General features: G+C 63.2%; 99 protein-coding genes, 1 tRNA gene and 1 pseudogene (1 of these 101 cut by a window edge). 45 read left to right on the top strand and 56 right to left on the bottom strand.

Annotation, left to right across the window (positions count from 1 at the left end):
- From F7R11_RS04940 to F7R11_RS04810, 27 genes are all read right to left on the bottom strand, one after another.
- Window positions 1–934: the 5' portion of a DegV family protein gene (locus F7R11_RS04940; protein WP_064801622.1), read on the bottom strand. Its footprint begins 29 nt before the window's first position; only the first 934 of its 963 coding nucleotides appear in the window; it begins with the start codon at window positions 932–934; the stop codon falls past the left edge of the window.
- 225 nt (window positions 935–1,159) lie between these two features.
- Complete coding sequence (locus F7R11_RS04935; protein ID WP_048933997.1) at window positions 1,160–2,359, bottom strand: acetyl-CoA C-acyltransferase; 1,200 nt, start codon at window positions 2,357–2,359, stop codon at window positions 1,160–1,162.
- Between the two features lie 34 nt (window positions 2,360–2,393).
- Window positions 2,394–4,874: a 3-hydroxyacyl-CoA dehydrogenase/enoyl-CoA hydratase family protein gene (locus tag F7R11_RS04930; protein WP_064801620.1), complete on the bottom strand. Its 2,481-nt coding sequence runs from the start codon at window positions 4,872–4,874 to the stop codon at window positions 2,394–2,396.
- A 190-nt stretch (window positions 4,875–5,064) separates the two neighbouring features.
- Window positions 5,065–6,852 (bottom strand): acyl-CoA dehydrogenase C-terminal domain-containing protein, encoded by a 1,788-nt coding sequence (locus F7R11_RS04925; protein ID WP_064801618.1) that lies wholly within the window; start codon window positions 6,850–6,852, stop codon window positions 5,065–5,067.
- 63 nt (window positions 6,853–6,915) lie between these two features.
- Entirely contained in the window at window positions 6,916–7,506 is a 591-nt protein-coding gene (locus F7R11_RS04920; protein ID WP_021196492.1) for a TetR/AcrR family transcriptional regulator, read from the bottom strand.
- A 404-nt stretch (window positions 7,507–7,910) separates the two neighbouring features.
- Window positions 7,911–9,575 (bottom strand): acyl CoA:acetate/3-ketoacid CoA transferase, encoded by a 1,665-nt coding sequence (locus F7R11_RS04915; protein WP_064801615.1) that lies wholly within the window; start codon window positions 9,573–9,575, stop codon window positions 7,911–7,913.
- 54 nt (window positions 9,576–9,629) lie between these two features.
- Window positions 9,630–10,922, bottom strand: a complete 1,293-nt coding sequence (clsB, locus tag F7R11_RS04910; RefSeq protein WP_064801613.1) for a cardiolipin synthase ClsB — start codon at window positions 10,920–10,922, stop codon at window positions 9,630–9,632.
- On the bottom strand, window positions 10,919–11,665 hold the full coding sequence (locus F7R11_RS04905; protein ID WP_021196489.1) for an endonuclease/exonuclease/phosphatase family protein: 747 nt from the start codon (window positions 11,663–11,665) through the stop codon (window positions 10,919–10,921). The genes clsB and F7R11_RS04905 overlap by 4 nt, the downstream gene beginning before the upstream one ends.
- 1 nt (window position 11,666) lies before the next feature.
- Window positions 11,667–12,152 carry a dihydroneopterin triphosphate diphosphatase gene (gene nudB, locus F7R11_RS04900; RefSeq protein ID WP_064806147.1) on the bottom strand — a complete coding sequence of 162 codons (486 nt, stop codon included), beginning with the start codon at window positions 12,150–12,152 and terminating at the stop codon, window positions 11,667–11,669.
- Between the two features lie 286 nt (window positions 12,153–12,438).
- Window positions 12,439–14,265, bottom strand: a complete 1,827-nt coding sequence (gene aspS, locus F7R11_RS04895; RefSeq protein WP_049286196.1) for an aspartate--tRNA ligase — start codon at window positions 14,263–14,265, stop codon at window positions 12,439–12,441.
- A gap of 103 nt (window positions 14,266–14,368) precedes the next feature.
- On the bottom strand, window positions 14,369–15,118 hold the full coding sequence (locus F7R11_RS04890) for a DUF502 domain-containing protein (RefSeq protein WP_031329849.1): 750 nt from the start codon (window positions 15,116–15,118) through the stop codon (window positions 14,369–14,371).
- Between the two features lie 31 nt (window positions 15,119–15,149).
- Window positions 15,150–15,500 (bottom strand): FmdB family zinc ribbon protein, encoded by a 351-nt coding sequence (locus tag F7R11_RS04885; RefSeq protein WP_064806145.1) that lies wholly within the window; start codon window positions 15,498–15,500, stop codon window positions 15,150–15,152.
- Between the two features lie 280 nt (window positions 15,501–15,780).
- A complete protein-coding gene (locus F7R11_RS04880; protein ID WP_064801610.1) occupies window positions 15,781–17,220 on the bottom strand; it encodes a high affinity choline transporter 1 in 1,440 nt (479 codons plus the stop codon).
- A 221-nt stretch (window positions 17,221–17,441) separates the two neighbouring features.
- Window positions 17,442–18,071, bottom strand: coding sequence for a class I SAM-dependent methyltransferase (locus tag F7R11_RS04875; RefSeq protein ID WP_064801608.1), 630 nt, complete (start codon window positions 18,069–18,071; stop codon window positions 17,442–17,444).
- Window positions 18,072–18,090: 19 nt separating this feature from the next.
- Window positions 18,091–19,668 carry a ubiquinone biosynthesis regulatory protein kinase UbiB gene (gene ubiB, locus F7R11_RS04870; protein ID WP_021196482.1) on the bottom strand — a complete coding sequence of 526 codons (1,578 nt, stop codon included), beginning with the start codon at window positions 19,666–19,668 and terminating at the stop codon, window positions 18,091–18,093.
- Entirely contained in the window at window positions 19,665–20,318 is a 654-nt protein-coding gene (locus F7R11_RS04865; protein ID WP_064801606.1) for a ubiquinone biosynthesis accessory factor UbiJ, read from the bottom strand. The genes ubiB and F7R11_RS04865 overlap by 4 nt, the downstream gene beginning before the upstream one ends.
- Before the next feature lie 135 nt (window positions 20,319–20,453).
- Window positions 20,454–21,491: a Tim44 domain-containing protein gene (locus F7R11_RS04860; RefSeq protein WP_031329847.1), complete on the bottom strand. Its 1,038-nt coding sequence runs from the start codon at window positions 21,489–21,491 to the stop codon at window positions 20,454–20,456.
- 130 nt (window positions 21,492–21,621) lie between these two features.
- A complete protein-coding gene (ubiE, locus tag F7R11_RS04855; RefSeq protein ID WP_039599093.1) occupies window positions 21,622–22,353 on the bottom strand; it encodes a bifunctional demethylmenaquinone methyltransferase/2-methoxy-6-polyprenyl-1,4-benzoquinol methylase UbiE in 732 nt (243 codons plus the stop codon).
- 63 nt (window positions 22,354–22,416) lie between these two features.
- The gene (locus F7R11_RS04850; protein WP_064801604.1) at window positions 22,417–22,833 is read right to left on the bottom strand and encodes a gamma-butyrobetaine hydroxylase family protein; all 417 of its coding nucleotides are present in this window, start codon (window positions 22,831–22,833) and stop codon (window positions 22,417–22,419) included.
- A 24-nt stretch (window positions 22,834–22,857) separates the two neighbouring features.
- Window positions 22,858–24,702: an ABC transporter ATP-binding protein/permease gene (locus tag F7R11_RS04845; protein WP_064801603.1), complete on the bottom strand. Its 1,845-nt coding sequence runs from the start codon at window positions 24,700–24,702 to the stop codon at window positions 22,858–22,860.
- Between the two features lie 103 nt (window positions 24,703–24,805).
- The gene (locus F7R11_RS04840) at window positions 24,806–25,249 is read right to left on the bottom strand and encodes an HIT family protein (protein WP_064801600.1); all 444 of its coding nucleotides are present in this window, start codon (window positions 25,247–25,249) and stop codon (window positions 24,806–24,808) included.
- Complete coding sequence (locus F7R11_RS04835; RefSeq protein WP_064801598.1) at window positions 25,246–29,271, bottom strand: DUF3683 domain-containing protein; 4,026 nt, start codon at window positions 29,269–29,271, stop codon at window positions 25,246–25,248. The genes F7R11_RS04840 and F7R11_RS04835 overlap by 4 nt, the downstream gene beginning before the upstream one ends.
- A 200-nt stretch (window positions 29,272–29,471) precedes the next feature.
- The gene (locus F7R11_RS04830) at window positions 29,472–30,053 is read right to left on the bottom strand and encodes a YqaA family protein (RefSeq protein WP_021196474.1); all 582 of its coding nucleotides are present in this window, start codon (window positions 30,051–30,053) and stop codon (window positions 29,472–29,474) included.
- Between the two features lie 57 nt (window positions 30,054–30,110).
- Window positions 30,111–31,358, bottom strand: coding sequence for a nucleoside recognition domain-containing protein (locus tag F7R11_RS04825; protein WP_064801595.1), 1,248 nt, complete (start codon window positions 31,356–31,358; stop codon window positions 30,111–30,113).
- Window positions 31,359–31,401: 43 nt separating this feature from the next.
- Entirely contained in the window at window positions 31,402–32,337 is a 936-nt protein-coding gene (locus tag F7R11_RS04820; protein WP_064801592.1) for an ion channel, read from the bottom strand.
- Window positions 32,338–32,427: 90 nt separating this feature from the next.
- Window positions 32,428–32,970 carry an AidA/PixA family protein gene (locus F7R11_RS04815; protein ID WP_064801590.1) on the bottom strand — a complete coding sequence of 181 codons (543 nt, stop codon included), beginning with the start codon at window positions 32,968–32,970 and terminating at the stop codon, window positions 32,428–32,430.
- Between the two features lie 112 nt (window positions 32,971–33,082).
- Window positions 33,083–33,586: an inclusion body family protein gene (locus F7R11_RS04810; protein ID WP_021196470.1), complete on the bottom strand. Its 504-nt coding sequence runs from the start codon at window positions 33,584–33,586 to the stop codon at window positions 33,083–33,085.
- 677 nt (window positions 33,587–34,263) lie between these two features.
- Here F7R11_RS04810 and ilvA point away from each other — a divergent pair.
- The 3 genes from ilvA (at window position 34,264) to F7R11_RS04795 (ending at window position 38,193) form a co-directional block, all read left to right on the top strand.
- Window positions 34,264–35,784 carry a threonine ammonia-lyase, biosynthetic gene (gene ilvA / locus F7R11_RS04805; RefSeq protein ID WP_064801588.1) on the top strand — a complete coding sequence of 507 codons (1,521 nt, stop codon included), beginning with the start codon at window positions 34,264–34,266 and terminating at the stop codon, window positions 35,782–35,784.
- A 23-nt stretch (window positions 35,785–35,807) separates the two neighbouring features.
- Window positions 35,808–36,644 carry an NADPH-dependent 7-cyano-7-deazaguanine reductase QueF gene (gene queF, locus F7R11_RS04800; RefSeq protein ID WP_064801587.1) on the top strand — a complete coding sequence of 279 codons (837 nt, stop codon included), beginning with the start codon at window positions 35,808–35,810 and terminating at the stop codon, window positions 36,642–36,644.
- 223 nt (window positions 36,645–36,867) lie between these two features.
- Window positions 36,868–38,193: a hypothetical protein gene (locus tag F7R11_RS04795; RefSeq protein WP_064801585.1), complete on the top strand. Its 1,326-nt coding sequence runs from the start codon at window positions 36,868–36,870 to the stop codon at window positions 38,191–38,193.
- A 29-nt stretch (window positions 38,194–38,222) separates the two neighbouring features.
- On the opposite strand, the gene F7R11_RS04790 is transcribed toward F7R11_RS04795, so the two are convergent.
- From F7R11_RS04790 to F7R11_RS04770, 5 genes are all read right to left on the bottom strand, one after another.
- Window positions 38,223–38,786, bottom strand: coding sequence for a hypothetical protein (locus tag F7R11_RS04790; RefSeq protein WP_064801582.1), 564 nt, complete (start codon window positions 38,784–38,786; stop codon window positions 38,223–38,225).
- Between the two features lie 27 nt (window positions 38,787–38,813).
- On the bottom strand, window positions 38,814–39,518 hold the full coding sequence (locus F7R11_RS04785) for a C39 family peptidase (protein ID WP_031329845.1): 705 nt from the start codon (window positions 39,516–39,518) through the stop codon (window positions 38,814–38,816).
- A 28-nt stretch (window positions 39,519–39,546) separates the two neighbouring features.
- Window positions 39,547–39,999, bottom strand: coding sequence for a hypothetical protein (locus F7R11_RS04780; protein WP_031329844.1), 453 nt, complete (start codon window positions 39,997–39,999; stop codon window positions 39,547–39,549).
- 125 nt (window positions 40,000–40,124) lie between these two features.
- Window positions 40,125–41,426, bottom strand: a complete 1,302-nt coding sequence (locus F7R11_RS04775) for a hypothetical protein (protein ID WP_064801580.1) — start codon at window positions 41,424–41,426, stop codon at window positions 40,125–40,127.
- Between the two features lie 732 nt (window positions 41,427–42,158).
- Window positions 42,159–43,874 carry an AMP-binding protein gene (locus F7R11_RS04770; RefSeq protein ID WP_064801578.1) on the bottom strand — a complete coding sequence of 572 codons (1,716 nt, stop codon included), beginning with the start codon at window positions 43,872–43,874 and terminating at the stop codon, window positions 42,159–42,161.
- 222 nt (window positions 43,875–44,096) lie between these two features.
- On the opposite strand from F7R11_RS04770, the gene F7R11_RS04765 reads away from it, so the two are divergent.
- Window positions 44,097–44,606: a gluconokinase gene (locus tag F7R11_RS04765; RefSeq protein WP_031329843.1), complete on the top strand. Its 510-nt coding sequence runs from the start codon at window positions 44,097–44,099 to the stop codon at window positions 44,604–44,606.
- Between the two features lie 14 nt (window positions 44,607–44,620).
- On the opposite strand, the gene F7R11_RS04760 is transcribed toward F7R11_RS04765, so the two are convergent.
- From F7R11_RS04760 to F7R11_RS04750, 3 genes are all read right to left on the bottom strand, one after another.
- Window positions 44,621–45,433, bottom strand: coding sequence for a hypothetical protein (locus F7R11_RS04760; RefSeq protein WP_064801576.1), 813 nt, complete (start codon window positions 45,431–45,433; stop codon window positions 44,621–44,623).
- Window positions 45,434–45,498: 65 nt separating this feature from the next.
- On the bottom strand, window positions 45,499–46,461 hold the full coding sequence (locus F7R11_RS04755; protein WP_064801574.1) for an alpha/beta hydrolase: 963 nt from the start codon (window positions 46,459–46,461) through the stop codon (window positions 45,499–45,501).
- A gap of 100 nt (window positions 46,462–46,561) precedes the next feature.
- The gene (locus tag F7R11_RS04750; RefSeq protein WP_064801572.1) at window positions 46,562–47,254 is read right to left on the bottom strand and encodes a TetR/AcrR family transcriptional regulator; all 693 of its coding nucleotides are present in this window, start codon (window positions 47,252–47,254) and stop codon (window positions 46,562–46,564) included.
- A gap of 33 nt (window positions 47,255–47,287) precedes the next feature.
- Between F7R11_RS04750 and F7R11_RS04745 the strand changes: the two genes are divergently transcribed.
- The 4 genes from F7R11_RS04745 (at window position 47,288) to F7R11_RS04730 (ending at window position 50,254) form a co-directional block, all read left to right on the top strand.
- Window positions 47,288–48,397, top strand: a complete 1,110-nt coding sequence (locus F7R11_RS04745) for a DUF2855 family protein (RefSeq protein ID WP_064801570.1) — start codon at window positions 47,288–47,290, stop codon at window positions 48,395–48,397.
- Window positions 48,398–48,542: 145 nt separating this feature from the next.
- Window positions 48,543–48,977, top strand: coding sequence for a YeeE/YedE family protein (locus F7R11_RS04740; protein WP_064801568.1), 435 nt, complete (start codon window positions 48,543–48,545; stop codon window positions 48,975–48,977).
- 1 nt (window position 48,978) lies between these two features.
- On the top strand, window positions 48,979–49,392 hold the full coding sequence (locus F7R11_RS04735) for a DUF6691 family protein (protein WP_064801566.1): 414 nt from the start codon (window positions 48,979–48,981) through the stop codon (window positions 49,390–49,392).
- Between the two features lie 52 nt (window positions 49,393–49,444).
- On the top strand, window positions 49,445–50,254 hold the full coding sequence (locus tag F7R11_RS04730; RefSeq protein ID WP_064801563.1) for a c-type cytochrome: 810 nt from the start codon (window positions 49,445–49,447) through the stop codon (window positions 50,252–50,254).
- Between the two features lie 110 nt (window positions 50,255–50,364).
- Here the strand turns inward: F7R11_RS04730 and F7R11_RS04725 are convergent, their stop codons facing one another.
- Window positions 50,365–51,198, bottom strand: a complete 834-nt coding sequence (locus F7R11_RS04725; protein ID WP_021196453.1) for a hypothetical protein — start codon at window positions 51,196–51,198, stop codon at window positions 50,365–50,367.
- A 146-nt stretch (window positions 51,199–51,344) separates the two neighbouring features.
- Window positions 51,345–51,926: a tetratricopeptide repeat protein gene (locus F7R11_RS04720; protein ID WP_064801561.1), complete on the bottom strand. Its 582-nt coding sequence runs from the start codon at window positions 51,924–51,926 to the stop codon at window positions 51,345–51,347.
- A 295-nt stretch (window positions 51,927–52,221) separates the two neighbouring features.
- On the opposite strand from F7R11_RS04720, the gene F7R11_RS04715 reads away from it, so the two are divergent.
- A complete protein-coding gene (locus F7R11_RS04715) occupies window positions 52,222–52,803 on the top strand; it encodes a TetR/AcrR family transcriptional regulator (RefSeq protein ID WP_064801558.1) in 582 nt (193 codons plus the stop codon).
- A 13-nt stretch (window positions 52,804–52,816) separates the two neighbouring features.
- Here the strand turns inward: F7R11_RS04715 and F7R11_RS04710 are convergent, their stop codons facing one another.
- Window positions 52,817–53,587, bottom strand: coding sequence for a glycosyltransferase family 2 protein (locus tag F7R11_RS04710; protein ID WP_064806143.1), 771 nt, complete (start codon window positions 53,585–53,587; stop codon window positions 52,817–52,819).
- Window positions 53,588–53,630: 43 nt separating this feature from the next.
- Entirely contained in the window at window positions 53,631–53,891 is a 261-nt protein-coding gene (locus tag F7R11_RS04705) for a phosphopantetheine-binding protein (RefSeq protein WP_021196449.1), read from the bottom strand.
- 528 nt (window positions 53,892–54,419) lie between these two features.
- On the opposite strand from F7R11_RS04705, the gene F7R11_RS04700 reads away from it, so the two are divergent.
- From F7R11_RS04700 to F7R11_RS04655, 10 genes are all read left to right on the top strand, one after another.
- Window positions 54,420–55,052 carry a COG4648 family protein gene (locus F7R11_RS04700; RefSeq protein ID WP_064801556.1) on the top strand — a complete coding sequence of 211 codons (633 nt, stop codon included), beginning with the start codon at window positions 54,420–54,422 and terminating at the stop codon, window positions 55,050–55,052.
- Between the two features lie 33 nt (window positions 55,053–55,085).
- Complete coding sequence (locus F7R11_RS04695; protein WP_064801554.1) at window positions 55,086–56,801, top strand: AMP-binding protein; 1,716 nt, start codon at window positions 55,086–55,088, stop codon at window positions 56,799–56,801.
- Window positions 56,798–57,778, top strand: a complete 981-nt coding sequence (locus tag F7R11_RS04690) for a lysophospholipid acyltransferase family protein (RefSeq protein WP_064801552.1) — start codon at window positions 56,798–56,800, stop codon at window positions 57,776–57,778. The genes F7R11_RS04695 and F7R11_RS04690 overlap by 4 nt, the downstream gene beginning before the upstream one ends.
- Window positions 57,775–58,365: a LolA family protein gene (locus F7R11_RS04685; RefSeq protein WP_064801550.1), complete on the top strand. Its 591-nt coding sequence runs from the start codon at window positions 57,775–57,777 to the stop codon at window positions 58,363–58,365. The genes F7R11_RS04690 and F7R11_RS04685 overlap by 4 nt, the downstream gene beginning before the upstream one ends.
- On the top strand, window positions 58,365–60,833 hold the full coding sequence (locus F7R11_RS04680) for an MMPL family transporter (protein WP_064801548.1): 2,469 nt from the start codon (window positions 58,365–58,367) through the stop codon (window positions 60,831–60,833). Before F7R11_RS04685 ends, F7R11_RS04680 begins: the two co-directional genes overlap by 1 nt.
- Complete coding sequence (locus F7R11_RS04675) at window positions 60,830–61,693, top strand: polysaccharide deacetylase family protein (protein WP_064801542.1); 864 nt, start codon at window positions 60,830–60,832, stop codon at window positions 61,691–61,693. The genes F7R11_RS04680 and F7R11_RS04675 overlap by 4 nt, the downstream gene beginning before the upstream one ends.
- Before the next feature lie 73 nt (window positions 61,694–61,766).
- Complete coding sequence (locus F7R11_RS04670; RefSeq protein WP_064801540.1) at window positions 61,767–62,999, top strand: beta-ketoacyl-[acyl-carrier-protein] synthase family protein; 1,233 nt, start codon at window positions 61,767–61,769, stop codon at window positions 62,997–62,999.
- Entirely contained in the window at window positions 62,996–63,826 is an 831-nt protein-coding gene (locus F7R11_RS04665) for a beta-ketoacyl synthase chain length factor (protein WP_064801538.1), read from the top strand. The genes F7R11_RS04670 and F7R11_RS04665 overlap by 4 nt, the downstream gene beginning before the upstream one ends.
- Window positions 63,823–64,296 carry a hotdog family protein gene (locus F7R11_RS04660; protein ID WP_064801536.1) on the top strand — a complete coding sequence of 158 codons (474 nt, stop codon included), beginning with the start codon at window positions 63,823–63,825 and terminating at the stop codon, window positions 64,294–64,296. Before F7R11_RS04665 ends, F7R11_RS04660 begins: the two co-directional genes overlap by 4 nt.
- On the top strand, window positions 64,293–64,589 hold the full coding sequence (locus F7R11_RS04655) for a hypothetical protein (RefSeq protein ID WP_104577540.1): 297 nt from the start codon (window positions 64,293–64,295) through the stop codon (window positions 64,587–64,589). Before F7R11_RS04660 ends, F7R11_RS04655 begins: the two co-directional genes overlap by 4 nt.
- A gap of 74 nt (window positions 64,590–64,663) precedes the next feature.
- Here the strand turns inward: F7R11_RS04655 and F7R11_RS04650 are convergent, their stop codons facing one another.
- Window positions 64,664–65,581 (bottom strand): OmpA family protein, encoded by a 918-nt coding sequence (locus F7R11_RS04650; protein WP_064801534.1) that lies wholly within the window; start codon window positions 65,579–65,581, stop codon window positions 64,664–64,666.
- Between the two features lie 839 nt (window positions 65,582–66,420).
- Between F7R11_RS04650 and F7R11_RS27260 the strand changes: the two are divergent.
- Window positions 66,421–66,639 (top strand): annotated as a pseudogene (locus tag F7R11_RS27260) (transposase domain-containing protein); the annotation flags it as partial.
- On the opposite strand, the gene F7R11_RS04640 reads toward F7R11_RS27260, so the two are convergent.
- Both F7R11_RS04640 and F7R11_RS27255 read right to left on the bottom strand, forming a co-directional pair.
- The gene (locus F7R11_RS04640) at window positions 66,571–68,316 is read right to left on the bottom strand and encodes a dsDNA nuclease domain-containing protein (protein ID WP_170288727.1); all 1,746 of its coding nucleotides are present in this window, start codon (window positions 68,314–68,316) and stop codon (window positions 66,571–66,573) included. The pseudogene F7R11_RS27260 and the gene F7R11_RS04640 sit on opposite strands and share 69 nt — an antisense overlap.
- A 19-nt stretch (window positions 68,317–68,335) precedes the next feature.
- The gene (locus tag F7R11_RS27255; protein WP_064801530.1) at window positions 68,336–68,704 is read right to left on the bottom strand and encodes a DUF4365 domain-containing protein; all 369 of its coding nucleotides are present in this window, start codon (window positions 68,702–68,704) and stop codon (window positions 68,336–68,338) included.
- A 206-nt stretch (window positions 68,705–68,910) separates the two neighbouring features.
- On the opposite strand from F7R11_RS27255, the gene F7R11_RS04630 reads away from it, so the two are divergent.
- The 4 genes from F7R11_RS04630 to F7R11_RS04615 all read left to right on the top strand — a co-directional run bounded on the left by F7R11_RS04630 (window position 68,911) and on the right by F7R11_RS04615 (window position 77,189).
- Window positions 68,911–72,957, top strand: coding sequence for a helix-turn-helix domain-containing protein (locus tag F7R11_RS04630; protein ID WP_082932762.1), 4,047 nt, complete (start codon window positions 68,911–68,913; stop codon window positions 72,955–72,957).
- Window positions 72,958–73,072: 115 nt separating this feature from the next.
- Window positions 73,073–74,086, top strand: a complete 1,014-nt coding sequence (locus F7R11_RS04625; RefSeq protein ID WP_170288726.1) for a DUF4365 domain-containing protein — start codon at window positions 73,073–73,075, stop codon at window positions 74,084–74,086.
- Between the two features lie 227 nt (window positions 74,087–74,313).
- A complete protein-coding gene (locus tag F7R11_RS04620) occupies window positions 74,314–75,771 on the top strand; it encodes an SMEK domain-containing protein (protein ID WP_064801522.1) in 1,458 nt (485 codons plus the stop codon).
- On the top strand, window positions 75,768–77,189 hold the full coding sequence (locus F7R11_RS04615; protein ID WP_064801520.1) for an argonaute/piwi family protein: 1,422 nt from the start codon (window positions 75,768–75,770) through the stop codon (window positions 77,187–77,189). The genes F7R11_RS04620 and F7R11_RS04615 overlap by 4 nt, the downstream gene beginning before the upstream one ends.
- Window positions 77,190–77,608: 419 nt before the next feature.
- On the opposite strand, the gene F7R11_RS04610 is transcribed toward F7R11_RS04615, so the two are convergent.
- From F7R11_RS04610 to F7R11_RS04585, 6 genes are all read right to left on the bottom strand, one after another.
- On the bottom strand, window positions 77,609–78,046 hold the full coding sequence (locus F7R11_RS04610) for a hypothetical protein (protein WP_151180505.1): 438 nt from the start codon (window positions 78,044–78,046) through the stop codon (window positions 77,609–77,611).
- Window positions 78,047–78,099: 53 nt separating this feature from the next.
- Window positions 78,100–80,079 (bottom strand): hypothetical protein, encoded by a 1,980-nt coding sequence (locus tag F7R11_RS04605; protein WP_064801516.1) that lies wholly within the window; start codon window positions 80,077–80,079, stop codon window positions 78,100–78,102.
- Between the two features lie 64 nt (window positions 80,080–80,143).
- On the bottom strand, window positions 80,144–81,736 hold the full coding sequence (locus F7R11_RS04600) for a site-specific integrase (RefSeq protein ID WP_082932761.1): 1,593 nt from the start codon (window positions 81,734–81,736) through the stop codon (window positions 80,144–80,146).
- The gene (locus F7R11_RS04595) at window positions 81,729–82,778 is read right to left on the bottom strand and encodes a site-specific integrase (protein ID WP_064801512.1); all 1,050 of its coding nucleotides are present in this window, start codon (window positions 82,776–82,778) and stop codon (window positions 81,729–81,731) included. The genes F7R11_RS04600 and F7R11_RS04595 overlap by 8 nt, the downstream gene beginning before the upstream one ends.
- Window positions 82,779–83,089: 311 nt before the next feature.
- Complete coding sequence (ssb, locus tag F7R11_RS04590) at window positions 83,090–83,656, bottom strand: single-stranded DNA-binding protein (protein ID WP_064801510.1); 567 nt, start codon at window positions 83,654–83,656, stop codon at window positions 83,090–83,092.
- 46 nt (window positions 83,657–83,702) lie between these two features.
- Entirely contained in the window at window positions 83,703–84,866 is a 1,164-nt protein-coding gene (locus tag F7R11_RS04585) for an MFS transporter (protein WP_064801508.1), read from the bottom strand.
- Between the two features lie 236 nt (window positions 84,867–85,102).
- Between F7R11_RS04585 and uvrA the strand changes: the two genes are divergently transcribed.
- Window positions 85,103–87,967, top strand: coding sequence for an excinuclease ABC subunit UvrA (uvrA, locus tag F7R11_RS04580; protein ID WP_064801505.1), 2,865 nt, complete (start codon window positions 85,103–85,105; stop codon window positions 87,965–87,967).
- Here uvrA and F7R11_RS04575 read toward each other — a convergent pair.
- Window positions 87,954–88,709: a helix-turn-helix domain-containing protein gene (locus F7R11_RS04575; RefSeq protein ID WP_064801503.1), complete on the bottom strand. Its 756-nt coding sequence runs from the start codon at window positions 88,707–88,709 to the stop codon at window positions 87,954–87,956. The genes uvrA and F7R11_RS04575 overlap by 14 nt on opposite strands.
- 146 nt (window positions 88,710–88,855) lie before the next feature.
- Between F7R11_RS04575 and F7R11_RS04570 the strand changes: the two genes are divergently transcribed.
- Entirely contained in the window at window positions 88,856–89,560 is a 705-nt protein-coding gene (locus F7R11_RS04570; protein WP_064801501.1) for an O-methyltransferase, read from the top strand.
- A 286-nt stretch (window positions 89,561–89,846) separates the two neighbouring features.
- Here F7R11_RS04570 and F7R11_RS04565 read toward each other — a convergent pair whose 3' ends face one another.
- From F7R11_RS04565 to F7R11_RS04555, 3 genes are all read right to left on the bottom strand, one after another.
- Window positions 89,847–91,520, bottom strand: coding sequence for a Na/Pi cotransporter family protein (locus F7R11_RS04565; protein WP_064801499.1), 1,674 nt, complete (start codon window positions 91,518–91,520; stop codon window positions 89,847–89,849).
- 15 nt (window positions 91,521–91,535) lie between these two features.
- Window positions 91,536–92,156 (bottom strand): LysE family translocator, encoded by a 621-nt coding sequence (locus tag F7R11_RS04560; RefSeq protein WP_021196412.1) that lies wholly within the window; start codon window positions 92,154–92,156, stop codon window positions 91,536–91,538.
- Between the two features lie 126 nt (window positions 92,157–92,282).
- Entirely contained in the window at window positions 92,283–92,891 is a 609-nt protein-coding gene (locus F7R11_RS04555; protein WP_064801497.1) for an adenine phosphoribosyltransferase, read from the bottom strand.
- A gap of 108 nt (window positions 92,892–92,999) precedes the next feature.
- Here F7R11_RS04555 and F7R11_RS04550 point away from each other — a divergent pair, with 108 nt between their 5' ends.
- Window positions 93,000–93,578: a DJ-1/PfpI family protein gene (locus F7R11_RS04550; protein WP_064801495.1), complete on the top strand. Its 579-nt coding sequence runs from the start codon at window positions 93,000–93,002 to the stop codon at window positions 93,576–93,578.
- Between the two features lie 43 nt (window positions 93,579–93,621).
- Window positions 93,622–94,026 carry a ribbon-helix-helix domain-containing protein gene (locus F7R11_RS04545; protein WP_064801493.1) on the top strand — a complete coding sequence of 135 codons (405 nt, stop codon included), beginning with the start codon at window positions 93,622–93,624 and terminating at the stop codon, window positions 94,024–94,026.
- A gap of 10 nt (window positions 94,027–94,036) precedes the next feature.
- Here the strand turns inward: F7R11_RS04545 and F7R11_RS04540 are convergent, their stop codons facing one another.
- A complete protein-coding gene (locus F7R11_RS04540) occupies window positions 94,037–96,016 on the bottom strand; it encodes a monovalent cation:proton antiporter family protein (protein WP_021196408.1) in 1,980 nt (659 codons plus the stop codon).
- A 333-nt stretch (window positions 96,017–96,349) separates the two neighbouring features.
- Between F7R11_RS04540 and F7R11_RS04535 the strand changes: the two genes are divergently transcribed.
- From F7R11_RS04535 to F7R11_RS04480, 12 genes are all read left to right on the top strand, one after another.
- The gene (locus F7R11_RS04535) at window positions 96,350–97,333 is read left to right on the top strand and encodes a KpsF/GutQ family sugar-phosphate isomerase (RefSeq protein WP_064806139.1); all 984 of its coding nucleotides are present in this window, start codon (window positions 96,350–96,352) and stop codon (window positions 97,331–97,333) included.
- Window positions 97,334–97,349: 16 nt separating this feature from the next.
- Window positions 97,350–97,961 (top strand): KdsC family phosphatase, encoded by a 612-nt coding sequence (locus F7R11_RS04530; protein ID WP_064801491.1) that lies wholly within the window; start codon window positions 97,350–97,352, stop codon window positions 97,959–97,961.
- Window positions 97,962–97,965: 4 nt separating this feature from the next.
- Entirely contained in the window at window positions 97,966–98,598 is a 633-nt protein-coding gene (gene lptC / locus F7R11_RS04525) for an LPS export ABC transporter periplasmic protein LptC (protein ID WP_064801489.1), read from the top strand.
- Window positions 98,599–98,671: 73 nt separating this feature from the next.
- On the top strand, window positions 98,672–99,253 hold the full coding sequence (lptA, locus tag F7R11_RS04520; protein WP_064801482.1) for a lipopolysaccharide transport periplasmic protein LptA: 582 nt from the start codon (window positions 98,672–98,674) through the stop codon (window positions 99,251–99,253).
- Window positions 99,254–99,281: 28 nt separating this feature from the next.
- Window positions 99,282–100,070, top strand: a complete 789-nt coding sequence (gene lptB / locus F7R11_RS04515) for an LPS export ABC transporter ATP-binding protein (protein ID WP_021196403.1) — start codon at window positions 99,282–99,284, stop codon at window positions 100,068–100,070.
- Between the two features lie 131 nt (window positions 100,071–100,201).
- On the top strand, window positions 100,202–101,710 hold the full coding sequence (locus tag F7R11_RS04510) for an RNA polymerase factor sigma-54 (RefSeq protein WP_064801480.1): 1,509 nt from the start codon (window positions 100,202–100,204) through the stop codon (window positions 101,708–101,710).
- 51 nt (window positions 101,711–101,761) lie between these two features.
- Window positions 101,762–102,115: a ribosome hibernation-promoting factor, HPF/YfiA family gene (gene hpf / locus F7R11_RS04505; RefSeq protein WP_021196401.1), complete on the top strand. Its 354-nt coding sequence runs from the start codon at window positions 101,762–101,764 to the stop codon at window positions 102,113–102,115.
- Between the two features lie 346 nt (window positions 102,116–102,461).
- On the top strand, window positions 102,462–102,917 hold the full coding sequence (gene ptsN / locus F7R11_RS04500; RefSeq protein ID WP_021196400.1) for a PTS IIA-like nitrogen regulatory protein PtsN: 456 nt from the start codon (window positions 102,462–102,464) through the stop codon (window positions 102,915–102,917).
- 73 nt (window positions 102,918–102,990) lie between these two features.
- Entirely contained in the window at window positions 102,991–103,965 is a 975-nt protein-coding gene (hprK, locus tag F7R11_RS04495) for an HPr(Ser) kinase/phosphatase (protein WP_021196399.1), read from the top strand.
- Between the two features lie 186 nt (window positions 103,966–104,151).
- Window positions 104,152–104,505, top strand: a complete 354-nt coding sequence (locus F7R11_RS04490) for a PsiF family protein (RefSeq protein WP_049285390.1) — start codon at window positions 104,152–104,154, stop codon at window positions 104,503–104,505.
- A gap of 93 nt (window positions 104,506–104,598) precedes the next feature.
- Entirely contained in the window at window positions 104,599–105,501 is a 903-nt protein-coding gene (rapZ, locus tag F7R11_RS04485) for an RNase adapter RapZ (RefSeq protein WP_021196397.1), read from the top strand.
- 98 nt (window positions 105,502–105,599) lie between these two features.
- A complete protein-coding gene (locus F7R11_RS04480; protein ID WP_031329820.1) occupies window positions 105,600–106,253 on the top strand; it encodes an LON peptidase substrate-binding domain-containing protein in 654 nt (217 codons plus the stop codon).
- Between the two features lie 23 nt (window positions 106,254–106,276).
- Here the strand turns inward: F7R11_RS04480 and mutY are convergent, their stop codons facing one another.
- From mutY to mutM, 3 genes are all read right to left on the bottom strand, one after another.
- Window positions 106,277–107,425, bottom strand: coding sequence for an A/G-specific adenine glycosylase (gene mutY, locus F7R11_RS04475; RefSeq protein WP_064801478.1), 1,149 nt, complete (start codon window positions 107,423–107,425; stop codon window positions 106,277–106,279).
- A 102-nt stretch (window positions 107,426–107,527) separates the two neighbouring features.
- Window positions 107,528–109,480, bottom strand: a complete 1,953-nt coding sequence (locus F7R11_RS04470) for a dynamin family protein (protein WP_021196394.1) — start codon at window positions 109,478–109,480, stop codon at window positions 107,528–107,530.
- Window positions 109,481–109,732: 252 nt separating this feature from the next.
- Entirely contained in the window at window positions 109,733–110,596 is an 864-nt protein-coding gene (gene mutM, locus F7R11_RS04465) for a bifunctional DNA-formamidopyrimidine glycosylase/DNA-(apurinic or apyrimidinic site) lyase (protein ID WP_064801476.1), read from the bottom strand.
- A 100-nt stretch (window positions 110,597–110,696) separates the two neighbouring features.
- Here mutM and F7R11_RS04460 point away from each other — a divergent pair, with 100 nt between their 5' ends.
- The 5 genes from F7R11_RS04460 (at window position 110,697) to F7R11_RS04440 (ending at window position 115,292) form a co-directional block, all read left to right on the top strand.
- The gene (locus F7R11_RS04460; protein WP_064801474.1) at window positions 110,697–112,634 is read left to right on the top strand and encodes a tetratricopeptide repeat protein; all 1,938 of its coding nucleotides are present in this window, start codon (window positions 110,697–110,699) and stop codon (window positions 112,632–112,634) included.
- Window positions 112,634–113,245: a lipoprotein insertase outer membrane protein LolB gene (lolB, locus tag F7R11_RS04455; RefSeq protein ID WP_064801473.1), complete on the top strand. Its 612-nt coding sequence runs from the start codon at window positions 112,634–112,636 to the stop codon at window positions 113,243–113,245. The genes F7R11_RS04460 and lolB overlap by 1 nt, the downstream gene beginning before the upstream one ends.
- An 18-nt stretch (window positions 113,246–113,263) precedes the next feature.
- A complete protein-coding gene (ispE, locus tag F7R11_RS04450; RefSeq protein WP_064801472.1) occupies window positions 113,264–114,133 on the top strand; it encodes a 4-(cytidine 5'-diphospho)-2-C-methyl-D-erythritol kinase in 870 nt (289 codons plus the stop codon).
- A gap of 50 nt (window positions 114,134–114,183) precedes the next feature.
- A tRNA-Gln gene (locus F7R11_RS04445) sits at window positions 114,184–114,260 on the top strand.
- 81 nt (window positions 114,261–114,341) lie between these two features.
- Window positions 114,342–115,292 (top strand): ribose-phosphate pyrophosphokinase, encoded by a 951-nt coding sequence (locus tag F7R11_RS04440; protein WP_021196389.1) that lies wholly within the window; start codon window positions 114,342–114,344, stop codon window positions 115,290–115,292.
- The last annotated feature ends 51 nt before the right edge of the window (window positions 115,293–115,343 follow it).

Below are 115,343 nucleotides of genomic sequence, written 5' to 3'. Positions count from 1 at the left end.
AACCGACGGAGAACGCGTTGGCCCCCACGTTCAACGCCACAGTCAGGCTCATCGGCGCGAGCAGCACTTCCACGCCATGATCCTGTGCGGTTCGCATCAACGCTTGCACCGGCTCCATGCGGCGCACGGTGTCGAGCGAACCGGAATACGTGATCGCCACCACGGGCGTGGCCAGACGCTCTTCGGCGATCATGATTTCGGTGTGCGCGAGCAGGCGGCGAATCCCTTCGTCAGAGCCGCGCACCTTGGCGATGGCTTCGGTCTCACCACGATGCATGTGGATGAGCGGGCGCACATTGAACGCCGTGCCCATCATGTAGCGACCCCAGGTGATGCTCTTCTCGCCCTTTTGCTTGGCGCGGGTGTACATGTACAGCAGCTCATCGGGCACGAGGTAGACGTGCGAGGCATCACGCAGGCGGTTCTCGATCACGTTGACCACGTCACGCACCTCGGCGCCTTCGCGCAGCATGCGGGCGGCCTCGTGCACCATCAGCGCCTGGCCGGGGCCGATGGCGCCGGTGTCCACCACCGTCAGCTCGAACAAGCCCGAGCGGCCGGCATCCTTGCGCGGCTTGAAGCTCTTGGCCGTGGTGCCCACGACCGCGCCAGTGGCATGGCTGTAAAAGTGGCTGCGTGAGCTGGCAATCGTCAGCAGCAAAGCGCGGTCGTGCTGCGTGACCACGTGCTTGAGCAGGTAGTCCTCAATCTCGCGTTCGAGCAGCGGGATCGACTCAGCGTAGTGGTCCTGCTTGTCGACGAGGTACTTGCGGTAGAGCTGCGGCAGCGCAGCCTCATCACGGCGGTCTTCCACAAACTGCTCGCCCGCACGAATGCGGAACGGCACCACGCCTAGCCCCAGTTGATCGATCATCGAGCGCGGCATATCGCATGCCGCGTCGGTCAACACGATTGTGTCGCTGATGTTGCCCATCGCGCGCCCTCCTCTTGGTGCACCGCCGGTGACCCGGTGGTGTGTCTCCTCTGTCGCGGAATCGTGGCTCCGCTTCTGTCGCGTGCCCACTGGCGTGGGCCGCATTCTTCGGCGCGCTTGTTTTGTAGTGCTGTGCGCGCCTGCGCAACTATGCGTGGTGAGACGGGCGATATCAAGCAGGGGAAGGCCCTAAAAAGCAGCCTGAGCCCTCCCCCTCACGTGGGGTCACATGCGTTCGAAAATGCCTGCAGCGCCCATGCCGGTGCCGACGCACATCGTCACCATGCCGTACTTCAGGTTGCGACGGCGCAGGCCGTGCACAACGGTGGCCGCGCGAACGGCACCCGTGGCGCCCAGCGGGTGGCCCAACGCGATCGCACCGCCCAGCGGGTTGATCTTGCTGGTGTCCAGCCCCAGGTCCTGAATCACGGCCAGCGACTGTGCAGCAAACGCTTCGTTCAGCTCGATCCAGTCGAGTTGATCTTGCGTCAGACCGCCCGCCTTCAGCGCCGCAGGAATCGCTTCCTTCGGGCCGATGCCCATGATCTCCGGCGGCACACCGCGCACTGCAAACGACACGAAGCGCGCCAGCGGCACCAGGTTGAACTGCTTGAGGATCTTTTCCGACACCAGGATCAGCGCACCCGAGCCGTCCGACGTCTGCGAGCTGTTACCGGCGGTCACACTGCCCTTGTTGGCGAACACGGCGCGCAGCTTGCCCAGCCCTTCGAGCGACGTATCGGCACGTGGGCCTTCGTCCAGCGACAGCGTGCGCGTCTTCAGGTCGATCGCACCCGTCCCCAGGTTCGGGAACTTCTCGATGATCTCGATCGGAGTGATCTCGTCCTTGAACTCGCCGGCTTGTTGCGCGGCCAGCGCCTTCTGGTGCGACAGCAGCGAGAAGGCATCCTGCGCCTCGCGCGAGATCTTCCATTGCTGGGCGACCTTCTCAGCCGTCAGGCCCATGCCGTAAGCGATACCGATGTTTTCGTCGCGCGTGAAGATGTCCGGCGACATCGACGGCGAGTTGCCCATCATCGGCACCATGCTCATCGATTCGACACCGGCGGCGATCATCACGTCGGATTCGCCCACGCGGATGCGGTCGGCCGCCATGGCCACGGCGGTCAGGCCCGAGGCGCAGAAACGGTTGACGGTCACGCCACCGACGGTATTCGGCAGGCCAGCCAGCAGCGCGCCGATACGCGCCACGTTCAGGCCCTGCTGCGCTTCAGGAATCGCGCAGCCAACGATGGCGTCTTCGATCAGCGCCGGGTCCAGGTTCGGTACCTGGGCGACAGCGCTCTTGAGGATGGTCGCCAGCAGGTCGTCCGGGCGCAGGTTCTTGAGCGTGCCCTTGGGCGCCTTGCCGATCGGGGAACGCGTCGCGGCGACGATGTAGGCGTCTTGCAGTTGCTTGGTCATGATGAAACTCCTGTTCTCTGTCGTCGTCGCGCGATTAGTTACGCACCGGCTTGCCGGTCTGCAGCATGCCCATGATGCGTTCCTGAGTCTTGGCGCTGCCGAGCAGATCGACGAAGGCCTTGCGCTCCAGCGCCAGCAGCCATTCTTCGTCCACCAGTGCACCGGCTTCCACATCGCCGCCGCACACGGCTTCGGCGATGCGCGCGGCGATCGTGAAATCGTGCTGCGAGATGAAGCCGCCGTCACGCATGTTCACCAACGACGCCTTGATGGTGGCGATGCCCGAACGGCCCGCCACCGGAATGCCCACCGGACGCAGCGGCGCACGATAGCCCGAATCGGACAGCGCACGCACTTCGTTGCGCGCCACGTGCAGCAGTTCGTGCACGTTGAAGACAATGGTGTCGGTCGGCTGCAGGTAGCCGATCTTCTGCGCGTCCAGCGCGGAAGACGACACCTTGGCCATGGCCGCCGCCTGGAAGCGGTTGGTCAGGAATTGCAGGATGTTCGTGCTGCCAGCAGCCTGCGCAGCCTTGGCAGCGGCCAGCGCAGCTTCTTTCAGGCCACCACCCGCCGGCACCAGGCCCACGCCCACTTCCACCAGACCCATGTAGGTTTCCAGCGCAGCCACACGCTTGGCCGAGTGCAGCATCAGCTCGCAGCCGCCACCCAGTGCAATACCCGACGCAGCCGAAACGACCGGCACGCCGGCGTACTTCACGCGCATCATGCCGTCCTGGAATTTCTTGACGAACGGCTCGATACCTTTGGCACCGCCCATCATGAAGGCCGGCATCGCCTCTTCCAGATTCGCACCCGCGGAGAAGGGACCACCCGGCGCGCCCAGCTTGAGCGACGTCGGCTGCCACACCACCAGACCCTTATAACCGGCTTCGGCCAGATCCACCGCACGCGTCAGACCGTCGATAACGCTCGGTCCGATCGTGTTCATCTTGCTCTTGAACGAGATGATCAGCACATCGTCCTGACCTGCTGCATCGTCCACCCAGATGCGCACGGCATCGGTCTCTTCGATGGTCTTGCCATACGTGAGCGGGTTGACGGTGGTCGCGCCCTTGATCGGTGCGCGGAACACCTGGCGGCCGTACACCGGCAGCGTGCTGCGCGACAGGAAAGCGTTCTGATTGGCCGACCACGAACCTTGTGCCGAATGCACGCCGCCGTTGTCCGCCACCGGGCCGGAGAACACCCACTGCGGCAGGGCTGCATTCGACAGCGCCTTGCCAGCTTCGATGTCTTCCTTCACCCACTCGGCCACCTGCTTCCAGCCGGCTTCTTGCCAGTCTTCGAACGGGCCGCTGTTCCAGCCGAAGCCCCAGCGGATGGCCAGGTCGACTTCCGCCGCCGAATCCGCAATCTGCTCCAGGTAGACAGCGATGTAGTGGAACACGTCGCGGAAGACGGCCCACAGGAACTGCGCTTGCGGGTTGGTCGATTCACGCAGCAGCTTCAGACGCTCGGCGGGTTCCTTCTTCAGGATACGAACGACCAGCTCATCGGCCTTCTTGCCGCTCGGGCCGTACTGGCCGCTTTGCGGGTCCAGCACCTTGATGTCCTTGCCTTCCTTTTTGTAGAAGCCGGTGCCGGTCTTCTGGCCCAGGGCACCCGCTTCCACCAGCTTGGCCAGCACGGGCGGCGTGGCGTAGACCGGGGCAAACGGATCGTCCTTCAGGTTGTCCTGCATCGTCTTGATGACGTGCGCCATGGTGTCCAGGCCCACCACGTCCGCCGTGCGGAACGTCGCCGACTTGGCGCGGCCCAGCTTCGAGCCCGTCAGGTCATCCACCACGTCGAACGGAATGCCGTACTTGGCCGATTCCGCAAACACCGCCAGGATCGAGAAGATGCCGACGCGGTTGGCGATAAAGTTGGGCGTGTCCTTCGCGCGCACCACGCCCTTGCCGAGCGCGGAGGTCAGGAACGTTTCCAGCTTGTCGAGGATGTCGCCACGCGTGTGCGCGGTCGGAATCAGCTCGACCAGGTGCATGTAACGCGGCGGGTTGAAAAAGTGCACGCCGCAAAAACGCGACTTCAGCTCGGCGTCAAACCCATCCGACAGTTCGGTGATCGACAGGCCCGACGTATTCGACGCGAAGATCGCATGCGGTGCGATATGCGGCGCGACCTTCTTGTACAGGTCGTGCTTCCAGTCCATGCGCTCGGCAATGGCTTCGATCACGAGGTCGCAATCGCGCAGTTTCTCGATGTCGTCTTCGTAGTTGGCGGCCTGGATCAGGTTGGCGTCGTCCTTGATGCCCAGCGGCGCCGGCGACAGCTTCTTCAGGTTTTCAATCGCCTTGAGCGCGATGCCGCTCTTCGGGCCTTCCTTGGCAGGAAGATCGAACAGCGTGACGGGAACCTTGGCGTTGATCAGGTGCGCGGCAATCTGCGCGCCCATCACGCCAGCGCCCAGCACAGCGACGCGTCGGACGAGAAAGTTTGCTCGCTGGCCGGCCTGCGGCTGCGCGCTGGTGGAGAGTTCAGTGCGGGTCATGGTGTCCTCGCGGAAAGAAGAGGAGTCGTCACCCCCGCACACGCGGGAGCAACAGAAAGAGGCGTTGAAACCTGTTCACGATCCGTAGCGAGCGGTTCGAGGTTGGCGGGAGAAGCGCAGCCGTACATGAGTACGGCGAGCATCGCAGCGCCAAGATCGGACCGCGCAGTAGGATCGTGGGCAGGTTTCCTTAGAACAGATCGGCTTCGAGTGCCATCAGCGTCGCACCGCCGGCACGGGCCATGCGGATCTGCGAAGCCGTTTCGGGCAGCAGCTTGGCAAAGTAGAAGCGCGCCGTTGCCAGCTTGACCTTGTAGAACGTATCGCCGCTGTCTTGCTTTTCCAGCGCGATCTTGGCCATGCGGGCCCAGAAGTACGAGAACACCAGGTGGCCGACCACACGCAGGTACGGCACAGCAGCGGCGCCCACTTCGTCCGGGTTGGCCATGGCCTTCATGCCGATTTCCATGGTCAGCTTCTGGACCTTGTCACCGATGTCAGCCAGCGGGTTGATGAACTCCTGCATGGCTTCGTTGGTGCCTTCGGCTTCCACAAAGTCCTGCACCAGCTTGCCGAACTTCTTCATCTTAGCGCCCATGTCGCCCAGGATCTTGCGGCCCAGCAGGTCCAGCGACTGCACGGTGTTCGTGCCTTCGTAGATCATGTTGATGCGGGCATCGCGCACGTACTGCTCCATGCCCCACTCGGCGATGTAGCCGTGGCCGCCAAACACTTGCATGCCTTCGTTGGTGGAGATGAAGGCGTTGTCGCTCAGGAACGCCTTGGCGATCGGGGTCAGCAGTGCGACGAGGTCAGCGGCGTCCTTGCGCACGGATTCGTCCTCGTGCGACAGCTCGCGGTCGATCTGCAGAGCGATCCAGTAGCTGAATGCGCGGCCACCTTCGGCAAAGGCGCGCTGGGTCAGCAGCATGCGGCGCACGTCCGGGTGCACGATGATCGGGTCAGCCGGCTTGTCCGGTGCCTTCGGGCCCGACAGGCTGCGCATCTGCAGGCGTTCCTTGGCGTAGGCAGCGGAGTTCTGGTACGCGACTTCGGTCAGGCCCAGGCTCTGCATGCCGACGCCCAGGCGGGCGGCGTTCATCATCACGAACATGGCGTTCAGGCCCTTGTTCGGTTCGCCGACCATCCAGCCTTTCGCGCCATCCAGGTTGATCACGCAGGTGGCGTTACCGTGAATGCCCATCTTGTGCTCGATGGCACCGCAGGCCACAGTGTTGCGCTCGCCCGGGTTGCCGCTGGCATCGGGGATGAACTTCGGCACCACAAACAGCGAGATGCCCTTAGTGCCGCTCGGTGCGTCAGGCAGACGTGCCAGCACCAAGTGGATGATGTTTTCAGCCAGGTCGTGCTCGCCTGCCGAAATGAAGATCTTCGTGCCGGTGATGGCATACGAGCCATCGGCCAGCGGTTCGGCCTTGGTGCGCAGGATGCCGAGGTCGGTGCCACAGTGCGGCTCGGTCAGACACATCGTGCCGGTCCACACGCCCGACACCAGCTTCGGCAGATAGCGCTGCTTGAGCTCGTCGGTGCCGTGTGCATGCAGGGCTTCGTACGCGCCATGCGACAGGCCGGGATACATCGTCCAGGCCTGGTTGGCCGAGTTCAGCATCTCGTACAACGCGTTGTTGATCAGGATGGGCAAGCCCTGGCCGCCGTATTCCGGATCGCAGCCCAGTGCGGGCCAGCCGGCCTCGACGTACTGCTGATACGCCTCTTTGAAACCTTTGGGTGCGGTCACCACACCGTCGCCGTGGTACGTGCAGCCTTCGCGGTCGCCCGATTGGTTGAGCGGGAAGATGACTTCGGAGCAGAACTTGCCGGCTTCTTCGATCACCTGATTGATGGTGTCGGCATCGATCTCCGCGTGCTGCGGCATCTGCTTCAGGTGGTCCTCCACGCCGAGAAGCTCGTGGAGAACAAACTGCATGTCACGCAGCGGTGCGGTGTATTGACCCATCTTGCAACTCCTTGGTGTGTACTGCGCGCCCCGGCTAGGTGTGCTGGGTGTAAATCGAGCGCGTCAGGTTCGGTAAGACTGAATGAGTTTGTTAAGCGCCACCATGGCCAGCTCGGCGCTGTTCGGCAACCGCAGGAAACGCGCATCGTGGTGCAAGCCCAGTTCCAGGCTGTACATCTCGAAGAGCATCAACTGCGGGTCCGCTTCTGCACGCAGGTGGCCTTCTTCCTTTGCCTGTGCGATCGCGCGGGCCAGTGCCGCCCGCCAGATCGTCACGCTCTTGACGAGTTCGTCGCGCACCGGGCTCTCCGCTCGGTCGTCGTACTCCACCGCGCCGCTGATGTAGATGCAGCCCGTGGTCACTTCCTGAATGCGGCGCTCCATCCAGCGTCGCACCATGCTCCACAGGCGCGGCAGACCGCGCGGTTCCGTCAAGCTCGGGTAGAAGACTTCCTGCTCGAACCGTTTGTGATACTCGCGAACCACTTCCACCTGCAGATCCTCACGCGAGCCGAAGTGCGCGAACACCCCGCTCTTGCTCATCTGCATGCGCTCCGCGAGCACACCGATCGTCAACCCTTCCAGTCCGTCGCGCGAGGCCAGTTCCAGCGCGGCATCGAGAATCGCTGCACGCGTCAGCTCGCCCTTGCGCATCGGCGTGGCTGCTGCGTGATTCGATTCAAGACGAGCGGTCGGGTGACGCATGATGATTTCTCTCCGTTCTTTTCTGGGGCACGACACACATGAAAATCAGCGCTTTGCAAGGCGCCTTTCGCGTGCCGGGCAGGACTGTAAACCAGCCTGCGGAAACACTCTAGCCCAAAATCGAACGGTCGTTCAATTATTTACAGGGGCCTGTATGGCAGCAAGTGTTTTATTAGAAAGCCGCATCTAAATGAAAGCGCCACAATGGAGCCCTCTGCTGTGCAGCAAGATTCCCGCAAATCCTTTTAATAAAAGCATTTGCGGGGTGTGCGCCGCACCCATAAAACCAGTGCGGCGCAGCATGATCGACCGATTTTCTAGTGCTACCCGTCAGTAAATAAAACGGAGCGAAATCAGGCCGGTGCGGTGCCCGCACACATGCGGCCGCGCCGGAAGATGCGGGCGTCCATTTCGCGCAGATCTGGTGCCACGGCAACCTCTGCGGCGCACTGGTCGAGCACGTCGCGCTGCAAATCGATGCCGGGGGCGATTTCGGTGAGCGTGAGGCGTCGGCCGCCTTGGCCGTCGTCGCGCATCTCGAAGACGGCGCGCTCGGTCACATAGCGCACGGGAATGCCGGAACGCGCGGCATAGTCGCCATTGAAGGTGAGGTGCGAGACAGCCGGCACGATCTTCTTGAGGCGCCCTTCGCGCACGATGCGCAGTTTGCCGCCGTCGGCTTCGACCTGAAGGCCGCCAGCCGTGAGCGTGCCCATGAATACGACCGAGCGTGCGCTCTGCGTGATGTTGATGAAGCCGCCCACGCCCGCAACGATGGTGTCGCCACCCTCGCCGAACAGGCTCACGTTGACGTTGCCAGCGCCGTCCAGTTCCGCCAGGCCGAGGATGGCGAGGTCGATGCCGCCGCCTTCGTAGAAATCGAACTGCGCGGGCTGGTCGACCACCGCTTCCGGATACGCGGATGCGCCGAAGCTCAACCCGTCTGCCGGCGTACCGCCGATCGGGCCAGCCTCCACCGTAAGCGTGAAACCACGTGCGCCCTCCTGCTCGGCCAGCGCGCCCACGGCGGCCGGCATGCCCACGCCCAAGTTCACCACGCGCGGTTGCTGCGCCATCAGTTCGAGCACGGCGCGGCGTTGCACCAATGTGCGGGCATCGAGTGCACCATGCAGGTTGGCCTCCAGGGCCTCACTCGCTTCGAGCGCATCTTCCTTCAACTGAATCGCCTCGCCTTGCCACGGGCGGATATAGGTCGGGTTGAACGCCTCGCCAAAGGTCATCTGATGCTCGGCCTCATCCTCTGCGACGACCACGTAGTCGACGAGGATGCCGGGCACGTGAATCGCCTGCAGGTTGTCGTGCCGATCCACCAGTCGCCGCACCTGGGCGATGACGATGCCGCCCGATGCGCGCGCAGCTTGTGCCATGGCCAGCAGTTCGTGATGGAAGGCCTCTTCGTGCGTGCTGATGTTGCCGCGCGGGTCGGCGGCCGTGCCGCGCAAGAAGACGCAGTGCAGCGGGAAGCTGGGGTAGAACAGATAGTCCTCGCCGCGAAAGCGCTCGTACTCGACCCACGATGCGGTGCCCGCCGCTCGCGCCGCCTTGGCACGCGCATTGATGGCGCCGCCGTGGTAGCGCGCGTCGAGTTCGGTACGCGGGTCGACGAAGGTGTGCAGGCCAATCTTAGTGAGCACGCCCGGCTTGCCGCCCGCGATGGCGCGATACAGATGCGTGAGTACCCCTTGCGGCAGGTTGAATGCATCGCACTGCTCGGCGAGCGCTAGATCTGCCAAGCGCGTTGCCGAGCGCCAATGCCCGCCCACCACGCAGCGTGTCATGCCGGGATTGCCGAAGTGGTTGACGCCGCGCGTGGCGCGATCGCCCTGACCGGCCGAGTAGACCAGCGTGAGATCGCGCGGCTCGCCAGTCGCCAGAAAACGGCGCTCCAGCGCATGCGTGACGGCCTCCGCGTGACCCGCGCCGACAAACCCGGCACACGCCACCGTCCATCCGGGCTGCACCAACCGAGCGGCTTCGTCTGCTGTGATGACCTGCATGTCTCCTCCGTCCTTGTTTTGTTTTCTACACGCTTCTTCTAAGTGACCGTGCCGCTAATACTGTGCCGCCTGTCCGCTGATGACCACGCCCAGACGCACGACCCGGTATGCGCACCAGTCTGCCAAGCGCCACCACCAGCGGCGCGCAGCGTGGGTGTCTGCGAGCACCGGGCGCGCGTGATGTGTGATGGCGTCTTCCAGTACGGTGCGCAACTCGCTGGCGACCTCCGCATCCCACGCGACAACGTTGGCCTCACGCGCCAGCAGCAAGCTGAACGGGTCAATATTGCTGGAGCCGACCGTGGCCCAGCGCTCATCAACAACTGCCACTTTTGCGTGCAGGAAGCTCGCGGTGTACTCGTGGATCTCCACGCCGTCGCGCAGCAGCATGTGATACAGCGAGCGCGTTGCGAAATGCTGCAACGGATACTCAACACGCCCCTGTAACAGCATGCGCACACGCACGCCACGCCGCCGGCATGCCGCCAGCGCACGCATGAAGCGCACGCCCGGCAGAAAATACGCATTGGCGATGATCACCTCGCGCCGCGCCGTACCGAGCGCCCGCAGATATTCGCGCTCGATCGCACGCCGGTTGCGCACGTTGTCGCGCAACACCAACGAGGCCAAAACGTTGCCGGGTGCGCTGCCCGGCGCGCGCGCGCTTTCGGCGCCAGACTCTCCGCCGAATTCACCACGAGCGCGCGGACGGGGCGTATCGGTCATCACCGGAAACTCAGCCGCCACGCCAGTCACACCCACCTCGCGCACGCCGGAGCGCACCCCCATCTGCCACCAGAGCCGATCGACCGTGAGCACGATCTGCGCAACCAGCGGCCCGCGCACGCATACCGCAAAGTCGTAGCGCGCGCCCAGCGTGGCGTCATGCAGCGGTGCGTGATTCAGGTCATCGATGATGTTGATGCCACCGACGAAGGCGATCTCATCGTCGATGACGGCGATCTTGCGGTGCAGGCGGCGCAGGTAGCGGCGCTGCAATGCGAAGCCGCGCACGGGGCGATACACGCGCCAGTCCACGCCGGCGGTGTCGAGGATTGTGGCGATGTCGGCAGGCAATGCGCCGGTGCCGAAACCGTCGACCGTCAGGTGAACTTCCACGCCACGCTGTGCGGCGCGCGCCAGTGCTTCGGTCACGCTGCGTGCGACGTCGTCGTTGGTGTAGATGTAGGTTTCGAGCGCGACGCGATGTTGCGCACCATCAATGGCGGCGATCAGCGCGGGGAAGAATTCTGCGCCGCCGCACAGGAGGTCGACGTCGTTGCCCGGCAGGGGCTTGCCCCGCCGCCACTCAGAGCGCAGCGGACCCGCATCGCGCACGACCCTCATGGGCGCGCCAGTTCCGCCAGTAGGGGCACGTGGTCGGAGCGCTGCGCCCACTCACGCCCCGTCAGCGCATGTGCACGTTCAATGTCGAACCCGCGCACGTAGATGCGATCGAGCCGCAGCCACGGCAGATGGCTCGGGAAGGTACGCACGGGGCGCGCATCGGCAGCCTTGTCGGCAACTTCGGTCGCACCCAGCGCCTGGCAAATGTAGCGGTCGAGCCGGTTGTTCCAGTCGTTGAAATCACCGGCCACCACGAGCGGCGCGTCTTTCGGCACCACCGCGCGCACGCGGTCGATCAACGCTTCCGCCTGCCGTTGCCGGCTGCGCGCAAACAGGCCGAAGTGCGCGCACAAGAGATGCACCTCGCCGAAGCCGAGGTCCGTGACCGCATGCAGCAAGCCGCGCTGCTCGAAGCGATGATCGGAAATATCCAGGTTCTCCGACAGCAGGATCGGAAAGCGCGAAAGAATGGCGTTGCCGTGGTGCCCGTGCTCGTACACGGCGTTGCGGCCGTAGACCGTGTGCGGGTACACGTCAGTCGCCAGATAGCGCAGTTGCGTATAGCTCGGGTCGAACAGCTCAGAGGCGACCAGCCGGTCGTTGCGATCCTGCACTTCCTGCAGGAAGACGATGTCGGCGTCCATCGTGTGCAAGCCCTGCCGCACATCATGCACGCGCACGCGACGCGCAATCCCCGTCACGCCCTTGTGGATGTTGTAGGTGGCGACGCGCAAGCGGAGCATGTCAGGCCTGGTCCTTTGCTGTGGCGGCCTGGCAGGCCGTGTAGGCCGCCAGACGCTCAGGCAGTTGCAGGATGGCCTCGCCGTTGCTGCGTGAGAAGCAACGCGCAGCGGCTTCTTCATAGGGCAGCCATTCGGCCTGGAGGTGCTCGCGTGGCGACAATCGCACCGGCACCTTGCCGCTCACCAGCAAGCCGAACCAGTGCTCGGTGTTGCGTGTGACGCCCGGTGCGTAGCGGTGGCGCCAGCGCGGGTAGATCTCATACTCGATCTGGTGGCCCCAGTCGATCAGGTGATGCCGGCCCGTATCGATGCCGGTTTCTTCCTGCACCTCGCGGCGGGCAGTTTCGGCCAGGGGCTCATCCAGGGCATCGCAACTGCCAGTGACGGATTGCCAGAAGCCCGGGTGATCCGCCCGTTCCATCACCAGCACATGAAGATCAGGTGTGTGAATAACAACGAGAACGGAGACAGGAATCTTGTGCGGCATGGCGGTTTGGCAGCGGATAACGGCGGGCGGCATGAGCGCACCGCAGTTCGATAGCTTACCGCAGCCAGATGGAGCCGATAGCGATGTTCGCAATCACCGGGCAACGCCGCGGTGCCCCGGCAATCAAGCTGCGCAATGAGTGGCAACGGATAAGCCGGTGCCTGCGGTGCATCCAGGGGATCTTGTGCCGCAAGCGCTGCTCCTGCACGAAGCGAGCGTCCAAAAACAAACCGCGCCGCCCTTACGGGTCGGCGCGGCTTGTTGTGCAGCCTTGAGCGGCGGGATGTCAGGCCGTCGTCGCAGCGTTCGGTGCAGCCACCTTTGCCTCGGCAGCGCGCAGACGAATGTGCAATTCGCGCAATTGTTTCTCGTCGACCGGGCTCGGCGCCTGCGTGAGCAGATCCTGCGCGCGCTGCGTCTTCGGGAAGGCGATCACGTCGCGGATCGAATCCGCACCGGCCATCATCGTGACAACGCGGTCCAGACCGAAAGCGATGCCGCCGTGCGGAGGCGCGCCGTACTGCAGGGCGTCCAGCAGGAAGCCGAACTTGGCACGCGCTTCTTCGTCGTTGATCTTCAGGGCGCGGAACACCTTGCTCTGCACCTCCTCGCGATAGATCCGCACCGAGCCGCCGCCGATTTCCCAGCCGTTGAGCACCATGTCGTAGGCCTTGGCGATGCACTTGCCCGGATCGGTTTCCAGATACTCCAGGTGCTCATCCTTCGGGCTCGTGAACGGGTGGTGCATGGCCACCCAGCGGGCGTCTTCCTCGTCGTACTCGAACATCGGGAAGTCCACCACCCACAGCGGCTTCCACACGTCTTCAAACAGGCCGGTGCTCTTGGCGAAGTCGGAGTGACCGATCTTCAGGCGCAGCGCGCCCATCGCGTCGTTCACCACCTTGGCGCGGTCGGCGCCGAAGAACAGGATGTCGCCATCCTGCGCAGCGCTGCGCTTGAGGATCTCGGCGATGGCCGCGTCGTGCAGGTTCTTCACGATCGGCGATTGCAGGCCGTCGCGGCCCTTGGCCACTTCGTTGACCTTGATCCAGGCCAGGCCCTTGGCGCCGTAGATCTCGACAAACTTGCCGTAGGCGTCGATATCGCCACGCGACAGAGCTGCACCGCCCGGCACGCGAAGGGCCACCACGCGGCCGCCTTCAGCGTTGGCCGCCGCCGAGAACACCTTGAAGTCGACATCCTTCATCGCGTCGGTCAGCTCGGTAAATTCCAGCTTCACGCGCAGGTCAGGCTTGTCGGAGCCGAAGCGGGCCATCGCCTCGCGGAACTCCATCACCGGGAACTTGGCATCCAACTCAACCGACATGGTGTTCTTGAACACCGTGCGGATCATCTCTTCAAACAGGTCGCGGATTTCCTGCTCGGTCAGGAACGACGTTTCGCAGTCGATCTGGGTGAATTCGGGCTGGCGGTCAGCGCGCAGGTCTTCGTCGCGGAAGCACTTGGTGATCTGGTAGTAGCGGTCGAAGCCCGACACCATCAGCATCTGCTTGAAGAGCTGCGGCGATTGCGGCAGCGCGAAGAACTGGCCGGCGTTCACACGCGAGGGCACCAGGTAATCGCGTGCGCCTTCGGGCGTGCTCTTGGTCAGCATCGGCGTTTCGATGTCGATGAAGCCCTTGTCGTCCAGGTACTTGCGCACTTCCATCGCCACCTTGTAGCGCAGGCGCAGGTTGTATTGCATCTGCGGGCGGCGCAGGTCCAGCACGCGGTGCGTCAGGCGCGTGGTTTCCGACAGGTTGTCGTCGTCCAGCTGGAACGGCGGCGTGACGGAGGCGTTGAGCACCGTCAGCTCCTGGCACAGCACTTCAACCTTGCCGCTGGCGAGGTTGGCGTTGGTGGTGCCTTCCGGGCGGGCGCGCACGAGGCCCTTCACCTGCAGGCAGAACTCGTTGCGCACGCCTTCTGCCACCTTGAACATCTCCGGGCGGTCCGGGTCGCACACGACCTGCACCAGGCCTTCACGGTCACGCAGGTCGATGAAGATCACGCCACCGTGGTCACGACGACGATGGGCCCAGCCCGACAGCGTGACGCTCTGGCCGAGCAGTTGTTCGGTGACCTGACCGCAGTATTGAGTACGCATTTGCATGTTGTGGTTTTCCGCGAAGCGCGCCGCCAACAGGGCGTCGCGCGAGAAAGTTGATCGAGAGGGCCGGCGGGATCAGTGCGCGCTACCGGCCAATTGCATTGACTTAAGGCGCTGATACGGCGCCGCCAGCATCGGGCAGCGCATTCGGATTCGAAGGGTCGCGCGGCAGGTCATGCAACCCTGCTGCCGGCGACCGGTCCTCCGTATGTGGCGTGCCATCGGACGGGTCCGTACGGCGCGGCAGCGTTTCGGGCGCCACCACCCCCATCGACACGATGTACTTGAGTGCCGCGTCCACCGTCATGTCCAGCTCGATGGTGTCGGCCTTGGGCATCATCAGGAAAAAGCCTGACGTCGGGTTGGGCGTGGTCGGCACGTACACACTCACATACTCGCCCTGCAGGTGGTTCTCGACGTCACCGCCGGGGCGGCCGGTCAGGAAGGCGATCGTCCACGAGCCCTCGCGCGGGTACTGCACCAGCAGCGCCTTGCGGAATGCATTGCCGCTGGACGACAGCAGCGTGTCCGACACCTGCTTGACGCTCGAATAGATCGGACCGACCACGGGAATGCGGCCCAGCACGGCTTCCCACCACGTCACCAGCTTCTGGCCGATGAAGTTGTGCGCAAGCACCCCCACGATCAGGATGAACAGCAGCGTCAGGATCGCGCCCAGGCCAGGGATCTTCACGCCGAGCAGGCGATCAGGCTGCCAGGCCGACGGCAGCAGCGCCAGGCTCTGGTCCATCGTGCCGATGATGAGCGACAGCACCCACAGCGTGATCGCAAGCGGGACGAGCACCAGAAGACCGGTCAGGAACCATGTCTTGAGTGCGCTGGTTTTCTGTTTCATGGGGCGATGGGCCGAGGCGTAAGCGATGCGATCAGTGGCACGCACACGACGTGCCGCAACCGCCGGAGGTGGCCGGAGCGGCGCTGCTGGTGGACGAAGCGCTGTCGGACGAAGCGGACGGTGCGGCTGCGGCGGCGCCAGCGGCCGGGGCTGCGGCATCCGTCTTGGCTGCCGTGCCAGCTGCGGACGTACCGCCCGAGCCACCACGGAAGTCCGTCACATACCAGCCCGAACCCTTGAGTTGGAAGCCGGCAGCAGTGAGCTGTTTCTTGAACGCCGGCGCGCCGCATGCGGGGCAATCCGTCAGCGGCGCGTCGCTCATCTTCTGCAGCACATCTTTGGCGTGGCCGCAGGCGTCGCATCGATAAGCATAGATCGGCATGGTGTCCTCACCCTGGAACAAACGAAATTCGAGAAAACGATTGAAATGCCTGCGCCCACCGCATTTCCAGCGCAGAAAAGCGCACAGGCTCGCGAAATATTGGGGCAACTGCGCCGGTTGCAAGTCCATCAGACAAGCACGGGCGCGCAAAGCCTTGAATTATAAACCCTTTCAGTGGGATTCCTGACCGCGGTTGCGCGAGGTTGCAGCATGGGCGATGGTGGCACGCCACAATGTGGCACACCACGCATTTCATCGCCCCTTGCCCGGCAGCGCTAGGTCAGGCTTGCGTGGCGGCCTTGGTGGTCGGCGCGCGATTCTCGATCCACTGCGGCCCGAGCGAGCCCACGATCATCGCGCCCAGGCTGGCCAGCAGGCCAACCAATTGTGGCGGAAGCACCGCATCCGGCAGGAACACCTCACACCAGATCCACGCTGCCAGGCCCAGGATGATGGCCAGCAGACCACCCTGCTTGGTCGCGCGTTTCCAGAACAGGCCAAAAGCCAGCGGCACAAAGGCAGCCACCAGCGTCACCTTGTAGGCGCTCTCGACCATGTGGAAGATCGACAGGTGCGAGTTCAGCGCAAACAGCGTCACCAGCACCGTGAAGGTCAACACCACCGCCTGCATCACGCGCAGGAAGCGCTTGTCGTCCATGTTCGGCAGCAGCGGGCGCAACACGTTCTCGGCAAAGGTCACGGACGGTGCCAACAGCGTCGCGCTGGCGCAGCTCTTGATGGCCGACAGCAGGGCACCGAAGAACATCACCTGCGCAAAGACCGGCGCATGCTGCAGCACGAGATTGGGCAGGATCATCTGCGAATCGGTGTTGATGTACTTGGCGACCATCTCCGGATCGATCAGCGTGGCGGAATACGCCAGGAACATCGGCACGAACGCGAACATGAAGTACAGCACGCCACCCAGCACCGAAGCCGTGCCAGCGATGCGTTCAGTACGCGATGAAGTCACGCGCTGGAACACGTCCTGCTGCGGAATCGAGCCGAGCATCATGGTGATCCAGGCCGTCACAAAGCCGATGATCTCGATCGGGTTGAACGCCGGCCAGAACGAGAACTTGCCCGAAGCCGCCGCGTGCGCCACCACCGTGCCCACGCCGCCGGCCTGGCCCGAGACCTCCCAGCCGATGTACAGCATGCCGATCACGATGATGATCATCTGGATGAAGTCCGTCACCGCCACCGACCACATGCCGCCGAACAGCGTGTAGACCAGCACGCTGCCCGCGCCGATCATCATGCCCATGTCTTGCGAAACGGCGCCATCCGACACGGTATAGAACACCAGCCCCAGCGCCTTGATCTGCGCTGCCACCCAGCCCAGGTACGACACGACGATGCACAGGGTGGTCAGCGTTTCGGCCACGCGGCCAAAGCGGTTGCGGTAGAAGTCACCAATGGTGAGCAGGTTCATCCGGTACAGCGGCTTGGCGAAGAACAAGCCCACCAGGATCAGGCACAGGGACGAACCAAACGGATCGGCCACCACACCATGCAGGCCGTCCTTGAGAAACTCTGCGGGAATACCGAGCACCGCCTCGGAGCCGAACCAGGTGGCAAACACCGTGGCGGTCACGACGTAGAACGGCAGGCTGCGGCCGGCCACCGCAAAATCGGCCGCATCGCGCACACGCAGCGCAGCCCACAGGCCGATCCCGACCGAAATCACCCAGTAAATAATGACAAACCAGATCAGCATGGCAGCGCGGAAGAATTGCAGGAAATCACGTTGGCGGCCAAGCCGGGCGCCGGGCGAAGTGGCGGGATTATAGCGATGGGACTGCGCGACGGGGCATCGGTGCGACCACGAATACCACCCCGTTTGCCACTTTTTTGCGCAACGACCCGCAACGGGCGTCCGTAGGCTTTTTGTTGACTGCGTCCAATGTTGCTTCGCACCAACACTGGCCGCAGTCAGGATCAATCGGCCCTGCGGCGCCAGATCTGCCAGCGCTCGCGGCCGGCAAACACCGGGATCGAATCAGCCTCGGCGATCGGCATATCGCTGACGCGCTCGAAAGCCGGCGACAGCAGCGCGTCCAGTTCGGCCTGGGTCGTCTCGAACGGCGGGCCCTTGGGCAGGGCGTCCCGGCCCTCCACCACGGCAAAGAAGCCTGCCAGCAGTCCGCCCGGCGGCAACAGCTTCGCAACCTGCGTGGCGTAATCCGGCCACAGCCGGCGCGGCATCGCGCACAGGAATGCGCGCTCGTAAATCCACTCCACTGGCCGATGCGGCGCAAAGCGGAAGAAATCTGCCAGTTCGACCACGTCGGCATACGGGCCCAGCACGGCCTTGGCCGAACTGACCGCACGCGGCGCAAAGTCGATCGCCGTCACAGGCCAGCCGCGCTCGGCCAGCCAACCGGCCTCGTAGGCGTTACCGCAACCTGGGATCAGCGTGGAAAGTGGCGCAGACTGCGCTTCAAGGAATTGCCGGAAGGCGGCCGGCACACCGTGTGCATCCCAGGGCGTGTGATCGCGGCTGAAGCGCTCGTCCCAGAAAGCAGGATCGGCGGCGTCACGGGATTGGAAGACGGGTGGCTCGGCCATGGCAGCAACGGGCAATCAGTCAATGACGGGCCAGCCATGCCAGCACATGGGTGGCGATGATGCCGACGGCGAACCCGCCGATGAACAGCAGCGCGGCGGAAAGCAGCCGGTTGGTGCGCCGTTGCTCGGCAAGCAACGCGGTCAGCGCTTCTGTCTGGGCGTTGCCTTTGTTGCTCGCGTGACGGTCCAAAATCTGGTGCACCAGGCGCGGCAGGTCCGGCAGCTTGTTGGCCCATTGCGGCGCCTCGACTTTCAGACGCTCGACGAAGCCGCGCCAGCCGATCTGCTCATGCATCCAGCGCTCGAGGAACGGCTTGGCGGTCTTCCACAGATCCAGATCCGGATCGAGCTGGCGGCCCAGGCCTTCCACGTTCAGCAGCGTCTTCTGCAGCAGCACCAGTTGCGGCTGCACTTCCACGTTGAAACGGCGCGAGGTCTGGAACAGGCGCATCAGCACCAGGCCCAGCGAGATCTCGCCCAGCGGCCGGTCGAAATACGGCTCGCAACAGGCACGGATGGCGCCTTCGAGTTCTTCCACGCGCGTCTCTTCCGGCGCCCAGCCGGACTCGATATGGAGCACCGCCACGCGGTGATAGTCGCGCTGGAAGAACGCCAGGAAGTTCTGCGCAAGGTAGTTCTTGTCGAATTCCGACAGCGCCCCGACGATGCCGAAATCCAGCGCGATGTAGCGGCCCAGCGTTTCGGGCGCCACGCTCACGAGGATGTTGCCGGGGTGCATGTCGGCGTGGAAGAAGCCATCGCGGAAGACCTGCGTAAAGAAGATCTCCACGCCGTCGCGCGCGAGCTTGTGCATGTCGACACCCGCCGCACGCAGCTCTTCGGTATGCGAGATGCGCATGCCGTGCATGCGTTCCATGACGAACACGTCGGAGGTACACCAGTCCCAGAACACCTCGGGCACCAGCAGTAGATCCGACTTGGCAAAGTTGCGACGCAGTTGGCTGGCGTTGGCCGCCTCGCGCATCAGATCGAGCTCGTCGTGCAGGTACTTGTCGAACTCGGCGACCACCTCACGCGGCTTCAGGCGCTTGGCGTCGGCCCAGAGCTTTTCCATCCACTTGGCCAGATCACGCATGAGCGCGAGATCGCTGTCGATCACGGGCAGCATGCCCGGGCGGAGTACCTTGACCGCCACCTCGCGGCCGTCGTCCGGGCCGCCGCGCAACGTCGCGAAGTGCACCTGCGCAATCGACGCGCTCGCCACCGGGTGATGGTCAAAGCGATGGAACAGCGCCGACAGCGGCTTGCCCAACGATTTCTCGACAATCGTTGCCGCCACCTTCGGGTCAAACGGGGGCACACGGTCCTGCAGTTTGGCGAGTTCGTCCGCCACATCAGGCGGCAGCAGATCACGCCGGGTCGACAACACCTGACCGAACTTCACGAAGATGGGCCCAAGCTGCTCGAGCGCCAGCCGCAGACGCTCACCGCGCGGGCGCTTGGGTTTGCGGCCCAGTGTTAGCAGCCACACCAGCGCGCGAATACGCCGGCTCTTGAAACCCGACAGCGCGAGCTGATCCAGCCCGTAGTACAGGATGACGAAGACGATCTTGCCCAGCCGGAAGAAGCGCGTCATGCCGATTCACCCGCGCGCGCCGTCGAGATTGCGGGCCGCTGCTTCTCTAGCCGCTCCAGACGCTTGGTCAAGCGCGCCTCCGCATCGCGCAGCGCGGCCACATCGGCAGCAAACTGCGCGAGGCGTGCGTGGCGCACCAGCGTGGGTTGTTCATCGGTCAGGTAGGAAGCCACCGCCTCCGCCAGCGAGCGGCTGACGCGCGTCGCTTCCGTGCGTGCGGCCTGCGCCCCGCTCACCATGCGCTGCGCGATCACATCGCCAAACACGCGCGAGAGATCTTCCGCCGCGTCCCAGCGCAGGTTGCGCAGCAACGTCGACAGTACGTTGGCGAACTCGGCCTCGCCCTCGATACGCACGTGTTTGAGTACGGCGGCCTGTCCGCCCGTAGCGTAGTCGCTGGCAGCCGCAGCGAGCGGCACAACTACGGTCACGGCGGGCGCCACACCAGCCTCAGGTGCCATCACAAGACCCGCTGCGTCCACCTGCAGCGTTACCGAGACGGGGGCCAGATCAAAGCGCGCGACGCGGCCCGCGAACGGCCGCAGCGTCTCCTGTGCCCAGGGTTCCTGGCGCAGCAGATGATTGAGCGCGAGCAGCAATGGCTGCATCAGCATGAAGGGAAACGAGGACGAGGTGGCTGTCGAAGACATGCGGCAAAGGTGCGCAAAAGCGGCCAGAAGCGGGCTAGCCGGCGGGCAACAAAAAGGGCCCGAACCGGACGGTCGGGCCCTATTTTACGGGGAATGTTGAAACGGTCGTTTTGCGCCGCTTCAACTGTTACCGCATCACTGCAATTGTTGGATACCTGCCAACACCCAGCCACCGCTGCCTTGCGTCGGCTTGGACAGGTTCCACACCTCCGCAAACGGCTGTGCCGGCGCGTTGGCCTCCTCGCGGATCATGCCCGAGAAGCGCACGCTCGCCAGGTATTCGCCGGCCTGCGTCTCGATGCCGAGCATCTCCGCCTCAACCGACACCACATCGGTCTTGTTGGGCGTGGCGCCACGGTCGGCCAGGTCCATCTTGATCTCGGCAAACATCTCCGGCGTGGTGAATTCGCGGATGTCGTTCAGGTTGCCAGCATCCCATGCGGCCTGCAGGCGGATGAAGTAGACCTTGGCGTTGCGCAGGAAGGCCTGCGTGTCGAAGTCAGCCGGCACACCCCATGGCTGCTGCTGCGCGGCTACTGCGGGTTGTGCGTTGACAGCGGCCGGTGCAGCCGGACCACCCAGGCTCCACGATTGCGCGGCCGTCGGTGCGCCCGCACCCAAACCCGACGTATTGCTGCTGCCAGTGTTAAACGACGAGGCGGAAGCCTGCGGAGCCGGCGCAGCGGGTTGCGGCGCGTACGGCTCGCGGTCACCGCCAAACGACGGACCACCCGTAGCGTAGGCCGGACCTTGCGGACGGCTGCCGCGCACCTTGCGGATGATCCACATCACCACAAAAGCGACGATGGCGATCAGGATCAGGTTCGACAGCAACGAGGCCAATCCAGCGCCCAGACCAAACTTCGAAAGCAGATAGCCGATCCCCAGGCCAGCGGCCAGGCCACCCAGCATGCCGCCCCAGTTACGACCAGGCTTCGCGGCCGGTGCGCCCGGAGCCGGTGCTGCCGGTGACGGCTGCGCGGCCGGAGCGGCCTGCTGCGTCGGCGACGGCGTGGTCGGCGGCGTTTGCTGACGTTGCGTCACGGAGGACGATTGCTTGCCAACGCTGCGGCTGCCGCCCATGCGTTTGGCGTCAGCGTCGAATGCCGTGCCCAGTGCGATCGTCGCAACCATCGCGCCGACCATCAATTTTCCACCCCAGTGCAAACTCATCGCTGTCTTCTCTCCAATGGCAGTGACGCCATTAGATGATGACGTCAACGCCGAAATTCAATGTGTACCGTCGTGGCATATCGTCGCAGTACGCTGCATCGCCCATCTGCTGGATCGGATAAACCACCAATCAGAGGCGACGACCGACGTGCAGGGCCACGACACCCGCCGTCAGGTTGAAGTATTCGACCGAGTCCAACCCGGCCTGTTCCATCATCTGCTTGAGCGTTTCCTGATCGGGGTGCATGCGGATGGACTCGGCCAGGTAGCGGTAGCTCTCAGGATCGCCGGCCACCTTGCTGCCCAACCACGGCAGCACCTTGAATGAATACACGTCGTAGGCCTTCTCCAGCGGCTGCCACACCTTGGAGAACTCCAGCACCATCACCTTGCCGCCCGGTTTGACGACACGGCGCATCTCGGCAAGCGCGCGATCCTTGTGCGTCATGTTGCGCAAGCCGAATGCCACTGTCACTACGTCGAAGTAAGCATCTGGAAAGGGAATGTGCTCGGCGTCGCACAGGCAATTGGGCGTGAGCACACCCGCATCGAGCAGGCGGTCGCGGCCGACGCGCAGCATCGACTCGTTGATGTCGGTCAGCCATACCTCGCCGGTGGGGCCGGCCTGGCGCGCGAAGGCCTTGGCCAGATCACCCGTGCCGCCCGCGATATCAAGCACCTTGTAGCCCGGACGCACGGCTGCCTGGGCGATGGTGAACATCTTCCAGACGCGGTGCAGTCCACCGGACATCAGGTCGTTCATCACGTCGTACTTGCTGGCGACGGAATGGAACACGCCGGCGACCTTGCCGGCCTTCTCGCGCTCGTCGACCTTCTCGAATCCGAAGTGGGTTTGGCTCATGACAGAAAGAAATGCGAATTGGGTTGCGTTCGGGCGCGTATGCGCCGCGATGTGAATCGGGAGTCAGTGGCTGTGGCCACAGGCATGGCCGGCGTTGGCGGCCATCGGGGCGTCGCGGTCAAGGCCGGCGGCGGCCAGCCGGTCGAGATAGGCCTGCCACAGCGCGTCGTGTTCAGCGCCGAGACGGTACAGGTAGGCCCAATCGAAGATGCCGGAATCGTGGCCATCGGAGAACAACGGCCGGATCGCGTAGTTGCCGACCGGCTCCACACCGGTGATGCCCACCTCGCGCTTGCCGGTCTGCAGCACTTCCTGCCCCGGCCCATGCCCCTGCACTTCAGCCGACGGCGACAGCACGCGCAGGTATTCGAACGGCAGGCGGAACTGTTTGCCATCGGCAAAGGCGATCTCCAGCACGCGCGATTGCGTGTGCACGGTAATGCCGGTCGGGTGCGGGGTGTCGGCGGAAAGTCCTGCCATGAAAAACGTCTCTGTGATTGTGTTTCAGGAAGCCGCCAACGCCATGTGCGCAGGCTCTTCCACCACCCGATAGCTTACCGCAGTCAACGGATCGCCCTCGGGGATATAGCGCAGGCGGCGATGGTGGAAGCGTGCCACGGTGCTGCGGTGCGCCACGCTGACGATGGTCACATCCGGCATCGATTCGAGCATCAAGCTGTACATGAACGCCTCGGTATCTTCATCGAGTGCGCTGGTGGCCTCATCAAGGAAGAGGTAGTCGGGGCGCTGCAACAAGGCGCGCGCAAAGGCCAGGCGTTGCTGCTCGCCGGGCGAAAGACGCAGGCTCCAGTTGCTGACCTCATCGAGCAGATCGACCAGTGCCGGCAGGCGGCAGGCGATCAGCACCTGCGAAAGGCGCTCGGCGGTGTACTCGGTTGCGAGCTTGGGGTACGACAGCGCATCCGCCAGCGTGCCGGACGGCAAGTAACTGCGCTGCGGGAGGAACAGCACGCTTGCGTCTTCCGGGATCTTGATCTGGCCATTGCCGTACGGCCAGATGCCGGCCACGGCGCGCACCAGTGTGCTCTTGCCGCAACCCGACGGACCGTTGACGAGCACGCGCTCACCGCGCACGAGCGTCATATCGAAGGGTTCGACCAACATGTCTTCAGGCGTGTGGTTGGGCAGATTCAGCGCCAGACCGCGTGCCTCGATGGCAGGCACGGCGGCGGTCTCGACTTCGATGTCCTGGATGCCCGCGCGGTGTTCTTCTTCGCGCTCGGCGGCGCGCATGGCACGCTGGAATTCGATCAGACGGTTGGTGGAGGCCTTCCAGCTCACCAGCGTGCTGTAGTTGTCGACGAACCACGACATCGCACCCTGCACCTGCCCGAACGCGGTTGCCACCTGCATCATGCCGCCCAGCGTGAGCGTGCCGCCGAAGTAACGCGGCGCAGAAACCAGGAACGGAAAGATGATGGCGAACTGCCCATAGCCGGAGCTGGCGAAATTCAGGCGCCGCGTGTAGTCCATCAGCTGATCCCAGTTGGCACGGATGCGCTCGAAGCGGCCGCGCAGGATCGCCTTTTCGGTAGGCTCGCCACGGTACAGGGCGATGCTTTCGCTGTTCTCGCGCACGCGCACGAGCAGGAAACGGAAATACGCTTCGTAGCGCTCCTGCTGGAACGACAGCCCGATCAGCGGCCTCCCGACGAAGTGGATGATGACCGAGCCCAGCACCGAGTACAGCAGCGCGAACCACACCATGTATCCGGGGATGATGAAGTCATGCCCGCCCAGCGCAAACGCCAGCGGCCCCGACACCGCCCACAGAATCCCGAAGAACGACACCAGCGTGACCGCCGCATTGAGAAAACCCAGCGCCAGCGTAAGCGTGGCATCAGTGAAATTGCGCAGGTCGTCGGCAATCCGCTGGTCGGGGTTGTCGGCGGTGTGCGTCTGCTCCAGGCGGTAGAACGCCTGCTTGCCGAGCCAACTGTCGACGAAACTGCCGGTGATCCATGTCCGCCAGCGCATGCGCAGCATCATCGTGTAGTACTGCCGCAGCACGGACGCGATGATGATCAGCGCAGCAATCCACGAAAAACGCCCGAGCTGGTGCCAGAACTCGGTCTTGTCCTTCTGTTCCAGCGCGTTATAGAAGAGCCGGTTCCAGTCGGTGTACAGCACGTTCATGTAGACCACGAACAGGCTGAGCGCCACGACCAGCGCCAAGAGCCCCCAGGCCTTGTAGCGGACCTCGGACACCCAGAATGGCTTGATGAGTTGCCACGTCTCGGACAGATTCAGCCGGCCGTGGTGAACATTCAGCTCGGCAATGGAGTCTTTGTGGGAATCAGGCGTGGCGGCAGTGCGCGGTGTCGTCATGGCGATGGCTTTGACGCAGCAGAAAGAGAATGAGACGGACGACGCGCCACGGGGGTTCCGCGCAGGGCGTGCCGATGCGTTACAAGCGGTTGGCGCCGACGACTCAAACGTCGGCGAGCGCCGATTGCAGTGCGTAGGATAGCGCCGCCAGTTTGGCCGTCACCTCAGCCATGCGCTCGGCATCCGGCTCACGCTGGGCGGGACCCCACACGGCTTCGGGGAAATGCGTGTCCCACCGGTAGCGCGGAATGACGTGCCAGTGCAGATGCGGCACGAAGTTGCCGAAGCTGGCGAGGTTGATCTTGTCCGGCGCCAGTTCGGCGCGCAGCACACGCTCTACACGCGTGACCACTTCCATCAACCAGTGGCGATCAGCGTCCGACAGGTCGGTCTGCTCTGCCACATGGTCGTTCCAGATCACGCGGCAGAACCCTGGGAAGCGCGCGTGCTCGACCAGCACGACGCGCGCCCGGGCATTGCGCCAGACAGGCTCACCACCGTCGGTCTCACACAGCGCGCAGCCCGGTGACCGCTCGCCCGTCGTCACACCAGCACCCGTTCGATGCCGCCGGCGTTGGCCTGAGCGACGTAGTCCTGCAGCCAGCTCTCGCCCAGCACGTGACGCGCCATCTCGACCACGATGTAGTCAGCCTGCACCGAGACATCTTCGGTGTAGCGCGACAGGCCTTGCAGGCAGGCCGGGCAGCTCGTGAGGATCTTCACGTCGCCGTCGAATGCCTGGCCGCTCTGGCCATCGGCACGCAGCTTGTCGGCGCCCTTCTTCATCTCCTCTTCCTTGCGGAAGCGGACCTGCGTGGAGATGTCCGGGCGCGAGACCGCCAGCGTGCCTGATTCACCGCAGCAGCGATCGTTCTTCTCGATTGCGCGGGTCTGGCCGTCAGCACCCAGGTTGCCACCCATGAGCTGGTTGACCAGCTTGGTCGGGTCCATGGTCTTGATCGGGGTGTGGCAGGGGTCGTGGTACATGTAGCGCGTACCCTGCACGCCGTCGATCTTCACGCCCTTTTCCAGCAGGAATTCGTGGATGTCGATGATGCGGCAGCCCGGGAAGATCTTGTCGAATTCATAGCCGGCAAGCTGGTCGTAGCATGTGCCGCAGCTCACCACCACCGTCTTGATGTCGAGGTAGTTGAGCGTGTTGGCCACGCGGTGGAACAGCACGCGGTTGTCGGTGACGATCTTCTCGGCCTTGTCGTACTGGCCCGAGCCACGCTGGGGATAACCGCAGCACAGGTAGCCCGGCGGCAGCACGGTCTGCACGCCGGCGTGCCACAGCATCGCCTGCGTGGCCAGCCCCACCTGCGAGAACAGCCGCTCCGAGCCGCAGCCCGGGAAGTAGAACACCGCCTCGCTGTCGGGCGTGGTCGCCTTCGGGTTGCGGATGATCGGGACGATCTCGTTGTCCTCGATATCCAGCAGCGCGCGCGCCGTCTTCTTGGGCAGGTTGCCCGGCATCTTCTTGTTGATGAAGTGGATCACCTGCTCGCGCACCGGCGGCTTACCCACCGTGGCGGGCGGATGCGCGGTCTGCTTCTTGGCGAACTTCTTCAGGATGTCGTGACCCAAGCGCTGCGCCTTGAAGCCCCAGTCGATCATCACCTTGCGTGTCAGGTTGATGGTCTCGGGGTTGGTCGCGTTCAGGAACAGCATCGACGCGGCGGTACCGGGGTTGAACTTCTTCTGCCCCATCTTGCGCAGCAGGTTGCGCATGTTCATCGACACATCGCCAAAGTCGATCTTGACCGGGCACGGCGTCACGCACTTGTGGCAGACCGTGCAGTGGTCGCCCACATCGGCAAACTCTTCCCAGTGCTTGACCGACACGCCGCGGCGCGTCTGCTCTTCGTACAGGAAGGCTTCGATCAGCAGCGAGGTGGCGAGAATCTTGTTGCGCGGGCTGTACAGCAGGTTGGCACGCGGCACGTGCGTGGCGCACACCGGCTTGCACTTGCCGCAGCGCAGGCAGTCCTTGATCGACTCCGAGATGGCGCCGATGTCGCTCTGCTGCATGATGATCGACTCGTGCCCCATCAGGCCGAACGACGGCGTGTAGGCGTTGCGCAAGTCGGCAGCCAGCCCTTGCGGGTCGTTCACGTCGCGCAGCAGCTTGCCCTTGTTGAAGCGGCCGTTCGGATCAACGCGGCGCTTGTACGCGGCAAAGTCGGCGATCTCGTCGTCGGTCAGGAATTCCAGCTTGGTGATACCGATGCCGTGCTCGCCCGAGATCACGCCGTCGAGCGAACGCGCCAGCGTCATGATGCGGGCCACCGCCTTGTGGGCGTCCTGCAGCATGTCGTAGTCGTCCGAGTTGACCGGCAGGTTGGTGTGCACGTTGCCGTCGCCGGCGTGCATGTGCAGCGCCACGAATACGCGGCCGCGCAGCACCTTCTTGTGAATCGCCTGTGCCTCGTCGAGGATCAGCTTGAACTCGCCGCCGTTGAAGATCTTGCGCAGCTCGGCGCGGATCTCCGCCTTCCACGACACACGGATCGTGCGGTCCTGCAGCAGGTGGAACAGGTTGGCGTCCGGCTGATTCACCAGACGGTCGTCGATGGTCTGCGCGAGGTAACCCAGGCCCACACCGATCAGGCTGGCGCGTGCCGTATTCACCGGCGTGTCGAGATGGTCCAGCAGGTACTGCCAGCGGGCGCGCGTGCTGCGTACCAGTTGCTGCGCCTGTTGCACGCGGTCTTCCAGCAGCTCGGCGCTGGGGATCTCGTTGGCGTCGTCGGTGCGGCCCAGCGGCAGGTCGTTGCGTGCAAAGAAATCTTGCAGCGCGTCGGCCAGCTTGAGCTTGTTCTTGATCGACAGCTCGATGTTGATGCGCTCGATGCCGTCGGTGTACTCGCCCATGCGGTTGAGCGGGATCACCACGTCTTCGTTGATCTTGAAGGCGTTGGTGTGCTTGGCAATGGCCGCCGTGCGCGAGCGGTCCAGCCAGAACTTCTTGCGTGCCTCGGGGCTCACGGCCACGAAGCCTTCGCCGCTCTTGCCGTTGGCCAGGCGGATCACCTCCGAGGTGGCGCGCGCCACGGCGTCATCTTCGTCACCAACGATGTCACCGATCAGCACCATCTTCGGAAACGCGTTGCGCTTGCTCTTGGTGGCGTAGCCGACCGCGCGCAGGTAGCGCTCGTCCAGGTGCTCCAGGCCCGCGAGGATCGCGCCACCGGGCTTTTTGGTCTCGGCGTCGAGGTAGTCCTTGATTTCGACAATGCTCGGAATCGCATCCCGCGCCTGGCCGAAGAACTCCAGGCACACGGTGCGGATCGACTTGGGCATGCGGTGCAGAATCCAGCGCGCGCTGGTGATGATGCCGTCGCAGCCTTCCTTCTGCACGCCGGGCAGGCCAGCCAGGAACTTGTCGGTAACGTCCTTGCCGAGGCCTTCCTTGCGGAACTTGCGGCCTTCGATGGTGAGCGTCTCGGTGCGCAGCAGTTTGCTGCCGACCGGCGCATTGCCGTCGAACCACTTCAGCTCGAACGTGACGAGCGGCGCATCGTGGATCTTGCCGAGGTTGTGGTTCAGGCGCTGGACTTCCAGCCAGTTGCCGTCCGGATCGACCATGCGCCACCAGGCGAGGTTGTCCAGCGCGGTGCCCCACAGCACGGCCTTCTTGCCGCCTGCGTTCATGGCGACGTTGCCACCGATGCAGGAAGCGTCGATCGAGGTTGGGTCCACGGCAAACACCAGACCCGCTTTCTCCGCGGCTTCCGCCACACGGCGCGTAACCACGCCAGCGCCCGAATAGATGGTCGCCACCGGGTGGTCGACGCCCGGCAGGTCGGTCTGTTCGACCGCATCCAGGCGCTCCAGCTTTTCGGTGTTGATGACCGCCGAGAACGGCGTGAGCGGCACGGCGCCGCCGGTGTAGCCGGTGCCGCCTCCGCGCGGGATGATGGTCAGACCCAGCTCGAAGCAGCCCTTGACGATGCCGGCGATCTCTTCTTCCGTGTCGGGCGTCAGCACCACGAACGGGTATTCGACGCGCCAGTCGGTGGCGTCCGTCACGTGCGACACGCGCGACAGGCCATCAAACTTGATGTTGTCCTTGGCGGTGACGCGGCCGAGCACCTTCTGGGCGCGGCGGCGCAGGTCGTACACCTGGGCGAATTCTTCCTGGAACGCCTTCACCGCACGGCGGGCGTGCACGACCAGTTGCTCGACCTTGCTGGCACGTACATCGCCTTCCGGGTCGTGGTGCGAATCGTGGTCGGCCACGCGGCGCTTCTCGATCTCTGCCAGTCGGTGATTGAGCGCGTCGATCAGCATCTGCCGACGCTTGGGCGTCTCGAGCAGATCGTCCTGCAGATACGGGTTGCGGCGCACCACCCAGATGTCGCCCAGCACTTCGTACAGCATGCGTGCCGATCGGCCAGTGCGGCGCTCAGCGCGCAGCTCGTGCAGGATCTGCCATGCCGACTCGCCCAGCAGACGAATGACGATTTCCCGATCCGAGAACGAGGTGTAGTTATAGGGAATCTCGCGCAGCCGGGGCGCAGCGTCGTGCGCCGCGAGTTTGGCGTCGATCAGAAGTGGGGCATTCATGGCGTGCCGCTGGGGAGGGAGCACGGCAAAGACTGTCTTGGCCGCGCGGTCTTTAAAGGGCGATTGTACTGCAAGCTTCAACGTTGATGCGCCGCAACAACGGTATCCCATGCCGGGAGCATGGACGCAAAAATTGCCGCGTTTTCAATGGCTTGCGAACCATGCCGACAGAAATACGTGACGAATACACCACGCAAACATCACATCATGAGGTTCTTGATCCAGCCCAGGATGCCGTGCCAGAAGTCATCGGGCAGTGTCATCAACGCCCCGGTCATGACCAGATAGCGCAGGAATTTGCCGATGGCCATGTACATCACGCTCGGCCAGAACTTCAGGCGCAACCAGCCGGCCAGCGTGCAGAGCGGGTCGCCAATGCCGGGCAGCCATGACACCAGCAGCGACACCGGCCCAAGACGGCGCATCCAGCGGAAGTATTTTTTGTCGAGCGGCGGCGCGCGGTGGCGCTTGGGGTGCGGCACGTGCTGGGCGTGCTCGGCATCATGCTGGCGGCGGCGGCGGGCCAGGTGGTAGCGCACCAGCGCCAGCTTGGCCGCATAACCCATCCACCAGTCGACCACGCCGCCCAGCGTGTTGCCGACGGTGGCCACGATGATGGCCGGCCAGAACATCTCCGGATTGAGCTTGATGTAAGCGAAGACTGCCGGCTCGGAGCCCAGCGGCAAGAGCGTCGCCGAGATGAAACTGACGAGAAAGATGGCGGGCAGCCCGACCTTGGGCAAGGCGAGCGTGGCAAAAAGCGTGTCGATCCACTGTTCCATGCGGTCGATTGTAGTGGGCGTGCGGCCGCGACGTCGCTTGGGGGCGGCCCTACCCGGTCAGCCGAAGAACAGATAGGCGATGAACACGGCGCCGATCAGCCCGATCAGGTCGGCCCACAGCCCGCAGGCCAGCGCGTAGCGCGTGTCCTTGATGCCGACGCTGCCGAAGTACACGGCCAGCACGTAGAACGTGGTTTCGGTGGAGCCCTGGATGATGGCGGCCAGCTTGCCCTGGAAGGAGTCAACGCCGTAGGTGGTCATCACGTCGACCATCAGGCCGCGCGCACCTGCGCCAGACAACGTCTTCATCAGCCCCACGGGCAGTGCCGGTACAAAACGCGTGTCGATGCCGAGGTGCGAGAACAATGCCGAGAGCCCCTGCATCAGCACATCCATGCAGCCGGCTGCGCGGAACACGGCAATCCCGACCAGCACCGCCACCAGGTACGGCACGATGCCGATGGCGACCTGGAAACCATCCTTGGCCCCGTCGACAAAGGTCTCGTAGACGTTGATGCGGCGGATCGCCCCGCGCGCCAGGAACGCCACCACGATGGTGAGAATGGAGCCCGCGCCGATCAGCCCGATCCAGGCTGCCATCTGCTGCGGCGGAAACTGGTGCAGCCACGCAAACAACAGCCCCATCGCCATGATAAAGCCGCCGAAATACGCGAGCAGCGCCGGCTTGAACAGGTTGATGCGCTGATAGGCTGCCACCGCGCCGATGCCCGCGCAAAAGCCGATAAAGGTGGACAGCAGGGTCGGCAGGAAGATGTCTGCCGCGTTGAAACCGACCAGCCCCTGCTTGACCGCCATGGCCTGACGGATGGCGATGACGGACGTGGGCACCAGCGTCACGCCCGCCGTATTGAGCACCACGAACATCAGTTGCGCGTCACTGGCGCGCTGCGGTTGCGGGTTGATCTGCTGCAGCTCGCGCATGGCCTGCAGGCCCAGCGGCGTGGCGGCGTTGTCCAGGCCCAGCACGTTGGCCGACACGTTCATCATCATTGCGCCATTGGCCGGGTGACCGGCGGGCACGGACGGAAACAGGTGTCGCATCAGCGGGTTCACCAGCCGCGCAAACAAGTCGACCACCCCGGCACGCTCGCCCACGCGCATGATGCCGAGCCACAGCGCCATCATGCCGGTCAGGCCGAGTGCGATCTCGAAGCCGGTGCGGGCCGCGTCGAACATGGCGGTGAGCATGCGGGAGAACACTTCCATGTCGCCCTGCAGCACCTGCACACAGGCCGTGACGAAAGCGACGAGGAAGAAAGCCAGCCAGACGAGGTTCAGGGCCACAGGGGTTGTGCGTTGGCGCGTTGAGGTGATTCGGACAAGCCGCTCATTGTGCCTGGGCCGGTTCCTCGGCCGGCACATCCACCGGCACGATCTTGTGGAAGTTGTCGTAGTTCACATGCGTCACGCCGTTCTCGTCGTCGCGCATCAGGTCGACGTAGCGGTAGCCCCAGCGGATCTCGTCGTGTCGCCAGGCGTTGCGGGCCTGCAAGGTTTGCGCGGCGGTTTCGTCCGAACCCGAGATGGTGAGCATCAGCAGCGCATCGCCGGCGGCGAGCGACTCGGGGGTGGCGTTGTACAGCGGGCTCGTCTCGTCGATCACGTGCATCATGACCCAGCCGAGCAGGAAGATCGGATGCTCGCTGCGCTCCAGATGCAGATCGCGGATGCGGTAGATCGAGTAGCCCTCGGGCGAGCGCTCATCCTGCAGCAGACGCAGCTTGGCGGTGGCCTCGGCGATGACGTTCTGCCGCGCGTTGGCCGCCCGCACCATCAGCGTCATCTTGCCGTTGAGCGGCCGCACGACGGCGTTGTGCGCAAACATGATCTTGGCGCGCGGACGCGAGAACCGCGCAAACACCAGCCCCGTTGCCATGGCGATGCCCGACATGCCGATGAAGATCTCCAGCGTGGCAATGACATGCGCGTACAGCGTCTGCGGGTGCATGTCGCCATAGCCGACGGTAGCCAGCGTCTCGACACTGAAGAAGAATGCTCCTGCAAAGCCCGACGGCGATTGATTGGCGATGGCCGCATCGCCCAGCGAATACAACCCCGCAAACACGGCGTTGAGGGTCAGGAAGAGCCCCGCCAGGATGCCGAAGAAGGTCGGCCAGTTGACCTCCAGCGCATGGTGATAGATGTCGCGCCAGCCCAGCGACGGCATGCCGTACGCGATGACCTGCTGGGTGCCGGACCAGACTTTGCGGCCCCGGCGCCTGCCCGTGCGCGGCAACCGGGAAAAGAACGCCTTGGTGCCCATGATGCCCTGCCCTCCCCCGTGATGGATCGCGGGGCAGTGTACCGACTGCAACGCCCGGCACACAAGGCGCGGCGGCCAGCACTCGCCGGCTCAGGGCGCGGTGACGTCGACGACGATGCTCCAGCGGAAGCAGCCGATGGTCTCGCCGGCACGGTCGGTCAGGATGGCATCAAGCTGGGCGTCGACTGTGCCATGCGCACGCACGCGACTCTGCCAGTAGTAGTCGATCGCGGGGCGGCGCACGAACGCGCCGTTCTCGCTGGAAGGTGGCACCGTCAGCTCCACATCGTCCTTGATGACCAATCTGGCATCCGACAGCACATCTTCATCCGCCGGATGAAAACCCGAGACCACGGCAAGATGTTCTGCGCGCATTGCCAGCGTGGACGAGCGCAGACGCACGTGCGCCCCCACGGGCGCGACGATCCGTAGGCGGCCGTCATTGCGGGCGGTCAGTTCATCCACGGCGGGCGCGAGCAGGTAGCAGCCGTCAGCGTCGGTCAGCGTTGGCGCCTCTGCACGCAGGCTCGCGTCGGGATGGCGGGCGAGCAGCATAGACGTGTCGAACACGAGCAGCACATCGACCACGGGGGCAGATGCGCCATGGTGGGAAGACGGTTCCGAGGCAGACATCGTCGCTCCTGGCACAAAGGCGCGAGCGCAGCTACCGCACTGGCAGACTGCGTCTCGCATGAACGGAACGGCGCCGCAGGACTCGACACGCGATGCGGCGCACAGTCCGTGCTTAGGCGTTGCGGATGGTGATGAACGGGTCCCACTGATAGCAGCCGCACAGTGCGCCGCTACGATCCACGATCATGAACTGGAAGTGATACGTCACGTGGCCCACCTTGAGCGTGTCGCAGGTCCAGTAGAAGTTCGACACCTTCTGCGTCTTGTACTTGCTCGGATCTCCCGGATTCGGCACGGGCACCACCACTTCAGCTTCGCGCAGTGCCGGTGGCGAGATCAGGTCGCCGCCCTGGTTGCCGATGAACTTATAGAAAATGCAGCTTTGCTCGAAGCTCAGCGACAGCGACGTCTCGCGCCAGCGGATCACGTCACCCACCGCCGCCGCAACGTTCAGTTCGCCACCCGCCTGGCCGCTGATGGCCTGGCCTTGCGTGACCGTCATGTAGACGTACCGGGCGTCGATGTTGGGCGGATTGCCCTGGCTGTTGTTCTTGCCGTACTGCTTGAGAATGGCTTCCGTATCAATGCTGACCAGCACATCGGTAATTCGAGACATGGCTGCTCTCCTGAAAGGGAGGGTTGGTTGGTGCCGGAATTTCACGCCGGCTCGTGAACAACACCGCTGCAATTCGATTCAGAAGGCAAAAGCATCCCCGCGTCGATCAAAATCAACGCAAATCCCTGGACTCTGAATCGAAGATTTTCTGTGCTCGCCTGCCTATGCGGAAAAACAGCGCGCCGCGCGGCCGGTCATGGTGTGTCCTGCACTGCAATAACGAGGGAGGCGCTGCGGTTCCCGCGCAGCCGAGGGCTTTGCCTCGCAAAATCACCCGGCGCCGTGGTGTCTCCTGGGCGCCGCTGGCGATACCCCGCCCCGTCTACAGTTGCTGCTGTGGATCGCTTGATTGCTTTGAATCCCCCTGAGTCATTATCCCGTCACTTAACATCGAAACGATTATGTGCACTTATTTGCAGCCATCTGACGTCGATTAACCGGAAGACTGCATCGGCAAAATCATATTAATCGGCGCTCCGGCCAATTACCCGCCGCAAATCAAAAACCCATGCTGTTATTTTCTAAGTTCAGACGTAATTCGCATCAAACTCGACACCCCATCCAGCGGGGGCGCTGCACCATCGGCAGCAAGCGTGCGGCTGCTTTGCCCAGACATGCAGGCAAGAAGGCACGTGTTAGGCTTACGGGCTCTCCCCACGTCCAACCCGGTCCGCACCATGGCCATCGATTACCTCAAGAAGATCCTGACCGCGAAGGTCTATGACGTCGCGCTGGAAACCGAGCTGAAGTTCGCGCCCAACCTGTCGGCGCGCACCGGCAATCGCGTCTACCTCAAGCGCGAAGACGACCAGCCGGTGTTCTCGTTCAAGCTGCGCGGCGCCTACAACAAGATGGCCTCGCTCACGCCGGCCGAGCGCAAGCGCGGGGTGATTACGGCATCGGCCGGCAACCACGCGCAGGGCGTGGCGTTCAGCGCAGCCCGCATGGAATGCAAGGCCATCATCTGCATGCCGGTGACCACGCCGCAGTTGAAGATTGACGGCGTGCGCTCGCGCGGTGGCGAGTGGGTCGAAGTGGTGCTGCACGGCGAGAGCTATTCCGACGCGTACACCCACGCCGCCAAGCTGCAGGAGAAGCACGGCTACACCTTCGTGCACCCGTTCGACGATCCGGAAGTCATTGCCGGCCAGGGCACCATCGCCATGGAAATCCTGCGCCAGCACCCCGCACCGATCCACGCCATTTTCTGCTCGATCGGCGGTGGCGGGCTGATCTCGGGCATCGCGTCCTACGTGAAGGCCGTGCGGCCTGACATCAAGGTGATCGGCGTGCAGAGCGTGGACTCCGACGCGATGGCGCGTTCGGTGGCAGCCGGCAAGCGCGTCGAGCTGAAGGACGTGGGTCTGTTCGCCGACGGCACCGCCGTCAAGCTGGTGGGCAAGGAAACGTTCCGCATCACGCGCGAGTTGGTCGACGAGATCATCACCGTGGATACGGATGCGATCTGCGCGGCGCTCAAGGACGTGTTCCAGGACACGCGCAGCCTGCTGGAGCCCTCGGGCGCACTGGCGCTGGCTGGCCTCAAGCAATATGCCGAGACTCACAAGCTGAAGAACGAAGCGCTGGTGGCCGTGGCCAGCGGCGCCAACATGAACTTCGACCGTCTGCGCTTCGTGGCCGAACGCGCCGAGGTGGGCGAGGCACGCGAAGCCGTGTTTGCCGTAACGATTCCGGAAGAGCGCGGCAGCTTCAAGCGCTTCTGCGAGCTGGTCGGCTGGTCGCGCAACGTGACTGAGTTCAACTACCGCATTGCCAGCAAGGACGCCGCGCACATCTTCGTGGGCGTGCAGATCGCGTCGCGCGCAGAAGGCGACAAAATTGCCGACAACTTCCGCAAGCACGGTTTCCCGACGCTGGACCTGTCGAACGACGAACTCGCCAAGCAGCACATCCGCTACATGGTGGGTGGGCGCTCACCGCTGGCCGAGAACGAACACCTCTACCGCTTCGAGTTTCCGGAGCGGCCGGGCGCGCTGATGAAGTTCCTCTCGAGCATGAGCCCGAACTGGAACATCAGCCTGTTCCACTACCGTAATCAGGGCGCGGATTCGAGCAACATCCTCGTCGGCATCCAGGTGCCGAAGAACGAGAAGCGCGAGTTCAAGGCGTTCCTCACCACGCTGGGCTATACCTATTGGGACGAGAGCGAGAACCCGGTGTACAGCCTGTTCCTCTGATCGGCCTGCGCAGAGCATTTGTCATGAGCAACCAACCCGAACATTCGCCGCTGGGCAAAACCTCCGCCTACAAGACGGAGTACGACCCGAGCCTGCTGTTTCCGATTCCGCGCCAGGGCAAGCGCGACGAGATCGGCCTGCCCGCCGGCAGCGCGCTGCCGTTTTTTGGCGTGGACCTGTGGAACCTGTATGAACTGTCGTGGCTGAACCTGCGGGGCAAGCCGCAGGTGGCCATCGGCACCGTGATCGTGCCGGCGGATTCGCCCAACATTGTCGAATCGAAGTCGTTCAAGCTGTATCTGAATTCGTTCAACCAGACCAAGGTGGCCTCGTACGAAGCGCTGCAGCAGTTGATCCACCACGATCTGTCGGAAGCGTGCGGCGCACCGGTGCAGGTGCGCATCGTGCCGCAGGAAGAGTTTGCGCGGCAGAAGATGCACGAGCTTGACGGCTTGCTGCTCGATCGCCTGGACATCGAGACCGATGTCTACCAGCCCACGCCGGAACTGCTGCATGCGGACGAAGAGGAAAGCCCGGTGGAAGAGACGCTGGTCTCGCATCTGCTCAAGTCCAACTGCCTGGTGACCGGCCAGCCGGATTGGGGCAGCGTGCAGATCCGCTACGTGGGTGCGCCTATCAACCAGGAAGCGCTGCTCAAGTACCTGATCTCGTTCCGCGAACACAACGAGTTTCACGAGCAGTGCGTCGAGCGCATCTTTACCGACATCCAACGCCAGTGCCGCCCGGTCAAGCTGGCGGTGTATGCACGCTACACGCGGCGCGGCGGGCTGGACATCAACCCGTTCCGCACGAACTACAACACGCCGTGGCCGGATAACCTCCGGAATGCGCGTCAGTAAGTACTGACCCTTGGCAAGACACGCCAGGCGCCTTCGGGCGCCTTTTTTCTTGCTTGAGCGATCCACCAAACGAACACGCGCGCCTCCTCCATTTTGGGTACACGATGGCCCTATCGTTTCACGCCCGCTCGCCTATAGTGATACCGCAGTAAGCCACCCGGGGGAATCGTGAAGGGCCACTCCACTTTTCGTGGAGAGGGCGCTCTCGACGGGGGACATTGCCATGAAGAACGCACCATGGGGGCCGCTACGGGCGGTTACGTGCGCGTGCCTGCTGTTATGCGGCAGGCCGGTCCTTGCACAGACAAACGAGCTGGTGGACGAAAAACCACCCAGCCTGGAAGCGCTGCAGCGCGAGCTTGCCGATACGCAGGCGCGCCTGCAGGAATTGAAACGCTCGATCCAGCAGCAGGAAACCCACCTGCGGCACATGCGGCGCGCGCTCGGCATGAGCGAACTCGACACCGTGCGCGGTGCCGGTGCGCCCGGCGCGGGAGGAGATGCTTCCTCCGGCGAGGCCGCTGCCCAGATGGCGCAGAACAACGGCCAGCCCGGCAACACGCCGGTTGGCAAGCCGCCGGAACCTTCCGACCAGCCACCGCGCATCGCGCAGATCTTTGACGAGCCCAGCGCGCTTACGCCGCCGGGCAAGTTCGTGGTCGAGCCCTCGCTGCAGATGGCGTATTCGTCGTCGGACCGTGTGGCGCTGGTGGGCTACACCATCATCCCCGCGCTGCTGATCGGGCTGATTGACGTGCGGCAGGTGAAGACCACCACGCTCACCAGCACGCTGGCCGTGCGCTACGGCCTGGCCAAGCGCTGGGAGCTGGAACTGCGCATGCCCTACGTGTACAGCACGAACGACACCGTCAGCCGCGAGATCTTCACGGGCACGGCAACCGACAACGCTTTCAGCTCGCGGGGCCACGGCATTGGCGACGTGGAGATGACCGCGCGCTACCAGATCAGCGCAGGCGGCGTCGACAAGCCGTTCACCATCGGTTGGCTGCGTTTCAAGACACGCACCGGCAAAGACCCGTTTGAAGTCACCACCGATTGCGTGACACGCTGCGTGAGCAACACCACGGGCACCGGCCTGCCGCTACAGCAACCCACCGGCTCGGGCTTCTACGCGCTGCAGCCGGGCCTGACCTGGCTGTATCCGACCGACCCGGCAGTGTTCTTCGGCAGCATCAGCTACCTGCACAACTTCGAGCGCAAAGGTGTCAGCCTGAACCTGGTGGACGGCTCGCAGCAGTTCCTGGGCAACGTCAAGGCCGGCGACATCATCGGCCTGAACTTCGGCATGGGGCTGGCGTTGAACGAAAAGGCCTCGTTCTCGATCGGGTACGACCAGAGCATCATCGGGCCGACCCAGCAGAACGGCCAGCGCGTACCGGGCTCGGTGCGCACCATCCTGGGCACGCTGCTGGTGGGCTACTCGTACCGCATCTCGCCCAAGATGACGTTGAACCTGTCGGTGGGTGCCGGCCTCACGCGCGACACGCCCGACCTGACGGTCACGCTGCGCTTGCCGATCCAGTTCTGATGCGCTGACGTGCTGACGCGGCTTCGGCTTCAGTGCAAGCCCGTCACCACGTTGGCCAGCGCACTCTGCAGCGCGCCGTTGAGGCTGAGCTGACGGAACTGCGGCAGGCTGTTGACCGCCGCATTGATGGTCGTGATCGCCTGCAGGGTCTGGTTGTTCAGGCTGTTCTGGATGACCGTGGCAGCCGCTGCCGCACCCGCTGCAACGTCGGGCGGCGCAACGTTGTTGTTCGGCCCGTTCTGCACGACGTTGACGGTGTTGACCACGTTGGCAAGCTGCTGCGCCTGCGTGGTCGTTATGCGCGCGATGTCGGGAATGTTGACTGACACGCTCGCGACCAGATCCCCATTGACGTAGACCGCGCGATCAATGCCGAATGCGATGCGCAACCCCGCGGCCGAGGGCACATCAAACCCGCCGCGCATGTCATCGAGCCGGTCTTCCGATACGGCTTTCCATGCATGGACCGGGTTGTTCATACGCGGGCCATCCACGGTTTCAGTGTCACCGTCCATGCCTGCCGCCAGCGCATGACCGGACCCGGCCAGCACAAGCGTGCCCGCCGCCCACAGCACCCCGCCAAACCATCTCATGGTGCCCTCCTGCGCTGCATACCGCTGTCAGAAGTCGGACGGACCGTGCTTGGGGATCACGATGTTCCCCAGGCCGGTGCGGTCCACCCCTTCGTCCAGCGGCGCGCGCGGTGCAACGTGCCAATCCGATCCCGCGTTGAACGTTGCACGCTCTTCACGGTTATGGATGACGAACAGCAAATGGTTGTCCCACATGCGCTCGAAACTCGCGCGTGGGATCGCGCGCGTGCCCATGGCTGGATCGCCCACCAGCACACGCCCTTCCTGCACGCCCTTGACCACCACGAAGTGGTGATAGCCGTTCTCGCTCAGCAGCACGATGGCCGGCAAGTGGGCGCCGTTCAATGCATCCAGCGGCTGCTCGAAACCATCGGCCTGAAAGCCTTGCGACTCCAGATAGCGTTTGATGTCGAGCAGCGAAAAGCCTTCTCGCCGGATCTTCTCCTGATCGCCATTGACATACATGGCTTGGAACACCGTCTGCTCACTCACCGGATAACCGTACTGGTAAGTCAGCAGCGTCGCCACGGCAGCTGAACCGCAACTGAAGTCGAAGCGCTGATGGATCGTGCGCAGGAAACGCGCCTCCTTCATGCTCGTGACCGGCACGTTGTAGGTCGCGCCGCCCGTACCAAGCATGTCGATCGAACCGGCGAATGTCGGCACAGCGGTCGACACAGCCGCCAGCCCGCACGCGCCCAGGATCAGCGCCGCGCTCCACATTCGTCGCATCGCCCCACCTCGCATCGCCGTCATCGCATCAAGGCCTGAACTGCACGTTGACGATGGTGGAGTTCTGGATCAGCACGTTCGCTCCGCTGTTCTGGATGACCGTGGGGATGCCGGCAGCGTTGGTGAACGAGCCACCGCCCACGATGTTCGAACCCGTCGCCACGTTGACGGCGGTGTCGTTGCTCACCGTGCCCGAAAGGCGCGCGTCGTTGACGGTCTGGTACAGGTCCTGTGTCCCACCGCGATAGCGTTCGAGCTTGTCTGCATCGATCGCATGACCCAGGCCTGGCACAAGCGCAGGCACCGACGCGGGCGCGGCGACCGGGGGACGCACCGCTTCCACGTTGGCTGTCTGAAGATCATTCGCGACCGGCACATCCTCCGCCGCCATCGCCAGCGTTGCCGTTGCTGCAGGCACCGCCACAAGGCCACATGTCAGGAACCATGCCGCCCATCCTGCTGTTGTTCTGTCGGATCGCATCGAATCTCTCCCAGATGCCCCAACTGCGGTTCCGACGGGGGCCGGACCTGGTTGCCCGGTCCGGCCCTGTCAGCCGCCGCTACCGAGGTAGCGGTGGTACTTCCCCGCTCAAGCCTGGTGCCGGTTCAGTGGCCGACACTCAGGTTGGCCTGCACATTGACGCTTTGTTGGATGAGCGATGCAAAGCCGCTGTTTTGGTTTGCGATCATCACCCCGGCAGCCGACTGGCCGACGCTGGTCATGGCATTGGACATGTTGAACGTGCCCGCATCCACCGCCACCGTACCGCCAGCGCCACCCGCACCGCCGACTGCGCCATTGCCAACGCCACCGTTGCCAGTGCCGCCAGCGCCGCCTGCTGCACCCACCGCGCCCGTTGCGCCCGCAGCACCGTTGCCGGCCGTGGACGAGGCTGAGCCATTGGTTGCGCTGCCGTTGGTTGCGGCACCACCCGCACCGCCGTTGCCGGCAAGGTTGGTAGCTGCGCCACCTGCTGCGCCTGCGCCGCCCGTGCTGGTGCCGGTTGCTGTGCTGGTGCCTGTGCCTGCACCACCGGTGGCCGTCGATGTGCCAGCGGTTCCTGTACCACCTGCCGCGCCGTTGCCACCGACTGCAGCACCCGCGCCGCCTGTAGCCGAGCCGCCGCCATGATGATGGTTGGCATCTCCACCGCTGCTGCCGGCACCACCGCCACTGCCACCGCTGCCGCCTCCGGCCGCACTGGCACTGCCTGCCAAGCCACCCAGGCCTGCGCCAAGGCTGGCAGACAGCGTGCCAGAAGCACCACCCGCACCGCCTGCGCCGGCATTGCCATGGGCATTACCGCCATCGCCACCATTGCCGGCCGTTGCGCTGCCGTTGGTCGCGCTGCCGTGCGTGACGCTGCCCGAGCTGCCGCCCGAGCCGCCGCTGCCGCCGGCGCCACCTGCACCGCCGTTGCCGCCGTTGCCGCCCACGCCAACGCCACCATAGCCATTGCCACCGTGACCACCACCGCCACCATTGGCACTACCGCCATTGTTGGTGGCGATGTTGCCGATGCCCGATACGCTGAGGTTGGTTACCGTACCTTCCAGCTTGGAGATGGCAATCGCCTTGCTGGAGTTGAAGGCATTGCTGAAGGTTGCAGTTGAAGTGCTGCCATTGTTGGCAGCCGCGGTGCCGTAGCCGGAGGCAGTGGAAGCGCCGCTGTTGTCGCGGTCGTTGCCTTGGCTTTGGTTGTTGTGCTGATTGGAGTTGTCAGTCGCTTTGGTTTTTGTATGGGTACTGCTGTCCGTGCTTGTTGTAGTCGTGGTGTTGGTGATGGTGGACGTGTTGGTCTGGGTCTGAGTCCCCGGGCCTGACGCCGAATTCCCGATATCAGCCAGTGCAACGCCTGAGACCCCCAATCCCATGGCGATCGCGGTGGCCAGTAAGGTCTTCTTCATAACGCACTCCATAAAGGTGAGAGGGGCGGTTGGAAGCGCAGCCGACGGGGCCAGCGCGCCTTGCCTGTGGGAAAAAACATCACCCACCCCGGGGTGCCTTGTTCGCATATTCAGTGCCACCTGCCCGCGCGATTGCACGCCGCATCGCCGAAGCATTGAAAACACTGTGAAATCAAGGGCTGGCGCCCGCAGTGCGTGGCCGATCAAGTGGAATCGTGCCAAGGCATACTCTTTTTGGAGTAGCTGCTCGCGCGATCTGGTTGCAGTGCTGAAACAGCAATCTTGCGGCTGCGGTGCCGGCGCTGTTCTGCCATCGGGCCAAGACCAAGATCTGGCCGGCGGATTGCGCTCACGCGGGTGTTCGAGTGCGCTCCCTTTCAAGGTGTTTCAACGTTGATACATCGGCGCATCAAGGCTCACATTGCGCGAGCCGGCGTTGATCAGGAGCGTGCATCCCGTCACGCACGTTGCAACGGAATTGACATGTGATCGCAAAGAGGTGCAGCGGGAGCGCCAAGCGCGCGCGGCGCTTTCCTGCGAGTGCCCCCTATCGGCAAGACGCACGCAGCGTCAGCGTTTCGGTTTTCGCACTGCGCCTTAGCAGGAAACGCATAAGAAACTGCGCACGGCAAGCATCGTCATGGCAACGACATACCGTGCGCAACCGGTTCACATTTCAGCAGAGAAACCGCGCGCGGCGCCTGCTCAGGCCGCTCAGGCCGCTCAGGCCGCTCAGGCCGTTCTTGCGACGGTCAGCTTGAGTTCTTCGATCATGCGGTCGCGCATGACGAACTTCTGTACCTTGCCCGTGACCGTCATCGGCATCTCGGTGACGAAGCGGATGTAGCGCGGGACCTTGTAGTGCGCGATCTGGCCTTTGCAGAATTCGCGGATCTCATCCTCCGTCGCCTGCTGGCCCGGTTTGAGCACGATCCACGCGCACACCTCCTCACCGTACTTCGGGTCGGGCACGCCAAACACGTTGACGGCCTGCACCTTCGGGTGGCGGAAGAGGAATTCTTCGATCTCGCGCGGGTACACGTTCTCGCCGCCGCGGATAAGCATGTCCTTCACACGGCCGACGATGTTGCAGTAGCCCTCGGCATCAAACGTTGCCAGGTCACCCGTACGCATCCAGCCGTCGTGGATGGAATCGGCGGTCTTGGCCTCGTCATCCCAGTAGCCGAGCATGACCGAATAGCCCTTGGTCCAGAGCTCGCCCTTCTCGCCCACCGGCACGGTGTCGCCCACACCATCCACCAGCTTGACCTGCAGATGCGGCTGAATGCGGCCGACGGTGGTCACGCGCTTGTCGAGCGGGTCCGTCACGGCGCTCTGGAACGACACGGGGCTCGTCTCCGTCATGCCATACGCAATGGTGACCTCGCGCAGGTTCAGCTCCGACACCACGCGCTTCATCACCTCGATCGGGCACGGCGATCCGGCCATGATGCCGCCGCGCAGGCTCGATACGTCAAAGGTCTTGAAATCTGGATGATCGAGTTGCGCGATGAACATGGTCGGCACGCCGTGCAGTTGCGTGCAGCGTTCTTCGGCCACGGCGCGCAGGGTGGCGAGCGGGTCAAAGGCCTCACCCGGGAACACCATGCACGCGCTGGTGGCAGTGCACGTGAGCACCGACATGACCATGCCGAAGCAGTGGTACAGCGGCACCGGAATGCACAGCCGATCGCCGGCCTGCAGGTTCATCGCCATGGCAACAAAGCGCGCGTTGTTGACCACGTTCACGTGCGTGAGCGTGGCGCCCTTGGGCGCGCCGGTGGTGCCGCTGGTGAACTGGATGTTGATGGCATCGTCCGGCGACAGCGTGTTGGTGATGGCATCCAGCGCATCAATGGGTACGCTTTTTCCACGGGTGATGACGTCGGCAAAGTTGATCATGCCGGGTGTGCTGACTTCGCCCATCCGGATCACCCAGCGCAGTGCGGGCAGCTTGGCCGCGTTCAGTGCACCGGGTTGTGCGGTTGCCAGCTCGGGGGCGAGCGTCTGCAGCATCTCCAGGTAACGCGAAGTCTTGAACGCCTCGGCCGCCACGATGGCCTTGCAGCCGACTTTGTTGAGCGCGTATTCCAGCTCCGAGAGCCGATACGCCGGGTTGATGTTGACGAGGATGAGCCCCAGGCGCGCCGTCGCAAACTGCGTGAGCACCCATTCATAGCGGTTGGGCGACCAGATGCCGATGCGGTCGCCCCGCTCCAGCCCCAGCGCATGCAGGCCGGCGGCCAGCGCATCAACCTGTTCGGCAAAGGTGCGCCATGTCCAGCGCACACCCTGCTCGCGAAACACCACCGCCTCCGCGTCGGGGTAGCGATTCACCGTCGCTTCCAGCAACGCGGGCACTGTTACGTGCGCCAGCGGCACCTCCGTATCCCCCACCACGTACGACATGCCGTTGCGTGGGCACGGATCGAAACCTTCACCAGCCATGGACGTCTCCTCCAGTAAACGTTGGTCCTTTTGAGACCTTGTTTTGAATGACTTTCTGCTGCTTGTTGCTCCGCAATTTGACGCAGCTTGACGCATTTGGCAATCCGTTCCCTGACGAACAATGACGCGGAACAATTGCTGCGCCGCAGCAGCAAAAATCCCGGCCCGGCGGCGCTGACGCGCTAACATGCCGGACTGACGTTTTTGCCAGTGGGATGCGTGATGATTGTTGTAGTGATGGGTGTTTCGGGTTGCGGAAAATCGACGGTGGGCCAGAAGATTGCCGAGCGTCTGGGCTGCGCGTTCCGTGATGGCGACGAGTTCCACAGCGACGCCAACCGCGCCAAGATGCACGCCGGCATCCCGCTCAATGACGACGACCGCAAGCCCTGGCTCGAGTCCATCCGCACCTACATGGACGAGACCACGAGTGGTGGCGGCTCGCTGGTCGTAGCCTGCTCCGCACTCAAGCAGCGCTACCGCGACGTGCTGCGTGGCAAGACCGGCAACACCGAGTTCGTCTACCTGAAAGGCGACTTCGATCTGCTGCAAGGCCGTCTGGCCGCCCGCAAGGACCACTTCTTCAACCCGAATCTGCTGCGCAGCCAGTTTGACGCGCTGGAAGAGCCGACTGACGCCATCGTCGTCGACATCGCCCTGCCGCCCGACAGCATCGTCAACGAGGCTGTCACGCAACTGCAGGCACGCGCCGTGCATCGCCCGGCGGCCTGACCCTCGGCGGCGCGCTAGCTGCGTACAAGCTGCTGCAGCACGGCTTGCACTTGGCCGTTGCAGACGCGGCTCATGCGGTCCTGCTCTTGCGGCGTATCGATCTGCTCGTGCGCCTGCAAACCCAGTTGGATCAGCGACTGCGCGCGCGGCAGCCAGTGGCGCGTCAACTGCGTCTCCAACTCGGCGGCAATGCGGTCCGGGTCGCCAAAGTAAAGCCGCCCACCGTATTCGCGCTGGATCTCCTTGCGGATCACCTCTGCCGCACGCGGCAGCACGGCGCGGTTGACGGCCACATGACGCAATTCGTGTTCGCGGATGGCGTTGTAGGCGCAGCTGCCGGGCGCGAACTCACGTGCCACCGTCACACGAAAATCACTCAGGACCAACTCCACATCCACCGAAGGCCGCAGGCACGTGGTGGGCGGCTGCGTCGGCAATGCGATGTAGTGCGTGGTGACGTCAAACTGCGCGCTAAGGGTAGCGTAGGTCTTGCCCAGAACGCGGGCAGCACGATCGTAGGGCGGCGCCTCTGCAGTGAGTTGACCGACGGAGCGGTCATTGGAGAACGTCAGCGGAGTTTCATTGGCGTGCACTGTCACCGCCATCGGCCCGAGCTTCTCGTCGCAGATCTTCAGCCAGTAGCTCTTGGGGGCAGATGCGCCGACCGGCATGGCCGTCCCAACGATCTGTCCGCCAGCCGGTGCTGCGGCAACCGTCTCGATGGGCGCAAACCGGACATCGGCCAACCGTGCACGGTAATGCCGCGTCCACACACCCGCGCCGACAACGCATGCCAGCGCCAACCCCAAAACCAACACCCGACGCATGCTGGGCTCCCCGTCTGCGCTTGGCTGACTGGGGCGCGAGCATGCTTGCGGGGCCTCCAGTCAGATCATGCCGGCGTCAGTTCCACCGGTTCTCGGTTCTCACGTCGAGCGGCGACCAGTCGTCTGATCTGCTCACCCGATCGTTTGAGCGCAATGCGCGCCTCTGGAAGAAAAGGATAGAAGATCGGCCACACGTGCGGAAGCCGGCGGCCCATTTCTACCGAAACGGATACCCCGGCCGCCCGCGCACGCTCGGCCATTCGGAGAGTGTCGTCGCGCAGCACCTCGCTGGTGCTCACGTAGCAATGCAGCGGCGGCAAACCGGTGAAGTCCGCATACAGCGGCGACACCAGCGGGTGATCCACCGGCATGCCCGAATCGCCCAGGTAGATCGTGGCGCCATAGGCCATCCACGCGCCGCGGAACATCACGTCGGATTCGTCGTTGTCGATCAGGCTCTGGCCGGTAGCGGCCAGGTCCGTCCAAGGCGAGTAGAGGATCGCGCCGGCTGGCAGTGGGTCCCCCGCGTCGCGCAACGCTACCAGCAGCGCCAGCGCCAACCCGCCCCCTGCCGAATCCCCCGCCACCACGATCTGCGCGGGCGACACCCCATGCGCCAGCAGCGTGCGATAGCTGGCCAGGGCGTCTTCAATGGCAGCAGGAAACGGGTGTTCGGGCGCCAGGCGGTAGTCCGGCACGTGCACGCGCGAGCGCGCATGCGTGGCCAGGCCGATCGTGATGGGGCGATGTGTACGGGGGCTGCAGAAGAAGTAGCCGCCACCGTGCAGGTAGAGCACCACGGGCGGGGGGTCGTCCAGCATGTCGAGATCGGCGGGTTCGATCCACTCGCCGGTCAGGCCACTCCTGGCAGGCACGATGCGCCAGTCCGGCGGCAGCTCCACCGGCGACGGCATCTTCCGCTTCTCCGCGCCGATGCGCGTGGCGACTGGGTCAAAGGGCTCCCGTTCGGTCGGCCTCTTGATCTGCCTGCGCACCTTCCACGAGACGACCCAGTTCTGCCAACTCATCGTGCGGCCCTCAACAGCAAAATCCCAGCCTAGCGAGGATGCACTGCCCAGACAATCGGTTCGCACCCTTGTTTGCACCCAGTGTCGGCACCATGCGACATCAAGCAACGTCTTGCGTGGCAGCCAGGGCAACGAGGCAGAGCCGCTCCATCTCGCCGATCCACACGTCGGGTGCAGGTGGCGCATCGGGCAACAGCACGCGGTAGCGCCGGGCGCCCCAGATGGCCAGCAGCAGTGTCTGCAGCAAGGCGTCCTCGGGCCGGGCCGGCAGGTCGGCACAGGCATCCAGCGCCTGACGCCAGGCGGCGCTCAGCTCGTCGAAGAAACGCCGGTGGTGCTTGGGCTCGGCGATGCGGTCTTCGCGCATCAGCATGGCGTGGTCGAAGTACGGCGGATCGAGCGCCGGATCGCCGCAGGTCAGGCGCACAAGATGGCGCACGCGGTCGCGCCAGGGCAGATTCGTGCGATCGATCACCTCGCGCTGAATGCGCCCGAGCAGCACCTCGATGGTGTGACGCACATAGCCGGACAGCAGTGCCTCCTTGTTCGGGAAGTACTCGTACAACGTGCCGACCGAGCAGCCGGCCTCCAGCGCCACCGCGCGCGTGGTGGCGGCCTGTGCGCCGTCGCGCTGCCAAATCCGAACAAACGCCTCGTAGATGGCCTGCACGGTGAACTTCGCACGGCGCTGCGACGGCCGTTTCAGCGGCTTGGCGGGGCCTGCCGGTGCGGTGTGTTCCGTCGGCGCGTTTCCGAACCCGGTGCCGGATTGCCGGCGATAGAGTGAAGCCATCAGCCCATCGATCCCGAAAATGGAGGAGACACCATGAACGCCCCCAAGAACGCCCCATACGAGCGGCTCTTCACGCACAAGCATGCCCTAAACGAAAGCCGGCTGGAAAGCGCCGATGCAGCCCCCCAGGCTGCGCCCGGCGAGGTCGTCTTGCGCCTGGACCGCTTCGCGCTCACCACCAACAACATCACCTACGCGGCCTTTGGCGATGCCATGCAGTATTGGTCGTTCTTCCCCACCGGGCAGGAAGGCTGGGGCCACATGCCGGTGTGGGGTTTTGCCGATGTGGTGAGCTCCACCGTGGAAGGCATCGACGTGGGCGAGCGTTTCTACGGCTATTTCCCGATCGCCACGCACCTGCGCATGCAGCCCGAACGGGTGACGCCGCGTGGCTTCTACGATGGTGCCGCACACCGCCAGTCGCTGGTCTCTGCCTACAACCAGTACACGCGCGTGACACAGGACGCGGCCTACGACGCCGCGCTGGAGAACTACCAGATCCTGTACCGGCCGCTGTTCATCACGTCTTTCATGCTGGCGGATTTTCTCTCGGACAACGCCTTCTTTGGCGCACGGCGGCTGGTGTTCTCCAGCGCCTCCAGCAAGACGGCGTATGGCACGGCGTTCTGCCTGCAGGACACGCCGGGGCTCACGCTCACCGCGCTCACCTCTGCAAGCAATCGCGCCTTCGTCGACGGCCTAGGCTGCTACCACGACAGCGTCACTTACGACGCACTCGATACGCTTGCCACCGACATCCCCACGCTCTACGTCGACTTCTCCGGCGATGCAGCACTGCGCCGGCGCGTACACGAGCACCTTGGCGATGCGCTGGTGTACGACTGCTTTGCGGGCTCCGCGCAGAACACGGATTTCATCCAATCCGAAGCTCTGCCCGGCCCGGCGCCGCAGTTCTATTTCGCGCCGGTACAGATCCGCAAGCGCAACGCCGACTGGGGCCCCGCCGTCGTCACCGAGAAATTCAACGCGGCACAACGACGCTTCATCGACCACGTACGCGAACCCGCGCACGGCTGGCTCACGCTGATCGAGGAGCACGGCATGACGGCTGCACAAGCGCGCATTGCCGCGCTGCACGCCGGGCGTACACACCCGCGTGAAGGCTATGTGATCCGCCTGTAACGAATACGCTGGCGGTAGCTCACGCGCGCGAAGACACGGCATTGCTCGCGCGTGATGCTTTCGTATCCCTGGGGGGATCCAACAAACAATCTACAAATTTATATATTATTTGAGACCTAATTAATTTCTCCCCATCCCTGCTCCCATGTCGATTGACTTTGCGCATTTCACGCCGGGCGCGGCCATGATTGGCGGCCTGATCATCGGGTTGGCCGCAGCCGTGCTGGTACTGGGCAACGGACGCATTGCCGGCATCAGCGGCATCGTAGGCGGGCTGCTGCAGCGCCCGCGTGGCGACATGGACTGGCGTATCGCCTTTCTTGTCGGGATGATCGGGGCGCCAGTCATTGCGGCGCTGCTCGGTCAGCCAGTGGTGCCGGACATCTCCGCCGGCTGGGGCGAGGTCCTCGCCGCCGGCTTCCTGGTCGGCATCGGTACGCGCTATGCGGGCGGCTGCACGAGCGGCCACGGTGTCTGCGGTTTGTCGCGCGGCTCCGTACGCTCGCTGGTGGCAACCCTCACCTTCATGGCCGCGGGCATCGTCACCGTGTTCGTGATGCGACACGTGGTGGGAGGCTGACATGCCGATCGTGATCGCGTTGATCGCGGGCCTGCTGTTTGGTGCGGGGCTCATCGTGTCGGGCATGGCCAATCCGGCCAAGGTACTCGGCTTTCTGGATCTGTTCGGCCACTGGGACCCATCGCTGGCCTTCGTGATGGCCGGGGCGATTGCGGTGGGCGTGATCGCCTTCTTCATCGCGCGGCGACGCGGGCGCTCGCTGCTCGGCACGTCGATCCAATGGCCGTCGGCTACGGGCATCACCACACGGCTGGTACTCGGCAGCGCAGTCTTCGGTATCGGCTGGGGCCTGGCAGGGTTCTGCCCGGGGCCGGCACTGGTGGCGCTGGGCGCGGGCGTACCCAAGGCCATCGGCTTTGTCGTTGCCATGCTGGCGGGCATGGCCGTCTTCAGCGCCATCGAGCGCAAACGCTAGCCGCGCAACCTCGACCTCTAGAACAACACACAACCAACCCACAGGGGGCAACATGACGCTTGGCAAACTCGGCGCCGCATTGGCGCTGGCTGTCAGCACATCCGCATTCGCACAAACCACGCCGAGCACACTGCCGGTGCCCGACGAAGCCACCATCCCTGCCGGCCCGGTGGGCGACGCCATCAAGCGCGGCAAGCTGATCCTCACAGACACCAAGCGCCAGTTGCCCCACAACGTCGGCAACGGCCTGAACTGCACGAGCTGCCACCTGAACGGCGGCACCACGCCATACGCCGCCCCGTGGGTGGGGCTGACCGCCGCGTTTCCGGAATACCGCGCGCGCAGTGGCGCCGTCATTTCATTGCAGCAGCGCGTGAATGATTGCTTCCAGCGCTCGATGAACGGCAAGCCGATTGCCTTTGACGGCGAGGACATGAACGCCATCCTCGCGTACATGAAGTGGCTGTCCAGCGGTGTGCCCGTGGGCACCAACGTGAACGGTCGCGGCTTCGAGAAGATCGACACCACGCTCGTGCCGAATCACGAAAACGGCAAGGCCATCTATGCGCAGCGTTGCGCAGCCTGCCACGGCGCCGAAGGCCAGGGCATGCCGAACCTGCAAGGCGGCTACTTCATGCCGCCGCTGTGGGGCAAGGATGCGTTCAATGTCGGTGCGGGCATGGCACGCCTGTACACGGCGGCCCCGTTCGTGAAGCACAACATGCCGCTAGGCCAGGGCAGCACGTTGACAGCGCAGGAGGCCGTGGACGTGGCCGGGTTCTTCACCCAGCAGCCGCGCCCCGACTATGCCGAACGCGTCAAGGATTGGCCCAAGGGCGACAAGCCGAAAGACGCGCGCTGACACCATCGCATTCAACAAAGAAAAAAGCCTGCGACGTCACCGCCGCAGGCTTTTCTCTTTGACACATCAGGACGCTAGGCGTCTCTTCTGTGTGAATCCCCGCTCAATACTCAGTTGACCTTGAGCTGACCGCCACGGCCCAGACCGCCCTTCACGTCTTGCGCCTTGTAGCTGCGCAGCGCAACGACCATCTTGTTCCAGGCATCAATGAAGGCGACCACCGTGGCCTTGCCTTCCGGCGTGCTGGAGAAGCCAGCCAGACCGCCGCCCACGCCACCGCCAAAGCCGGCCAGTACAGCACCGTAGTTGGTGGCCGTCGAACTGCCTTCGGCAGCGGCGATCTGCACGGCCGAGCGCACGTCAAACAGCGTCAGCGTCACGACCGAAGCCTTCGACTTCACGCTGCCGGCCAGCGCGGCAATCGCGCTGTTGCCCAGCAGGCCGCCCACAGCACCCGCCACCCCACCGATCGGCGAGTCGTTGATGATGATCTGCGGCTCCATGTAGTAGTCAGCCGCCACACGCTGGCCCTTCTGCTGCTTGGAACCGGCACGGTATTCGCCGGAGTTGCGCTGCAGATCGGTGATGCGCGACAGGCGTGCGTCGGTCTTCTGGTTGCCGATCGACGTGATCACGAAGCAGTTGGACTGCTGCACAGCCAAGCGCAGCAGCGGGTCGATCGTGGTGATCTTGGTGGCGCTACCGAACTGGCCGTACCAGTCGGCGTTGCGGCCGTCATCCATGGCGATCGTGCCCAGCGGCGAGGCGCAACGCTCGAGCGTCGGGTCTGCACCTGCGCTGGAGCCGCCTGCCGCAGCACCGCTCACGCCGGCGTTCTGGCCGCCCGGGGTCACAACGCCACCACCCGCACATGCGGCGAGGGAAGCAGCGATCACGGCCACGCCTGCAAACTTGGCAGTGCGGCTGAAGAGATTGGTTTTCATATTGTTTTGTGGCTCGAATTGAGTCGATTTCCGGCTTACGCGTCCTTCGACTCGATAAGCCCCCCTTGGCAAGGCGCGCGACGAGTTTTTCCCCCTCCCCAAAGCGCCTTAAAAACGCGATAACGCTTTCGCTATGTGGTCACCGGTCAATACCAGTACCAGGTCGTCTGACGCCAGACGCCCAGATACGGATAACCCGAGTACCAATAGTTGTAATAGGTGGTGCGCCACTGCGAGCGCCACTTGTAGTCGTCCTGCTCCGACCGTTTTGCCTTGCGCGCTTCGTCGAGCAGTTTCTTGGATTCCTTGTCGCCGCGGCTCACCGCAATCGAGAGCCATTTTTCGGCTTCTGCCGGATCGGAGCCCATCTCTTCGAGGCCGAACAGATAGAACGCGCCGAGTGCCTTCTGCGCCTGCAGGTTGCCGTGCTCGCCAGCCTCGCGCATCCACACCAGCGCCTGATAGCTGTCCTGGCGCACGCCGTCGCCGCGGAAGTAGCGCAGACCCAGGTCATAGGCGGCCTTGGGTTCTCGCTTGGCAACTTCTTTAAGGGCCGTGATACGCGGGTCTTCGTCCGGGATATTCGCCTGGTCAAAAGCCACTTGAGCCTTCGGTCGATCGGCACACCCACGATCGTCGCAAATCCGCACCACATCGCTGAGCGGTTGAGGCTGGGCACAGGCGGCCAGCCACACGACGGCCCCCAGCATCAGCAAACGATTACGCATTCGTCTGACCCCTAATTTCTTATTGTTGCTGTTCGATTGAGAGAGGCCCTGTCAGCCCCGGATGGTTGTACCCCAGCCGATCGCGCAAAGCCTTCTATTCCCCGCCCCACATAACGAATCGCGGGCACATGATATAGATCGGTCTACTTTAGCGTCAACCATGTGCCGTTGTGTTACCAAAGCGTAAAGCTGACAGGGCAACAACAGTCTGCGCACGGTTTGGCCGCAGCCCGATCCACAGGATGCGGCAAGTGGCCGATGCTAAGATGCAAGCCAGCAATCAAGAGAGGGTGCGATGCGCGCAAGCAAGCGCCAACAGGTGGTAGACAAGGCCAGCGAGCTGTTTTCCCGGCACGGCTTCTACCCGGTCGGCATCGATTGGATCATCAGCGAGTCCGGCGTCGCGCGCATGACGCTTTATCGGCACTTTTCCGGCAAGGAAGACCTGATCAAGGAAGTGCTGGAGCAGCGCTATACCTTCATCATGAACAGCATGGCCGAGCAGCTTTCGACCATGCCTGACGTCACGGCCCGCCTGAAGGGCATCTTCGACTGGTATGAGGCGTGGTTCCGCAGCCCGGAGTTTGCGGGCTGCCTGTTCGAGCGCGCGCTGGCCGAGTTTGGCGCGACCTGCCCCAAGGTGACCGACGTGGCGATACGCTACCGCGACGACCTGCTCAACATGATCGAGACGCTGCTCGCGGAGGTCGTGCCCGCCGATGCGGCGCGGCAACTCGCGGGGGTCTATGTGATGCTGCTTTCCGGCGCCACAGCAGATGCGCGTGCCGCGGGCGATCCGACTGCCGCCACGCGGGCGTGGCTCGCAGCACAGACCCTGCTGAACCAGGCCAAAGCCGGCGCGCGCGCCATCGCATAAGCCGGCGTCGCCTCTACCAGCCCCGCTGCAAGCGTCGTGCGACCTGCCAGGGCAAACGCAGCAGCCCACCCGCTATCAGGCGCAGGTGCATGCCCACCAGCAGGATGTTGTCGCGCAGATATTGGAAGTGCGACACGCCACCTTCACTCACCCGAAAGTAGCGCACCGGCGCATCCACCCGAATGGGGCGCACACCGGCCCAGCACAGGCGCACGGCCGCTTCGGGGTCGAAGTCGAAACCGCGCATCCAGGTGTGCCGGCGCATGATGGCAAGCAGCGGCGCGATCGGATACACGCGGAATCCGAACAACGTATCGCCAATGCCCGCCCATAGCGTTTCGATGTCCGCGCACACGTTCGACAGGCGCCGCCCCTGCACGCGCAATTGCGGTGCGCTTGCGTCAAATACCGGTTGCCCGAGAATCATGGCATCGGGCGCCGCCTGCGAGGCGGCCATGAAGGCGGGGATCAGGTCAGCGGGGTGCTGGCCGTCGGAATCCATGGTCAGCACGTAAGAGAAACCATGCGCGGCAGCGGCCTCGAGCCCGGCCTGAATGGCCACGCCCTTGCCCCGATTGCGCGGCAGCACGATCACGTGCAGCCCCGGGTCTTGCGCGGCCATGGCCTGCAGGCGCTCGGCGCTGCCATCGGTACTGCCGTCGACCACCACCCACACGGGGTTCCATTGCGTGCGGGCGCTGCGCACGGTCTCGTCAAGCTTGACGCCCGGGTTGTAGCTCGGGATCAGGACGAGGTGCGTGGAAGATGCGCCAGTCATCGGCATGGCGTCATGCGTGTGCGGCAACGTGCGGGCAACCAGCGCGTGCCTATCGCGTGCGGTGCGCGGCGACGTAGGCTGCCAGCGAGCCCAGCGAAGCGAAGATCTTGGCGTTGTCCGGATTGCCCGAACGCAGTTCAAAGCCGTACTTCTTGGAGATCAGCAGCGCGACTTCAAGGATATCGATGGAGTCGAGCGCAAACCCTTCACCGTACAACGGCGTATCGGCGCTCAGGGTATCGAGTTGGATGTCTTCGAGATTCAGCTCGCCAATCATCAGGGTGGCGAGTTCTTTTTCCAGATCGTTCATCGGTCTTGCTCACACGGGCAGCGTAGCGTCTGCGGACAGACCCTGTAGCAAGGGAATACGGCCAGGAATGTGGCCTGAAGCGAGACGTCCTCATCGCCTGAAACCCTGCCTTGCCCTGCCCCCGCCCGTGCGGTGTGGGGGTCGTTTAAGCTAGGCGGATTCTAGTCGAAGGCACCCCCCTCGTATAGCGCGAAACCGTGACAAAAACCCCGCGCATCACACCGGCGTTTGTGACGCAAACGATTCAACAGTGGGGCTAACACCGCGCCGTATCGCGAATCGGCAGCCAGGCGCTGTCGTAGCGCTTTCGACAGGATGTACATCCGGTTACAAACGCGACATCGGCCAGTCGGGCGAGTCACGTGTAGGCCACTAGAATGTGGCCCGCCAGAACCGTCTGGTGAGGTCCGGACGGCACCAACCGGCCCGCTGTGCCGTGCGTATGATGAAAGCGCCCGGCATCACCGGAAACCGGACAGACACACCCACACACCTGATGCAGCACGACTTATTCCGCCCCCTTCTGACATGGATCGACTGACCGGCATCGTGCGCGCCGCGGCAGGTGTGGCTGCAGTCGTCGCCTATCAGGTGGGCGCGCATTACGCGGTGGCGACGCCGGGCATGCATGGCTTTGGCCTGGCGATGGCGCTCGTGCCGCCGCTGGCCATTGCACTGGTGGCAGCAGCGCGCGCCGCGCAGCGCGCCTGGTTGTTGCCGCTGTGGTGCGTTGTCAGCGGGGCACTGTGGATGCTCCACGAACCGCTGTCGCGCCATTTTGAATGGGGCCTGTATCTCGAACATGCGAGCTTCAACCTGATGATGGCTTACGTATTCGGCCGCACGCTCGTTGCTGGGCGCGAGCCGCTGTGCACGCGCTTTGCGGCCATCGTGCACGGCACGCTCACGCCACGCATTGCGCGTTATTCACGGCAGGTGACGGTGGCCTGGATGCTGTTCTTCGTGGCAACGGCGGCGGTATCCACGCTGCTGTTTGCCGCGGCATCGATCGTCACGTGGTCGACGTTTGCCAACTATGTATCGCTGCCGCTGGTGGGCGTGATGTTTGCCGCGGAATACCTCTGCCGGCGCCTCGTGCTGCGTGGCGAGCCGAACTCCAGCCTGTTCGACGCCGTGCGAGCCTACCGGCAATCCCGCTGAACCCATACTGACCACATCCCCCGAGATTGCTGCATGCCGACTTACCCGCTGGTCTCCCACGCATCGCTGGACCACACGCTCGCCTGGCGCGACGGCGCACCGGTTTCCGTGCGTGCGTTCCTGGCCGACGTGAAGCGATTGGCCGCGATGCTCCCGCCGGGCGGTCACGTCTTCAACGCCTGTACGGACCGCTACCGCTTTGCCGTCGGCCTGTGCGCCACGCTGGTGGCCGGCAAGATCAGCCTGCTGCCGCCCATGCAGACACCGCAGATGGTGCGTCAACTGGCAGCGTTCGCGCCCGATGTGTTCTGCCTGCATGACGCAAGCGCATGCCCTGTCGACCTGCCCGGCTTTCACTACACCGATGATGCGACGCGGGGCGATGCGCTGGCCGAGGTGCCGCCGCATGTTCCGCAGATTGATGCGTCACAGGTCATGGCCTATCTGTTCACGTCCGGCTCGACCGGCACGCCCGTGCCGCATCGCAAGACGTGGGGCGCTCTCGTGCGATGCATGCGCGCGGGGGCCGCACGGCTTGGGCTGGACGATGGGCGCGCATTCACGCTGGTTGGCACGGTGCCGGCGCAGCATATGTATGGCTTTGAGGTCACGGTCCTGCTCCCGCTGCAGGCCGGCCTGGCGTTGAGCAACCAGCAGCCGTTCTATCCGGCGGATATCCGCGAAGCGCTTGAAGCCGTGCCGGCGCCGCGCGTGCTGGTGACATCGCCGGTGCACCTGCGGGCGCTGCTGGCGTCGGAACCCACCTTGCCGGCCGCAGCGCTGGTGCTGTCAGCCACTGCGCCGCTGTCGGAAGCGCTCGCGCTCGAGGCGGAGGCGCGCCTGGCCGCACCGCTGCTCGAAATCTATGGCAGCACCGAAACCGGCCAGCTCGCCACGCGCCGTACAGCGCAAGACACCGCGTGGCATGCGTACCCCGACGTGCATCTGGAGTTGCGCACCAGCACAGCCGATGACGACGGCCCCACCGTCTGGGTGTCCGGTGGGCACGTGGAAACCCCGGTGCCGATGGGCGACACGCTGGCGCTGCTGGACGACACGCACTTCCTGCTGCAAGGCCGCAAGGCCGATCTCATCAACATTGCCGGCAAGCGATCTTCGCTGGCGTATCTGAACCATCAGCTCAATGCGATTCCCGGCGTGGTGGACGGCGTGTTCTTCATGCCGGACGACGCACCGCCCACGCCGCATGCATACGGTGGGTTGCCGGTCACGCGGCTGGTGGCGCTGGTGGTTGCGCCGGGGCTAAGTGCGGCGGCGTTGCTGCGCGCACTGCACGAGCGCATCGACGCGGCGTTCCTGCCGCGCCCGCTGCTGTTTGTGGAAGCCTTGCCGCGCAACGGCACCGGCAAGCTGGCGCGGGATACGCTGGCGACGCTGGTTGCGCAGCAATTGGAGCTCCACCATCGGAAGCCCGCGATGCGTTTCACCATCCCCGCAGATCACCCTGCACTGCCCGGCCACTTTCCGGGGTGCCCGATCGTGCCGGGGGTGCTGCTGCTCGATCATGCGATCCACACGATCGGTGTGGCGCTGGGTCGTTCGCTCGATACCTGCCAGCTCGGTTCGGCCAAGTTCCTGAGCCCCGCGGCGCCAGGTGAAGCACTGGATCTCGCGTTCGAAACGGCGGCCAGTGGCGCAATCCGTTTCACGATCCGTGCGGGTGAGCGGGAAGTGGCCAACGGTGTGCTCAGCGCGCAGGCGAACGCGCCGGAAGGTGTGCCTGCATGAAGCGCCCTGAATGGGCCGAGCGCCCGGAGCGGAGCAATCTCGCAGCGCTGCGCGCGATGACCTGGATTTCGCTGCGCTTCGGGCGGCCGTTTGGCCGGCTCCTGCTGCGGCTGGGCACGCTGTACTTTGTGCTGTGCTCGCCCGCCGCGTACCGTGCATCGCGCGACTATCTGCGGCGCGTGCTCGGCCGGCCTGCCGGCCTGCGTGACGTCTATCGGCACATGCTGACCTTCGGCACCACGATCCACGATCGCATCTACCTGATGCATGCGCGGTTCGACCTGTTCGACATTCAGTTGAAGGGGCAGGAGCACGTGCACGAAGCCCTCGCGCAGGGACACGGTGCGTTTCTGCTAGGCGCGCATCTCGGCAGCTTCGAGGTGGTGCGCGCGCTGGGCCGTGCGGCGTCCGATCTGCCGGACCTGCCGAGGTTACGTGTTGCGGTTGCCATGTACGAAGACAACGCGCGCAACATCAACGCCGCTGTTGCCGCCATCAACCCGGCGGCGGCGCCGGAAATCATTCCGCTGGGGCGCATCGATGCCATGCTGCAGGTGCGCGAGGTGCTCGATGCCAACGGCCTGGTGGGCATGCTGGCTGACCGTACGTTGCTGCGCGACGCCGGCCCTTCCGTGCAGCGCGTGGACTTCCTTGGTGCCCCTGCTGCGTTTCCGCTTGGGCCGCTGCACATGGCGGCCATGCTCAAGCGGCCCGTGCTGTTCATGACCGGCCTGCACCTGGGCGGCAACCGCTATGCCGTGCGGTTCAACAAGCTGGCCGACTTCACGAACCTGCAACGTGAGGACCGCGCCGCCGCTGTCCAGACCGCGCTGGCACGCTATGTAGAGCACGTTGAACACGGCTGCCGCACAGCGCCCTACAACTGGTTCAACTTCTTCGACTTCTGGCACGATGCCAGCGCGACGGAACGGCAACCCGCCGGACACCCGGAACGCCAGGAAACCCCGACGCCATGAACCGACGCTCACTGTTTTGCGCCTGCGTTGCCATGCTCGCGGCCAGCCTGCTGGCCAGCACCGTCCATGCCGCGGACGGTTCAGGCTGGACGCTCGACCGCCTGATGTCGACCCTCGCCCACAACAAATCCGGACGCGCCACCTTTACCGAAACGAAGACCCTGTCGATTGCCGCGCAGCCCATCGAGTCCTCCGGCGAACTTGTCTTCGTCGCGCCCGACCACCTGGAAAAGCACACGCTGCGCCCCAAACCCGAGCATCTCGTGATTGACGGCAACACGCTGACCGTCGAGCGCAACCAGCGCAAATTCTCGATGCCGCTTGGGCAGTATCCGGAGCTTGCCGCGTTCATCGAGAGCATCCGCGCCACGCTGGCCGGCAACCGCTATGCGCTCGAAGCGGTGTACAAGGTCACCATCAGCGGCCGGGGCGATGACTGGACGCTCACGCTCACCCCCATCGACACGCGCATGCAGAAGGTGGTCAGCACCATCACGCTGGATGGCACGCGCGATATGCTGCGCAGCGTCACCATCCGCCAGGCTGACGGCGACCACTCGCTGATGCGCCTGCAACCGGTCAACTGATGTTGCTGCCGATGCGCGAGCCCGCCAACAACACGCGCGCTTACCGGCAGCCCGCAGTGCTGCTCTGGCTGCTCGGCCTACTGCTGTGCGCCATCGTGATCGGCCGCACGAGCTTCACGGCGGACCTCTCCGCTTTTCTGCCGCGTTCGCCCAGCGCCGAGCAGCGCGTGCTGGTCGATCAGCTGCGCGAAGGGTTGGTGTCGCGGTTGATCCTCATCGGCATCGAAGGCGGTGGAGGGGATGATGCGGCCACCACGCGCGCAGCGTTGTCCCGGCAACTCGCGGCCACGCTGCGTGCGGATGCGCAATTCAGCGCCATCAACAACGGCGAGCCCGTGAGTGAAGCGCGCGACCGGCAGTTCGTCTTTGAGCACCGCTATGTTCTGAGCCCGGCCGTCACACCGCAACGCTTTTCCGCAGAGGGGCTGCACCAGGCGCTGGGCGATAGCCTGGACTTGCTGGCGTCGTCCGCCGGCCTCGTCGCGAAGAACATGCTGCCGCATGACCCGACCGGCGAGGTGGCCGCGCTTGTCAGCCAGTTGGACAGCACCGCACTGCCCTCCCTATCGAACGGCGTCTGGGCCTCGCGCGACGGCAAGCGCGCCGTGCTGGTCGCGCAGACCTCCGCCGCCGGCTCCGACACAGATGCGCAGGCGCGCGCCATCGACACCGTGCGCCGCGCGTTCGATGCCGCTGTGCGCGCTACACCGAACGCCGCATCGGCCAAGCTGCTGATGACCGGCCCCGGCGTGTTCTCGGTCGACACGCGCGACACCATCAAGCACGACGTGGAACGGCTCTCCGCGTTGAGCCTGGTGTTGATCGTGGCGCTGCTGCTGACGGTGTACCGCTCGCCGCGCACGCTGGTGCTCGGGCTACTGCCCGTGCTCTCGGGGGTAGCTGCCGGCGTGGCGGCGGTCAGCATTGGGTTCGGCACGGTGCACGGGCTGACACTCGGGTTCGGCACCACGCTCATCGGCGAGGCTGTCGACTATTCGATCTATCTGTTCGTGCAATCTGCCGGCACACACACGGTGCGCCCAGCCGATTCACTGCGTGCGTGGATTGCCACGTACTGGCCGACCATCCGCCTGGGCGTGCTGACCTCGGTGTGCGGTTTTGCGTCGATGCTGTTCTCCGGCTTTCCAGGGCTTGTGCAACTGGGGCTGTATTCGATTGTCGGGCTGGTGACGGCAGCGATGGTTACGCGCTATGTGCTGCCGCATCTGCGCGGTGCGCACGTGGAGATTCGCGACGTTGCCAAGCTCGGTGCGTGGCTGGCACGCGCTACGCAAGCCGCACCGCGCCTGCGTTGGACACTCGTGCTCACGCTGGTAGGTGCGTGCGCCGCACTAGCGCTGCATCGCGATGGCCTCTGGAGCCGCGAGCTTGCCGCACTCAGCCCAGTGCCCGCCCATAGCCAAGCACTCGACGCCAGCCTACGCGCCGACGTGGGTGCACCGGACGTGCGCTATCTGGTGGTGATTCCCGGCGCGAGCGAACAGGCTGCGCTGCAAGGCGCGGAGAAAGTGGCCGCACAACTGCAACCGTTGGTGGATACCGGCGCGCTGGCCGGGTTCGAGAACCCCGCACGCTATCTGCCAAGCGATGCCACACAGCGCGCGCGTCTGGCCAGCCTGCCCCCCGCCGATGTACTGACCGAGCGCATGCGCGCCGCCGTTGAAGATCAGCCCATCCGCGTGAAGCCAGAGCTCTTCACTCCGTTCATCGCCGACGTGGCCGCCGCGCGCGCACAACCGCTGCTGCGCCGCGCAGACCTGCAAGGCACATCGATGGCACTGGCTGTTGATGCCCTGCTCACGGAGCGCGACGGCCAGTGGAGCGCCATGCTGCCGCTGCGCGCACCGTCAATCGACAAAGCAAGCACCCAGACCGCAAACCCACCCAGCTTGAATGCCGCAGCCATTCGCACTGCTGTCGAGCACGCCAACCTGCCCGGCGCATTATTCGTCGACCTGAAGGCGGAAGCCGACCGCCTCTACGTCAACTACGTGCGTGAGGACATTCGCCTCGCATTGGCGGGGTTCGTGGCGATTGCGTTGCTGCTGTGGGTCGCACTGCGTTCTGCGCAGCGCACACTGCGCGCGCTGGCGCCACTGGTGGCGGCGGTGCTGGTCGTTACCGCCGGCTTTGCGCTGGCGAGTGTCCAACTCACCATCCTGCATCTGGTGGGCATGCTGCTGATCGTGGCAGTGGGTTCGAACTACGCGTTGTTCTTCAACCAGCGCACAGGCACGTCACAGCCCTCACAACCAGCAGCGCAGACACTGGTATCCCTGCTGGTGGCCAACCTGGCGACGGTGGCCGGCTTCGGCCTGCTGGCATTCTCTCGCGTGCCGATGCTGGAGACCTTCGGGTTGACCGTCGGCCCCGGCGCCATGCTGGCGCTGGTGTTTGCCGCCATCCTCGCGCCAAAGGCTGCCCCCGATCAGCACACTGCCGCATGAACGCCCCACTCACCCAACCTCTTGGCATGGCACGGCGCTGGAAACCCACGCCGCTCATCAGCGGTGCGTTGGCACTGCACGCTGGCGCTGCCGTGACGGTAGTGGCACAACCATCGTCCTGGCCGTGGGCGGGTGGTGCCGTCGTTGCCTCGCACCTGGCGCTGATGGCCGCTGGGCTGTGGCCGCGCAGTTCGCTGCTCGGGCCCAACTGGACGCGCCTGCCGGCAACCGCCGGTCAGCAGATCGCGCTGACCATCGACGACGGCCCTGACCCCGAAGTCACACCGCGCGTGCTCGATCTGCTGGACGCGTACGGTGCCCGCGCTACGTTCTTCTGCATTGGCGATCTGGCACGCCGGCATCCGCACTGCGTCGAGGCCATCGTCGCGCGCGGGCACGCGGTAGAAAACCACAGCCAGCGCCATCGGCACCACTTCTCGCTGCAAGGCCCCGGCGCACTGCGGCGCGAGATCGAGGCCGCGCAGAACACGCTGACTGAGATCACAGGGGTGCGCCCGTTGTTCTTCCGCGCGCCCGCCGGGTTGCGCAACCCGTTTCTCGAACCCGTGCTGTGCCAACTCGGCCTACAACTGGCAAGCTGGACCCGACGGGGCTTCGACACACGCTCGCACGATGCGGCTGCCGTGGCGCGGCGCTTGCTGCACAACCTGGCAACACAGGACATCCTGCTCGTTCACGACGGTCATGCGGCGCGCGATGCTCACGGCCAGCCCGTACTGCTGGCCGCGCTGCCGATGGTGCTGCGAGCCGCCGCGCAAGCGCAGTTGCGGTGCATCACCCTGCGCGCGGCGCTGGCATCGGAAGCTTCGCAACCGGGCGGACCGAAAGTGACCGTTTGATAAAATTTGTGTATGCAACCGGGACACCAACCGGCCAGCCCCAACCCCATCCACTGCCCGATCCCGCCTTCCCGTGAAGCCTTTACTGCTCACGCATTTCACCGCCACGAGTTGTATTGGACGTGGCCTGGACGCCACCCTCGATGCGCTGCGCAGACAGCGTGGCGGCCTGGCGCCCTGCGACTTCCCGCGGGCAGACCTCGACACCTGGATCGGCGCCGTGGAAGGCGCAGATGCAGAACGCCTGCGCCCTGACCTGTCTGACTTCGATTGCCGCAACAACCGCCTGGCGCAGATCGGCCTGACACAAGACGGCTTTGCCGCGCACGTCGAGGCCGCCAAGGCACGCTACGGCGCCAAGCGCGTCGGCGTGTTCATCGGCACCAGCACGTCCGGCATCCTGCAAGCCGAACACGCCTACCAGCACCGCGACCCGCAAACAGGTGCGCTGCCGGCGGATTTTCACTACGCGCACACGCACAACATCTACTCGCCCGCCGCCTTCGTGCGGGCGTATTTCGGGCTGGGCGGGCCGTCGATGGCGATCTCGTCGGCGTGCTCGTCGGGTGCCAAGGTATTTGCCTCGGCGCGGCGCATGCTGGCCGCCGGCCTGATCGACGCGGCCGTGGTGGGCGGGGTGGATTCGCTGTGCCTGACCGCGCTGTATGGCTTCAATTCGTTGGAGCTGCTGTCGCAGCAGCCATGCCGGCCGTGTGATGTCGCGCGGGATGGCATCTCGATCGGTGAGGCCGCTGCCTTTGCGCTGCTGGAACGCGCACCCGATACAGAGCAAGACCTGGAGGGCGACGCGATCCTGCTGCTCGGCATTGGCGAATCGAGCGACGCGCATCACATGTCGACGCCCCACCCCGAGGGCCTGGGCGCACGCGCAGCGATGGCCCAAGCCCTGACCACCAGCGGCCTCGACGCCAAGGACATCGACTACATCAACCTCCACGGCACCGGCACGCTCAGCAACGATGCGGCCGAGGGCCACGCCATCCACGCGCTGTTCGATGGCACGCCGTGCAGCTCGACCAAGGGCGCGACCGGCCACACGCTGGGCGCGGCGGGCGCACTGGAAGCGGTGATCACCGCGCTGGCGCTGCGCTACCAAATCCTGCCGGCTGGCATCAACACCCCGCAGCCGGACCCCGCATTGGCCCTCAACTACGTGACGACCAACTCCCCGCACGACGCAAGTCGCATGTACACGGCGCTGAGCAACGCCTTTGGTTTTGGCGGCACGAATTGCAGCCTCGTCTTCGGCCGTGCAGACCGGGCCCGCCACGGATCCGCACCATGACGCGGCTGAGCGCATTCATTGAAGGCATCGGCCTGCTCGGGCCTGGCCTACCGGATTGGACGCAGGCAGCGGAGGTTCTTGCCGGGCGCGCGGCCTACGCGCCCGAGCGCACCATCCTGCCAGCGCCGACAAGCCTGCCGCCCGTCGAGCGGCGCCGCACCGGGCCGGTCGTCAAACTCGCCCTGGCGGTCGGCCATGAAGCCGTGGCCGCCAGCGGGCGCGATGCCGCCACGCTGGCCACGGTATTCAGCTCGTCCGGGGGTGACGGCCAGAACTGCCACGTGATCTGCGAAACGCTGGCGAGCGACGACCGCAAGCTGTCGCCCACGCGTTTCCACAACTCCGTGCACAACGCGCCCGCGGGCTACTGGAGCATCGCCACGCATGCCACGGCACCGTCCAACGTGCTGTGCGCGCACGACGGCAGCTTTGCCGCCGGCCTGCTGGAAAGCCTCTGCCAGGTCACGGTCGATGGTGCTGCCAACCTGCTGATCGTCTACGACAGCGACTACCCCGAGCCGCTGCGCGCCGTGCGACCGGTGCCCGATGCGTTTGCCGTGGCACTGGTGCTGGCACCTGAGCCGAGCACGCACACACTTGCCCGTATCGATGTCGCGCTGACCGACGCCCACGCCACCACGCTGGCGCACGCCGAGCTCGAAGCACTGCGTGGCGGCAATCCTGCCGCGCGCGTACTGCCGTTGCTCGAAGCGCTGGCGACACAGCGGTCGCAAAGCGTGGTGCTCGACTACCTGCCTGACACGCGCCTGCAAGTGGATGTCGCGCTGCGGGGTGCCGATGGCGTCTTCAGCACAGGTGCGCCATGACGCTGGATGCAGCGCTGTCGCCGCCGCTTGACCAAAGCTGGATCGCCGCGCGCATTCCGCACAGCGGCGCGATGTGCCTGCTCGACACCGTGCTCGCCTGGGACGACGCGCATATCCATTGCACGGCTACGAGCCACCGCGATCCAGCCAATCCGCTGCGTGCGCATGGTCGGCTGGCAGCCGTGTGCGGCGTCGAATACGCCGCGCAGGCGATGGCCGTGCACGGCGCCCTGCTTGATGTCGCACATGAGATCGCACAAGCGCGCCCACGTGCAGGCTTTCTTGCCAGCGTGCGCGGTGTTGAAGCCCACGTTGCGCGGCTGGATACGTTCGACGCGCCGCTCGACATTGAAGCCGAGCGCATCAGCGGTGACGGCAACAACGTGCTGTACCGCTTTACCGTGCGCTGCGCCGAGCGCACGCTGCTCACTGGCCGCGCCGCCGTTGTGCTCGACGCGTCCGCCGTATGAATCTGTTGGAGAGGAATCCCGCTGTGAAAGGTCGCCTGTTCCCGCTATTGCCGATTGCCGCGCTATTGCTGACGCTGCTCAGCCCCATCGCCCATGCCGACCTGTCCGAAGTGAAGGAGAACATCAAGCAGGACTCGAAGGAAGCCGCCAGGAAGACCGGGCACGCCGCAAAGGAAGCCGGCCATGCCACGGCCAACGCCGCGCGTGCGGTTGGGCATGGCGTAAAGAACGCCGCGCATGCCACCAAATGCGGCGTGAAGCATGTGTTCAAGAAGCCTTGCGATAGCGACTGACGCTCTCAACAAAAAACCCGGCATCCGTGATGGAGTGCCGGGTTTAATCGACGCCTACCGCGTGATAACGCGATCTACTTTGCGGCCACCGCAAAGGTAATGCGACGGTTGCGCTGACGCCCCTCAGCACTTGCGTTATCCGCCACCGGCACGCTGGACCCAGCCCCCGCTGCCTGCAAACGCGTCTGCGGCACGCCCTGGCCCGTGAGATACGCGCGTACCGACTCAGCACGTTCGAGCGACAGCTTCTGGTTGGCAGCCTCATCGCCCTGATTGTCGGTATGACCGGTGATGACGATCGTGCGGTCGTCATCCTTCAGCAATCCAGCGATGTCATTCAGGCGGCTCTTGGCTTCCTCCGGCAACGTCGAGGAGCCGGAAGCAAATTCGATGCGCTCGTCGAGCAGGTTGTCCGATGCTGCCGCAGCGCCCGCCGTGCCGGCATTGGCATCGGTGGTCAACGCCACGTCCGACTTCAACTGGCTGGCGATCCAACCTGGCGCGGCGGTGCCAGTGGCAGAACGCACCGCTGCGCTCGGCGCCACGCCGGTCAGCTTCATGCCCTCCGCGCTGGTCTGCAGATCGAAGCTGCCCAGTTGCTTCAGGCGGGCCAGCACATCGACCGGGCGGGACTGCCACCACACTGCCGGCGCGCCTGCGGCAACCGTCAACTGGTCGACCACGTTGTCCTTGCCCCACAGCACGCGTGCAGGCTTGAGCAGGCGCGCCTTGGTTGCCTCATCAGGCACGGCACCGCTGAGGGTGATCTTCTGAGCGTTACCGGCAAGCCCAATGGCACCCGGTGCAGTGGCGTGCTCACCCGCTGACGAACCTGTGGACACCGCTGCCGGTGCAGCGCCCCCGCCCGCCGACGCGGCATCCTGGCCGCTGATGAATCGCACCGCGTAAATGACCACGCTGATCAGCAAAACACCGATCACAGTGGCAACGACGGCAAGGGAAACACGCTCTGACTGGTCTTCCGTAGACATGCGAAACACTCCCAAGTAGCGCCGCGCAGCCCAGAATGGGCCGGAGCGGATGACGAACCGGCAATCTGACAGATCAGGGATGACTTGTCGACCGCATCACCGTGTTCAACTGTCTGTGTGCTGCGTGGGAAACGCAAACGGCAAAAAAGCCCGCAACCCAAAGGGCTGCAGGCTTGTGTGCTTGCCACGCTACAGGTACCCACCGGAACGAACGGAAGCGGCCCCTGGGGCAAAAAAGAACTGGTCGCGTGATGGCCTTTGGCTAGGGCCGGCTACCGCCACCGCCCTCCGGATACCCCCGGCCGCCACACGGCTCTGCATGCGCAGACGATGCGGTGAGGACGGTAAAGGTGCCAACGGTGCCGCTAATCACTGTCAGCAGTGCAACCGCAAACAGAAAACGCTTGATCACGTGTCTCATGACCCCTCCCTGAAGGCAGGCATGGTCCCTAAAGTCTAGTTCGCCGGTTGCAACTCAACCTTCGTCATTTTCTGCTCGCGCATGATCTGGTCAGCAACAAAAAAGCCCCGTAAATTCCCGCCTAACCCATTGATTAGACAAGAACTTCGGGGCCCTTCTTTACAGATCTAGACCAAGTTCCGCTTAGAACGGTTAGCGGAACCTCCGGCTGTAAAGAACGCGTCGTATCCCGCTGGTCACCGGGACTTCCGCTGCCGAGTATGCGTGGAATGTAAAGTCGCAGCCCCGGAAAAGTGCCCCTAAAACTACACGGTCGATGCGCCTGAGGCGCAGTACTTCAAGCACTCTATCGCGGCCAGCTCGCACTGGCTCTGCAAAAGCTCTCCAAAACGGTAGCGCTTTCACCTGCGCCCCTCACGCGGGCTCACTGCGCGCCGGTCAACGCTCGGCTGCCGTCATGAGCCTGATCCAATCGGCCAAGCTCAACGAGCATGATCCCTACGCCAATCTGAAAGATGTACTCACGCGACTGCCGACTCGCAAGGCGTCCGGTAGCCTGAGTTGCCGGTTAGTGAGGACGTTGATCTCCCAGTACATCTGTATCGAACCATATTCTCTCGTTATCTTGAGGATGTAGTTTCGAGTCAGCTGGACGGAACTTATGCTCAAAGTCCTTGCAATACCCCTGAATTACCGCCACCTGACCGGTCACGAGCAAGGCAAAACGTTTAACCATCCGTTGCTCTTCTTCCTTTTCTGTTTTATAGCACGCCCTAGAAGTTGGTTTTAACGGCTTATCAACAATTGGCAATTTAGAGCTACTGACACAGGCACTCAACAGCATTTCCTGAGTCAAATTCTTTGCACCAGTAAAATCTGCCCCACTAACATCGGCATCTGTAAGTACGGCATCTTTCAAATTTGTCATACTCAAGTCGGCACTGCGCATATCGCTAGAATCGAGAACTGCATTCTTAAAATTTGCCCCCGAAAACACGCCGTGGGAAAAATTTGCGCCGTTGAGTGTCGCCTCGGAGAAATTTGCATTCTTGGCTTCCGCACCAGAAAAATTGGTGACAAGCATATTGCTTTTACTCAGAACAATCTCATCCATACGTGCATGACGAAACTTCGCACCATTCAACTCACTGTCATTGAAGACCGCGCCTGCTAAGATGCTATTATCAAAGGTGACGCCGGTGGCGTGCATGGACTGTCCCGATGCGCGCACCATTTCCAGACCCGACAAATCTTGGCACTCTATGTTTGCTCCGTCGAGGCTAAGATGATTTAGTGGTTTTCTCGCTGCCCGGACAATTGCGACAGACTCGGCGAATTCGGCTGGCCGCACTCCGTTTTGGCTACGCTGGATAACGTTCAAAGCACTCTGCAAAGCGCTGACCTGAAGCAGCGGTCTAAAAAGAAGCCCCCCAGCGACAACACACACCGCAACCTTGCCAACGGCAAAAAACACTCGGGAAAACCTGCGCTGAAGCATTCGCAGCGAGATGTTGCGTCTTATCGCGCTCGCACGCACTCGGCGCCAATAAATTTCCGCCGACGGAAGCCCACCTGCCGAAATCGGCGATGTGTGTAGCAACAGCGGAGGTACTTCTGCGGAACCAGCTGCTTCGACACGGCGAAGCAGCTCGAGCTGCAGATTCATGACCTCCGTTATTCGCCAGCGCGTTAGTTTCGGCCGTACCTCGCACAGCGCTGCAGGCAAACCGGAACGAAAAGAGTCTAAAGCGGGGCCGACGACAAAGAATAGCTTTTTAAGGACACCGCATAATATATCCTCATTTGAGCAGGTTGCTTTCTTGAGTTTAAGAAACGCATCCCGATAATCATCAGATATATTCTCGACTCCACTTTGAAAAATCTCGTGTTGAAGCGCGTGCAGTGAGCGCGATTTTCTACTTGCTGAAGCGTTGGGGGCGGGAACGTATGGGCGAAGGTTGGAGTAGATGTAGTAGGCAGCGATCTCGTTGCCATGATCTTTTTGAATAGTGCAAAATTTGGCTATAGTTTCATAAATGGCATCATCACCTATCATCCAGGGTTCGTCAGACGGCTCTCGGGTTTTAACCTGATACAGATCGAAGAGACCGTCTTGTCGTGCAGCAAGAATGTCATTGTGATGCTCGACCCATAGCTCCTTATAGGGACCCCCATCGATCGACTTCAACAATAACGCGTATGCGGCATAGTCTTGATATGAGAAAGCCCGGCGCGTACGAGGAGTCTGATCAAAAGCCTTGGTTGGTGCGCCGTTCTGACCAAGTTCCGGCTCTCCGAGAGGTATGTTCGTCATTTCGTCGTCTGGGAATTGTTTATTTGTCGTTGTGGCGCCTAAGGAAGGCGTTGATGCATAAATCGAATCCGAGCGTGGAGAAACCAAGTGAGATGACATGCTCGAAATGCGAGCAGGCAAGCGTAGCCATGCGGCCGAGCACGCCTGCGCGGATTGCCATCACGGTTAGCGCACGCTCAGTTCCCTTGAGTTGAACGTGGACCCTGGCGTTCGTGGCACGCCCATCAGCCTTCACCTCGATCTGGCAATCGGTCCCGTAGTCCTTGCGGTCCGTTATCTGCAGAAAGAATGCGTTGCTTTCGTTAATCCGCATCTGGAAGGCGGCGATCGCCTTGTCCTCAATCTCGTGATTTCGATCGCGACGCGGTAGTTCGTCAAAGTGGCTCATGAGCTTGGCTAGTTGCGGGCGTTCAGATTTTTCCCATTGTCGAGGAAGCACTACAAGTCGATCAGGCGAATGAAACAGAGCGGCCAAGCCAGTATCCGCGGACTCTCATCTGCATCTACTAGTGACCCATGGAGCACACTGGCGGCCGTTCTTTGCAATTCACTCTTCATACGCATATTATGCGTACAGTCCATCGCACACACTAAATGAGTATGAAAACTTCGCCGCGCTATGTGGCCCTGGGCGAACAAATTCGCTCGATGAGAGTCGTGGCGGGAATCGCAACTCAAGCGGAACTCGCACACCGACTCGGCGCATCTCAACAAACCGTCAGCCGCTGGGAAGCAGGAACATCTCGACCACGAGCGAACGAACTCGCAAAGCTTGCTGCAACGCTCAAGGTCGATGTAACGAAACTGTCGCATGCGGCGGGCTACACCCCGGAGGCAACAACGGTGTCCTTCGATCGACCTCTTCCGCTCCCCAGCCTGCTGCCCGACAGCTTCGAGTACTTCTGCCTCGATCTTCTCTCGACCTATCTGCATGGGAAAGCAGATGTCCACCCCGCCGGGAAGACCGGACACAAGCAATATGGGATCGACATCGAGGCACGGTTCGAGAACGACGAGTTGTATACGTACCAGTGCAAGCGCGAATCGCAGTTCGGTCCGGACAAGGTTAAGAAGGCAATCAAGGCCCAGACGATTGCCGCGAAGAAGAAGCATATCCTCCTCTCTCGCGTGGCCAGTCCCGATGCCCGCAACGAAATCAGGCGTGCGCGAGGGTGGGATTTGTGGGACCAAATCGACATCACTCGAATCTTCCGTAATCTGCCCAAGCGCGAGCAGGTGCGCATCGCCGACATCTACTTCCCGACACAGCGTTTCGCATTGACCGGCGAACTAGCGGCGGGGCCCTGGCAATCGGTTGACGAATTCTTTGCGCCTCTGCTCGTAGACGGTCGGCCCTTCAATAATCAGCGCTGGGAACTCGTGGGCCGGGCGGCGGAACTCGACGACCTCGCACGCGCCCTCGCTGATCGAAGCGTGATCGCGGTGAGCCTCATTGGTCGCGCCGGCGAGGGGAAATCGCGGGTACTTCGCGCTGCCTTGGAGGCATACGCCGTTCAGCACCCGGAAGTCCGCATGGTCGTAGCCTCGCCGACCGAGGAAATCACGGCGAAGAGCCTCGAGGATCTTGGGGCTGGCGAGAAACTCCTCATCGTTGATGATGTTCATGACCGCGGCGACCTCGTCCAGCTTATCCGTTACGTCGCCGACACCCGCTCGCAGGCGCGCCTATTCCTCGTCTACCGTCCATATTGGAGCGATGTCATTTTGGGGGAGCTTGCGCGCTACGCTCTAGCCGGAAACCTGATCAGGTCGATCACGCTGACCAAGCCGACGAAGCGGGATGGGGTCATCTTGGCAACGCAAGTGCTAAACAAGCTTGGGGCGCCGACGGATGCAGCGGAAGCAATCGCGTCCGCTGCGTATGACAGCCCCCTCGCTGTCGTCGTCGGTGCGCAGATCGTCGCCACCGAAGGAGTGCATCCAGAGCTCTTCGCCTCGAACGAAGTCTTCCGGACAATGGTGCTGAAGCACTACGAGAAGGTCATCGCGCAAGGCATTGCACAAGGAAAAGAGCAAGACCGCGTGCACAAGATTCTTCGGGTGCTGGCACTCATCCAGCCGGTTGCCCCAGATGACAAGCACGTGCTCGAACTTCTCGCAAGCGTAGAGGGAGTCGCAGCTCCCGACGCGTCCCGTTTGGTACAGCTACTCGTCGACGCGGGCGTGCTCTTCAAGCGTGGCGCTAGGTACCGGCTTTCGCCCGACCTTTTGGCCGACTCGATCATCGAAACCGCATGCATAACGCCAAGTGGGGCATCGAACGGCTACGCCGAGAAGCTCTTTTCTGAGTCCATACCCGAGCACAAAGAACACGTACTCCTGAACCTCGGTCGCCTCGACTGGCGGCGAAACGAGGGAGACACGTCTGAAAGTACGCTGCTTGATGGTTTGTGGTCGCAACTCGTATGGGCAGATGACTATGTAAATGCCCAGGTCAAGGCTGCCGCTGCGGCTGCGTACTTCCAGCCTAGGCAAGCCCTCACCCTCGCGCGACGGCTGATCGACGAGGGGCATGGTCAGGACAAGGATGTGTGCCGCATCATCCAAGGAGCGACGTACAGCCTCGGCCACCTCGCCGACGCCTGCTCACTGCTATGGGAGGTCGGACAACACGATGAGCGCCCAACGCACCCGCACCCGCACCACGCCATCCGATTGCTGACGGAACTGGCGACACCGGATCCACGGAAACCAATCGAATTCGTTGAGGGCGTGGTCGATTTCGCGCTATCCCTTCTCGATTATCCGGAGAGCTGGAAGGGCCTATACACGCCCTTCGAGGTGCTCAAGGGCGCCCTTGCGACCGAAGGACATTTCACCTCCGCTGCGTCCAGCCGCGAAATCACGCTCTCGACCTTCTCGATTCAGCGCGAGAGGGTCAGTCAGGTGCGGCAGCGAATCATCGCCGAGCTACTCTCCAGCCTCTCAAATACGAATCAGCGCCGAGCCTTTCTCGCAGCACAGCATCTTGCCAACGCCCTTCGTGCCCCCATGGCCACACAGCCGGAGGACTCCGACTCCTGGGGCGACGAATTCCTCGAGACGCTTGAGAAGACCGATGCGTTGCTCGGCACGGTAATCGTGACCGCACCGGTTCTGGTCAGGGTGGCGGAATCCGTTTCCTGGCATGCCCTTTACGGCCCGGAACGCACGCGGCCAACGGCAAGACGGATTTTCGAGCACCTCGATCGCGATCTTGACACGCGCACGACCCGTGCCTTCATGGACGCCTGGGGGACGAACACATGGCCGATCGAAGAGAATGTTGGCCGACCGCAGCACGATGCTGACGTCAATGCACTCTGCAGCGAGCTTGGCGCACGCTACTCCGAGCCGGCACAACTTGCGCAGTTCCTGCATGATCGCTTGGAGGACATCGGTCAGGCAAACGGCTCACCAGATCACGGGGCGGCACGATTGTTCCTCGCTCGCCTGCTTGAGTCGAACCTCCCGCTTGCACGATACCTCGTGCAAGAACATCTGCGTGGCAAGAACTCACAGCTATCGCCTCACACAGGATGCGCTTTGAGTTTCTTGCTGATGGGCGCGAGAGAGGAGGCCTCGGCGCTGGTGGATAGCATGCTCGCCACGGATGACACGCATCTGCAGGTTGTCGCCGAAGGCTACCTTTTTGCGACGAACCTCGCTCCGTACTCGGACCTCGATCTCCGGGCGCTCAGACGAATCTTCGCCAGCCACGAAGGACCGATCCTCCGGTACACGCCTCACATCACGCACGAAGTGGCGCGGAACGACAAGCGGCTGGCGATCGAGCTCATTACCAGCGTCGACGTGGACTGCGCGCTGCGCTACGCACGCGACTTTTTCATGTGGATCGTCCATGAAGACACGATCCCGTTCGACATGATCCACGACGACCAGCTACGGAGATTGGTCGACGGGCTACGACATGCGACTCGACTAGACGAGTACTGGACCAACGATTTCCTAAAAAAGGCCATCCGCCGGGTGCCAGATTCGGTCATCGAACTCGCGAAGACGCGTATCGAAGGCGCGATCGCTAGCGGAGACTGGGGGATGCAACCCCTCGGGGGCGTCCTGGGGAGGCGCGACGCACTTGACCTTCTATCGCTCTCGGAAGGGCGAGAGATACTCCGCGGGCTGCTCGATTGGGCGCGCGGCAGGATTGGTGACTACGCCTTCAGCTACCGCTTCGCTGAGCTTATTGAGGCGCTGTGCAGTCCGTACGACGCAGCCTGCGTCGCTGCCTTGGAGGATTGGCTCGCCGGCGGCACCGACGAGCACTTCAAGGTCATCACGGCGATCGTTCGCGAGGCCGGCCCACGCTTTGTTTACTCCCACGAAGGCTTCGTCGCACGCGTGCTCAAGGCTGCGCGGGGCGTCGGCCGCACGACTCACAGGGACCTCTCGTCAGCCATCTTCGCCGCCAGCGTGAGCGGGGCGCGCTCAGGCGCGCCGGGGCAGCCGTTCCCCTTCGACCTCGAACTCAAGGCGATGTCAGAACAGCGACTCGCGCTGTTGGCGAAGAGCGATCCGGCATTCGAGCTGTACCGCGAGTTGCGCGACTACGCGGTCCGCGAAGTCGAACGCCAACTGGAAGAGGGGCGCCGCATGGCCGAGGAAGATGCCGACACTTGAAGTGGGTCCCAACATCGGGAGTGCCCCTCCTTTTTCTACGTGGTCGTTTAGATAGTCGTTGAGGATGCTGATTATGCTAATCGTTGGAAAAACCGATGCGTTCGAGCAGAACTACATGGCCAAGTTCGAAGAGTTGGCCACCCACTACGGCGTGTTCGTCAAATACGAGCGTGATCGAGCAGCACGCGATATTGGACTGCACCTGACGAAAGACTTGAGGTCCGGAAAAAAGCAAGTCACAAACTCGCTGGTATGGTTCCAAATGAAAGGCGTCATGGCGACGACGCTGAACAAGGAGGAGTTCGAGAAAGCGAAGTGCGTTGGCCTATCAATGGATATCGAACACCTTAGGCACTGGTTCCTTGACAAGGAGCCGACGCATCTGATTGTCTACATTGAGTCTGTAGATCAGTTCCTAGTAATGAACCTGCAAACGTACATCGCCGAGACATGGGGGCGTGGAATTTTGACGCTCGACCAAAAATCAGCGACTGTTACCGTTCCCGCATCCAGCGTCTTAGACGAACAAGCATTCGCAATTCTGACTCGGTACGCCGACATGGCCCAATGGGTAAAGGCACTCGATGCAGAACAGGCCGACGTCGAGCTGCTTTCTCGCGATTGCAACCTAATCTATGCGTTCAGCTCCGCGGAAGCTCGTCAAGTGGAGTGCGGTGTCCTGTGGACCAAATGGCTTAGCAAGATGCGCGGTGAATTGCGTGTTGCCGAAAGGCCGATCGACTTCGAGGGAGACGTCGCCGACGGGTGGGAGACAATTCACGAGCACTGGCAATATGGTGGAATCAACCCAGAAAACAGCTATCCATACCTTGAACTATTCGCTTTGGAAGACTACGAGCCAGAGACATTCACGAACGCGTGGGGAGACGAGGAACTCGTTGACGACGGCGAAACCATTGTCTTGAAGAACGGCGACCATGTCTTTGGACCGAACGCTGCCAACGAGTACTGCCATTTTGTGTTCGGAGCACGCCTGAACGAGTATGGTGTCAAGCTCCAGAGCTATGTTGAGACGCTGGTACAGATTGGGCTGCTGGAACTTCGCGATCCAACTTCCGATGGGCACACATTTATAGACATAGCCCCGTGGCACAACCGACTCGTATGAACATCAGTGCATTATGATCATCACGACCGAATCGGTTTGCTAATCCGTGTGCGATTAGTTGAAGACTAGAACTACCGGGTTTCGCTGACTGGCGTCACGTAAACTTGTCATGGATCCATTTTCAGGCTCCGCTGGTCTCGCTCAGCAGTAGGAAGCGCCTAAGGTCTAGGTACATAGAGCGGTTCCGTCGGCCTATTTTTGGACGACCTTGGACGGGGAGAAAAGCATTGAAGCATCTTGACCTGCTCAACGAGTTCCGTGACCTCATGGCGCAGCTAGAAAAGCAAGTTGAGGCGTCGTCAGCAATGGGCAGCTTCGACATCCACAAGGTATCGGAAGGCCTTGTTCTTGGGGTGCTGCGCGAACTCTATGGCTGGACGGGACTACGCAACCTAAACGCCACGGAGAAAGCCAATTTTCCTGGGATCGATCTGGCAGACGACCATGCAGGTGTCGCCGTCCAGGTAACCGGTACCCCCACTCTCGATAAGATCAAAACGACCATTGAGACCTTTCTCAAGCACGGTCTCGAAAAGCGCTATCGGCGCTTGATCACGTACGTTCTAGTTCGCAAGCAGTCCAGCTACTCGAAGGACGCAATTGAACGCGCTGCAAACGGCAAGATCGCCTTCAACAGTGCGGACGATATCGTGGACATGCGCGACATCTGCGCACAAGCGGCAAACGTCGAACCCTTGCGACTGTCGGCCGCTTTGGAGGTGGTACGTGCGTATATGCGAGGCGGCGTTGCCGCCGGCCTGGCGGAGAAGGACTTTGACCCGCCATCGTCAGTGACTGAGCGTGCGAATCTCAACCTGCTTGAGGTCTATTTCCCCCAGTCTCTCTACATCGCAGACCTAAGGGATGACATCACGCCGGCCAGCAAGTCCATTCGCAACCAGCGCAAGCACATCCGAGAGACTCTCTTGCAGATGAACTTGCGCGTTCCCTCGGGTTACGAGGTTAGCGGCAGGCAACTCATCACCTTTCTTCCACTGGACGACAGCCAGGGACCGTTTGCTCGGCTAGTCGATCTCGGAACGGTCACGCCACTGCGTCCTCATGAATTCCATGGCATCGACGAAGATCGCGAGCGCATCTTCAAATCGCTGCTTCGCTTTACCTTGCAGCAAAAACTCTACCAGCACCGCGTGCAGTGGATGCACGAAGACAACCTGTTTGCGTTTCTCCCGCACAACGACGCGGATCTGCTTCGGGAAGAAACCTGGACTGGACACAAGAAGGCGACTCGGCGAGTGTATGAGCGCAAGATCAACAAGAACGACTCCAGCCGCACGTTCATCTGCAAACACTTCGCTTTCGCTGCGGACTTCTTGCTCAATGAAGGCCGGTGGTATATCGCGCTGACACCCGATTGGTACTTCAGTCATGGGGACAACTATCGGCGGTCCGTTTATGCCGACAAAAGCCTTACCTGGCTGAAGAAGACCGAGGTCAACAGAACGGTCAGCGACCACTTCCGATTTCTCACATCGTGGCTAACCGCTCTTGACCAAGAAGATCTCTTCGCCGCGGCCAGCGCTCCGGCGCCGACGCTAACCTTCGGCGATACGGTCTCGTTCGCCAACCATCCTGCGTTGCCTGACGAAACGTGGCTCCCGCTGCGGGACACCTCGGAAGACAATGAAAATTCTCCGATCAAGGGACTGTTTGACGCGCCATGAAGCTCGAACACATAGCAGAACCGCGCTTGCGCTTTGCCACCGGCGAACACATCTGTCCGCGCAAAGGGATCACAGCATATGGAGCGTTTGACCGCACCATGACCACGCGGCGAACGGACGTGATCGTGGGCGGAGTCGGCACTGCGACCTGCATCGAAAGCCTCGACCGTTGGATGCAGCGGTGCGCAAGCGAGATCGCGGCACCAGAAGACGCACGTCAACCCAACCTGCGCGCTCCGTTCCCCGGCATGGGAATCGGCCATGGCTTCGACGTGAAACTGGTATTTGGTCAAGACCTGGCACGCACACTCAAGAAGAGTGACGTGGACGACATCGTCGCCATCGGTGATCGGCACACCAGGCTGACGAAGGCCATCGATCTGTACTACGAGCACATCAAATTCTTGGCGCAGAACCGGCCGGTGGACGTTGTCGTGTGCGTGATTCCAGAAGCCCTCTACAAGGTAGTGGGAACGGATGAACGAGGGCCGATCGAGGACAGCCTAGAAGCCAGTGTTGAGGTGGCAGCTGAATTGAACTTCCGCCGTGCACTGAAGGCCAAGGCGATGCACTTGGGCAAGCCCCTTCAGCTGATTCGGGCCGTGTCCCTCGAAACCAATATGAAGGGCCAGCAGGACGACGCGACGAAAGCTTGGAATTTTTGCACAGCGCTCTACTACAAGGCTGGCCCACGCGTGCCGTGGAAACTGCAACCCGATGATCGTCGACCGACATCGTGCGCCGTGGGGATAGCTTTTTATCGAAGTCGAGATCGGCAAGTCCTTAACACCAGTCTTGCCCAGATCTTCGATGAGTTGGGAAACGGGCTCATTCTGCGAGGCACCCCGATCGACATGACCCGTGACGATCGCGTCCCGCACCTGAACGCCAACCAGGCCTGCAATTTGTTGACGGCCGCCCTGAACGAATACCGTGTCGCGCTCCGAACCTTTCCCGCCCGGGTTGTTGTGCACAAGTCGTCCAACTTCTCGCCGGAGGAAATCGATGGCCTAATTGGGGCAGCGAGGGACCTCCGAATCGATACGGTCGACTTGGTCACCGTCATGGACTCCAAGCTCCGACTTTTTCGAGAGGGAAACTACCCGCCGTATCGGGGCACGCGAGTCGAGCTGGATGAGCAACGGCACCTGCTCTACACAAGAGGCTCCGTCTGGTATTACCAGACCTACACCGGCCTCTACATCCCGCAGCCGATTGAACTCCGCATCGTGCGATCCGAAGAATCGCCAACGTTCATTGCGCAGGAGGTACTTGGCATGACCAAGATGAATTGGAACAACACGCAGTTCGACGGCAAATACCCCGTGACGCTCGGCTGTGCTCGCAAGGTCGGCGAGATCATGAAATATCTTGAGGACGAAGAAACGCCTCAGATTCGTTACGGCTACTACATGTAGGATCAAAGGGGCACCGATCCCGAATAGACAAGATACTCTCGCTATAGGCGCTTTCTTGGCATTGACCCGATGGGACTCTCAGCGTCAACGTGAAGTATCGGCGCCACCGTCCTCTGCGGTTGACCCGGCATCACAACTGGCCTGGGATTCCCCTGCAAGACTTGAACGCAGCTTGCCTCTCAGCACGACCGACGCAGATGCGCGGTGCGGACCTTTTTGTCCACGAGCCATTTCCGCTTCACGGAGAATGACTTCCACGCTTCTCTTCTGCATAGCGAGGACTGCCGACCGCACGGCCTTATTTGAGCGAGGCACGTTCACCTCCGATTCTTAGATCTATAGCAAGCAGTGTAGCGGAACATGGCAGAAGACAAATATGTCATGCTCGGCGCCGGAACCTCAAGAACACAGACCATAAACTACACACCCGTCGTGTTCTTCCTCAGCCGAGGCTCAACACTCGAAGGCGTCATGGGCCGCAGCGGCGCGTCCAACTGTGCCTCCGTGAGTCCGTGAGCCAGGGCATTCGCGACATATCGCACCAGTCGGCAGTCATACTCACGCAGGACCGCCCGAAGCTTATCGTTCTCCGCACGAAGATTCTGAACACGGCGATCGTCGGCCGGATCGGCTACGCCGCTGCACTTACGTATGACCGCACCGTTCGCTGCTGCCGACACGCCGACGCGACGCAGGTATGCTTCCTTGATGGCGGTTCGCTTTTCCAAAGTCTGGCGAGTCCATGCGACCTGGAAGTGTCGCAGGCCAAGTTGCACGATCTTGTTCCAAGTAACCGTCATCCCCGGGGGGAGCTCATCCACTAGGTGCGCGATGAAGGCGGCCTGCTGGTCCGACAAGCGGGTGTGCGCGCGCGAATAGCGCGCCGGCTTTGCGTTACGCCCCCTCTCCGTCATCGCGTCGGCTCGGTGTAACCAGGCACCTGCACGAGCGTTCCATCAGCGATGGAATCGTCATCGTGAATCTTCAGGATGTGCGACGCTCGCAGGGAAACCAGTTCTTGGTATGCCAACCAATTGTCCGCGCCATAGCTACCATCGTCTTGCTCAGCCTTGGCCAATTGCAACATCAACTGTGCCTCATCAAAAATTTGCTGCGCCCTATGACGCTGTTGCTCGTCGCCCTTCTGAATGAAGTGATCGTTGCAGGTCGTACATTCCCGATGTCGCTCGCACGGCAGTGCGGAAAGGTCTTGCACGCAAACGCCAATATCAGTCACATGGGCCGACGCGACCAATGATTGACCAAACTCGGACCGACGGACTGGATCCTTGATCCGGCGCAATGTTGTGACGGCGCTTCCTGCGGCCTCGCCTCTATCAATTCGATCTCTGACGCGCTTTGCGAGTTGAAATCCCGTCTGGTGGTCATAGGCGGCGTTGTCGTCTATCGTGCGCCGGCCCATCCACCTACTAATCTCAATCTGAGACAGACCACCTTCCTGAGCGAGTGTGTTCAACCAGTGCCGAAACTGGTGAGTCGTCGCCCGCAGAGGGTCGCCTTTCGCATCTACGTATCCGAGGCGGGAGAAAATCGACAGCGTTCCATTCACTGATCTAGCTCCGCCAACGCGATCCGTCAGATAGTCATCGAACTGCCCTTGCATCAGCAAGGTCACCGTGCCGTTTAGGGTCGCGCGACCAGAACCGAAGAAATTGACTCCAACGAGGAATAGGCACTCGTGGAGTCTTTGAGCGTCTTGCTTACGAGGAAACACTGTCGCAGCGGCTGAACGCCGGCACAGCTCCACCTCTAAATCCGACTTAGTAACGGCAGAGACCTGGCCCCGAGCACCGTGCTTCGGTACCGTGGCAAGCCTCGCAAGGTTGATGAACTGCCGCCCCTGTACGTCCGGCCGACCAGAACCTCCGAGGCCGACAGCCGACGCGACTTCGTGCATATCCAGAAGCGCATCGCCAGGCATCGAATGCCAAGGTTCTGGAAGCCGAGTCTTACCAGGGTGTTGGTACATGATGCGAGCGACCTCCGCGAACGGCTCAGTGATACTCATCACATCACGCACCGCGCGCCGCGCGATGTCAACCAGTGGAGTGGGAATCCACTTGATTTGGGTCTCGCGGTGCCCGTTCTTTTCCGGTAGGTAGCGAAGACCATACCGGCTGACAGGTAAGCCATGCCGATCAAGCATTTGCACGCCGGTCGAGTCAATCTGTGGCTCCTCCACCCAAACATCTCGCGGCAGCATGAGCAGTTCATTACATCGGAATCCGCCACACACCAGCAGCTCCACTGCACGTTGACGCAGAAGATCGGGAGGCGACAAGTCTTCGCGATTTGCGATATCGGCCAGAGCGTTGAGAAGTTGCTCCGAAGGCAATTTGCTCTCTCGTCTATCAAAGAACTCTCGGCTTGTACGATCTTGCAGAGCTCCGCCCGCGTGAGAGTCGCGAGGAATTGGGTTGACCCAATTCAGGCGAACCGGCGTCAAATACTCCCTATCCAAGATGCGAGCAATCTCCTGCAGCTTGCATCCAACGCGGTAGGCCGAACTCGCAGCCTCAACACGGCAAGCCGATGCCGCCTCGTCGAAGTCGATTCGCGCTACCCCCGTAGGATGGTCTGCCCTGTTCCTTGCGCTCTCGTATAGATAGCGGAATGCGCGCACCAGAACCATGTGATCGTTCGAGTCCAAAGGCGTGGCCCTGCCCTGTTCCCTCGCACACACAATGGCCCGCAACAACTCCCCAAACGCGGCAGGAAAAGGCTCAGCGTTGTGCTCCGTAACCTTCTTGACGAAATTCTTGTTGAACCAGATTCGATCCCGGCGGCCGCTCGATGCACGCTTGCGCTGACCTAGTTCCCAACACATATCCTCCCAGCCAGCGATGCGAAGTGGGTTATCGGCACGCATTGCGGCGATAAAGGTCTCAAAGTTCGCGGTGGCGCTTCGCTCAGCTGCAGATCGAAGATTTGGGCTACTCACCTTTGCCCCTCGCTAGCATCTGCTGACACTGCTGCACCACCGAGGCGACCGCCGTGATCGTGAGATCCCTAGCTTGCGTCATCTTCGGATCCGCTCCGCGCTGCAAATGCTGATTTCTATCCTCCAGCAATGCGTCGAGCACTGATTCATGCGGCGCCTCAAGCCACGGCTGGAATCTATTGCAGGTGTAGCAAGCGATGGGAGCAGATAAGCCACAGGTTCCATGACTCCCGCATGTCCCGATGCTTTCAAGCTTGCCGTGATGTCTGTCCAGATGCCGCACTCGACTAGCGGGATCATTCCCTCTGTCGGCAACGCCCTCACTCCGCACGATCTTTCCCATGAATGCTTGTGCCCACGGGGCTAGCTGCATGGCGATGGTCTTGTCCAGCTTCGCGACAATGTCGGATCGAGCGTTGTAGTACACCATCACGTGCTGAAGGTCAGTGTGGTCGAGCGCATCAGCCAGCATGACCGGCGATGCGCCATCCTGGACCAATCGCGTCGCAAAGGTATAGCGCAGTCGTCGTGCAGTCAGATGCAGCGGCTCGCCATCTCGTCCCATCAAATTGAGGCCGCTCGATACACGTGCTAACGCCCCACCAAAGTATGCTGTTCTGCATCGGAAGGCTTCCGCCTCAAACGCAGTGCCCAGGAGCGACTCGCGCAGCGTGGCTGTTCGAAACATTGGGGTTGATGGATTGCTACCAAGCAGGAAGCCTTGAAGAAGTGCTCGCGCAGCCCGATTTCGCGACACAACCCGTTCGAGTAGTTGCCCGATCTCCCGACGCAAAGGGCGCGTGCGAAACTGACTGCGCTCTTGTTCGCCAGGTTTCTTAATTCTCGGGACACGTAGCTCGTACTTGATGGTCCCATCCAACATCTGCGTTTGGACCAAGTCCTCCTCGTTTAACAGCTGCAGACTCTTGGGGTTACATCCCAGCGCCATGAACAGCCATGCAGCCGCCAGATCGACTTCGGAGAGCGCATCTGTTTCTGTCGCCTTGCGCATCGACTGATAGAGTCGATCAAACTCCGTACTGTGCAGCGGGCCTCGCTTGGGGTCGTTCCGCAAGACAGCCTCGCCCTTAGGGCCGCCGCCAATGGTGAGACTTTCGAGTTTTGTTGCAACATCGAAGTCGAAGCCTGGGAGATCAGCGTCCGTTGACCAGACGTACCACAATCGGTAACCGTGCAAGGCCCCAACGACCGTAGCCAAAGCGTACTTCGCATTGAGAGCTATACGCAGTCGATTCAGCAGCGCTGCATTGAGCGTAACGGCAGAAGAGAGGTCGACCTTCAACTCATGGGCGACGTTAAAAAAGAGCTTGATTGAATCGAAACGAGCGGAGACCGACGGGGATGATTGGGTGCGGATAAGGTGCCGGATGTGTGCATCGATAGCTACCACGACTTGCCGCCCCAAGGAAGGAGGCAACTGGGACCAGTTAATCGTGTGCTCGGGCCCCACGCGCCAGATATCGCCAGTCACGTCAACACGACGCCCGTCGTGGCCGACAACTTCATCTTGACTACCACGATTGCCTACACTGGTGTCAGCGATACGCCTTGCAGTTCTAGTCATTGTTATTTCGGGCGTCGCCTTGCAGTTTCAGAATGCGCCGGTTAGCGGCCTGCGCAATGGCTTGCTTTCCATATCGTTGCGGCATTGTCGACTTGTTCGACCAGCCCATGGCATATCGCTGCTCTTGCTGCGCCTTCTCAAACTCGATCTGATCGTCGTCCATCATCGATATCCAGCGATCGTTCCAGTCATGTCGCAGCACGTGGTGACACAAGCCACTCAACTCTGGATGTTTGGATCGAAGCGTCTCAATGATCTTTCGATAGCCACGCCCTTCCATGGCGTTGCCGAATCGATTCACAAAAACATATGGATTTCTATTCGCGCGCGGCCATCTCACCCTCACGCAACGCTCCTGCAGCCATCTCTCCAGCGCGTCCGCAAGCTCAGCATCGACATGCAGCATGCGACCGTTCGTCTTTGCAGCAGCGGGGTCCAGCCGCCGATCGTCGGCGTCGTTGTATCTGGGAACGATAAACAACTCCGCGGGCTGGCTGTCGAGATTGAGATCCGTTTTCTTGAGGCCACGAATCTCTCCGGACCTTGCGCCAAGCTTGAACGCCAATAGCAGCAGAGCGTGATTTCTGATCTGCATGTTGGCGGAGAAGGGATTGCCAGGGTCACCTGGTCGAATCACTCTGAGAAACAGTTGACGTTGTGCGTCGAGCAGGCCGTGCCTCTCACCATCGATATGTGACGCATTACCTCGCACTTTCGGGGCAACCGAGCGTGCCCGACGAAGGAAGCGTTGCAGAGCAATGTTTGCGGACTCGCGCGACTGCGGAGGTGAGATCCGTCCAATAACGGGTTCGGCCATCCAAACGATGAAATCCACTGCGGTGGCGTATCGAACTGCGGCCCACGATGGACTAACAATGACTCTGTCCGCTTGTGGCTGTTTTGGGGTCCGGCACTCGTCCGCTAACGCCACCAGTTCCTCGATAGATAGAAATGTCTGCGACGCTGTCCGCGCCACTATGTCGATGCCATGAGAAGAAAGAAAGCGCAGAACAAGTCCTAGAGCATCCAGGCGCTTCCTCATGCTATTTCGCCTGAGCCCCCGGGCACGCAAACTTGTAAGCGTGTATTGGAGAACGCCTTGAACAGGTAGGCCGAGGGGCCCACCTTCGACTAGAAGGGGAAGACGCTCGCCACTCTCCAGACGAACCTCGCGAACAGAGAAGGAATTCACTTCATGCTCCATCGTGTGACGAGGAGCATTCTTTACTGCCTGCAACGTTCCGGCTAGCGATGGCGACACCGCAAAAAAAAGGGCCCTGTAAATTCCTGCCTAACCTATTGATTAGACAGAAATTCCAGGGCCCTCCTTTACACTTCTACGAAAAATTCCGGTTAGAACGGAATATCGTCGTCCATATCCTCAAAGCCATTCGACGGGGCTTGCTGACGGCGTGCGCCGCCGCCCTGGCCACCACCTTGGCCGCCGCTTTCACCGCCGCGCGAATAGCCACCGCCGCCTTGCTGGCTGCGGCCACCACCGTAACCGCCACCACCACCACCGCTGCCGCCGCCTTCGCCGCCGCGCGAGTAACCACCACCGCCGCCACCCTGCCCGCCACCGCCTTCACCGCGGCCGCCGAGCATCTGCATTTGGTCTGCAACGATTTCGGTGCTGTATTGCTTCTGGCCGTCCTTCTCCCACTGACGGGTCTTGAGGCGGCCCTCGATGTACACCGACGAACCCTTCTTCAGGTATTCGCCAGCGATTTCGGCCAGGCGGCCGAAGAAGGCGATGCGGTGCCACTCGGTGGCTTCCTTCATTTCGCCGCTGGCCTTGTCCTTGTAGCGGTCGGTGGTCGCCACGCGAATGTTGGTGACGGCGTCGCCGCTGGGCATGTAACGCGTTTCTGGATCGGCGCCGAGATTGCCGACGATGATGACTTTGTTGACGGACGCCATGATGAGTTTCCGAAGGTAGGTTGAGTGATGCCGCCGTAGGCCCGGTTTAGTGTCGGCGCAATGCCGGCATCCGCATGGGGCTCGCGATTATAAGCCAAGCCAAGGCCAGCCCAGCGCATGTGAAGAACACGGCGCTCTGCCCCGCGTGCAACAGAATCCAGCCACCGCCCGCACCGCCTGCAAACAGCCCCAGCGCCTGTGTCGTGTTGTACACGCCCATGGCCGCGCCCTTGCGCACGCCCGGCGCGTACTTCGACACCAGCGAGGGTTGCGAGGCCTCCAGCACGTTGAAGCCAAGGAAGTACACCAGCAACGCAATCGACAGTGCCGTCAGTGTCGGATGCACCTCACCCAGCGCCAGCTGCGCCACCATGACGAGTGCCACGGCAGACAGCAGCACGCTCTTCATCTTGCCGCGCTTTTCCGCAGCAATGATGGCCGGCACCATCAGCACGAACGACACACCCATCACCGGCAGGTAGATCTTCCAGTGCGAGTCGATCGGCAGACCGGCGGCTTCCAGCATGTGCGGCAGCACGACAAACAGCGCCGTCTGCGTGGCATGCAGGGCAAACACGCCAAAGTTCAGGCGCAGCAGTTCCGCGTTGTGCAGCACTTCGCGGAATGGCGCTTTGACGTGCTCGGGCGGACGCGGCGCATTGGGCACCACCCACAGCACCACGCCGATGGCGATGACGGCCAGCACGCCAATCGCCAGGAACATGCCCGGCATGCCGACCCAACGGAAGATGATGGGCGCGCTGACGATGGCCACGGCAAACGACACGCCGATGCTGCCGCCAATCATGGCCATGGCCTTGGTGCGATGTTCTTCACGCGTCAGATCTGCTACGAAGGCGATCACCGCCGAGGAAATCGCCCCGGCACCCTGGATGGCCCGCCCTATGGCGATGCCCGCCACGCTGTGCGAAAACGCCGCCACCAGGCTGCCCACCGCAAAGATCACCAGCCCCGTCACGATGACGGGCTTGCGCCCGAAGCGGTCCGACAACCAGCCGTAGGGGATATAGAGCACCGCCTGTGTCAGGCCGTACACGCCGATGGCGAAGGCGACAAGCTGGGTGTTATTGCCGTCGGGCAGCGTTTTCGCGAACACAGCGAAGACCGGCATGATCATGAACAAACCCAGCATGCGCAGCGCAAAGATGCCGGCCAGCGAGGCGGCCGCACGCAGCTCAAGGCCGGTCATGCGGCCGGAAGCGGAAGTCATGGATGGGGAGGCGGAAGACATGGTGCGGAAACCGTCACTTTCCAGCAACGGCAAGGACACTGGGGTGACACATGAGCGGCCTTGCCAGTTGCCCCATGTGAGGGCAGGTACCCGCAAAACCGAAGTTCGGTATATTAGCAGGCTTACCCTTTTCCACCCCCTCCGCCTATTGCCGCACATTGCTCGGCTGGCGGGCCGCGAGGCGAAAGCCGCACATGGAAGAAATCAAGATTCGTGGGGCCCGTACCCACAACCTGAAGAACATCAACCTCGACCTGCCACGCAACCAATTGGTTGTGATTACCGGGCTGTCGGGGTCGGGCAAATCGTCGCTCGCGTTCGACACGCTGTATGCGGAGGGGCAGCGGCGCTATGTGGAATCGCTCTCGGCGTATGCCCGCCAGTTTCTGCAGCTGATGGAAAAGCCCGACGTCGACCTGATCGAAGGCCTTTCGCCGGCCATCTCCATCGAACAGAAGGCAACGAGCCACAATCCGCGTTCGACCGTCGGCACCGTCACCGAGATTCACGACTACCTGCGTCTGCTGTACGCCCGCGCCGGCACGCCCTACTGCCCCGACCACGGCCAACCGCTGGAAGCGCAGAGCGTGTCGCAGATGGTCGACGCCGTGCTGGCGCGGCCCGCCGACACCAAGCTGATGATCCTGGCGCCCGTGGTGGCCAACCGCAAGGGCGAACACGTCGACCTGTTTGAAGCGATGCAGGCGCAGGGTTTCGTGCGCTTTCGCATCCGCTCGGGCGGCGGCACGGCACATGAAGCCGAAGCCAAGGTCTACGAAGTCGACAACCTGCCCAAGCTCAAGAAGAACGACAAGCACTCGATCGAGGTCGTGGTCGACCGCGTGAAGGTCAACCCGGAACTCAAGCAGCGCCTGGCCGAGTCGTTCGAAACAGCGCTGCGCCTGGCCGACGGCCGCGCCATCGCGCTGGAAATGGATACGGGCAAGGAGCACGGCTTCAGCTCCAAGTTCGCCTGCCCGATCTGCTCGTATTCATTGCAGGAGCTGGAGCCGCGGTTGTTCTCGTTCAACAACCCGATGGGCGCCTGCCCGCACTGCGACGGCCTGGGCCAGATCACGTTCTTCGATCCGAAGCGCGTGGTGGCCTTCCCGAATCTCTCACTCGCTTCGGGCGCCATCAAGGGATGGGACCGCCGCAACCAGTTCTACTTCCAGATGCTGCAAAGCCTGGCGGCCTTCTATGACGTCGACATCGACGTGCCGTTTGAAGAGCTGTCGCCTGAGATTCAGCAGATCGTGCTTCACGGCTCCGACAAGCAGCAGATTCCGTTCACGTACATCAACGAAAAAGGTCGAACCACGGTGCGCGAGCACGCGTTCGAGGGGATCATCCCCAACCTGGAACGGCGCTACAAAGAGACCGACTCCATCGCCGTACGCGAAGAGCTGGCCAAGTACCAGAACAACCAGCAGTGCCCGGAGTGCCACGGCACCCGTCTGCGCCGCGAAGCGCGCTTCGTCAAGATTGGCGAGGCCGACCAGGCGCGCGGCATCTACGAGATCAACGGCTGGCCGCTGCGCGACGCGCTCACGTATTTCCTGACGCTGAACATGCACGGCGCCAAGCGCGAGATTGCCGACAAGATCGTTCAGGAGATCACCGCGCGGCTGAACTTCCTGAACAACGTCGGGTTGGACTACCTGTCACTGGAGCGCAGCGCCGATACGCTCTCGGGCGGTGAGGCGCAGCGCATTCGCTTGGCTTCGCAGATCGGCTCGGGCCTGACCGGCGTGATGTACGTGCTGGATGAGCCGTCCATCGGCCTACACCAGCGCGACAACGATCGCCTGATCGGCACGCTCAAGCATCTGCGTGATCTCGGCAACTCGGTGCTGGTGGTTGAGCACGATGAAGACATGATCCGCGCGTCGGACTACGTCGTCGACATTGGCCCCGGCGCCGGCGTGCATGGCGGCCAGATCATTGCGGAGGGCACGCCCAAGCAGGTCGAGCAGTCGCCCGCGTCGCTCACGGGGGAATACCTCTCGGGCAAGCGTCGCATCGAGGTGCCCAAGCAGCGCACCGCACCCGATGAGGAGCGCTGGCTGCGCATCATCAACGCCACAGGCAACAACCTGCGGGGCGTGTCGGCGGACATTCCCGTTGGGCTGCTGACGTGCATTACGGGCGTGTCGGGCTCGGGCAAGTCGACGCTGATCAACGACACGCTGTATCACGCGGTAGCGCGCCATCTGTATGGCTCCACGCCGGAGCCGGCGGCGCACGACCGCATTGATGGGCTCGAGCATTTCGACAAGGTCATCAACGTCGATCAGTCGCCGATCGGCCGCACGCCGCGCTCGAACCCGGCCACGTACACGGGGCTGTTCACGCCGATCCGCGAGCTGTTTGCGGGCGTGCCGTCGGCCAAGGAGCGTGGTTACGACCCGGGCCGCTTCTCGTTCAACGTCAAGGGCGGCCGCTGCGAAGCCTGCCAGGGCGATGGCGTGCTCAAGGTCGAGATGCACTTCCTGCCCGACGTGTATGTGCCCTGCGACGTGTGCCACGGCAGGCGCTACAACCGCGAAACGTTGGAGGTGCTCTACAAGGGCAAGAACATCACCGAAGTGCTGGAGATGACGGTGGAGCAGGCGCACGAGTTCTTCGCGCCCGTGCCGGTGGTGCGCCGCAAGCTGCAAACGCTGCTCGATGTGGGCCTGGGCTATATCCGCCTCGGGCAATCGGCGACGACGCTGTCGGGTGGCGAGGCACAGCGCGTGAAGCTGTCGCTGGAGCTATCCAAGCGCGACACCGGCCGCACGCTCTACATCCTGGATGAGCCGACCACCGGCCTGCACTTCCACGACATCGAACTGCTGCTCAAGGTCATCTACAAGCTGCGCGACCACGGCAATACGATCGTCATCATCGAGCACAACCTCGACGTAATCAAAACGGCGGACTGGTTGCTCGACCTCGGTCCGGAAGGCGGTGCGGGCGGCGGGCAGATCATCGCCAAGGGCACGCCCGAGGATGTGGCCAAGAGCAAGGCGAGCTTTACGGGCAAGTACCTCGCGCCGTTGCTCAAGCGGAAATAGGATCAACTGCGGCCGGGGTTCTTGCCAGTGCACTGTATGCCGAAGGCGTGAGCCCGCACGCCTGCATCCAGGCGTGGTTCAGATGCGCCGCATCGAAGAAACCCGCGGCCAGTGCAGTTTCGGTGACAGTCTCGTCGCAATGCCGCAGGCGCTCGCCTGCGGTCACCAATCGCAACGCCTGGCGCACCAAGCCAAAGCTCAAGTATTCCCGTGCCAACGCACGCTGCAACGATCGCGCTGCGCAACCCAACGCCTGCGCGCAATCGCTTAGGCTGTCAGCGGGTGCGGCTTGCAGGTGATCCATCAGGTCGACAACGCTCGCGGGTGCGCCCAGCGTCTGCGCCAGCGCGTGTATGCCCATGGCCGGCGGGCGGCGCGAGGTCAACAGATCAAGACAACCGGCGATGACTTCGGCGCGAAATCCGACATCCCGCACAGACAACGCCGGCAGGCGCCGCAGGCGCCCGTCTGGCTCAACGTGCGTCGAAATGCCTAGCCGCGCGCCCGCGTTAAAACCGTTCCAGCGCGCGCGAAAATCCGCTGCGTCCCGCGCCTCGCGCAGCAAGTTGGAGACCGGGTTGATGTCGTGCGCAAGCTGTTCAGCCAAGCGCTGCTCAAGACGCGGAGACGCCCAACGCTGCGTGGCGGCCACGCTGGCTGCATGCGCATACGCCGCGTGACTGACAAATCCGCAGACCACCGCGCGCATCGCCTGCCCGAACGCCTTCTTCGGCTCAGACATGGGCAACACCGCTGCATGCAGGAGGTGATAGCTCTTCCAAGACGGCAAAGCGAAGGATGTGGTCATAGATGGCGTGTTCTTACAAGCCGGGGCGACCGACGCTGCGCAGAATCGAGGCTTCGCTCAACTACGGAATGAGAAGCCGCATGACCGATCTACAACTGAACCTGCCCTGGCACGCGTCTGACCCAGTTGCCATGACGCTGGCGACACTGTACGCGCAAACCGTGCGCACCGATCCAGCCATCCGCGACATGGTCGAGGGCGCGCGCGGCCTGACCGAAACCGATGACGGCTTTTACGCGGCCATGCGCGAGGCCTTCATGCCGGTCACGCCCGACTTTGGCGCCTTGCTCTACCAGTTGATCCGTGCCACCCAGGCGCGAACCGTCGTGGAATATGGCACCTCGTTTGGCCTGTCGACGCTCTTCTTGGCCGGTGCACTGCGTGACCTCGGCGCCGGCCACATCATCACCACCGAGATCGAGCCAGCCAAAGCGGCACGGGCGCGCCAGCATTGGGAGCAAGCTGGCGTTTCTGATCGCATCACGTGCCGCATCGGCAACGCCCGTCAGACACTAGCCGCTGATCTACCTGCCACCATTGATTTCGTCCTGCTGGACGGCGCCAAGACTGATTACCTCCCGGTGCTCAAGTTGCTTGAGCCACGCCTGCGCGCGAGCGCCTTGATTTGCGCCGACAACACCGGCATGACCGGTGCCCGCGCCTTTGTCGACTACGTAGAAGACCCCGCCAACGGTTACGTGAGCGCAGCACTGGGTACGCTGGCGCTAAACGAATTTCATCCGACTCGCTTGCTGATGTGGCGCGGCGCCGGCGGCCACGCATAGCCCAACGCAAAACGCCCGGGTAATCTGGGCGCTCGCTTGTTGGGATGCGCTCGTCATCATTGAGCACACCTCAACGTGATCAAGCCGGCGGACTGCCTACTGGCGACGCGGGAGGCGGATAGCTCATCGTCAAAGGCGCGCCGGAGAATGTAGCCAAGAGCAAGGCCAGCTTTGCCGGCAACGACCTCGCATCGCTGCTCACGCACAAGCAAAAGCAAGCCGGGCGGCACGCGCCCAAGAAAAAAGCGCAGCTTCGGCTGCGCTTTGTCGTTGGTGAATCGGCAGGCTAGTGCCCGGCGGCGGCTTCCGGTTCAACCTCGTCGGTGTCCTTCATGCGGCTGCGGTTCAGGGCGCCTGCCTCATCCAGCACCGGGTACGCCGCCGCACAGAACAGCGAGTTCAACCGCTTGAAGTCACTGATGATGTCCAGATGCAGCGAGCTGGTTTCGATACTCTCGGCGGTCTGTTCCGACACGCGCGCCAGGTGGCTGCGCGCATAGCGCTTCTCCAGATCGCGGAAGTGCACCTTCTGCAACATCAGCCGCTGGGCGCTCGGCAGATCGCCCGTCAGGAATACCGACATCGACAACTTCAGGTTGGCGACCAGTTGCGTGTGCATATTTTCCAACTCCTGCAAGCCGGCCTCGGAAAAGGTCAGCTTGTGCGCGATCTTCTTCTCGCGCACGTCCTGCAGCAGACGGTCGATGATGTCGCCGGCGTGCTCCAGGTTGATGGTGAGGGAGATGATGTCGGTCCAGCGCTTGCCATCGCGGTCGTCCAGTGCCTCGTGGCTGAGCTGGGTGAGGTAGAACTTGACGCCCGAGTAGAGCGCGTCGACCTCGTCGTCGACGGCGCGTGTGGTCTGCAGCAGACGCACGTCGTCGGTCTTGAGCACGCGCAGCGTGTTCTCCAGCATCTGCTCGACGCGGTCGCCAATGCGCAGCACCTCGCGCGAGGCATTGCCCAGCGCCAGCGTGGGCGTGGCCAGCGCCGACGGGTCCAGATAGCGCGGCGCGACAAGCTCGTCCAGGTGCCGACCACCCGGCAGGATGCGCGTGCACAGGCGGGCCATCTGATCAGTGAAACCGATCAGCAGCGCGGCCAGCGCGACGTTGAACAACACGTGAAACGCAACCACCACGTGCTGCAACGCCACCCCAACATGCGGCGCCAGCTCGGCCAGCTTACCCAGGAACGGCAACACCAGCGCAGCACCGAGCACGCGCGAGAGCAGATTGCCCAGCGTGGCACGGCGCGCAGCCTGGCTGGATGCCGGTGTGGTCGCCAATGCAGCGATGGCGCTGCCGATGTTGGCCCCCAGCACAATCGCAAAAGCCACCTTGACCGACACCGCCGCAGACGTCGCCAGCGTGGCGCAGAACAGCACCACCGCCAGGCTCGAATAGCACAGCAGCGTCAGCACCGCGCCGATCAGCATGTTCAGGCCCGTATCGGCGGAGATGGAACTGAGCAGCACGCGCAGCGCATTGGCCTCGACCATTGGGCTGGCCGCCACCGCAATCAGCTCCAGCGCCAGCATGATCAGCCCCAGGCCGATCAGCACACGCCCAAAGTGCCCGACCGGGCTGCCCTTGCGCGACAGATGCAGGATCACGCCAAAGAAGATCAGCAGCGGTGAGAGCCACGACAGGTTCAGCGCAAACACCTGCGCCATCAGCGCCGTGCCGACGTTGGCCCCCAGCAAGATGGCCAGCGCCGACGACACCCCCATCAAACCCTGCGCAACAAACGCCCCGACGATGGTGGCCGTTGCGTTACTGCTCTGCACCAGGCATGTCACGCCAATACCGGCCAGCAGCGCTGAGAACCGGTTCGACACGCTGCGCGACAGCAGCCGGCGCAAGTCCGCGCCATACAGGCGCAGCATGCCGACCTTGACGGTCTGCGTGCCCCAGACCAGCAGGGCCACACCCGAGAGCAGTTTGAGCAGCGTGTACATCAGTTTCCGTTGCGCTTACTTGGTCAGCGCAACGCGCAGCCCCAACCCGATGAAGATGCAACCGCTCACGCGATCGAGCCACAACGATGCGCGCGGCGTGCGGCGCATCCAGCCGCCCAGTGCGGCCGCGCACCAGCCATACAGGCTGAACACGACGATGGTCTGTGCCATGAACACGCCGCCCAGCAGCAGCATCTGCAGCGCCGCATGCCCGGCCTGCGCATCAACGAACTGCGGCAGGAACACCACGAAGAACAGCGTCACCTTCGGGTTGAGCAGGTTGGCGAACACACTTTGGCGAAACACCTGCCACAGGTCTGGCGCCGCTTGCAGCCCACCATTGTTCAAGCCGACACCGCCCTTGCTGCGCAGCGCCTGCACACCCAGCCAGATCAGGTAGGCCGCGCCCAGCCAGCGGATCGCCTGGAACGCCACGGGCGAGGATTGCAACACCGCCGCCAGCCCCAGCGCCGCAAGCGTCGTGTGGAACAGGCAACCCGACGCAAACCCGGCCGCTGCCGCCAACCCGGCCTTGCGGCCCTGGCTCGCACCACGTGCGATCACCTGCAGGTTGTCCGGCCCCGGCATCACCGTAATGGCAATCGAGGTCAGCAGAAACAGCAGCACATGGGGCATCGGCGCCTCCTGGCAGTGGAAGAAAAAACGGAAGCGACCATGCTACCGCGCACGGTCACAAAGTGTCATATTTTTGTCACATGAGCGTATGCGGTGAATGCATCGCTCGCGGGCTGTCCGGCTACGTCAATGGCCGTCGAAATGACAGACCGTGAACAGCGGCAACCCACCTTCGATCAGCAAGCGCGAGCCGCCCAGTTCGGGCAGATCGACAATCGCCGCGCCCTCCACCACCGTCGCACCCAGACGCTCCAGCAAGCGCTTGCCGGCCATCATGGTGCCGCCGGTGGCGATCAGGTCGTCGATCAGCAGCACGCGGTCGCCCGGCTTGCAGGCATCGGAATGAATTTCCACCGTCGCGCTGCCGTATTCGAGCTGGTACTCCTCCGCCACCGTGGTGAACGGCAGCTTGCCCTTCTTGCGGATCGGCACGAAGCCCAGGTTCAGCTCATACGCCACGATCGAGCCGAGGATGAACCCGCGCGCGTCGATGCCCGCCACCAAGTTCAGCCCCTGCCCCATGTAGCGATGGATAAACACATCCACCAGCACGCGCAGGCTCTTCGGGTCCTGCAGCAGCGGAGTGATATCGCGAAACATCACCCCCGGCTGTGGCCAGTCCGGCACGGTGCGGATGCGCTCGCGCAGGTAGCGCGTCACGTCGCCCAGCTCGGTGGACGCAGGCACGGACGACGGCGTGAGCAAAGCCGCCTGATGGTGAGGAACGTTGGTCATGACAGGAATGGGAAAAGACGATTTGCGCGGACTGTGGTAACCGGCTACCACCCACGGCAGACGGTGCGTCACCACAATGGGCAGACCGCAACCATACAGGAGACAACCGTGGCGAAGAAGATTCTGATGCTGGTGGGCGACTATGTCGAAGACTACGAAGTGATGGTGCCCTTCCAGGCCCTGCAGATGGTCGGTCACACGGTGCATGCGGTCTGCCCGGACAAGAAGGCTGGCGACTCCGTTGCCACCGCCGTGCACGATTTCGAAGGCGCGCAAACCTACTCCGAAAAGCCCGGCCATCGTTTTGCCCTCAACGCTGCCTTTGCCGATATCGATCCGGCGGCCTATGACGCACTCGTCGTGCCCGGTGGCCGCGCGCCCGAATACCTGCGCCTGAACGCCCGCGTGCTTGAGATCGTGCGCCACTTCGCCCGCGCCGATAAACCCATCGCGGCCATCTGCCACGGGGCGCAACTACTGTCGGCGGCGGGCGTGCTGGAAGGCAAAGCGTGTTCAGCCTACCCGGCATGTGGCCCGGAAGTCACGGCGGCGGGCGGCACCTTCCAGGACATCCCCGTCGACCAGGCCTACACCGATGGCAAGCTCGTGACAGCACCCGCCTGGCCGGCGCATCCCGCGTGGCTTGCGCAGTTTCTTGAAGTCCTGGGGACACGGGTTCTACACTGATGCGGTTGCCCGCACGCCGGGCACCTGACGAGGAGCCCCGGCCATGTGCGAAATCTTCATCCGCGCCAATCCCCATTCGTACGACACCCTCGCCCGCTCGCTACGCCTGCATGGCGTGGCGACCAGCGTGCGACTGGAGTGCCTGTTCTGGGAGGTGCTGGAAGAAATCGGTCAGCGCGATGGCCTGACGGTCAGTCAGCTCATCAGCAAGCTGTATGACGAGTTGCTGGAGCATCGGGGCGAGGTGGCCAACTTTGCCTCGTTCCTGCGCGTCTGCTGCCTGCGCTATCTGATGCTGCAGCAGGGTGGGCGCATTCCGGCCGATACGCGCGTATCGATCCGCTCGCTGGATGCCGCTGCTGTGCTGGCGGGCTTGCCGCCAAGCTTGGCCGACAGCCCACCACCGCGTCGTTCACGCGGGCCGCTACTTGAAGCGCTGGCCAAGTAGCGCGGCCGGCTCAACGCGGCGAGAGCCGCTCCTCTGCCATCTGCAGCCCCTCGGGGGTGCCGCGCAGCACGACGATATCGCCCAGCTCCAGCACCGTATCCGGGTCCGGATCGAGCGCGCGGATACCCTGGCGCCGAATCGCCGTCACCGAGGTCTTGAAAGTCTCCAGCCCCATCGTACCGAGCTTGCGGCCGATGGCGGGTGAACCTTTGGTCAGCGGCACCGAGTGCAGGCGCACAGCATCGCGCTCCAGCATGTCTTCTTCATCGTCCTGGCCGTGGAAGTAGCCGCGCAGCAGGCTGTAGCGCGCGTCACGGGTCTCCTGCACGCGGCGCACCACGCGGCGCAATGGCACACCCAGCAGCACCAGCGCGTGCGAGGCCAGCATCAGGCTGCCCTCAATGATCTCGGGCACGACCTCGGTGGCACCGGCCTGCTGCAGGCGGTCCAGATCAGCATCGTCAATCGTGCGGACGATCACAGGCAGGGTCGGCTCCAGCGCCTGCACGTGGTGCAGCACCTTCAGCGCCGAGGCCGTATCCGCATACGTAATGGCCACTGCCGCCGCGCGGTGGATACCCGCCGCCACCAGCGATTCACGCCGCGCTGCATCCCCATAGACCACGTGCTCGCCCGCCGCCGCGGCATCCCGCACGCGATCCGGGTCCAGGTCGAGCGCCATATAGCCGATCTCTTCCTGCTCCAGCATGTGCGCCAGGTTCTGGCCACTGCGCCCGTAACCGCAGATGATGACGTGGCGCTCGGTGGCGATGCTCTGTGCGGCGATCTTGGTCATCGCCAGCGATTGCAGCAGCCAATCCGTACGCGAGAACCGCATGGCGATCACGTCGCTGTACTGGATCAGGAACGGTGCAATCAGCATCGATAGCAGCATCGCCGCCAGAATCGCCTGGCTGAGCAGCGGGTCGATCAAGTGCATGCCGTCGATCTGGTTGAGCAGCACGAAACCGAATTCACCGGCCTGCGCCAGCCCCAGCGCCGTGCGGATCGCCGCGCCGCCGCCCGAGCCAAAGCCGCGCGCAAGAAACGCGATCAGCACAAACTTGAACAGCACCGGCCCGGCCACCAGCACCAGCACCAGCGCCCAGTGCTCAACCACCACGCGCGGGTCCAGCAGCATGCCCACGGTCACGAAGAACAAGCCCAGCAGCACATCGCGAAACGGCTTGATGTCCTCTTCCACCTGCAGCTTGTAGGGCGTTTCCGACACCAGCATGCCGGCCAGGAACGCGCCCAGCGCCATCGACAGGCCCAATCGCTCGGTCAACGCTGCCATGCCCAGCGTCACCAGCAGCAGGTTCAGCATGAACAGCTCCTGCGAGCGGCGCGCCGCCACCAGGTGGAACCAGCGCGAGAGCAGCTTCTGCCCCAGGAACAAGATCAACACCAGCGCAACAGTGATCTTCACGGCGGCAACGGACAGCGCCAGCACGAGGTCCGTCGGGTTCTTGCCCAGCGACGGCACCACGATCAGCAACAGCACCACCGCCAGATCCTGGAACAGCAGCACGCTGATGATGTTGCGGCCGTGCTCGGTTTCAAGCTGCAGGCGCTCGGCCAGCATCTTCGAGACAATGGCTGTGGACGACATCGCCAATGCACCGCCCAGCGCCAGACCCGCCTGCCACGACAGCGGATACCAGTGCGACAGCAGCATGGTGATCGGCACTGTCAGCAGCATGGTCAGCGCCACCTGCGACGCGCCCAGCCCAAACACCTGCCGCCGCATCGAGCGCAGCTTGGAGAGGTTGAACTCCAGCCCGATCGAGAACATCAGAAACACCACGCCAAACTCGGCGAGGTAGCGCGTCTGCGCAGAATCGGACTCCAGCCCCGTCGCCTTCGGTCCGATCAGCACGCCCACCACCAGGTAGGCCAGCATGGGCGGCAACTGCAGCATGCGGAACAACACCACGCCGATCACGGCGGCGGCCAACAGCACGAGAGTGAGTTCCAGCGGCGAATGCATGCAGCTCGAAAAACCAGGCGAAAGGGGTTGGACAGGGTGGACAGCACCGGCGCATCAGGACGGTGCACACGGCAAACATGCCGCAGGCAGCACACAGCGCGTTGCAAGACCGATGCCAGGGTATAAACGAAGAACGCGATACGCGGGACGCCGCAGAGCAAAAAATGACGGCGTGGCGACGGGAAGAAAAGTGATTTGAAAGAGTATTGCCGCGGTGCAGCAAAACGAAGCGCCCGTACGCTCCGCAACTCCCCGCAAGCCGAGCCCCAATCCGTGCCAAACCAAGCAGCAAGCGGCCGGGACCCGTGTCAATCGTTGTTATACTTCGCCGCCATGATAGCGAATTTCAACCCAGATCGAGCGCTTGCGCTGGCGCAGCAGACCTTCGACATCGAAGCGCAAGCCGTACTCGGTCTTAAATCCCAGGTGTCCGCCGACTTTGCGCGCGCGGTCGAGATGGTGCTCGGCTGCACGGGGCGCGTGGTCGTCTCGGGCATGGGCAAATCCGGTCACATTGCGCGCAAGATCGCGGCCACGCTGGCCTCGACCGGCACGCCGGCCTTCTTCGTGCACCCGGCTGAAGCCAGCCACGGCGACCTCGGCATGGTCACGCGCGACGACGTCTTCATCGGTTTCTCCAATTCCGGTGAGGTGTCGGAGCTGAACGCCATCCTGCCGCTCGTCAAGCGGCTGGGCGCCAAGCTGATCGCCGTGACGGGCAACCCGGAATCCTCCCTCGGCAAGCATGCCGATGTCGTGCTGAATTCACACGTCGACGTCGAAGCCTGCCCGCTGAACCTGGCGCCGACCGCCAGCACTACCGCCCAGATCGCACTGGGCGACGCGCTGGCCGTGGCCGTGCTCGATGCGCGCGGCTTTGGCGCCGAAGACTTCGCCCGCTCGCACCCGGGCGGCTCGCTCGGCCGCAAGCTGCTGACCCACGTGCGTGACGTCATGCGCGCCGGCGATGCCGTGCCGCGCGTGCAGGAAGACACGCCGCTGTCGCAAGCGCTGATGGAAATCACCCGCAAGGGCATGGCGATGACCGCCGTGGTTGACGCTGACGGCCACGCCGTGGGCGTCTTCACCGACGGCGACCTGCGCCGCCTGCTGGAAACGCCGCGTGACTGGCGCACCGTACCAATGGCCGAAGTCATGCACCGCAACCCGCGCTCGGTCGGCCCCGACCAGCTCGCGGTCGAGGCCGTCGAGGTCATGGAAACGCATCGCATCAACCAGCTGCTGGTGGTCGATGCCGCCGGCGTGCTGGTCGGTGCCCTGCACATCCACGACCTGACACGCGCCAAGGTCATCTAAGCCTGACACTTTGCTGATGTCCGCCCCGGCAGAATCCCCCGTCCACAGCAACATCGACGCACGCTTTCCGCAAGCGATGGAACGCGCCGCCCGTGTGCGCCTGATGATTTTCGACGTGGATGGCGTGCTGACCGACGGCCGCCTGCTGGTCGGCCCCGAGGGCGAGATCAGCAAGGCCTTCGACACACTCGATGGCCACGGCATCAAGCTGCTGGCCCAGGCGGGCATCACGTCTGCCATCATCACCGGCCGGCATTCCGAGATCGTCGCCTGGCGTGCCGGGGAACTCGGCATCGAACACCTGTACCAAGGCGTAGCCGACAAGCGCGAGGCATTTGCCCACCTGCTGGCTGCCACCGAACTGCAACCGCAGGATGCAGGCTACATGGGTGACGACTGGCCAGACCTGCCAGTGATGGCGCTGGTGGGCTTTGCCGCCTGCCCCGCCCAGGCCCACGCTGAACTGCGCAACCGCGCCCACTATGTCGCCCAGGCGACTGGCGGCCGTGGCGCCGTGCGCGAAGTGGCCGACCTGATCCTCAAGGCCCAGGGCGCCTACGACAACCTGCTCGCCCAAATGTTGGAAACCCCGCTGCACCCCCCATTGCAGGTCCCGCAAACTTTCTGACCCCATGGCCAGCGAACGCTCCCAACACCTCGTCTCCACCGTGCTGCAGATCATGCTGCGCGGGCTGCCGATCCTGCTGATGGCGATCGTCTGCGGTGTCACGTTCCTGCTGGTGCAGGTCAACACGCCGCAAACCGACGAAACCGCCAACCAGCCCAAGCGCCACGTTGCCGACTACATGATGGACGGCGTCTCGGCCACCGCGCTGGACGAGAAAGGCGTGACCAAATATCGCTTCACCGGCGTCCACATGAACCATTACGAGGACGACCTGACCTACGACGTCACCTTTCCGGCACTGCGCGTATACGCGCCCGACCGCCCGCAGGTGACCGCCCGCGCCGATCTGGGCAAGATGAACGGCGAAGGCACCATCATTGATCTGTACAACAACGCCAAGGTCGTCCGCGCGCAAGGCCCTGACCCGCACCAAGACCCGCTGATGACCGCCGACTCGACCTACTTCCAGGTACTGCTTAACGACGACGTCGTGCGCACCGACAAGCCGGTCGAACTGCACCGTGGGCCATCGATCATGAACGCCAACGGCCTCACCTTCAACAACGTGACGCGCCAAGTACAATTGCTGGGCAATGTGCGCGGCCGGATCGAAGGGCTGGGGACGCCGAAGCAGTAGACAGTAGACTGCGTCCACCCCCGCCCCTGACCACGCCCATCGACCGCGCTATTCTCTGTCTGACTTGATCTCCATGACCGACTCTCTCCGTGCCGCCGGCCTTGCCATCGCTGCTGCGCTGCTGCTCCCGGCCCTGCCCGCACATGCCGAGCGCGCCGACCGCGACAAGCCGCTGGTACTCGAAGCCGACAACGCCAGCTACGACGACTTGAAGCAGGTCTACCATCTGACCGGTAACGTTGTGCTGACCAAGGGCACCATGGTGCTGCGCTCCGACGAGGCCGATCTGCGCACCGACCCGGAGGGCTACAACTACGCCATCGCCACCTCCAAGCCCGGCAATCTGGCCTTCATCCGCCAGAAGCGCGACAACGTCGACGAATACATCCAGGGCTGGGGCGAGCGCATCGAGTACGACGGCAAGCAAGAGATCTCCAAGCTGATCACCCGCGCGCGCATGGAGCGCCTGCAGGGTGCCACGCAGCTCGATGAGATCCGCGGCGCCGTGATCACGTATGACGGCCAGAAGGAGTTCTACACGGCCTCGGGCGGCCCGGAGAACACGACCGCCGCCAATCCCTCGGGCCGCGTGCGTGCCGTTCTTGCACCGCGTACCGGCACGCCGGGCACGCCCGCACCTGCCACCAAGCCCTGATCCGCACGCCTGTCTTTCCGTATCGTCTATGTCCGCAACTACCCTCGCCCCCAAGACCGTCGCTCCGCAGGCCACGACCTCCAGCACGCTGGTCGTACGCCATCTGAAGAAGCGTTACGGCACGCGCACGGTGGTCAAGGACGTATCGCTCGACGTGAAGAGCGGTGAAGTGGTCGGCCTGCTCGGCCCCAACGGCGCGGGCAAGACCACGTCGTTCTACATGATCGTGGGCCTCGTGGCGCTGGACGCCGGTGACATCGTGCTCGACGGCGAGCACATCAGCCGCCTGCCGATCCACCAGCGCGCGCGCATGGGCCTGTCGTACCTGCCGCAGGAAGCCTCGGTGTTCCGCAAGCTCAACGTGCAGGAGAACATCCGCGCCGTGCTCGAGCTGCAAGAGCAGGACGGCAAGAAGCTCTCGCAAGACGAGGTCAACCGCCGCCTCGACGGCCTGCTCGACGACCTGCAGATTGCCCACCTGCGCGATAACCCCGCGCTGTCGCTTTCGGGCGGTGAACGCCGTCGTGTGGAAATTGCCCGGGCACTGGCCTCGTCGCCGCGCTTCATCCTGCTCGATGAACCGTTTGCCGGCGTGGACCCGATCGCTGTGGGCGAAATTCAGCGCATCGTCAGCTTCCTGAAAAACCGCAACATCGGCGTGCTGATCACCGATCACAACGTGCGCGAAACCCTGGGCATCTGCGATCACGCTTACATCATCAGCGAAGGCTCGGTGCTCGCCGCCGGAAGCCCTGCGCAGATCATCGAAAACGAGGATGTGCGCAAGGTCTATCTGGGCGATAACTTCCGGATGTAAGCCACCGATTGATCGCACACGGCGCTTACGTCGTAAGGACGTGCGAATGGACGTGCGAATGGACGTGGTAAGGGCGCACCTTAAAGCAAAATCCGTTCCATCGACTGACTGTTGGGCATAGAATAGCCCGCATGAAACAGTCGCTCCAGCTCCGCCTCTCTCAGCATCTTGCGCTCACGCCGCAGTTGCAGCAGTCCATCCGGCTGCTGCAGTTATCGACCATCGAACTGCAGCAGGAAGTTGAACAGGCACTGACCGAAAACCCGCTGCTGGAGCGGGAAAACGAGTGGCTCGACACCTCCGCGCGCATTGGCGCGGACGGCTCCGTCAACGCGCTGCAGAACAACAACGCCACGCCGCTGCCCACCGAATCGCCGCCGCCTTCGCCCAACGGGGCGGACAGTTCCGACACCCCCGACAACAGCTACGACGGCCACGACAGCGGCGCCGATTTCGACAGCGATTACGGCTCAGACCGCTCCGACTGGAGCCTCGACGACTTCGCCCGCAAGCCGCAATCGGATGAAGACGATCGCGCCCCGCTGCAGTTGCGCGAAGCCGAACAAAGCCTGCGCGAATTCCTCATGGAACAGCTCGCGCCGCTCAAGCTGTCGATGCGCGACAAGGGCCTCGTCATCTTCCTGATCGAATCGCTCGACGATGAGGGCTATCTCTCCGCTACGCTCGACGAAGTCCTCACCGACCTGCCCGCCGAACTCGAAGTCGAACTCGATGAGCTGCAGGCCGCGCTGCGCATGCTGCAGAGTTTCGATCCACCGGGCGTCGGTGCACGCTCGGCAGCCGAATGCCTGTCGCTGCAGTTGCATCGACTTGATTCACCGGCGAAGGCGCTTGCGCTCATCATCGTCAACCAGCATCTCGAACTGCTTGCCGCACGCGACTACACGCGACTGAAGAAGGCGCTGTCCGTCGATGAACCCGCGCTGAAGGCAGCGCATGAACTGATCCGTTCGTTGGCGCCGTTCCCCGGACACGCTTTCGGTCGGGCAGAAGCCGACTTCGTGGTGCCCGACGTCGTCGTGCGCAAGACCAGTGCTGGCTGGATGGCACAACTCAATCCGGACGTCATGCCGCGCCTGCGCATCAACGACATGTACGCGCAAATTCTGCGCAGCAGTCGTGGGGAAACCGGTGCCGCCAATCTGCAGCAGAAACTGCAGGAAGCTCGTTGGCTGATCAAGAACATTCAGCAGCGCTTCGACACGATCCTGCGTGTTTCGCAAGCTATTGTCGAACGTCAAAAGAGCTTTTTCACGCACGGCGAAATCGCCATGCGCCCCTTGGTTTTGCGGGAAATAGCTGATACGCTGGGCCTACACGAGTCCACGATCTCCCGTGTGACGACCAACAAGTACATGGCAACGCCCATGGGGACGTTTGAGCTGAAGTACTTCTTCGGCAGCCATGTATCGACGGAAACCGGCGGGGCCGCGTCATCCACTGCGATACGCGCGCTCATCAAGCAACTTGTAGGAGCCGAAGACCCGAAGAATCCTCTGTCCGATAGCAGAATTGCCGAGCTGTTAGGTGAACAAGGATTCGTGGTGGCCCGTCGGACGGTGGCCAAATACCGCGAAGCCCTCAAGATTCCTGCAGTGAATCTGCGCAAGTCTTTATAGCCGCATCGCGGGCAATTCCGGTGCGGCCCATCCGTGAGAAGGAGAACCGCTATGAACTTCAAACTCAGTGGACACCACCTGGACATCACGCCGCCGTTGCGTGAATACGTGGAAACGAAACTGGAGCGTGTGATCAGGCACTTCGATCAGGTGATTGGCGTCAGCGTGTTGCTATCGGTCGATAACCACAAGGAGAAGAACCGTCGCCAGTACGCGGAAATCAACCTGCACCTCAAGGGTAAAGACGTCTTCGTCGAGTCACACCATGAAGATCTTTATGCGGCCATCGACCTCTTGGTCGACAAGCTGGATAGGCAGGTCATCAAGTACAAGGATCGTGTGCAAGGACATGACCGCGACAGCGTAAAGCACCAGGCCCTCCAGGCCGTGCAGATGCAGCAATAGCAGCCCGCACCGCAAAAGACCGCGCCCTCAGATGGCGCGGTTTTTTTATGCCGTGGTGCATTCCTGACGAATCCGATTGCATCCGAATTAAGTCGGGCTAAAATCTGACGAAAGTATGAATGCTGGGCGTGGCGTGGGTTTTGCCGCCATGCTGGCAACAACAGGGTCGATGCTCAGGCGCAATTTGCCCGCACCGACTGAATCGCAGCCTTGGGGGATTCGCCTTCTGTCCTGCGCGGCACACCGCTGGTGCGCCGCACAATGCCGCGCGGCACGTGGTCTATAATGACCCGATTGTCCGCGCCATCTTGGTGCAGAAGGACGCCGCTCATTTCACGCATTGCACATGAATCGCTTGGCCAAACTGCTGCCGCCCGGGAACATTGCCCTCGACGTCAGCGTAACCAGCAAAAAGCGGGTCTTTGAACAGGCCGGTCTGCTGTTCGAGAACAATCACGGCGTCGCCCGCGCGGTCGTCACTGACAACCTGTTCGCGCGCGAATCGCTCGGCTCCACTGGCCTGGGTGCCGGCGTGGCCATCCCGCACGGCCGTATCAAGGGGCTAAAGCAGCCTCTGGCAGCGTTCATGCGCCTGGCCGAGCCGGTGCCGTTCGAGTCGCCCGACGGCAAGCCGGTCTCGCTGTTGATCTTCCTGCTGGTGCCAGAACAGGCCACCCAGCAGCATCTGGAGATCCTCTCTGAAATTGCCCAACTGCTGTCCGACCGCGACATGCGCGAAGGCCTCGCCACCCTGCCGTCGCCCGAGGCGATTCACCAGCTACTGACCGACTGGCGGCCCTGAGCGCGGCGCAATCGGTGCAGCAACGCAACCGATTGCGAATGCGCACCGCCCAGCGGCATCACCGCGCCCTGCTATGGAACTGACTGGCGTCACCGCCCAATCGATCTTCGACGACAACGCAGCTGACCTGAAGCTGTCGTGGGTCGCCGGCCTGGAAGGCGCAGACCGCGCGTTCGATGTGGATTTCGCCAAGGAGGCCACGTCAGCGGCAGACCTGGTCGGGCACTTGAACCTCATCCACCCGAACCGCATCCAGGTGCTCGGTAAGCCCGAGATCACCTACTACCAGCGCCTGTCGGAAGAAAACCGCAAGCGCCAGATGGGTGAGCTGATCCTGCTGGAACCGCCCTTCCTGGTGGTGGCTGACGGCGTAGATCCGCCGCCCGATCTGGAACTGCGTTGCACGCGCTCGTCCACACCGCTGTTCACGTCGCCGATTTCATCAGCGGCCGTCATCGACCACCTGCGCCTGTACCTGTCGCGCATCTCGGCGCCGCGCGTGACGATGCACGGGGTGTTTCTCGACATTCTCGGCATGGGCGTGCTGATCATGGGCGACTCGGGCCTTGGCAAGAGCGAACTCGGCCTGGAGCTGATTTCGCGTGGTCACGGCCTCGTGGCCGACGACGCGGTCGACTTCGTGCGCCTGGGGCCGGATTTCATCGAGGGCCGCTGCCCGCCGCTGCTGCAAAACCTGCTGGAAGTGCGCGGCCTGGGCCTGCTCGACATCAAGACGATCTTCGGTGAGACGGCCGTGCGCCGGAAGATGAAGATCAAGCTGATCGTGCAGCTCGTGCGACGCAACGACGGCGAGTTCGAACGTCTGCCGCTGGATTCGCAATACCTCGATGTGCTCGGCCTGCCGATCCACATGGTAAAGATTCAGGTGGCGGCCGGCCGCAACTTGGCCGTGCTGGTCGAGGCCGCCGTGCGCAACACCATCCTGCGCCTGCGCGGCATCGACACGCTGCGCGACTTCATGGACCGCCAGCGCGCCGCCATGCAGGCTGAAGCGGCATCGCATTCGCCCCAGGGCCGGTTGCTTTAACAAAATCGTTACAAAGCTTCGCAATTCGAGGGGTTTTACCCTAGTTTTGTCGAGAAACGTCAACCCGACATGCCCCCGCCCCGTTGTGGAGGGGAATGCGCCGGGCACGCACGCGGCGGCGTTCATCGCGAGCGCGGCGGCTTGTCTCCGCCCGCTCTTCTGACGGTACCCAAGGAGAATACGACGATGAAACAACTGATTGCCGCTTGCGCCCTGGCGCTCCCGTTCCTGGCCGGCCAAGCGTTTGCCCAAGGTAGCGCGCCGGCGGCTGCCGCCCCGGCCGCACCCGCAGCCGCCGCCCCGGCAGCCAAGAATTCGCAGCAAGAGAAGATGGCTGCCTGCTCGAAGGCCAACAAGGGCAAGAAGGGCGCTGACTACAAGAAGGCCCAGAGCGATTGCCTGTCCGGCAAGACCGACGCTGCCCCGGCCGCCGCACCGATGACCCAGCAGGAAAAGATGGCTGCCTGCTCGAAGGCCAACAAGGGCAAGAAGGGCGACGAGTACAAGAACGCCCAGAAAGAGTGCCTCTCGAAGAGCTGAGCATCCGCTTAGAGCCACACCAGAAAGGCGACCCGGGCGGTCGCCTTTTTCTTTGGTCTCTGGTTTGCCACAGAGGGATGCTATCCTCGCGGCATGCGGATCATTCTCATCACCGGTATGTCGGGTTCAGGGAAATCGGTCGCCCTGAACGTGCTCGAAGACGCAGGCTACTACTGCGTCGACAACCTGCCTGCGCAGTTCATTCCCGAACTGGCGCGCTATCTGGCGGACCAGGGCTATACGCACCTGGGCGTGGCCACCGACATCCGCAGCCGCGAATCGCTGCGCAAGGTGCCCGAGACCATCACGACGCTGCGCAAGGAACACGACGTGCGCATGCTGTTCCTGACCGCCAGCACGAACGCATTGGTGCAGCGGTACTCAGAAACGCGCCGTCGCCACCCGCTGTCCATCCGCAACGGCCGCCCCGCATCTGCGCATGCGAACGCTGAGCCGCCGCAAGCGCCGAAAGATGCCGACACGTCGCTCATCGAAGCCATCGAGATGGAGCGCGAGTTGCTCAGCCCGCTGGCCGACCCTGCACATCGCATCGACACCAGCACGCTGCGCACCAACGCCCTGCGCGCGTACATCAAGGAATTCATCAGCGACGAACCGCACGACATCACGCTGATGTTCGAATCGTTCGGTTTCAAGCACGGCGTGCCGACAGATGCCGACCTCGTCTTCGACGTGCGCTCGCTGCCGAACCCGTACTACGACACACAGTTGCGCCCGCTGACCGGCCGCGACCAGCCCGTCATCGATTTCCTGCAAAGCCAGCCAATGGTGCTGGCGATGGCCGAAGACATCCGCGCGTACGTCGAAAAGTGGCTGCCGAGTTTCATTGCCGACAACCGCAGCTACCTGACGGTGGCGATCGGCTGCACGGGCGGCCAGCACCGCTCGGTGTATATCGCCGAGCGGCTCGCCACGTACTTCCGCGCGCATGGTAATGTGTTGGTCCGCCACCGCGAATTGGCCGTAGAGGGCTGAACCGCGCGCCATGCGCGCCGAGCCAGCCCCGCAGGATGTACGGATACGGCTTGCGCGGCGCCACGCGAAAGTCTTGCCGCCGTCCGCTCCACTCGCTCATGCAAGAAGACATCGCTCTCTCGCCGTTCTCACCGCTGCCGCCGCTGCCCACCGAGCTGTCGCTGTTTCCGCTACACACGGTGCTGTTTCCCGGCGGTCTTCTCCCGCTGCGTATTTTCGAAGCCCGCTACATGGATATGGTCCGCACCTGCCTGCGCGACCAGACCCCTTTCGGCGTCTGCCTGATCGAGCGCGGCAATGAAGTCGCCACGGCAGATGCGTCGACCGTGCCAGTGGACGTCGGCTGCATTGCCCACATCGTGGAATGCGATATGGAGCAACTGGGCCTGTTGATGATCAAGGTGCGCGGCACACAGCGCTTCAAGGTGCTGTCATTCGAGACTACGTCCAACGGTCTGATGCGCGGCACGGTAGAGCCCATCGGTGCCGACGTGCAGGACTGCAAGGGCGAGCTTTTCGATGATTGCGTGAACGCCCTGCGCCGCATCGTCACGACCTTGAGCACGCGCGAAGACGGCCACGTGCTGATGGCCGAGCCGTACGAGTGGAACAGCCCAAGCTGGGTCGCCAACCGGCTGTGTGAATTGCTGCCGGTGCCGCTCAAGGCCAAGCAGAAGCTGATGGAACTGATGGACGCCGGCATGCGCATCGAGATCGTCCATCGCTACATGAAGCAGCATCACATTCTCTGATGCTGCCGGAACCGGGCTCAGGCTTAGATCAGGCTCGGCTGCACCAACGTCTCCAGCGCCAGCTTCACGGGCGCAGGCAATCCCACCGAGTTCAATTGCGCAAGCGGCACCCAGCGCCAGTCATCGTCGAGCGCTACGGGCTGGGCAATGTCCACACGCAGCAGGTGCATGTGCAAGCGAAAATGGGTGAAGGTGTGCGTGAGCGCACCGGCGGTTTCCACGGCCGAGACCGTACCGTAGACCTGCGCAGCGTCGCGCACGACATCTACGTCCAACGGATGCGCGTCGAGCGCATCGTCCATCTCCCCCACCAGCGGCAACGACCACAGCCCGCCCCAGATGCCGCGCTGCGGGCGTCGCTGTAGCAGCACACGCTCACCGTGCAGGGCGATCACCATGGTGGCAGCACGCTCTGGAATCGCCTTGCGCGGACGCGGCACAGGCAGCGCCATCACGCGGTCGGTGCTGCGCGCCTCGCACAACGATTCAAGCGGACACGCGCGCTCGCCGGTCAGGCACGCGGGCTTGCCGCGCGTGCAGACGGTTGCGCCCAGATCCATCAAACCCTGCGTGTACGGCTGAATGCCTTCGGCCGATGGCAGCACGGCTTCGGCGATGCGCCACATGGTGTCTTCGACACGCTTGTCGCCAGGAAAACCGTCGATGCCGAACACCCGTGCGAAGACGCGCTTGACGTTGCCATCGAGAATGGCCGCGCGCACGCCATACGAAAACGCGGCGATGGCCGCGGCGGTCGAGCGCCCAATGCCCGGCAGCGATGCCAATACTTCGGGATCGCGCGGGAAGAGGCCGCCATGCTCGGCCACCACAATCTGTGCGCAACGATGCAGGTTGCGAGCGCGCGTGTAGTAGCCGAGGCCCGCCCATGCAGCCATCACGTCATCAGCCGGTGCGGCAGCCAGTGCCTGCACCGTCGGGAAACGTTCGATGAAGCGCGCGTAGTAGCCCAGCACGGCAGTCACCTGCGTCTGCTGCAGCATGATCTCCGATAGCCACGTCCGATATGCGTCGCCGGTGTTCTGCCACGGCAGATGATGGCGGCCATGACGCTGCTGCCAGGCGATCACGCGTACGGCAAAATCGTCAGGGAGCGAGGGCAAGGCGGGAGCAGGTTGCGCGGGTCGGCGGGTGCGGCGTGGGGTGGCGGTCATGCGTGTGATGAAGAAGCGGTGCGCGAAAAGCGCACGCTGGCGGCGATCCTACCAGAACAAAAAAGGCGCCCGCAGGCGCCTTTCTCATGAGCAACGTTCGCATCAAGCCGCGACAGAGTGGAGCGAGTGCCGTTCCAGAAGCGTCCCCGCCGCAAGGATGCGATCGGTGTACTGGGCGATCGTGCCACTGCGCTCGTCGAGCGTATTAAGCAGCGCCTCAAGCTCGGCGATACGCGCCTCCAGCGTGTCAGTGGCCTCGTGGATGCGCTCGATCGAATCGACGCGCTTGCGCAACTGCTTCTGGTGATCGCGCACCTGTGCTTCGAGCGGCGTCATGACCGACTTCAGCCAGATCTCGATGTCGCGGTTCATGTCCTGGAAGGTATCCAGCACGCGGCTGGCCACCGTCGAGAACGCGCCGTGCACGAGTTGCGGCTTCGGACGGGTCAGGAAGCTGAACGCGCCAAAGTGGTTGTGCGCGAGCATCAGCGTCTCTTTCAAGTCGGCGTCGTAGCGCGTGCCCAGGAAGCGCAGCGGCGGCGACAGCGTGAAACCGTGCTCCGCGTTGAACTTCTTGTACATGCCGTCGACCATCTGGTGCAGTTGGTCGATGCGGCTAGCCGCATCGCGCACCAGGCCGGTCAGGTGGCCGAACAGCTTGTCCATGTCATCACGCAGGCCGCGCGAGAACACGCGCTCTTTCATCTTCTCGCGCGCTTCACGCATGGTCGAGCGGATCTGCTTGAGCTGCACGCTCTTGATGATCTCCGCGCTGTGGCGGCCGAACACCGTGCGCAGCGCCTGGAACTTGGCGATGCTCTGCTCGAACTCTTCCTTCTCGCCCTGCACGCGCATCAGCATGTGCTTGACCATCGTGTGGTTCTTGCCGCGCAGGCCGCGCAGCTCGAACAACTGCTCGACGATATCGCGACGGCGCATCTGCAGGAGTTGCTGCGCACCGGCGGCCATGTCCTTCACCGCCAGTTGCACTTGTTCCGTGACGATCTCGCGACGCTGCGGGATCAGTTGATCCGACAGCACCGACTCCAGTTCCGGCAGACGGCTCTTGGCCAGCAGCTCATGATCTTGACTGACCTTGGCCAGCAAGCCCTTCTGCGCGGACACCGGATACACGCGCTCGACATCGATATCGAGCACCTGCGCCGTGGTCATGATCTGGCGGCTGACTTCGTTCTCGATTTCCTGCTCGGTCTTGAGCGGGTCCCACAGGCCATCGACCTTGTTGAGCACGGCGATGCAGCCCTTGCGCTGGCCACCGCCCACGTGCGAGCGCCACAGCTCCAGGTCGCTCTTGGTCACGCCGGCATCGGCCGCCAGCACAAACACAACGACGTGCGCATCCGGAATCAGGCGCAGCGTCAGTTCTGGCTCGGTACCGATGGCGTTCAGGCCCGGCGTATCCAGGATCACCAGACCCTGCTTGAGCATCGGGTGCGGGAAATTGATGATCGCGTGGCGCCACTTCGACACTTCCACCGTACCGGCGGCATCCACCGAGAAGGCGGCGTCCGGATCGGCGTCGTTGTACAAGCCCAGTTGTTCCGCCTCTTCCTTGGGCACACGCACGGTTTCCACCACATGGCGGAACGCTTCGAGCATGCCCTCGGGCGACGACGGATCGAGCGGCACCGACAGCCAGTGGCTGCCGGCGTCACGGAAGTCAGCGGTCGAGGCGTCATGCAGGCGCGTCTCGATCGGCAGCAGACGGATCGACGGCGGGTAGCTTTCGTCGTACATCAGCTCGGTCGGACACATCGTGGTCCGGCCCGCCGACGACGGCAGAATGCGGCGGCCAAAGTCTGCAAAAAAGATGGCGTTGATCAGCTCGCTCTTGCCGCGAGAGAACTCGGCAATGAAAGCGACCTTGAGCTTGTCGCTGCGCAGGACGCCGCGAATGCGCTGGGCGCGCATATCGGCCTGGGCGTCGTACAGCTCCTGGGCTTGCAGCCAGTCCTGGAATTCTCCCACCGACTGCAGTACCGAAGCGCGCCAGGTACCGTACTGCTCGAACTGTGTGCTCAGTGTGTTATTCATCGTTCTGTCTTATTTTGTGCGCGCCCCGACCATGCAAATGCGCGCGCCCCCTCGGCATCGCTGTTACCGCCCATTACGGCACAGAAATGCACAAATTTAGGTGGAACGATACAGGGAACCAACAGGTTCCGGGAGAACTTTCCGCCGACTTGTCCGGGCCGGGCAGCCAAGTGTTGCGGGATGCCATCGTCAGCCCGTCACCCCCCTTTGAAAACCTTGCGAAATGACGGGCAAATCGCTTGGAAAGCCGCCTCAGCGCTGGCAGGTCGGGCAATAGAACGTGGAGCGCTGGCCCTGGACGATCTGGCGGATCGGTGTGCCGCACACACGGCATGGCAGACCGGCCCGGTCGTACACAAACGCATCGAGCTGGAAATACCCGCTCTGGCCGTCGGAACCAACAAAATCGCGCAGCGTGCTGCCACCCCGGGCGATGGCGTCAGCCAGCGTGGCACGAACGGCGTCGGCCAGCGCGGCGTAGCGCGGCCGGCTGATGCGGCCGGCTGCCGTGGTAGGCCGGATGCCGGCCCTGAACAAGCTTTCCGAGCAGTAGATGTTGCCCACGCCAACCACGATGTTGCCCGCCAGCAGCGCCGATTTGATGGCGACGCTGCGCCCGCGCGTGCGGGTGTACATCCAATCGCCGTCGAAACGCGCATCGAAGGGCTCGATGCCAAGGTTGCGCAGCAACGGGTGCTCGGCCAACCCGGCTTCATCACCGGGGTGCCAGAGCACGGCACCAAAACGGCGCGGATCACGATAGCGCAGCGTGATCGGCACGCCGGTTGCGTCGACCAGTTCAAGGTCCACGTGATCGTGCGGGCCGGGTGAAACCGGGCTCTCCAGCACACGCAGGGTACCGGTCATGCCGAGGTGGATCAGCAGCCAGCCGCCAGCGGTATCGGCGTGGCCCGCGTCGGGCATGCATTCGATCAGCAGATACTTGCCACGGCGCAACAGGCGCGTGACGGTCAAACCGGCGAGCAACGCTGGCAAGGCAGGATCGACCGGCCAGCGAAGCCCGTGATGGCGCACCACCGCGCGCACGATACGTCGCCCCGTAATATGCGGTAGCAAACCCAGGCGGGTGACTTCCACCTCTGGCAACTCAGGCATCGAACCTCCGTCGCATGTGCTGCTCCAACCTTTTTTACGATGCGGGCGATTGTAGCGGTCAGGCTACAATGCCCTGAACACCTTCCGGAGCTTCAAGACCATGCCCCACGCTTTCTCCCGTTCGCCAGCGATGCAACGCCCGCGGCGATTTCCGCGCAGCCGAGCGATCCTGCTCGCCTCGCTGATTGCGGGAGGACTGGCAAGCCTGCCGGCATGGGCGGCACACCCAACTACCGCAGCCCCGCTGATCGCCCAGGCAGCACAGGAAGGCGGCACCGGCAACCGCCCCACCATCACGCTCGAGCGCTCGCGCCCCCGTGGTGGCCTGCTGAGTTCGGAGCGCACCGATCTGCCGTCGATCGCACTCGACCAAGACATCATGTACCGCGTGCTGGCGTCGGAAATCTCGCTGCAGCGTGGGCTGGTCGAGCCGGCATACCGCACCTACCTGGATCTGGCGCAAGACACGCGCGACCCGCGCTTCGCCCAGCGCGCGACTGAAATCGCCTTCCTGACCCGCTCGCCCGCGCAGGCGCTGACCGCCTCGCGGCTGTGGGTCGAGCTGTCGCCGACCTCCATGCCGGCGCGCCAGGTGCAGCAGCTCCTGCTGGTCGCCACGGGCAAGTGGTCGGAAGTCGAGCCGATGCTGCAGGCGCAACTGAACAAGGTGTCGCCCGGCCAACGCGCCGACGCCATCCTGCAGCTGCAGCAGCAGATGTCCAAGAGCACCGACCCCGTCGGCGCCGTGGCCGCGCTGCAGCGCATCGCCTCGCACGACATGCAGCGCCCTGAGACGCACCTGGCCCTGGCACGCGCCAAGGTCGTCGCCAAGGATGTACCGGGTGGGCTGTCGGAACTGGACACCGCCCTCAAGCTGCGTCCCAGCTATGAAGACGCCGCCATCCTGGCCGCCGAGCTGCGCGCCGATGATGACCCCGATGCCGCCATCGCCGGCCTGCGCACCTTCCTGAAGGCCGCGCCCGCCTCCATCGACGGCCATCTGGCGCTCGCCCGCATGTACCTCGTGCGCGATCAGCAAGACAAGGCCCGCGGCGAATTCGAGGCACTCAAGAAGATCGCCCCCAACGATGCGCGCATCACGCTGGCACTGGGCCTGCTGACACTGCAGCAGCGCCAGTACGACGCCGCCGAGCGCTACCTGAAGGAATACCTCGCGGCAACGGCTAAATCGACCACGCTGAGCCCCGAACCTGGCTATCAGGGCCTCGCCCAGCTCGCCGAGGAAAGGCACGACTACGCCGGCGCACTGGCCTGGGTCGACAAGATCACCGGCTCGGCCAACGGCGACGCTGACGGCCAGACCGCACTCGCAGCCGGCATCAAGCGCGGCCAATTGCTTGGCAAGCTGCGCCGCATCGACGAAGCGCAACAGGCCTTCGACGAACTCGTTGCCGACTCGGAAGACATTCCCGACGGCCCGCGCCGCCAAGCCCTGATGGACGGCATCCGCCAGGCCGAGATCGGCATGCTGATGGACGCCAAGGCCTTTGGCCGCGCCCGTGCCCGCGTCAACGAGCTGCTGAAAAACGACCCGGACAACGTTGAGTACACATACCAACTGGCCATGCTCGAAGAGCACGACGGCCACTACGACAACATGGAAACGCTGCTGCGCAAGGTGATCGACCTGCGCCCCGGCCAGGCCATCGGCTACAACGCACTCGGCTACTCGCTGGCCGATCGCAACGTGCGCCTGCAGGAAGCGCAGGAGTTGCTGGAGAAGGCCGTTTCCCTGGCGCCGGGCGACCCCTACATTGCTGACAGCCTGGGCTGGGTCAAATACCGCCGCGGCGATCTGCCGGCCGCCACCGACATCCTGCGCAAGGCATGGAGCTCCGCGCCGCAAGCCGAGATTGGCGCCCACCTGGGTGAAGTGCTGTGGCAATCGGGCAAGCAGGACGATGCCCGCAAAATCTGGACGGAAGCGTCCAAGCTCGACATCAACGACAACACCCTGCGCGACACGCTGCGCCGCTTCGGCCAGCCGATTCCCGACGTTCCCGTGAGCGCGAACTGATGACGCTGCAGTTTTCCCGCGCGCTCGGCGCTTTGGTGCTGGGCGCGAGTTGCGCGCTGTTCGCCGGCTGCGCAAGCGTGCGCCCGGCCAACGACCTGTTCGCCGGCGCGCAAGACAACGACACGACAATCACGCGCTATCAGGGCCGGTTCTCGGCGCGCTACACGCAAGGCAACGCCGAACAAAGTGCGGTGGGCAGCTTCCTGTGGCGCGAGCGCGGCACCGATGTGCAGCTTGAGCTGATGTCGCCGCTGGGCCAGACGCTGGCGGTGGTCAGCCAGAACAATCAGGGCGCCACGCTTGAGTTGCCCAACCAGCCGCCGCGCCACGCACCTGAAGTCGACACGCTGATGCAGGATGCGCTCGGCTTCTCGCTGCCGGTGTCCGGCCTGCGGGACTGGCTGCGCGCCCGCCCTGCCCCCGGCACGCCGGCGCGCGTGGCACGCGACGCGCAATCGCGGCCCGAAACCATCGAACAGAACGGCTGGACCGTGCACTACGTCGCCTGGACGGACGACACCTCCGCCGACGCGCGCATCCGCCGGCTCGATCTCGACCGCCCGCAGGGCACCAACGGACCGCTCACGGTGCGGCTCGTGCTAGACCAGTAACGTCGTCATCGCCTCACCATGACCTCCGCACCCACCGAACTGCGCGACTGCCCGGCGCCCGCCAAGCTCAATCTGTTCCTGCACGTGGTCGGCCGACGGCCCGACGGCTACCACCTGCTGCAAACGGTCTTCCAGCTCATCGACTGGTGCGACACGTTGCACTTCTCGCGACGCGCAGACGGCCGCCTCGCCCGCACCACCGACGTGCCCGGCGTACCGGCCGACGAAGACCTCGTGATGCGCGCCGCACGCCTGCTGCAAGCGGAAACTGGCTGCACCTACGGCGCCGACATCGCCATCGAAAAACGCCTGCCGATGGGCGGTGGCATTGGTGGCGGCTCGTCCGACGCAGCCACCACGCTGCTCGCGCTCAACCACCTGTGGGGCCTCGATCTGCCTCGTACGACGCTGATGGCGCTGGGCCTGAAGCTGGGTGCCGACGTGCCCTTCTTCGTGTTCGGCCAGAACGCTTTTGCCGAGGGCATCGGTGAAGAACTCACGCCCGTCACGCTGCCGCCAGCAGCGTTCGTGGTCATCCATCCACGCGTCCACGTACCCACCCCCGCAATTTTTTCCGATGAGGGGTTGACACGTAACACGCCACTCACCATAATTACGGACTTTCCTGACCAACAAATTGTTTTCGCTTACGGTCGCAACGATCTGCAAGCGGTGGCGGAAAGGAAATACGGCGAAATCGCCCGAGCACTTGCCTGGCTAAGACAGTTCAGCCCTCTGGCAAGAATGACCGGATCCGGTGCCTGTGTGTTTGCTCCGTTCGATAACGTTGAGCATGCGCAAGCAGTAGCGGATCAGGTGCCTTCCGAGTGGGAAGGTCGATGTGCGGCAGGTCTGACGCATCATCCGCTCGCGAGATTTGCTGTGTAAGGTTTACAGTTATTGCTTCTGCAATGGAAGCAGTAACCGATCGGTTGTGTAGGGGCGTCGCCAAGCTGGTTAAGGCACCGGATTTTGATTCCGGCATGCGTAGGTTCGAATCCTTCCGCCCCTGCCATTTCTTCCTTATAGTTCCCAGCAATAGCCCGGTTGGTGTATCAGCCAACCGGCGCGTCTGAAGTCGAAAACAGGTGCCCCGATGAGCAGCGAAGGCTTGATGGTTTTTACCGGCAACGCCAACCCGAAACTCGCCGAAGCTGTCGTCAAGCACCTAGGCATCCCGCTCGGCAAGGCCCTCGTCGGCCGATTCTCCGATGGTGAAGTTCAGGTCGAGATTCAGGAGAACGTGCGCGGCAAGCACGTGTTCATCCTGCAATCCACCTGCGCCCCGACCAACGACAACCTGATGGAACTGATGGTGATGGTCGATGCGCTCAAGCGCGCATCCGCCCGCCGCATCACGGCTGCCATCCCCTACTTCGGCTATGCCCGCCAGGATCGCCGCCCGCGTTCGGCGCGTGTGGCCATCACGGCCAAGGTCGTGGCCAACATGCTGGAAGTCGCCGGCGTCGAGCGCGTGCTGACGATGGACCTCCACGCTGACCAGATCCAAGGTTTCTTCGATATCCCGGTCGACAACATCTACGCGTCGCCCGTTCTGCTCGAAGACCTGCGCAAGAAGAACTACAGCGATCTGCTGGTGGTGTCACCGGACGTCGGTGGCGTGGTGCGTGCCCGTGCACTCGCCAAGCAACTCAACACCGACCTCGCCATCATCGACAAGCGCCGCCCCAAGGCCAACGTGGCCGAGGTGATGAACATCATCGGTGAAGTCGAAGGCCGCAACTGCGTGATCATGGATGACATGATCGATACCGGCGGCACGCTGTGCAAAGCCGCCCAGGTGCTCAAGGAACGCGGTGCCAAGCAAGTGTTCTCGTACTGCACGCACCCGGTGCTGTCAGGTGGCGCAGCCGCTCGCATCGCAGACTCGGCGCTCGACGAAGTGGTCGTGACCGACACCATCCCGCTGCGCGAAGACGCCATCAAGTGCGGCAAGATCCGCCAGCTCTCGACCGCCCCGCTGCTGGCCGAGACCTTCACCCGCATCGTGCGTGGCGACTCGATCATGTCGCTGTTTGCTGAATAATTCAGCAAACGTACGGGTCCCTGTTATAATTCAAGGCTTTACCGCAGAAAA

The organism is Ralstonia insidiosa (assembly GCF_008801405.1).
In the GTDB taxonomy this organism is placed as follows: domain Bacteria; phylum Pseudomonadota; class Gammaproteobacteria; order Burkholderiales; family Burkholderiaceae; genus Ralstonia; species Ralstonia insidiosa.
This window is presented reverse-complemented; position numbering and strand designations above follow the sequence as displayed.

Bases quoted from the DNA above. Each gene is read 5' to 3' on its own strand.
- F7R11_RS04690 (WP_064801552.1), top strand. From the start codon at position 56,798: ATGAAGCGCCCTGAATGGGCCGAGCGCCCGGAGCGGAGCAATCTCGCA.
- F7R11_RS04930 (WP_064801620.1), bottom strand. From the start codon at position 4,874: ATGACCCGCACTGAACTCTCCACCAGCGCGCAGCCGCAGGCCGGCCAG.
- F7R11_RS04850 (WP_064801604.1), bottom strand. From the start codon at position 22,833: ATGGCAGGACTTTCCGCCGACACCCCGCACCCGACCGGCATTACCGTG.
- F7R11_RS04725 (WP_021196453.1), bottom strand. From the start codon at position 51,198: ATGAAAACCAATCTCTTCAGCCGCACTGCCAAGTTTGCAGGCGTGGCC.
- F7R11_RS04810 (WP_021196470.1), bottom strand. From the start codon at position 33,586: ATGTCTCGAATTACCGATGTGCTGGTCAGCATTGATACGGAAGCCATT.
- F7R11_RS04675 (WP_064801542.1), top strand. From the start codon at position 60,830: ATGAACGCCCCACTCACCCAACCTCTTGGCATGGCACGGCGCTGGAAA.
- hpf (WP_021196401.1), top strand. From the start codon at position 101,762: ATGAACTTCAAACTCAGTGGACACCACCTGGACATCACGCCGCCGTTG.
- F7R11_RS04555 (WP_064801497.1), bottom strand. From the start codon at position 92,891: ATGACCAACGTTCCTCACCATCAGGCGGCTTTGCTCACGCCGTCGTCC.
- F7R11_RS04745 (WP_064801570.1), top strand. From the start codon at position 47,288: ATGAACGCCCCCAAGAACGCCCCATACGAGCGGCTCTTCACGCACAAG.
- F7R11_RS04755 (WP_064801574.1), bottom strand. From the start codon at position 46,461: ATGAGTTGGCAGAACTGGGTCGTCTCGTGGAAGGTGCGCAGGCAGATC.
- nudB (WP_064806147.1), bottom strand. From the start codon at position 12,152: ATGCCGCACAAGATTCCTGTCTCCGTTCTCGTTGTTATTCACACACCT.
- clsB (WP_064801613.1), bottom strand. From the start codon at position 10,922: ATGAGGGTCGTGCGCGATGCGGGTCCGCTGCGCTCTGAGTGGCGGCGG.
- aspS (WP_049286196.1), bottom strand. From the start codon at position 14,265: ATGCAAATGCGTACTCAATACTGCGGTCAGGTCACCGAACAACTGCTC.
- mutY (WP_064801478.1), bottom strand. From the start codon at position 107,425: ATGACCGCCACCCCACGCCGCACCCGCCGACCCGCGCAACCTGCTCCC.
- F7R11_RS04715 (WP_064801558.1), top strand. From the start codon at position 52,222: ATGCGCGCAAGCAAGCGCCAACAGGTGGTAGACAAGGCCAGCGAGCTG.
- F7R11_RS04490 (WP_049285390.1), top strand. From the start codon at position 104,152: ATGAAACAACTGATTGCCGCTTGCGCCCTGGCGCTCCCGTTCCTGGCC.
- F7R11_RS04595 (WP_064801512.1), bottom strand. From the start codon at position 82,778: ATGAGGAAGCGCCTGGATGCTCTAGGACTTGTTCTGCGCTTTCTTTCT.
- F7R11_RS04640 (WP_170288727.1), bottom strand. From the start codon at position 68,316: ATGACGAACATACCTCTCGGAGAGCCGGAACTTGGTCAGAACGGCGCA.
- uvrA (WP_064801505.1), top strand. From the start codon at position 85,103: ATGGAAGAAATCAAGATTCGTGGGGCCCGTACCCACAACCTGAAGAAC.
- F7R11_RS04915 (WP_064801615.1), bottom strand. From the start codon at position 9,575: ATGCAGGTCATCACAGCAGACGAAGCCGCTCGGTTGGTGCAGCCCGGA.
- F7R11_RS04540 (WP_021196408.1), bottom strand. From the start codon at position 96,016: ATGCATTCGCCGCTGGAACTCACTCTCGTGCTGTTGGCCGCCGCCGTG.
- F7R11_RS04935 (WP_048933997.1), bottom strand. From the start codon at position 2,359: ATGACCAAGCAACTGCAAGACGCCTACATCGTCGCCGCGACGCGTTCC.
- F7R11_RS04660 (WP_064801536.1), top strand. From the start codon at position 63,823: ATGACGCTGGATGCAGCGCTGTCGCCGCCGCTTGACCAAAGCTGGATC.
- F7R11_RS04650 (WP_064801534.1), bottom strand. From the start codon at position 65,581: ATGTCTACGGAAGACCAGTCAGAGCGTGTTTCCCTTGCCGTCGTTGCC.
- F7R11_RS04600 (WP_082932761.1), bottom strand. From the start codon at position 81,736: ATGACTAGAACTGCAAGGCGTATCGCTGACACCAGTGTAGGCAATCGT.
- lptA (WP_064801482.1), top strand. From the start codon at position 98,672: ATGACCGACTCTCTCCGTGCCGCCGGCCTTGCCATCGCTGCTGCGCTG.
- F7R11_RS04775 (WP_064801580.1), bottom strand. From the start codon at position 41,426: ATGAAGAAGACCTTACTGGCCACCGCGATCGCCATGGGATTGGGGGTC.
- F7R11_RS04905 (WP_021196489.1), bottom strand. From the start codon at position 11,665: ATGCTCCGCTTGCGCGTCGCCACCTACAACATCCACAAGGGCGTGACG.
- F7R11_RS04790 (WP_064801582.1), bottom strand. From the start codon at position 38,786: ATGAGATGGTTTGGCGGGGTGCTGTGGGCGGCGGGCACGCTTGTGCTG.
- ubiE (WP_039599093.1), bottom strand. From the start codon at position 22,353: ATGAGCCAAACCCACTTCGGATTCGAGAAGGTCGACGAGCGCGAGAAG.
- F7R11_RS04530 (WP_064801491.1), top strand. From the start codon at position 97,350: ATGTCCGCCCCGGCAGAATCCCCCGTCCACAGCAACATCGACGCACGC.
- F7R11_RS04750 (WP_064801572.1), bottom strand. From the start codon at position 47,254: ATGGCTTCACTCTATCGCCGGCAATCCGGCACCGGGTTCGGAAACGCG.
- F7R11_RS04730 (WP_064801563.1), top strand. From the start codon at position 49,445: ATGACGCTTGGCAAACTCGGCGCCGCATTGGCGCTGGCTGTCAGCACA.
- F7R11_RS04780 (WP_031329844.1), bottom strand. From the start codon at position 39,999: ATGCGATCCGACAGAACAACAGCAGGATGGGCGGCATGGTTCCTGACA.
- rapZ (WP_021196397.1), top strand. From the start codon at position 104,599: ATGCGGATCATTCTCATCACCGGTATGTCGGGTTCAGGGAAATCGGTC.
- F7R11_RS04460 (WP_064801474.1), top strand. From the start codon at position 110,697: ATGCCCCACGCTTTCTCCCGTTCGCCAGCGATGCAACGCCCGCGGCGA.
- F7R11_RS04585 (WP_064801508.1), bottom strand. From the start codon at position 84,866: ATGACCGGCCTTGAGCTGCGTGCGGCCGCCTCGCTGGCCGGCATCTTT.
- F7R11_RS04875 (WP_064801608.1), bottom strand. From the start codon at position 18,071: ATGGCCGAGCCACCCGTCTTCCAATCCCGTGACGCCGCCGATCCTGCT.
- F7R11_RS04440 (WP_021196389.1), top strand. From the start codon at position 114,342: ATGAGCAGCGAAGGCTTGATGGTTTTTACCGGCAACGCCAACCCGAAA.
- F7R11_RS04700 (WP_064801556.1), top strand. From the start codon at position 54,420: ATGGATCGACTGACCGGCATCGTGCGCGCCGCGGCAGGTGTGGCTGCA.
- F7R11_RS04835 (WP_064801598.1), bottom strand. From the start codon at position 29,271: ATGAATGCCCCACTTCTGATCGACGCCAAACTCGCGGCGCACGACGCT.
- ispE (WP_064801472.1), top strand. From the start codon at position 113,264: ATGACCTCCGCACCCACCGAACTGCGCGACTGCCCGGCGCCCGCCAAG.
- F7R11_RS04890 (WP_031329849.1), bottom strand. From the start codon at position 15,118: ATGAAACAGAAAACCAGCGCACTCAAGACATGGTTCCTGACCGGTCTT.
- ilvA (WP_064801588.1), top strand. From the start codon at position 34,264: ATGGCCATCGATTACCTCAAGAAGATCCTGACCGCGAAGGTCTATGAC.
- lptB (WP_021196403.1), top strand. From the start codon at position 99,282: ATGTCCGCAACTACCCTCGCCCCCAAGACCGTCGCTCCGCAGGCCACG.
- F7R11_RS04575 (WP_064801503.1), bottom strand. From the start codon at position 88,709: ATGTCTGAGCCGAAGAAGGCGTTCGGGCAGGCGATGCGCGCGGTGGTC.
- F7R11_RS04605 (WP_064801516.1), bottom strand. From the start codon at position 80,079: ATGCGTGCCGATAACCCACTTCGCATCGCTGGCTGGGAGGATATGTGT.
- F7R11_RS04720 (WP_064801561.1), bottom strand. From the start codon at position 51,926: ATGCGTAATCGTTTGCTGATGCTGGGGGCCGTCGTGTGGCTGGCCGCC.
- F7R11_RS04685 (WP_064801550.1), top strand. From the start codon at position 57,775: ATGAACCGACGCTCACTGTTTTGCGCCTGCGTTGCCATGCTCGCGGCC.
- F7R11_RS04510 (WP_064801480.1), top strand. From the start codon at position 100,202: ATGAAACAGTCGCTCCAGCTCCGCCTCTCTCAGCATCTTGCGCTCACG.
- ssb (WP_064801510.1), bottom strand. From the start codon at position 83,656: ATGGCGTCCGTCAACAAAGTCATCATCGTCGGCAATCTCGGCGCCGAT.
- F7R11_RS04760 (WP_064801576.1), bottom strand. From the start codon at position 45,433: ATGCGTCGGGTGTTGGTTTTGGGGTTGGCGCTGGCATGCGTTGTCGGC.
- mutM (WP_064801476.1), bottom strand. From the start codon at position 110,596: ATGCCTGAGTTGCCAGAGGTGGAAGTCACCCGCCTGGGTTTGCTACCG.
- F7R11_RS04740 (WP_064801568.1), top strand. From the start codon at position 48,543: ATGTCGATTGACTTTGCGCATTTCACGCCGGGCGCGGCCATGATTGGC.
- F7R11_RS04560 (WP_021196412.1), bottom strand. From the start codon at position 92,156: ATGCCCCATGTGCTGCTGTTTCTGCTGACCTCGATTGCCATTACGGTG.
- F7R11_RS04625 (WP_170288726.1), top strand. From the start codon at position 73,073: ATGGCCAAGTTCGAAGAGTTGGCCACCCACTACGGCGTGTTCGTCAAA.
- F7R11_RS04925 (WP_064801618.1), bottom strand. From the start codon at position 6,852: ATGGGTCAATACACCGCACCGCTGCGTGACATGCAGTTTGTTCTCCAC.
- F7R11_RS04765 (WP_031329843.1), top strand. From the start codon at position 44,097: ATGATTGTTGTAGTGATGGGTGTTTCGGGTTGCGGAAAATCGACGGTG.
- F7R11_RS04735 (WP_064801566.1), top strand. From the start codon at position 48,979: ATGCCGATCGTGATCGCGTTGATCGCGGGCCTGCTGTTTGGTGCGGGG.
- F7R11_RS04615 (WP_064801520.1), top strand. From the start codon at position 75,768: ATGAAGCTCGAACACATAGCAGAACCGCGCTTGCGCTTTGCCACCGGC.
- F7R11_RS04705 (WP_021196449.1), bottom strand. From the start codon at position 53,891: ATGAACGATCTGGAAAAAGAACTCGCCACCCTGATGATTGGCGAGCTG.
- F7R11_RS04680 (WP_064801548.1), top strand. From the start codon at position 58,365: ATGTTGCTGCCGATGCGCGAGCCCGCCAACAACACGCGCGCTTACCGG.
- F7R11_RS04630 (WP_082932762.1), top strand. From the start codon at position 68,911: ATGAGTATGAAAACTTCGCCGCGCTATGTGGCCCTGGGCGAACAAATT.
- F7R11_RS04820 (WP_064801592.1), bottom strand. From the start codon at position 32,337: ATGGGCACCAAGGCGTTCTTTTCCCGGTTGCCGCGCACGGGCAGGCGC.
- F7R11_RS04785 (WP_031329845.1), bottom strand. From the start codon at position 39,518: ATGCGACGAATGTGGAGCGCGGCGCTGATCCTGGGCGCGTGCGGGCTG.
- F7R11_RS04795 (WP_064801585.1), top strand. From the start codon at position 36,868: ATGAAGAACGCACCATGGGGGCCGCTACGGGCGGTTACGTGCGCGTGC.
- F7R11_RS04565 (WP_064801499.1), bottom strand. From the start codon at position 91,520: ATGTACACGCTGCTCAAACTGCTCTCGGGTGTGGCCCTGCTGGTCTGG.
- F7R11_RS04920 (WP_021196492.1), bottom strand. From the start codon at position 7,506: ATGCGCAAGGGCGAGCTGACGCGTGCAGCGATTCTCGATGCCGCGCTG.
- F7R11_RS04815 (WP_064801590.1), bottom strand. From the start codon at position 32,970: ATGTCTGCCTCGGAACCGTCTTCCCACCATGGCGCATCTGCCCCCGTG.
- lptC (WP_064801489.1), top strand. From the start codon at position 97,966: ATGGCCAGCGAACGCTCCCAACACCTCGTCTCCACCGTGCTGCAGATC.
- ptsN (WP_021196400.1), top strand. From the start codon at position 102,462: ATGAATCGCTTGGCCAAACTGCTGCCGCCCGGGAACATTGCCCTCGAC.
- queF (WP_064801587.1), top strand. From the start codon at position 35,808: ATGAGCAACCAACCCGAACATTCGCCGCTGGGCAAAACCTCCGCCTAC.
- hprK (WP_021196399.1), top strand. From the start codon at position 102,991: ATGGAACTGACTGGCGTCACCGCCCAATCGATCTTCGACGACAACGCA.
- F7R11_RS04480 (WP_031329820.1), top strand. From the start codon at position 105,600: ATGCAAGAAGACATCGCTCTCTCGCCGTTCTCACCGCTGCCGCCGCTG.
- F7R11_RS04535 (WP_064806139.1), top strand. From the start codon at position 96,350: ATGATAGCGAATTTCAACCCAGATCGAGCGCTTGCGCTGGCGCAGCAG.
- F7R11_RS04860 (WP_031329847.1), bottom strand. From the start codon at position 21,491: ATGAGTTTGCACTGGGGTGGAAAATTGATGGTCGGCGCGATGGTTGCG.
- F7R11_RS04885 (WP_064806145.1), bottom strand. From the start codon at position 15,500: ATGCCGATCTATGCTTATCGATGCGACGCCTGCGGCCACGCCAAAGAT.
- F7R11_RS04655 (WP_104577540.1), top strand. From the start codon at position 64,293: ATGAATCTGTTGGAGAGGAATCCCGCTGTGAAAGGTCGCCTGTTCCCG.
- F7R11_RS04545 (WP_064801493.1), top strand. From the start codon at position 93,622: ATGTGCGAAATCTTCATCCGCGCCAATCCCCATTCGTACGACACCCTC.
- F7R11_RS04570 (WP_064801501.1), top strand. From the start codon at position 88,856: ATGACCGATCTACAACTGAACCTGCCCTGGCACGCGTCTGACCCAGTT.
- F7R11_RS04845 (WP_064801603.1), bottom strand. From the start codon at position 24,702: ATGACGACACCGCGCACTGCCGCCACGCCTGATTCCCACAAAGACTCC.
- lolB (WP_064801473.1), top strand. From the start codon at position 112,634: ATGACGCTGCAGTTTTCCCGCGCGCTCGGCGCTTTGGTGCTGGGCGCG.
- F7R11_RS04865 (WP_064801606.1), bottom strand. From the start codon at position 20,318: ATGTCTTCGACAGCCACCTCGTCCTCGTTTCCCTTCATGCTGATGCAG.
- F7R11_RS04770 (WP_064801578.1), bottom strand. From the start codon at position 43,874: ATGGCTGGTGAAGGTTTCGATCCGTGCCCACGCAACGGCATGTCGTAC.
- F7R11_RS27255 (WP_064801530.1), bottom strand. From the start codon at position 68,704: ATGAGCCACTTTGACGAACTACCGCGTCGCGATCGAAATCACGAGATT.
- F7R11_RS04695 (WP_064801554.1), top strand. From the start codon at position 55,086: ATGCCGACTTACCCGCTGGTCTCCCACGCATCGCTGGACCACACGCTC.
- F7R11_RS04665 (WP_064801538.1), top strand. From the start codon at position 62,996: ATGACGCGGCTGAGCGCATTCATTGAAGGCATCGGCCTGCTCGGGCCT.
- F7R11_RS04710 (WP_064806143.1), bottom strand. From the start codon at position 53,587: ATGCCGATGACTGGCGCATCTTCCACGCACCTCGTCCTGATCCCGAGC.
- F7R11_RS04880 (WP_064801610.1), bottom strand. From the start codon at position 17,220: ATGCTGATCTGGTTTGTCATTATTTACTGGGTGATTTCGGTCGGGATC.
- F7R11_RS04830 (WP_021196474.1), bottom strand. From the start codon at position 30,053: ATGGAACAGTGGATCGACACGCTTTTTGCCACGCTCGCCTTGCCCAAG.
- ubiB (WP_021196482.1), bottom strand. From the start codon at position 19,668: ATGACGCGCTTCTTCCGGCTGGGCAAGATCGTCTTCGTCATCCTGTAC.
- F7R11_RS04470 (WP_021196394.1), bottom strand. From the start codon at position 109,480: ATGAATAACACACTGAGCACACAGTTCGAGCAGTACGGTACCTGGCGC.